Origin of the sequence: Pectobacterium aroidearum (assembly GCF_041228105.1) — a bacterium.
GTDB lineage: Bacteria > Pseudomonadota > Gammaproteobacteria > Enterobacterales > Enterobacteriaceae > Pectobacterium > Pectobacterium aroidearum.
In genome coordinates this window covers 3,285,098-3,400,440 of the sequence record NZ_CP166097.1, presented here as the reverse complement: position 1 = coordinate 3,400,440, position 115,343 = coordinate 3,285,098, and the positions used below count along the sequence as shown (strand labels likewise).

Genomic DNA, 115,343 nt, shown 5'->3' with positions numbered 1-115,343 from the left:
TGCAATAGCGGTTTGCTTTACCGTTTGTCGTATTTTTTCAGATAAACAGTAGCTAATGTGTCTATCAATCGCAATTGGGTAAACATGGTAAGAATGTAAAATTCTGGTGCTAATATGGATTTTTTTAAAAATATAAAAATTGGAAATAGGCTTGCTCTTGGCTTTGGTTTGCTAATCATATTGACACTGATTTTGTCATCTGTGGGCTATTATTTTATGAAGGATATTGGCACCGAAGTTGATGAGATCACTGAAGATAGAATGGTGAAGGTTGATATGTTGCGTGATATTCAAGATATCTTGAATACCAATGTTCGTACTTTGCGCGATATTATCCTCCTCCCTGCCGACAGAAATCAGGAAAAACAGGCGCTGAGGGCGGTCATCGTAAAAACGACTAACTCGGCAAGTGAAATATATAAAAACCTCGATGGCAGCATTACTTCGCAGAAAGGACGTGAGCTGTTTAATCAGCTTATCGACATTAGAAAACAATATAGTGTGAGCATTAATAAAGCCATTGACTATGCGATGGATGAGCAAGATGCGTTGGCTACCGAATTGGTGTTTGGCGATATAGCCGCTATCCAATCGCTTTATTTTACCAAGCTCAATGAGTTGACTGCATTACAGGTCTCATTCGTTGATCATGCTAAGCAGGTGACAAAAGAATATATCCACGATGCGCTGTTGTGGATGTTAATACTATCCGTTTTCTCTACGGTATTAGGATGCTTTACGGCCTGGCTATTGACCCGAAGTGTCACGGCACCGTTATCTATTGCACTTTCTTCTGCGAAACGCATCAGCGAAGGCGATCTGAGTGGTTCGATTGTCGTCAATAACCGTGATGAAACGGGGTTGCTATTGGAGGCTATGCAGGAAATGCAAGCGGCGCTAACACGGATGGTGGTTGGCGTCAGAAACAATGCCGAGAGTGTCGCGACGGCCAGCATGCAGATTGCTCAGGGTAATGCTGATTTATCATCACGAACTGAAGAGCAGGCGAGTGCGCTGGAAGAAACCTCCTCGACGATGACGCAATTAGGGATGACGGTAAAAAACAATGCTGATAACGCGCTTCAGGCGAACGTGCTGGCGAAAAACGCAAGCACTGTGGCGCAGCAGGGAGGTGATGTTGTCAATGAGGTGGTGGACACGATGAGAGCGATCAATGAAAGCTCGCGTAGCATTGCGGATATCATCAATGTCATCGACAGCATTGCTTTTCAGACGAATATTCTGGCGCTCAACGCCGCTGTTGAGGCGGCACGTGCTGGTGAACAAGGTCGTGGTTTTGCTGTTGTGGCGGGAGAAGTGCGTAACTTGGCACAGCGCAGTGCCGAAGCGGCTAAAGAAATTAAGAATCTGATTACGGCCAGCGTTGAACGCGTTGAACTTGGCTCTGTATTGGTTAACAAAGCGGGGGACACGATGCAGCAGGTCGTGATGTCTATTCGTCAGTTGAGCGATACGGTATCCGAGATCAGCGCGGCAAGTGCTGAACAGTCGACGGGGGTTGAACAGGTGGGGATCGCTGTCAGCCAAATGGATCAGACTACGCAGCAGAATGCTGCTTTGGTAGAAGAATCCGCTGCTGCCGCACAAAGTCTCAAGGAGCAAGCCGATCAGCTCGTTAGAGAAGTTTCCGTGTTTAGAATTGCGGGCCATAAACCCTCAATGTTGCAACCTGCAACTCAGGCTCTCTCGCTTGTGGCGATGCTTCCGGTTTCTACTCGTGCAGCCGCTCAACGTCCGTCAGATTGGACGAATTTTTAAAATATTATAATAGCCAACATCTCAGGGATGTATTGAAAGTCAGCAAGCATAACAACAAGACGTTTCCTCAATAGATTGTATAAGCTTTTTTGCCAGTCAGCGCATGCTGACTGGCTTTTTGCTTTTCTATCACGATTAGTGTTCGAGCATATCGTGCGAAGGTTACCCGTGTTTGCGGGCGATCAGCACATTCAGCGGTGCCATAGGAAATGCCTGATGACGTCGGGTTTCGACAGAGGTAAAGCCCGCAGCCAGTAACCACTGCGCCAGTTGACCTTCCCGCGTAACGTGGCGTCCACTCATTTGCATCGGCAGGTAGAACGGCAGAACCGGCGCGGCCTCATCGGCCTCGTCAGCAATCTCCGCCTGTGCCAGAACCAGTGTACCCTCCGGTGCCAGCGTATCGCGGAGCGTCGTCAGCATCGCGGGAATGTCCTCGACAAAATGCAGGAAAGAAGAGCTCCAAATCAGATCGTATTTTTCTCGGGGCAAGGCGCCGCTTTGTGCCGACAGCCGTGCGGATAGCCCGGCTGCGTCGATATTGCGCTGCGCCACGGCGGCGGTCTGCGGCAGGTCATACACCGTACCGGAGATCTGAGCATGACGCAGCGCCAGCGTAATCGCCACCCAGCCGGGGCCGCCGCCCAGATCGAGAACGTGCCTGATTTGCGGGAAATCCGGCAGGCTGGAAAGAAGCTGCTCGGCGCGGTCAGCCGTTACCGCCCGCTGTTCCTGAGCGATTTGCTGCTCCGCGGCGTTGGCCCACGCGGCATCGCGCGGTAACTCGGTCAGTTGGGTCGGCAGAGGCTGATGCATGCCGTCGCCAAGCTCCTGACCAAACTGGCGCAGGCTGGTGAGGCGAAAGCGCCAGGCGTCGCCCAGAAAACGTGAACTGCTGCGACAGAGTACGGTGGCACAGGTCGGGTCGGTACGATAGCCGTCGTGATGGCGCGTCAGTAGCTGCATGCTCCACAGCAGTTCAAGCAGAAACCCGGTTTTCTCCGGTTGCCAGCCTAGCGTTGCCGCCAGCTGTTCCGGCGTGGAGGCTTCCTCCAGCCGATCGAAAATCTGCTGTTCCAGCGCCAGATGTAAGGCATCCGCCTTCACGCTGCTGGCGGCAAGCTGCCATAACGTCTCTAATGGATTCATAAGTGGCCTTTCTCATTGATGGTCAGTCGATAGGGAATATGCTATCTATAAATGAGAATCGTTATTATGTTCATTGTTATGCGAGACGGCGTTTTTCATATGCGAAACGTTGGGGGAAAAATGACACAAAGACAGCAACGGGTGCGAGAGGGGTTATCGTCCGGCGATCGGTGTCGGATGAGTGAAGTGAATCGCGCTGATTCACGTCGCATCCTGCCGGGCGATATCGGTGAATGCTGGTCGGATTTCAGCCGCATTGATGCGGATCTGTCATTGGCGCATTCACAATACCGCCCGCACCGTGCGTTGGTGGAAGAAACACAGAATCCACATTCGCAACCGATGCTGGTTATGACATTTGCGCTGGCAGGGGAGTCGGCTTATTACGATAACGGCGGTTCACAGATTTGGTTTCGCCAACGGCATGTCACGATTACGACGTTTGGCGCCAGCGTAGGTGAACGTCATTATCACGCTCAGCAGCAGGTCGATCAGCTACGGCTGTTGGTGGGGAAAACGGCGGCGGCTCGTTATTTTGGCGTGGAGTGTGCGGAACTGCTGTTCAGTGGCGATGGGGTACAACAGCGTGCGTTTGCCCCCGTCTCTGCCGCCAGTCAGGTTCATGTCAATGCGCTGTGCGCTGACGCCGATCCGCTAAACCGTCACATCCATGCTTTAAGCCTGCTGGCGCAGTATCGTCACGTCCTGCAGCCGGAAGAGAGGCGCGGCGCTATTCATCTACAAGAACGGCAGCAGTTGGAGCAGGTGTGCCGCTGGATGCGTGAACATCTGGCTGAACCGCTGACGCTGGCTTGTATCGCGACTCAGGCAGGAATGAGTGAATCCAGACTCAAACTCGGATTTCACCGCTGCTTCGCGACCACGCCGGGTCAGATGCTATTGCGGATGCGGATGGAACGGGCGCATCAACTGCTGGAACAGGGATTTCAGGTGGCGCAGACTGCCTGGCAAGTTGGCTATCGGCATCCTGCTAATTTCAGTCTGGCATTTACGCGCTATTTTAGCCGTAACCCAAAAATGATTACGCCGCGTAAGTAAAAATACCCTACCGATAGCAATGTGATGATTTTGTCATAACTCTTTACCATTATTTTCCTTTGATTATATTCCTGTCCGTTATTTATGCATACGGCACCCTGAACCCGAGCTTTTGTCCAAATTCTTCTATACTCCATTCAGCAGTACCAATGTGTAATGAATATTGCGACCAATCAGCTGTTCATTTTTCAGCGCGCAGTCGGGTGGTTCCCTGTGCATGAAAAAACTATTTTATTTTTAATAAGTGGTCGCTTTTTAAGCAAAGGAAAAAAGGATGAGATTAAAAAAGAAAAAAATTGAGCCGATGAAAATTCAGGACATTACCATTATTGATAATGCCAGACTCAAAAAAGCCATTACCGCAGCCGCATTGGGTAATGCGATGGAATGGTTTGATTTTGGTGTATATGGTTTTGTGGCGTATGCGCTCGGACAGGTTTTTTTCCCCGGTGCCGACCCCGGCGTACAAATGATTGCCGCACTGGCAACATTCTCGGTTCCCTTTTTAGTTCGGCCGCTCGGCGGAATATTTTTTGGCGCGATGGGCGATAAATTTGGTCGCCAGAAAGTCTTGTCGATCACCATTATTATCATGTCGGTGAGCACATTCTGTATTGGCTTGATTCCGTCTTATGAATCGATCGGTATTTGGGCGCCGATACTACTGCTGTTGGCGAAACTGGCGCAGGGCTTCTCCGTTGGGGGCGAATATACCGGCGCGGCGATTTTCGTTGCCGAATATTCCCCGGATAGACGACGCGGATTTTTAGGAAGCTGGCTGGATTTCGGCTCGATTGCCGGATTCGTGATGGGGGCAGGTGTCGTGGTGCTTATTTCCTCCATTGTCGGAGAAGAAAGCTTTCTGGAATGGGGATGGCGTATTCCGTTCTTTATTGCTGCACCGCTCGGATTAATTGGGATTTATTTGCGCCATGCGCTGGAAGAAACGCCGACGTTCCAGCAGCACGTGGACAATATTGATAAAGAATCAAAAGACAGCATTCAATCCCCGCCGAAGATTTCTCTGCGTGAAATTGTTAGCAAGCAATGGAAAGGTCTGCTGATCTGTATTGGGATGGTGATTACCACCAACGTGACCTATTACATGCTGCTGACCTATATGCCGAGTTACCTTTCACACAGCCTGAATTACTCGGAAGATCATGGCGTGATGATTATTATTGCCGTCATGATCGGGATGCTGTTTGTGCAGCCGGTGATGGGGCTGATGAGCGATCGCTACGGGCGTAAACCATTTATTATTTGCGGCAGTATTGGGCTGCTGTTGCTGTCAGTACCCAGCTTCATCTTGATCAACAGTGATGTGATCGGGCTGATTTTTTGCGGATTACTGATGCTGGCTGTCCTGCTGAATTCGTTCACGGGGGTGATGGCTTCGACGCTTCCCGCACTGTTCCCGACGCATATTCGTTATAGCGCGCTGGCGACCTCATTTAACGTTTCTGTACTGGTTGCGGGCTTTACGCCGACGGCGGCGGCGTGGCTGGTGGAATCGACCAGTAACCTGTATATGCCGGCGTATTACCTGATGGTGATTGGGCTTATCGGTTTGATTACCGGGATGTCGATGCGAGAAACGGCAAACCAGCCGCTGAAAGGCGCAACGCCTGCGGCGTCGGATCGGACGGAAGCCAAAGAGCTGTTACAGGAACAGTACGACAATATTGAGCTAAAAATAGAAGAGATTGATGAGCAAATTGCCGAGCTGGAGAAGAAAAGAAAACGGCTGACCGAACAGCATCCTGAGATTAATTAACCTCGCCTCACTGTACAAGAAAAGCGCCACGGATGTGGCGCTTTTGCTATGTCCTTTCTGCCTGATTCTGGTATCTTTTAATGTTATGTTATAACATATCAAGAATCACAATAACATCACGGAGAGAAAGATGCAGAAAACGACAATCGCGGCGACTCTGGGGCTGCTGATGGGGGTGGGGAGTGCGAGCGTTCAGGCGCACGACCATGAGGTATTGCGCGGACGATTAATCTTTTCCGATCACCAGAAACCGACGCTCAGCGTGCTGGATCTGGATACCTTCAAAGTCACACATACTTTTGACGTGGGTCACGCGAACGCATCGCTGGTGCCTACCGAAGATGGCCGATTCACCATCGTCAATCTTTACGATGACGCGGGTACGATTGCTTTCCTTGATACTGGCCTGACCTATGAATCGCATGACGACCATCTGGACGTGCATAAAGGTGAGCCGCGGCTTTTGCCGCTGCGGGTGACGGGAGACAAACCCTCGCATATTACCTCGGAAAACGGCTGGATCGCCTGGTCATACGATGGCTTACGTCCGTGGGACGGCCCCAGCCAGCCTGAATCGGTGATGATCCGCTTGTCTGAACTGGATAGCGCCAATCCTGTCGTTGAGAAACGTAAAAGCCCTGCGCCGCAGCACGGTATCACTGCGCCGTTGGGGAACAACCAGTGGCTGATTTCCGTGCCGAAAGCGGCCTATGCCAAAGGTGATGATAAAACGGTGACGTCGCGGCCTAATGGCTTTGTTGTTTATCAGCAGGATAAGGGCTGGAAAGCCATTGCGGACTTTAATCAGGCGCAGGATCCCCAGCGTTCGTGTAAAGAATTTCACGGCCACAGCGCGCTGAATCATGTTCACGTTTTTGGCTGTAATGTAAAACTGGCGGAAGGTGATGCAAAAAGTGACGGCGGCGTGTTGATCGTAAAACAGCAGAGTGGGAAATGGGTGTCGCACAAGCTGGCTTATCCTGACGATCGTCGTACCAGTACGCTGAAATCGGGTCTGCAAGGTCGTTACGTCATTGGGAATTACGGTGGGCTGGGCGGGCAGCCATTTAACGCACTGATTCGTATCGATCCGCAATCCAAAAAGCTTACGGCACAGGATGTGTTTTCCATCCCGGATGAACAGGCTGTGTGTAAATTTGAAATCTCTGCCGATGGCAAACGAGTGGCAAACCTGACGCCAGATGGCAAGCTGCGTCTATATGACGTGGCACCAAACTGGAAGCAAATCGCCAGCTTTGATGCGGTCGAGGCGTTTGACTGCGCTTACGGTGCCAAAACGCCGACACCGTCGCTCGCCATCGTCGGCGGCAGCGTGTACGTCAGCGATCCGGTGAATCAGCGCATTCGTGAGTTTTATCTGAACAGCGCGAAGCAGGGGCTGGATATTAAGATTGATGGCGCGCCTACCGAACTGGCGGGTAAGCGCTAAACCCGGTTCAGAATTGAAGCAGCATACGGGCAGGGATGCCCGAATCGTCTATAGCAACGGTGTGGTGATTAGCGGCCAATGAGCCGCAGCTGGGTGCAAAATGGGCAACCACAGCCGTTAACGGAGGTGGCATCGCACTGGCCGGGGTGAATCGTATTCAGCCCCATTGGCGTAAAGCCGGAAAAGGCACGCTTAGCGTCATCAATATTGCGTAGCCCGCTCTCCGTAGACTGAACCATTTTGGCTTGAAACGCAGATGCTTGCGCCGCCACCAGGGAAAGCAACAGAACTGACAGACCTTTCTTCATTGGGTTTATCCGCGATGAAATTTGATTTGTTATAACATAACGAATTTAACCGCGCCAGAGCAGCCGACGGCACGCAGGGGTCGGCTGCCTGAACAACATCATTTGACTAGCGGAACGGCGGCTCGTTAAAGGTACGCAGTTTGCGTGAGTGCAGCTTATCGCTTTCAGCCCGCAACAGATCGATGGCGCAGATGCCAATCTGCAAATGCTCCGAAATCGCCCCTTCATAGAAACGGTTTGCCTGTCCCGGCAGCTTGATTTCACCGTGTAACGGCTTATCCGAGACGCACAGCAGCGTGCCGTAAGGCACTCGGAAACGATACCCCTGCGCGGCAATTGTCGCACTTTCCATATCTACCGCGACGGCGCGACTGAGGTTAAACCGTAGAGCAGAGGCCGCATAGCGGAGCTCCCAGTTGCGGTCATCAGTGGTAACCACCGTGCCGGTACGCAGGCGCTGCTTAACTTCTTCTCCCGGCATGCCGCTGACCATCTTGGTGGCGTCGTACAACGCACGCTGCACTTCGGCGATGCTGGGAATCGGGATGTCAGGCGGCAATACGGCGTCCAGTACGTGATCGTCACGCAGGTAAGCGTGCGCCAGCACATAATCACCGATGGACTGACTCTCGCGCAGGCCGCCGCAGTGGCCAATCATCAGCCAGGCATGCGGACGCATCACCGCAAGGTGATCGCAGATGGTTTTCGCGTTGGATGGTCCGACGCCAATGTTGACCATCGTAATCCCTTTACCCTGGCGGGGGATCAGGTGATAGGCAGGCATCTGATGGTTCTTCCAGGCCAGATCGGACACCGTCTGCTCTGGGTTCGGTGTCTCGGCGGTGATGTAGATACCGCCCGCGCAGGATAGTGCCTCATAGGGGCTATCGGGATCGGCAATCTGCGCACACGCCCAGCGTACAAACTCATCGACATAACGGGTGTAGTTGGTGAAGAGGATAAACGGCTGAATATGTTCCACCGGCGTGCCGGTGTAGTGGCGAAGCCGCGCCAGCGAGAAATCAGTGCGCAGGGCGTCGAAGTGCGACAGCGGCGATGTGGTGGTGGCATGAAACAGCCCGTCGGCCGTCTCGTCTCCAATCTGTGACAGTTCCGTAGTGGGGAAATGTTTGGCGATGCCCGCGCTCATGGAGCGGTCAAGAATCAGGTCGGAACCGTCGAGCACGTAGGGGAACGGAATTTCCTGCTGTGACGGGCTGACGTCAATGGTGACATCATAATCCCCCTCCAGCAGCGCAAGCTGTTCAGCCAGATAAGCGCGTAGAAATGCCGGGCGGGTCACGGTGGTGGAGTAGCTGCCGGGATGGGTGAAACGTCCATAGGCGCGATGGCGGGGATGGCCGGTCGAATTGCCGCTCCAGCTGACGCGCAAGGCCGGGTAGGAAAATAATCCCGCCGCGCGCGCGTTGGCATCGGGCAGGGTGCCATCATTGATGAAGTCCCCGATGGCGTCGCGCAGCGCTGAGACGGCGTCATCATACAGCGCTTCCAGTTTATCCAGAGCCTGAGTGACGGTAAGACTGACGTCGCTGTTATGCATATTCTCTCCTTTAATCACGCTCTGCATTATTCATATCCCGTACTTCGGCAGAGGTTAGCTCACAGCGTAACTGAAGATGCACAGGCCCGCCATCGTGAAATCTGGCGGAACTGTGAGTGTGAAGAGAAGAGAGCGTTGAGGCGGCGTTCCACCATCGATTAGTGCTTGTGGCGACCAGAGAGGTTTGCCGCGCTCACGGCCAGTATCGACAGCACGCCGAGTGCGGCCGCCGGTGCCAGCACGCCCCAGAAGGCACGTTCGATATACGGCATTCCTTCTGCCAGCACGCGTCCCCACTCTGGTGTCGGCGGTGAGGCTCCCAGACCTAAGAAGCCGAGCGATGCCAGCGCCAGCGCGATGCCTGGCAGTCGCAGCATGGCGTGACGAAAGAGTGGCCCAATCAGCGCAGGCAAAACATAAAACAGGCTGCGCCGTATCGGTCCCACGCCAAGGATTGGCAGCATGCGAATATAAGGACGCGCATTAATTTCGGCGACCAGCGCCGCGGTGTGGGCAGCCAGCGGAGCCCAACTCACTGCAATCACGGCAATCGCCGCGCCCGTTGCCGTCGGGCCATTAACGGCGGCAACCAGCAGCCCGGCAATCACCGGCGGCAAGGCGTTGGTCACTTCGATGGGGCCCGTAAGCAGACGCGGAAACAGCCCAACCAGCAGGCCGATTGCCAGACAGGCCAGCGATACCACCAGTGCCAGCAGACAGGTATTTAGCGTGCCGTGGGCGACGCGCGCCAGTAAATCACGCCCCATCGCGTCCGCGCCAAAAGGCAGCAGGAACGACGGCGGTTGCAGGCGTAGAAAGGCAGACGTATAGGGATCGCGCGGTAAGCCAGCCAGCAACAGCAGCGCCAGCAGTAGCACGCAGATAACCGGCAGCCAGATTGCATAGCGAGACACCGGGCTACCACGTTCTTCCGGCACGGGCATCGCCCCGCTCCGCAGCGCGCGTCCGAGAATCAGCAGCCGTACGCCGCTGGCAGCGATACCCGCCAGTGAGGCGATGAGTAAAAGAATCAACACGCCAATCTGTAAGGCGGGCAGATCCTGTGCGGCCGCAGCTCCCAGCGTCGCACGTCCCAGACCGGGAATCGCGAATACTTTTTCGACAGCGATGGCACCACCGGTTAACGAGACCAGCACCAGCCCGACCAGCGGCATCACGCTGGGCAACGTACGTTTCAGCACCGCCAGTGCGACATGACGACGGCTCACGCCCGCCACGCTCCAGGTGGTGAGCCAGTTTTCGCTGAACGTGGCGGAGAGTGCGTCGGCAATAATTCGACCAAGGTAGCCGCCTGCCGGAATACCGAGCGCCAGCGACGGCAGCACCGCGTAGTGTAGGCCCAGCCAGCCATAGGGCGGAAACCACTGTAGCCAGACGGCACCGACGATCAGCAGAAACGACGCCAGCAGAAATTCAGGCAGTGCGGTAAATAAGGCGGCAAACAGACCGCCTGAACGATGAACCTGACCGCGTAACCCCTGGCGAAAGGTTGGGGCGCACAACACGGCAGCCAGTGTGAAGGCCACCAGCGCTGAGGACGCCATCAGCGTGAGCGAGACGCCCGCCGCCTGTAACATCCCCGGAAGGACTGGTCGGCCAGACACCCAGGAATTGCCTGCATCGCCGTGTAGTAGACCTGTCAGCCAGTTCAACAGCAATTGCAGTGGGCCCTGATCCAGCCCGAGAGAGTGACGAATGGCATTTAGCGTTTCCGCCGTCGCTTCCTGCTCGCCGGAACGAGCACGTAGCAGCGCCAGCGCCGGATCCTGACCGGACAACCACGGCAGCATACCAATCAGCACGACGATCCCCGCCAGCGTCAGCAGCCGCGAAAACAGCGGGATCAGCATGCCGTATTGCGGGCGTTGTGTCTGGTTGATGGTTGCACAGGTGCGGCAATATAGCGGTTCGCTCATAAACTCGTCATCTTTCTGGTTGCTGGGCGTGTTACCCGTTATTTCGCGTCGGTAGCAATATGCGTGGTGGCGTTAATCAGCGTGCGTTCACGCGGGTCGCGCAGTGCGTCTTTTACCTGTGCGCTTTCACCCTGAATGACGCGCTCATGCAGCATCGGAATCGCAGCATCGCTGGCAAGGATCAGGTTTTCTGCCTGCATGATGGCCTGACGGCGTGCAACGCCAGCAGGAATCATAGCCGCTTTCTGTAACGCCAGATCGATTTCCGGGCGGCACAGTTGCGCGATGTTGAATGACCCTTCGCAGGCAAAATCGCTGTACAGGTAAGCCACCGGATCGCCGGAATCCAGCACGGTAGCGCGGGATAAAATAAAGGCGTCAAACTTGCCTGCCAGCGCGTCGGACTCAATCTGCGCATACTCACGCACTACCTGTTTCACCGTAAATCCGGCGGCGGTAAGCTGCTGTGCCAGATAGACTGCCACCTCAGGCAGCTCGGCGCGATCGCTGAAGGTTGCCAGCGTGATGGTCGCACCCGCAGGCGTACCGGCTTTGACCGGATTTGCCACCGGCTGGCGCAGTTCCGCCGCCCACGGCAACGCGGGACCTAACAGGCCCTGCGCGATGTCGGCGCGCTTCTCATAAACGTTATCCACCAGCTGTTGGCGATTGATGGCATCACGCACGGCGGCACGCATCGCAGGATCTTGCATCACGCCATGGAGCGTATTCAGATACAGCGTGTTGGTACGCGGCATCGGGACTTCATGCACCAGCGATTGATCCAGCAGCGGTGCCTGAGAAACCGGAATGGCTTCGACAATGTCTGCCGTGCCGGTACGTAATGCAGCCGCGCGCGCTGCACCGTCAGAGACAAAGCTGACGTCGATCCCGCTGGCCTGCGCTTTTTCACCCCAGTAACCGTCGAATCTATCTAACACCGCGCTGCTGGTGCCAGTGACGCTACGCAGAACAAACGGACCGCTTCCGGTATTGACTGGGTTAACGACGCCATTCTGGCCGTAGGCATGGGTAGAGAGAATCGCCAACTGCGGGCTGGATAAGCGCTGGGGCAGCAGTGGATCGGCTTTAGCGGTGGAGACAATCACGGCGTTATCGCCATCGGCTTTTACCGTTAACTGCACGCCGTCCAGAATGCGCGGTTTGGGGGCGGCGGTGGACGCGACGGTGAGCGCATTAACCACCGTGGCGGCGTTTAACGTGGTGTTATCGTGAAAATGAACATTGGGACGCAGCTCAAAACGCCAGGATTTATCATCGATCTGCTGCCATGTTGTCGCTAACGCAGGCTGAGCTTCGCCGAGCTTGTCGAGCACCACTAGCGTTTCTGCCGTGCTCCAGCGCGACAGCTTAAAGGCATCATCGCTCAATGGCGTCAGGCCGGAGCGCGGTGGTTGAAGCATCGCCAGTTTGATTCGGCCGTCATGATGCGAGGTGTGCTTTTCCTCCGGCTCGTTGAAGCAGCCTGACAGCAGCAGTGTGGCTGATAGCAGGCCGGAAACGGGCCACAGGAGATTACGCATATTCATCAGTCTGTCCTTATTCATTCAAGGTTGAAGCGGATTTAAACGGGCGGCAGATGACCATCATCGCCAGCGAACTGCACAGCGGCACAGCGGCGAGCAGCACCCACGGAATAGCGGCCTGTGGCGACGGCGTCAGCGCACGGTCGAGCTGGCTACCGAGTACAAAGTTGCCGACCAGAACAGCAATGCCGCCCATCGATGCCAGCGCGCCATAGTGCGCCCCCAGATTCTGGTTGTTGGCAAAACGCGGGATGAGATCCATACCAACGGGGACGATTAACATCTGTCCCAGCGTTAACAGGGTAATCAAGGAGATAGCCGGAAGCAGGCGCTGCCATCCTTCTGGCGGCGTGCTGGAAGCAAACAGGGCGACACTAAGGAACGAGGCAGACAGCAGTGCGAAGCCCAATGGCAGCATGCGTGCTGCACCAACCCGGCGGGCAAAACGCGCCAGCGGAAGCTGTAATCCGATCACGAGCAGTGAAGCCAGAACAAACAGCGGGCCGAGGTCTTTCTCACTGCTTCCGGAGCGGTGCAGTTCAACTGGCAGCGCCAGATAGAGCTGGTTGTAGCTGAACAGGTAAGCGCTGTAGGCAATGATGAACGCAACAAAGCGCCGCTGGCGGAAGGTTTCCCACCATGGGGCGATGTGTAATTCGCCCTGATTACGCTGCGTCGGCGGCAGACTGAAAAACAGGACGATGAGCGCAATGACAAAGACGCCAGCGCCGGCGAGCGCCACGCGCTGGAATCCGTATCCAGCCAGTACCGAGCCCAGCAGGGGACCCAACACCGCGCCTAGCTCGCCGCAAATCGCAAACAGGGCGAACCACTCGGAGCGGCTGCGTTTTCCCTCTTTTTCACTTTGCGTACCGGCTTGCGCCATTAATGCCTCAATGGCGGGGGAGAACAGGGCTCCGCCGACGCCGGTCAGGCAGGCACCGAGAATAATCGGCCACAGCGAATCGCCCAGCGCCAGCAGGAGATAACCGCTGATGCGTACGACGCAGCCGCACAGGATAATTACGCGTGCGCCAAAGCGGTCAGCCAGCGCACCGCCGACTAAAAACATGCCCTGTTGAGAAAAGGTGCGTAAGCCAATCACCAGTCCGATAGCCCAGCCGGAAAGCAGCATGTCGTCACGCAGGAAAATCGCCAGAAACGGCACGACGGCATAAAAGCCAATGTTGAAAACAAGCTGGCTGCCCAGAAGCAACGGAGGGTAAGGCCGCGGCGTGCGGCTGGCGGTAAGGTCTGACATGTCATCATCCATTATAAGAAGAGTCGTGATAAAAGCCCGCGATGGGAAAATGTGTTATTGACGCGGTATTTTATTGTAAAAAATGTGTGCTCAGCGAGCTAATAACCAGACGTCGACAGCGCGGGTACGGCCTGCAACAGGCGGGCAGTGTGCGGCTGCTGCGGTGAAGCCAGAACCTCGGCGGTGGGGCGATCTTCAATGATGCATCCGCCGTCCATAACCAGCATTCTGTCGCACAAACCGGCGAGCATGGAAATATCGTGCGATACCATCAGTAAACCCATCTTGTTTTGTTTGGTGACCTGTTGAAGCAGCGTTTTAATCTGTTCGCGCAACGGTAAATCCAGACCGCTGACCGGCTCATCCGCCACTAAAAACTCGGGTTGAACCATCAGCGCTCGTGCCAGCGCGACACGTTGTGCCTGACCGCCGGAAAGCTGCCCGGCGACTCTGTCCAGAAGTGTGGTGCTCAACCCCACCTGATCCATGACTTCACGCAGACGGGTCGAATTCTTTCCATTAACATGCCGGTTTTCATCAGGACGGAGTCGTTTCAGCGGCTCGGTGAGAAGATCGGCAACGCGCTGGCGTGGCGCGAGCGAGCCTGCCGGATCCTGAGGAATATACTGGACGCGGCGACGATACCAAATCAGCGAACGCACCGATCCCGGCTTAATCAGGTTGCCGTCGCAGTACACGGCGCCACGCTCCGGCGCTTCAAGCGCGAGCAGGGTTTTTAGCAGCGTGGATTTACCACAGCCGGAAGCGCCAACCAGCCCGACGCGTTCATGCTGTTGTATCGTCAGCGACAGGTCGTGAAAAATCGCACCGGCAGGATCGATCTTTTGCCACGGCAAACGCGACGTTTGGCAATAGCGGCTGACGTGTTCGAGGCTTAAAAACGGTGTGGGAACCGCATGCAGGTGGTGGTTCATCCGGCGAGCGCTCCGGCAATGGTTGCAGGCGATATATTCGTCGTCAATAACACATTGTCGGATAAAAGTGTGTCAGCGCGACGGGCGACAGCAACCAGACTGCGGGTGTAAGGATGCTGTGGTGCATCCAGCAGTTGCAGCATACTGCCAGATTCCACGATCTGCCCGTTTTCCATCACCAGACCGCGTTGGCAAAGTTGTGCGGCAACGGCGATATCATGCGTAATAAACAGCAGGGCGGGGGCGTCCGGCTGGACGCTACGTTCCTGTAAGACCTGCAATACCTGCTGCTGAGTAATGACATCAAGCGCGGTAGTGGGCTCGTCTGCCACCAGCAGACGCGTCTTGCCGAGCAGTGCAAGGGTAATACAAATGCGCTGACGCTGACCGCCGGACAATTCGGCAGGGTAGCGCTGCAACAGGTTGGGAATGTCATCCAATTGCATAGCGCTAAGCAGCGCAGAAAGCTCAGCGGAAGAGGTCGTTTTCAACGCCAGTGACAGCTGTTTTCCCAGCGGCATGAGGGGATTCAGCGCTGCTGCCGAGTCCTGGAACACGGCAGAGACGCGGCCAGTCTGCGGGCGAGCCAGCGCTTTCAACTGACCCACCTCTTCGCCATTGACCCGAATGCTGCCACTAACCTGACAACCTGCTGGCGGCGTGCCGATGACTGCTTTGGCAGTGAGGGATTTACCTGAACCGGATGCGCCGAGTAAACAGACACGTTCACCCGCGAACAGCGTAAAACTGACCTCGCTGACTTTGGCTTCGCCACCAATAGATAGATTAAGGTTCTCTACCTGAAGAATGGCGTCTGTGTGTCTGTTCCAGTTAATCATGGTTAACGTATACGGTTGGTGTAAATCGATATGTAATAACATAACAAATTACGACGAAGTGATGCAAAGGAAATGTGATCCAACGCGTATAAATTGGCGCATCGATGCCGCTCACTCGGCGGCCACGTCCACCGCTGCATAATTTTTTAAGCCGGATATAAATCACCGCAAATTGAGGCATTTGTGTAAGAGGCGGTGGATGGATAGAGCGATCTCACTGGAAGCGAGATCGCATTCAGAGGGGGGTTAGCGTTGCTGTGCGGCCAGCCACTGGCGTAGGCGTTCGGGTTGCTGTGCGCCGCTCAAGCGAGCCCGTTCTCCACCATTTTCGATCCATAGCAGGGTCGGTAACGTTCTGACCGCCAGTTTCTCCGCCAGCGCAGTGTGACGATCGGCGTCCAGATAATGACTCGGTAAGTGGCGGTGTTCCTCGTTATCCAGAATCGTTTCCAACTGGCGGTAGAGGCTTTTGCAGTGGACGCAGCGCTCCGCGCCGACCAGCAGCAACTGTGGGCCTTGTTGGGCTGCCAGTTCAGGCCAGTCGTCAGCGGTCAGTGAAGCAAAGCGCTCGCGGTTGACGGCAAAAAGCTTCGGGCTGCGCTTGAGGTCTTCGCTATCGGTTGCGACGCACAGGGCATCGCCGCTCTTTTTGTAGGGGCGCGTGCCCTCAATACGAATGACGCTGGCGAAGCCGGGGGCGGCGGCTCCCGGTTGACGTAGCCGAGTGTTGTCGGGGGCGATCACTGGCGTTTCCTGTGGACGCGGCAACTGTGGCACCCACTCGTAGGGCACACGGTAAGCGCGATACAGCATGTTGGTATTCACCGTCTTGCCCCAATACGGGGAAATAAACTCCCAGACAATCTCGTGATCGACGGTGACTTCAAAGAGTCGACCATTGGCGCCTTCGTTAATCAGCGTATTGCCGTTCGGCAGGCGCTGGATATTACTGATGTACGGGCTGTAAAAACGGAAAGCGTCGGTCGGGTGTGGAATGCCTGCTTCGTAGGGCGAATAGCGCCAGACAATATCCAGCGTCACCGGGTTGATTTCCAGCACGCGCGAATAGTCACGCCAGGCGTTTTTCACGCCGTCGGCCGAGGCCGGATTGGGTGCGCCGTAGCCTGCCCAACCACCGTTATCAAACACCAGAATATTGCCCGCCCCCGGCAAGCCCGCGGGTATCATATGCGCGTGATGCTGGCCGATAATCCAGCCAATGTGTTTGAGTTCAGGCGTGTTGTAATTAGGACCAAGCTGCCAGACGATATTGCCACTCTGTTTGTCGATGATGGCGATGATGTTGGATTCGCGGGCGTCCCAGATAATGTTATCCGGGTGGAAACGGGTATCGCCTTGATCGAACCACGGGTTGGGGCCGAGTGCCGACATGGAGTTGATGTGCATCCAGTCGCCCATGCCGCCGCCACTTTTGCGCAGGTTAGGATTGTTGTACAGCGCGGTTTTCGCATCGTCGTCAAAGCCCAACTCGTCAAAATGATCGCTGCAACGCCATTCCCATAAGATGTTACCTTCCCAGTCCACCTCAATAATGGTGTCGTCGAGCAGCAGTTTGTCGCTGATCCGTTCGTTATGCAGATTGGTATGCGCCAGCAGTAGCGTGTTGCCGCCAATCGACTGCGGCTCTTGTCCCGGTGCGTAATAGCCGACCGGATTACCGCTGCGCTGGTAATCATGATGGACGCGCGCCATCCATTCTGGTGGGAGATCAGGATCGGTAATGTGTTCATAGCCGTTGAATTTCCAGACGACGTTGCCGTCCCAGTCCACCTGAATCAGATCGACCATGTCCTGCATGCCGTAGCGCGAATCACGTTCACCGCTATGCCCGAGGATGTAACCGCCGGGCAGGATTTTGTTGGGAAAACCGTGCAAGCCTTCCCACAGGCGTAGTTCGGTGCCGTTCATATCCACCAGCACCGCGCCGCGCTCCAGCGCCTGAAAGACAGTGTAGCCGCCCCAGGCTTTTTCCGGGTTGTAAATCGTCGTACCGGTCGGGTAGACGGAAGGGTGTCCCATAATGGTGCTCCAGTATTTATGAGTTCAGTGAAGAGAAAGCGGCCGCGGTATCGGCGGGCTGAGTCAGCAATGCGAGCAACTGGCTGCACTGCTGGTGAAAATCTTGGCTGTCACGCTGGCGCGGATGCGGCAGCGAAATTGTCGCAATCTGGCGGATACGACCCGGTCGCGGTGCCAGTACGACGACGCGATCGGCGAGATAGACGGCTTCTTCGACATCGTGGGTGACCAGCAGCGTGGTGGTGCCCTCCGCCTGATGAATGCGGCGCAGCTCCTGCTGCATCTGCTGGCGCGTTAGCGCATCCAGCGCACCAAAAGGCTCATCCAGCATCAGGATGCGTGGGTTGGCGACCAGACCTCGTGCGATCGCGACACGCTGCGCCATGCCGCCGGAAAGCTGGGCGGGTAGGGCGTCGGCAAAATCCTGCAAGTGCACAAGCTGAATAAAGTGGTCGATCAGGCGTTTCCGCTCTTTGCTATCGATCGCCTCATTCGCCAGCCCGAGTGCGATGTTTTGCCGTACCGTCAGCCACGGAAACAGGCGCGGTTCCTGAAACACCATGCCGCGCTCGCGCCCGATACCGCGCACGGTTTGCCCTTCAACCAGCACGCGTCCCTGATAGTCGTTGTCCAGACCGACCAACATACGTAACAACGTAGATTTGCCGCAGCCGCTGCTGCCGACAATGGCGACCAGTTCACCGCTGTGAATCGACAGGGAAAAATCATCAATCACCGTCAGCGCTTCGCCCTGCACGCGAAACTGTTTACGCAGGCGATCGAACTGCACCACCGGTGGCGGCACATCAAGGGGAGTGGACGTCATGCGATTTCTCCTGCGGAACGCCAGCGCGTCATCCGCTGTTCCAGACCTAATCCAACGCGGTCGAGTACCGCGCCTGTTAATCCAATCAACAGCATGCCGCTGATAATGAGGGGCATATCCAGTAACTGTTGGGCGTTGATCATCAGGCTGCCGATTCCCGTGCCGGATGACATGAAATATTCCGCGCCGATGGTGCCAAGCCAGGCGTAAATCAGCGACAGACGTAAACCCGCAAAGATGGCGGGAGCAGCACCCGGCAGAATCAGCACCCTCAGACGGGTTGAGAGACGGAGCTGTAACACCTGTGCGACTTCCTGTAAGGCCTGCGAACGCTGGCGGATACCGCGATGGCTGGCTACCAGCATGGGGAAGAAGGAGGCCAGGGCGACAAAGGTGATTTTCCCGGCTTCATCGTTGCCAACCCAGGCGGTCAGCAGCGGTAGCCAGGCAAACAGTGCGATCTGACGCAGCGTCGCGACCGTGGGCGTAAAAAGGGCGTCGCTGGTGGCGTTTAGCCCCAGCAGTACGCCACCTATGAGGCCAGCAACAATGCCACATACCGCACCGGCGAGCGCGCGAGTCAGGCTGGCCTGCATTGCCTCAGTGAGTGAACCGTCGTGGACGCCTTGCAGCAACATGTGCCACACGTCTGCGGGCGGTGGCAGGAGTAACGGATCGATCCAGCCAAAACGGCTGGCCTGTTGCCAGAGCAGCAGAAGCAGGAACGGTAAAACCAGCGCGGATAAGCGGCGAGACGGCGCAGCGGTTAAGCGACTGAGCGGCGGGTGTGGCCAGAAGACCAGACGACGTTCCAGCTGATTGATTGTCCACTCCATCGTCAGCCCTGCCAGACCTATCACGGCGATGCAGACAAACACGATATCCAGTTGAAACAGCTGGCGTCCCCATACCAGCAGGTAGCCAATGCCCTGAGACGACGCCAGCAGTTCGACCACAATCAGCGATACCCATGCCTGCGAAAGCGCCAGTCGTAAGCCGGTTAGCCAGGTGGGGAGTGCGGCGGGCAACGTTAATTTGATGAGGCGCTGATGCCACGGCAGGCGCAGAGTGCGGGCGACTTCCTGGAGCGCATGCGGCACGTTGCGCACGCCCGTTTGCGTATGCAGCGTCACCGGGATAATTACCGCCTTGATGATGACCGCAAGTTTTAAGCCGTCATCAATGCCAAACAGCACCATAAATAGCGGGATCCAGCCCAGCGTCGGGATCTGTGCCAGCGCGTATACCGTCGGATGCAACAGATGTTCGGCGCGGCGTGAAGCGCCCATGAGCGCGCCAAGCAGCGTTCCCGCCAGTAAGCCTGCCAGCAGACCGCTGGCTAATCGTTGCAGGCTGATAAAGAGCTGCGGCAGGAGATCGTTGTGCCAGAGTTCGACGGCGGTGTTAGCGACGACGTTGGGGGCAGGGAGAATCTGGGCGGGCATCCAGCCGTAGTGGGTGCTGATATACCACAGCGCCAGCAGTGCCAGCGGCACAATTAGTGGTACTACAAGCGACACAATTCTTGGCACGACAAGAGAATAGGCCCGTGCTGTCGGTAGAGCAGGCCAGATGTTCGCGTTTTTTTTCAGCAGTATCGACTTATTCATTTTATTCCACGAAAGCATCACGACTGGATGAATAGGGAATAAAAAACAGGTTTCAGCTTTGAACGCCAATGCAATAAAGCGATGGTCGCCGTGCAAGAAATGCATATGCGTAGCCCGCGCCCGCCAGTGCTGATTTATGCTTTTTTCCGCTGAACAAACCTGTAAATGTTATTTAAGCCTGATGCAGACGGTTCGTTAGTTTTCATGGTAGATGAAACAAATTATTGAGGAAAACCGTATGCACCAACCATCAATCCCATCGATAGCTATTTTATCGGTAACTTTCCATTCTCGCTGGCGACAGGGGCTGCATAAGTTCATTGGCGGTGCTCTGTTGATGAGCACGGCGCTAATGGCATCGACTGTTCAGGCAAACGATGCGGCCCCACAGGATGCACAGAAGCCGACAGAGATTCGCATTGGTTTGCCGGACCAAAGCGCGGGCAGCAAACCCTTTATCCGCGGGCCGTTGGGGTTGGCGCATATTCAAAAGCAACTGGAGAAAGAATTTGAACCGCAGGGCATCAAGATTCAGTGGTCGTTCTTTAAAGGCGCGGGTCCGGCGGTAAATGAGGCGCTGGCGAACAAGCAGTTGGATGTGGTGTATTTGGGCGATCTGGCGGCCATTATTGGTCGGGCGGGGGGATTGCCGACGCGGGTGCTGCTGGGATCGCGCGGCTCTAATTCTTATCTGGCGGCGACGCCGGAATCGGGTATTCAACGCATTGAAGATTTACGCGGTAAGCGGATTGCAGTCTACAAGGGAACGGCCGATCAGCTGTCGTTTGAGCGCGCGATTAAAAGCGTTGGGCTAAACGAGCGCGACGTGCGGGTCATCAATCTGGACTGGACGGCGGGCAAAGCGGCGCTCGCAGCCAGACGCGTGGATGCAGTATGGGGCGGCGTCTCCCTGCTGGCGTTGCGTAAGCAGGGAATTAATATTGTGACCACCAGCCGAGCACTGGGCTGGGCGAATACCACGCAGGCTGCGGTGCTGGCGACGCAGGACTTTATCGACCGCTATCCCGGCACGACACAGCAACTGGTGAATGTGCTGGTGGACAATGCGCGGTGGATCGGCGAGGCGCAGCACCTGCCGGACTATACCGCGCTAATGGCAGAGCAGAGCCAGATTCCGCAGGCGATCTTTCAGGAAGAGCTGAAAGCGGAAGATCTCCCGTTTCAAAGCTCACCGCGTCTCGATCCGTTCCTGCTTAGCAGCTTGCAGGACAGCATAGAGCGGGCGAAAGCCGCCGGACTCATTCGTAACTCGTTTTCAGCCAGCGACTGGTTTGCTGGCGAGTTTGCCGATCGGGCATTGAAGGCCAAAGGACTGGAGTCAAATTGGCCGGTGTATGACGCCAGCGGCAATCCCGCAAAATAATCACGTAGGCGCTCACAGGGTCGGCAGTGCCGGAGCGGGTGAGCGCAGTTTGTCCTGCGCCAATATAGCTTCAATCATCAGTTCAGCCAGCGGAGGCAACGTTCTCTGCAAACAGGTGACAATGCCAAAACGGGTTTGCATGTTTCCCCATTCCGGTGGTGTTCCCGTCAGCGGAATTTCTACCAACTGGTGGCTTAATCGTCCCAGTGCGAAGCCATCCTCGCTGGCGAAGCTGATGGCCTGCGTATGCCGCAGGATACTGAACACGGAATAGATATGGTCACACTGAATTTGCGGCCGATAATCGGGCTGGCGCGTTAAGGCGGCCAGCACCTTGCGCATACCGACGGGCATAAAAGGGGACGCGAGCGGAAAGCGCAGCAAATCGTCCGGCGTCACGGTTGCCTGTTGTGCCAGCGGGTGTGAAGAATGGCAGATAAAGAAGCAGCGCTGCTGGCTTAATGGCTGTACGTGGAGATGGGTTTCCATTTCGGCCTGCCAGGTATCGGCAACGATAAAAGGCCATTCGTCGGCCAACAGTCGTTCACGCAGAGACTGCCAGTTATCCACGCTGTAGGTGACTCTGGCGCGTGGGCGCAGGGCATGGAAATGTGCGACCGCCTTGGGGATCAGCGTGGTAGAGGGGGCGGGGCCACAACCAAACGTCAGCTCACCTTCCTGCGCCTCGCTGATCTGCCGCATGTCGGTCATCAGCTCCCAGGACAGCTCCTGCATGCGTCGGGCAAACGGCAGCAGCGTATTACCTTGCCACGTCAGCGCAAAGCGACGGCTCTGACGATCGATAAGCGGATGTCCCATCGCTTGTTCCAGCGCCTGAATGCTGCGACTGAATGCCGACTGTGACAAACAGACGGCTTCTGCGGCCTGTACAAAACTCCCATGTTCGGCCAGTGCAAGAAAATTGCGTAATTGCCGTAAATCCAGATGCATGTTGCAGCTACCTAACATATCGATTTTCCCCACTTTTTAGGCGGAGGTTGGCTGGCAACGCAATGAATAAAAAGTCATAAGTTATAGCGAATTGATTACTATACCCGTCACACTTCAAGTTGCATGTGCGTTGGCTTCACTCGGTCACCCGAATCACTTACTTGGGTAAGCTCATCGGGACTCCCTCACTTGCCGCCTTCCTGAAACTTGAATTCTTTAGGGTATATCGATCTTCAGTCCGCCGTCTGACGCGGCCAGCGGCTATTTCGCCAGCGCACAGGAAAAGTCCTGAATTTCTTCCACCGATCCGAGATTCATATTGAACACATCAAGGCGACTGGCGAGCAGCACCTTTTCGCCTGCGGGCGTGGAGACCATCGCGAGGCCATATTTGCCGATAGATTCATTCCGCTGCTGGGCGTAGCGATCGAGTGTTTTGAACGGATCGCTTTGCGTCAGTTCGTTCGCTGTGAGCGTTTTTGCCAGATAGACGTGTCCGTTAATTTTCACAGGCAGCGTTTTCCAGTCGGCAGAGAGCGTTGGAAACTGCTGGTTTAACGTCTGATAAATTTCCGGACGCATACAGGCGATGTGGATATGCAGCTGGTTTTGCGTACGGCCGTAGCGTGAGTTAATCGCCAGCGAAAGATAATCATCTTTGATCGGTTTACCCGCTTCGTGCGACAGATGGCCGCGTCTGTCCCATGCCTGCATAAAGAAATTGGGTATGTTTTGCTGCAAGAGTTCAGGGCTTTCGATACCGCTGATTTTATCCGTCGGGAGCAGCAGGTCGTGATAGGGGCCGTTTCTGTCATCAAAGAGCACGTAGCCTTGCGCCAGATTGACTTCCAGACAGGGCGCGGAATTGCCATTACGCTGCTGGTTGGGCACGCACTGTTCGCTGACGATCTCCCACAGCGCGTTGCTGTTTCCCCGGCTAACCTTCCACCCTATTGCCGCGGCCGCCGCGAGTAAAATGATGGCAGAAACAGTGAAGATCAAGATCGTGTTGCGTTTCATGACGGGTCTCCGGCAGGCGCACAAAGCGCCAGGTAGCAGGGAAAAACGGGGCATGATAAGTCAGTGACAAGCCAGTATGGGACAGCGGCGATGTCATTAATATGACTTTGGTGAAAGGAGAAAGGCTAATCGGTAAGGGATTGTAAGAGAGAACGGTGGTGGAATAGCACACGACGCTGCCTTTTAACCTGTATAGCAATATGATTAAAAGGCAGCAGGAAAACGAAAGAAATCAGAACAAATCGACCCGCACGTCCACGCCAACGGTTCGGCCTTCATTGACCTGTGCGTAGCCCGAGGTGCCGCTCATGAAGCCAAAGGTGCGGTAGCGGCGGTCGAAGACGTTATCCACATAGCCGGCGATATTCACCCGGTCAGTGGCCTGCCAACTGAGGCGCAGGTCGGTCGTGGTATAGGTGCCCTGACGCAACGCGTTGTCGCCGTCGAAGTAGTGTGGTCCTACTACGTTGAAGGCCAGACGCGGCATTAATGCGCCGAATGAGGTATCAATCAATCCGTTCAGGCTGGTACCGGCACCGTAGCGCGGTACGAAAGGCACGCGCTTATCCTGATAGCTCTCACTGTCACTGGTAAATTCAGAACGGACATAAGTGCCGTTGATATCCCATGACCAGTTGGGAACGAACTGCCACTTCAGCATCATCTCTACGCCGCTGGCGTCGGCGCTGCCTGCATTGCTGAGTGTTTGCATACCGACCGGGCCGGAATACAGCTGCATATCACGCGTGTGGGTATGAAACACGGCACCCTGAAGTTGCACATCGCCGTTCTGATAGCGCGAGCCGATTTCATAGTTAATCGATTTCTCCGCATTATAAGGAATGGCCTGAGTGCCAGCGGCGGGCGAGTAGTTAAAGCCAGTTGGCTTGTAGCCCTGCGCGACGCGGGTATAGACACGCCAATCATTGTTCAGCAGGTAGCTGGCGGAGAGCTGTCCCAGTACCTGATCGTCATCAACGCTATTGCTGTCGCTCGCGCTCATGCCGGAGAACTGCTGGTGGTAACGGGTTTTAGCTTTATCGTGCGACACACGCAGTCCGCCACCCAGATCGATACGGTCGGTCAGGTGCCAGGTCAGATCGCTGTAGGCGGCTAACGTCTCCGTTGACGTGTTGGCATTGCTCTTCATGAACGGAGAGCCTGCCATGCTATAGGTTAAATCGAGTTTTTCACGCGTGTTCTGTCGGTAAAGGCCGAACACCATATCCACCGTGCGGCCTGCGCCGTGTGTCGCTGCACGCAATTCCTGCACGTCCTGATTCCAGCGCTCCGGCATGTCGGCAATCAGCGTACTGTTCGGGAAGGTGCGCTCGTAATTTTGCTGCTGCCATGCGCCGATCAGGCTGAAGATCCAGTTGTCGGTAGTGTATTTCCCGCTCAGCGACTGGCTATGGGTGCAGCGGCGTAGTTTGGGATCCGGCGATCCGGCGGCGATCTCCAGCGTCCGGCTTTTCACATCGCCAAACGGCAGATAGGTATCCTGCGTGGCGCGCGTGCAGTCTTCCGTTAGTGCCAGACTGGTTTCCCACGGTTGGCCCTCGGGAGCCAGACGTAGCCGAAGATTCCCGACGCTGGACTTTGTCCCGCCGAGGTTATCGCTGCCCGTCGCGGGGTTGGTCATCGCCCCCGAATCGACCTGACGCAGCAGGGTTACACTGCCGTACAGCAGGCCATCCTGAATGGGACCGCTGAGATTGATTTTGCCGTGATAGCCATCGCGGCTGGCTACGCCGCCTTCGACATAGCCACGCGGCGTGCTGTCCGGCTGCTGAGTCACGATATTGATAATACCGCCCTGTGCGCTTTTACCGTATAGCGTTCCCTGCGGGCCTCGCAGCATTTCGATGCTTTCTACATCGGAGAGTGCCTGCACGGTGTGAGTGGCGAGCTGTGGTACGCCGTCCACGTAGACCGTCACCGCCGGGCTGTAGAAATCCTGTGCGGAAGACACGCCGCGCAGTGAGATGGAGGGGAACAGCAGGCTACCGTTATTGCCGAGATTCAGGCCGGGCATCACGCGGGTCAGTTTGTCGGTGCTGGTGACCCCCGCATCTTTCAGTTCCGGTGCCGTGACGACGGTGGAAGAGACGTTATTGGCCGAGGCAGAATAGGGTGACTGTTTGCTGGCGGAGACAACAAGCGTATCTTCCTGAGCGGCAAAGGCACAGGAAGAGAGAAATATGCCGGTTAAGGCAAGCGGATAAAGACGCGTTATTTTCATTATTAAATCCCTGAAAAGACTAAAATCGATGTCAAAGGCAACGGTTTTCATCACGTCACGCTTTATTGCGGTACGAAAAGCGCGTAAGACAGAGAATGATGAAAGTTAAATGATAATCGTTTGCATTTTTTGGGCTACCCGTATCGGGTCTATTTCAACCCGAATACAGCAGCCGTCCTGCCCGTTTTCTCTGTGGTCAATCCTGTCCTCGCTGGCTGACGGTAGCGGGTGTAACGCCGTCAGAAAACACGCGAGAAAGCCGTAGAGATAGCCGTTTGGCAGGCCACAGGCTGGCGATGGCGAAGCAGGCCAGTACGCCCAGCGTGGTCTGATAGTTTGTGTAATGTGCTAACTGGAGTGCGGCGATCGATACGATCATGGCGACGGCGGCATCGGTGGACTGAAACAGCGCATAGTCGGACGCAGGTTGATGGGGTCTGACCAGTCCCATCAGGACGTTGTATAACGTGACAAACCCAATTGCAGCGGCCAGATTGACCACGCCAAAGAGCGCGATCCAGAGATTCAGCGTAAACAGCGGATAGCCGACGGCCAGCGCGACGGCGAGTAGCGCGTGCGTGACCATCACGGGCAGCAGGCAACGCAGTGTGCCCATGCGACGAATCAGGACGTTGGCGAGCACAATCCCTACGCCGCTGACGACGGTGCTGTACACGGTCATGATCATACCCAATTGGCTCAGGCTAAGCTTTTGGTCGATCAGCATGACGGTCTGTAGTGCCATCATGCCGCGCATTGCCAGATAGAAAATGGCCGTGAAGGCTAATACCGGCCAGAGCGCTTTAAACGTCAGACGGTTGAGCGTTGGGCGTGCGGTTTGCTGAATCTGATGATGCTGAATTTGAGGTTGCCGGGTATAGCGCAACGGCAGGATGAGCATCAGCAGCGATAAACCCGCCAGTGCGAAGAAGCCACCTCGCCATCCCGCCTGTTCTGCAATACTCAGGAATGCATAAGAGCCGAACAGAATCCCCAGATAGCTGCCGCCGACCTGTGCGGTATTCGCCAGCGCGCGACTGGTGGCGCTGGTGGTACAAATCGTGATGCCGTCGGCATAGATATCGTGGCTGGCGGAGAGCAGCGCTAACAGCATCAGCGCGATGACAATAGCCAGAACAGACTGCTCTGGTGAAATCATGCCAATCCCGACCAGCATTATCGCCATTGCGATCTGGAGTAGTACCAGACTGCCTAAATAGGGATTACCACGCAGAGGAAGTGCGTGACGCTCGCCCCACGGTGCCCAGAGGCATTTGGCAATCCACGGGAGAAAGGTCAGCGACAGCCAGCTTAACTGCGCAAGATCCAACCCCGCGTGGCGAAAATAGCCCGCCACGCCTTGCATAATGAGTGCGGTGATCATGCCCTGATGAAGATAGAAACACCAATAGGGCAGATAGCGTGTTATCGGCCTGTCTGTCATGGTTTGTCGCGATCCAGCAGCGTTAGCGCCAGCGCCTGTGCTTCCAGTGAGGTGGCTACAACATAATAGGCGTAAGGTGCCTGCCCGGACTGCGCCCAGTTCTCCGCCCATTCCACGTATTTTTGCCTTTGAACGTCGTCGCTTTCGATACGAATGGCACCTGCGCAGTATTGCTGTTGCTGGCTCACGTTATCGCGCGTCCACTGGAGGTAAGCATTCATAAAAACGGGTGAGCGATGGGGGAGGTCGGCGCCGGTCATACAGAGTACAAAACGTTCTTTTCTGGCATACAGCTGATTGATCTGCGCCATATAGTTAGCGGATTCCTCGTCAGGCACCTGCTCCGGCATGTGTAAGAAAACTATCGGCCAGGTGTGTGTATCAAGGAAAGGGTGTGGCGTTGCAATGGAATCGGGCATGACGGTTTCTCCGGCTTATCATGGAGAAAATGATAATCATTCGCTTTTTTGGCGCCACCCGAATCCAGTCTATTTGTACCCGTATCGGGATGAACGGTAGCGCTGGTTTTCCACTAAATGTTCAGGCGCTTGAAAGCGGAAGGTGTGACGCCAAACTGTTTTTGGAAAGCGGCGCTAAAGTGACTGGCGTTGGCATAGCCCAGATCGGTGGCAACCACCATAACGGGGGCGCCCGTGGCAAACAGGCGACGCCGCGCTTCATGCATACGTTCGGCCTGGAATAACCCATAGATGCTGTTATTGAAGAGCAGGCGGAACCCGCGTTTCAGCTTGAGAACGCTTAACCCGGTTTCTCTGGACAGCATGGCGATAGTGGGTGCCTGTGACAAATCCGCTAACAGCAGATCTTTGGCGCGCAGCAGCTTGTGGCGATCGGCCAGACTCAGCGTGTCCTGCTGGAGGGCGGTGTCGGCATGTCCGGCGACGGCGAGACTCACCATAATCATGCTTTGTCCCAGCAGCCACAGCGGTGCATGGCGGCTTTCACCGGCCTGCTGCGGATGCGTTAACCCAGACAGCGCATGGCTTAATACCTGAGCCGTTGCCCGCATTTCGGCGTTGCAGTCACAGTGGGTGCAGAGCCTGCCGGAATCCAACTGCTGTTGCAGGTTACCGGCGAGATCCGGCACCCAGTTAGCCAGTAGCTCGGGGCTTAGCGATACGGTGACACTTTCAAACTGCCCGGCGTAAGACGATGTACCCTGACAGTCTGGGGTGTAGCTAATGCAGCCCGAGCCTTGCTTCAGCAGGTGTTCACGCCCCCGATCGCCTTTCAGTGCAAATTGCGAGTCTCCCTGCAATGAACAGGAAAAATTGATGCGTCCCCAGTCGTCATGCAAATGCATGGTGGTGGGCTGTCGGAACTGTCCACGCCACACCAGAATATCCAGCCCTTCCTGAAGCGTGGCGCGCAGCAGGCTACAGTCCGCACCGGTGTCCGGCCGCACAACGTGCAGTTCAGCAATCAAATTTGAAATAGTGACTTCAGGTTCGCTGGTGGCTTTCAGTGGGGAGGCGTTCAATGGGCAGACTCCTGGAGATGCTGGTTGCGGTCATCGGACGATCCGGCCATTTGGCGATCCGATCATTGGGCGATCATGGCAACGCGGCTGATGGCGGTAACTCCGTACCGATTCGGGTAGAAATCGGCTCGAATCGGGTAGATACGCAATTGAGAATAGTTATTATTCCTGACTTTATTGCCGCCGTCGAGTTGATTTGCTTACGTTACGAGTAAGCGACTGTGCGGGAAGGAGAAAAGAGAAAAATTATGCCACATTCCGCTGTTGAGGGCGGTTCATCCGCTGCCACGCCGCCTTCTACGCCACAGAGCCGCGCCTGGCACATTATGCACCCTGTAAGAGGGCAGATTCGTTTGGCGATGTGCCTGTCAGGGCTGTCGGTTCTGGCTGGCACCGCATTTCTGCTTTTTCTGGCATGGGGTATCCGACTGCTCATTTTACAACCCGCGTCATGGCCGTTGTTGACGATGGTCGGGGCGGTGCTGTGTTTGAGCGCCAGCTATCTACTGCGTTTGCTGGCTTTTGACCAGTCTCACTATGCCGCATTCCGGCTGGAAAACCAGATTCGCATCGCGCTGGCAGAACAGCTGACGCGGATCCCACTGGGCGAGGTGCGGCGTTTGGGTACTGGCTCGCTGGCGAAGATCGTGCAGGACGATGTCAAAGCGCTCCACCTGTTTGTGGCGGACAGCACGCCGCTCTATGCGCGTGCTTTTGTGGCGCCGCTGTGTACGGGGGCATTGTTGTTCTGGCTGGACTGGCGCTTAGCACTGGCGGCCTTGCTGGTGCTGCTCGTCGGCGCTGCCGTGCTGACGCTGGCGATGCGCGATGCCGGTGAGATGAACCAACGCTATAACCTGGCGCGAGAAGCGGTTAGTACGGCAGTGATTGAATTTGTACAGGCGATGCCGGTAGTGCGTACCTTCGATACCGGCGCGTCAACGTTTGGACGCTACCAGCAGGCGCTGGAACATTATCTGGACGTGCTCACGCGCTGGTATCAGCAGGCGGGTTTCTCGGCGCGTTTCTCCTTCGCGATACTTAATCCGCTTCCAACGCTGCTGGTGCTGTGCTGGGTGGCGTACGGTTTCTATCACTCCGGCGATCTTGATTTCAGCCTGTGGGTAGAGGTGCTGCTGCTCGGCAATGGCATGGCAGAGGCCATTATGCCGATGATGGCACTGAATCACATGGTGGCGAAAACCCGATTGAGCATCAGCCGGATTCAGGACGTGCTGGCATTGTCGCCGCTGCCGGAAGCGGAAAATGATGCCTTACCCGCTGATGCCAGTGTGAGCTTTGAGCAGGTGAGTTTTCGCTACGACCGGCACGTGAGCGACTGGGTGCTGGAGGATGTCAGTTTTCAGGTGCCAGCAGGATCGGTCACGGCGCTGGTAGGCGCATCTGGCGCGGGGAAAACCACCGTGGCGCGGCTTATTCCTCGGTTTTGGGACGTAACCGCCGGGCGCATTTTGATTGGTGGTGTTGATATCCGACAGATGAAAACCGCCACGCTCATGCAGCAGGTGTCGTTTGTTTTTCAGGAGTCTTTCCTGTTTGCGGACACTATCGCCAATAACATTCGGCTGGGTGTGCCGGAGAAAAGCATGGACGAGGTGATTGCCGCCGCAACGGCAGCGCAGGCGCACGATTTTATCATGGCGCTGCCGCAGGGCTACGACACGCCAGCCGGTGAGCGCGGCCAGTTCCTTTCCGGCGGTCAGCGTCAGCGCATCGCCATTGCGCGGGCGCTACTGCATAACCGGCCGATTCTGGTGCTGGACGAACCCACGGCGTTTGCCGACCCGGAAAACGAGGCAGCACTGCTGGCGGCGCTCGGCGTACTTATGCGAGGTAAAACGGTCATCATGGTGGCGCATCGGCTGTCGACGATTCGTGATGCCGATCAGATTGTGGTTTTCGATCGCGGGCGGCTGAGCGAGTCGGGTCGCCATGATGCGCTGTTGGTTGCACAAGGCCGCTATAGCGAACTGTGGCGGCATTATGAGCAGGCGCAGAATTGGGCGTTAGGCGGCGCATCATCAGTTAATGGGCAGTCAGGAGAGCGGGCGTGATGAATGAAAAGCGTGCCTCAATAAACAATATCACCATAAATAATGCCGCCATAACGGCGCGGCTATCCGCGTGGTGGCACACGTATCGTCAACTGGAACGCGTCACGGGTTCGCAGGTTCTCCACTTCCGTCGGTGTTGCCTGAGCTTGCTGGCGGCGGCTGTTGCGCAAGGGTTAGCGCTGGCGTGCCTGTTTCCGCTGCTGTCTGCGTTCATGCACGCGGCGGCGGCTCGCGAGATAGCTATATGGCTGACGATCATGACATTTCTGAGCCTGTTGACGCTGGTACTGCGTTGGTATGGTCAAGGGTTTGAATATCGCGGGCAGCTTGCGGCGGCGACCCATGAACTGCGTATGCGTCTGGGAGAGCAGTTGCGGAGTATGCCGCTGACCACGCTTCAGTCCGCACGGGCGGGGGATATCAACGCGCTGCTGCTAGGCAGTGTGGATGAGAACCTGAACTATATGCTGGCGATAGTAAACCAACTGCTGCTGGCTATTGTGACGCCTGTCGTGATTGCGCTTATCATGCTGGTGGTCGAGTGGCGGCTAGGCGTCAGCCTGTTGCTGCTTTTTCCCGTCATCGCGCTGCTTTATCGCTGGAGGCGGCCCGCATTTGCGCACACGATGCAGGCGCTGGCGGAGGCTAACCAGCAAACCAGCGCCGATATTGTGGAATATGTGCAGGGGCTTGCCGTCCTGAGAACCAGCTGTCAGCAGGCTGAGCGCACATCGGCGCTGCGTCAGCGTTTTCAGCATCTACAGCAGATACAGACGTCATCTCACCGTCGCGGTGCCAAACCCGGTGCGGTGGTCGCCAGCGTCGTGGAGTTGGGCCTTCAGGGTGTGCTGATTCTGGGGATTAGCGGCGTTGTGGTGGGGGCGTGGGATACGGCCATCGTCGCCGCGATGATGGTCATTGTCGTGCGCTTCTCTGAACCGCTGGCGACGTTTGTCAGCTATACGGCCGTGCTGGAGTTGATTGAGACGGCGTTGCGTCGGATTGACGATCTGCTGGCCATTGAACCGCTGCCACTGCATCAGCCCGTCGCGGTGCCGACAACATATGCGATTACGTTCGAACAGGTGAGTTTTCACTACGTGGATGAGACTGAACCGGTACTCGATGAGGTAAACATCATGCTACCGGAGAAGGGAATGACGGCGCTGGTCGGGCCGTCGGGTTCGGGGAAAACGACGATAACACGACTGTTAATGCGTCATGCGGATCCGCAACGCGGGCGCGTTTGTATCGGCGGCGTCGATATCCGCCACATTCCAACGCGTGAATTAAATCGGCTGATTTCCGTGGTATTTCAGGACGTCTATCTATTTGATGATTCGGTGTTGGCAAATATTCGGATGGCACGCCCGGAGGCCAGCGACGCAGAGGTTGAACGGGCTGCGGAGGCCGCCCAGTGTCTGGAATTTATTCAACGGCTGCCGCAGGGATGGCAAACGCGGTTGGGCGACATTGGCGGCCGATTATCCGGCGGTGAACAGCAGCGTATTTCAATCGCGCGGGCCTTATTGAAGGAGGCGCCAATTGTGATTTTGGATGAACCGACAGCGGCGTTAGATACCGAAAGCGAGCTAGCCGTACAGCGGGCGATTGACAGGCTGGTACAGGACAAAACGGTCATTGTTATCGCACATCGGCTATCGACGATCGTGGGGGCACATCGCATTCTGGTTGTGGAGAAGGGCGTTATTTCCCAGCAGGGTACACACCGCGAATTACGGCTTGCTGAAGGGCGTTATCGCGCGTTGTGGAATACACAGCAGAAGAGTAAACGTCTATCCCATAATGCTCAGGTTTAAGGGGCATGTGGAGGGTGGAATAGACTTGATGAGATTCATGAGGGTTCAGGTTTGATGAGCTGTAATTCTACGCCCAGCCTGATGGCATGCTTGGCATTGAGAACACCCAGTTTTTTTACCACATTGCCAATATGGAATTTCACGGTGCTGATTTTGATATCCAGAATCAGCGCAATTTCCGGGTAGGTTTTCCCCATGCTGGCCCAGTACAGAATTTCGTTTTCACGCTGGGAGAAAATCTCTTTGTCGCCTTGTTTTCTGCTCTGGGTGCTTTGCGTCATCTCTTTGTAAAGCGTGGTGATTTTCTCATGAACGGTGATGAGCAGCATTTGCAGTTTGTCTTTATTTTCCTCGACAATACTTTCAATATCCGTTGGTGAGTGCTCTTCAAACATAATCGATAGGGCTGCCAGATTATTATTGTTGTCATGCAACACAAAGGTGTAGCCATTAACAATATCGTACTCTTTTGACAGATTAAAAATCTTGGAGAACTTCAGCTTAGAGTTAATAACGATGTTGTCTTCCCAGGAGAAAGGCGAGACTTTATTTATCGCCGTCAAAATAACCGGGTCGATATGCTGATAGTTATTTTCTTTATAGGTATTCACCCATTCTTGCGGGTAATTTGAGATGATCACAACCTGAGACGGGTTTTTCTTGTTCATGATCATGTAAGCATATTTCAGGTCGCCATACTGCTTTAACTTTCGGCCGAGATAGCTTTTTATCGTGTTATTGATAATTTCATTATCAGAGCAAAATACAGACATGTAACGGCCTCAATAAAAAGCAAGAATGTACCCATGATATAGATGACGTCATAAAAGTATAGTGCTGACCTATACCTAAGTCTAACTACTGTTACTCCATGATATCACTTATAATTTTTTCATGAACAGGGCAATTTATAAAAAATTTAAGAAAGTAAATTTTAAAAAAAATTGTTACAAATTGATTTGCCAACCCAGGGAATTACCCATAATTTTGTCTCTGTTCTGTCTACTGAATTTAGGGCGTGTGGCATCAAACCACACGCCCTAAAAACGGGTATCCCGCCATTCGGAGCTGGATAGTAAATAATCCGTTTTCGCTTATCAACCCTCGTCGTCTTTCGCTGTTCATCATCATGCTTTTCTGGTCTTTTCTCCCGTTCCTACTGGCTGTGGTACCGTTTTGTGTAAAGAGGCGGCGATGAGGCTAATGTTTTGATAATATTGCTATATCGAATCCTATTTTGCTCGTCAGCCTCGGTTGGCAGGAGTGGTGATGAAAGTCCGAACTAAGGCGCGTCGAGAAGCTATCGTTAAAACGGCGGCGCAGCTTTTTCAGGAAATGGGCTATGAACGGGCCACCATGAATGAGCTTGCGAAGCGGGTCGGCGGTTCCAAAGCGACGCTGTATGGGTATTTCTCAACCAAAGAAGCGCTGTTTACGGCGGTTGTTCGTGAACATGCGACGATGCATCTGTCTGAGGCAACCGCCGAGCTGGTGACAGACATGCAGGTATCCGAAACGTTGGAGGTACAGCTAACGCGTTTTGGCGAACGCATTCTGTATGTGCTGACCAACGATAGCAGCGCCATGGCGATTTATCGCATGGTGGTGGCGGAAGCTGGACATTCCGATATTGGTGCGCTGTTTTATGAATCTGGCCCGAAAGAGAATGTCGATAAACTGTCTGAGCTGATGGCGGCGGCGATAGCGCGGCAGGCGCTGAAAGCAGGGGATCCGCGCGTGCGGGCGCTGCAATTTTTGGCGCTGCTGACAGCAGAAATTGATGACCGCATCTTCCACCGCCATTTACAGCCCATGAGCCTCGAACGTATTCGTGAGATCGTAGGAAATGCGGTCAGTATGTTTATGGCTGGAGCGGCGGTGTAAGGCAGGTTCCTTGGCGATCCGGCATCCAGCGGGCTGCCGTCGTCGCGATGTGCTCTGCTAGCCGAGTGATGCTCTGCTGTTGAGCGTGCAGCATCGCACTATCACCGCCAACTGCCCGTTCGGTAAACTGGCTACGACAGAGCAGTCGTTCACGCGCATCGCCTTTCCCGACGGTGCTTAGGCTCCAGTCGGCGTCAAGCGCCACAGATTGACCGGGCCAGCTATCAAACCGCCGAACCTGAAGGTGGATTCTGACCACCGGTATACCTGTCGGACGCATCAGTCCTGAAACATCCTGCGTGTTGAGACGCTGCACCAGATTGGCGGAAAGCGCGGTACGGATTTCCTCGCCCAGAGGGCTGAGCCAGCGTTCGTTATCCAGTACGACAGCGCCGCTGTCACCTTGTCGAATCACAAGCTGCGACGTATCAAGCTGCGCTGGCACGCCAACGGGCAGCACATCGATGAAAAAGGGAACTGAGTACGCCGTGGTTGCAGCAGGTGATGCTGGTGCCAGCAGCGTGTGATAACGCACCGGAGACGACGAGCAGGCGCTCAGCGACGCAATAACGGCCAGCGATAAGAATAATGCAGCGTGCTTCATTTTGAAGATCCTTCTCGGGAAAGAGGAGCAGGATTAACTGTCGGCGATGCATCGTCTGGTCGCCCTCGCAGCAGCGATTCCGGGTGACGGTCAATCTGTTCTGCCAGGCTGCGCAGGGCACGTAGCGTGCGCTGCATTTCCTGTAATGACTGTGTGATGCCCAACTGCATCGGTGAATCGTCTTCCAGTACATCCTGTGCACGGCGTGCGGCCAGCTGCATGCTTTTCATCAATCGATTGGCTTCCGGCAATGTCTGTCCGTTGACCTGTCGCAGCGCTTTATTGGCTTCGACCAGCGTGGTGTTCATGTTGCGACCGATGGCATCCAGCGGCAGGTTATCGATCTTGCCGATGATGCTTGCCATCTGCGTTTGTAACCGATCAAATCCGCCATTGACGGTGGGTAAAACCAACGGGTGGGCGTTGATATCAAAAGGCACTTTCGCGGCATCGGGCACAAAATCGAGTGAGATATAGAGCTGTCCGGTCAGCAAATTACTTGGTGCAACCTGTGCACGCAGGCCGTGTTCAACCAGATCGCGCGTAAACTCTGCGGTTTGCTGTTCAAGCGATGTCGTCGACTTAGGCAGCTTATCCAGTACGTTGCCGAGACGGTTAGGGAACACCTCAATGCTGACGACCGTCGGAAAACGGTAGCCCGTTTTGCTGTAATCCAGCTCAATGGTGGTCACGTGGCCGATTTTGACACTGGAGAATTCAACGGGTGCACCGATCTCCAGGCCGTGTAGTGAACGATCAAAGCGGAGTTTGAAGAGGATGGGCGGACCATCAGGCGGCAATAGGGCCGATTCCCGATCGCTCGCCAGTTTGTAGGTCGTCAGCGGTTCCGGTCTGGCAATCGTGCTGTCCAGATCGGGAGTGGAAAATGCGATGCCGCCAGCCATAACGGCAGCGAGGGTTTGCGTTTTGAGGCGAAAACCGTTGGTGTCAACCGAGAGATCCACTCCGCTGGCATTCCAGAAACGGGTATTCGGCGTAACAAAGCGGTCGTAGGGCGCATCGATAAAAACCTGAAGCTGGACGCTGCGACCATCGCGGTTCAACTGATAGGACGCGATGCGGCCGACAGGGATGCGGCGGTAGTAAACTGGCGAACCGCTATCCAGCGACCCGAGATCGTCCGCCTGAATGACAAAACGGCTGCCCGGCATGCCATTAATTACCGCAGGCGGTGACTCTAAACCGACGAAACGGGTCTCTCTCTGAGCCGATTCGCCTTTATCTGCCCCGATGTAAGCACCGGAAAGCAGGGTATCTATACCCGTGACGCCGTTGATGCCGACACGTGGGCGTACCACCCAAAAGCGGCTATCGGCATGTGCCAGATTTTCCGCATTTTTATTGAGCTGCACTGTGACGAGAACCTGATTGCTGTCCTGACTCAGCGAGATGTCTTTTACGGTGCCTACCGCCACGTCTTTATATTTGACGATGGTGCGGCCGGCCTCAAGACCGGTTGCGCTCTGGAAGGAAACCACGATTTCTGGCCCGGTACCCGACCAGGTGTGAATCAACATGGCGAGCCCCGTTAGCATTGCGAGCGCCGGTACCAGCCAGATCAATGAGATTCGCCAGCGTTGGCGGATTATCACCGGATCGCTGGGTTGGTCGTGGATCATTTTTTGTCACCTTTCCAGATAAGACGCGGGTCATAGCTCATGGCAGATAACATGGTCAGTATCACCACCAGCCCAAAAAAAAGAATGCCGCTGCGGGGCTCCGCTTCACTCAGGGGAGGAAATCTGACGAGCGCAGAGACGGCGGCAATGACGACGACATCCAGCATGGACCAGTAACCCACCCATTCCATTAACCGATACAGTGCCGCACGCTCGGCCATCGCTTTACGGCTTTTTTGGCGTGAAATGAATAGCAGCAGGCCGAGAATCAGAAATTTCATACAGGGAATGACGATGCTGGCGATAAATATCAGCAGGGCGATGCCGTAGTCGCCGCTGTGCCAGAAATCGATCACGCCGCTTAAGAGGGTACTTTCGCTCCCTAGCCCGAACAGACGGGTGTACATCACGGGTAACACGTTGGCGGGGATATAGAAAATCAGGGCGGCAACCAGCAGAGCAGAGGCGTGTACGCTGCTGCTCTTGTGTGACGGCGTCAGCCGCGACCGGCAGCGTGGGCAACGCGCCACAGCGTGTGAGTCGGCATCGTGCTGGCAGACGAGGCCGCACAGCGGACAGGCAACCAGTTGCAGCGGCGGGGTGGACGGATTACTTTTCATGGCTGAGCACGCCGCGGTTACCGTCCGTGGGCATCAGCGACCACAGTGGGCGAAGGTCGACACTGTTGACGACGATGAGCAGCAGCATCAGCGCCGCCAGCGTCCAACAGCCCGCTCCTGGCATCACCTGCATAAAACCGGCGAGTTTGATGGCGGCGATCAGAAAACCCAACGTTGCAATTTCCAGCATGCTCCAGGGACGAAGCCACAGCAGTACCTTCATGACAGAAATAAAACCGGGGGCGCAGCGCCCCTGATTGGCGAACATCAGCACCCAGCCCGTCAGCACGATTTGCAGAAAAGGGGCAATAATCAGAAGGAAAAAACAGCCTATCGCCAGCGGCAGGGTGGCGCCGTTGGCCAGTGCGAGCGCGGCTTGCCACAGTGTGGCTGTATTCTGTAACGCATGAAAACTGACGGTCAGCACCGGATAGCTATTAGCGATAAAAAACAGGATGGCTGCCGTTTGTATCAGCGCCAACCGATGCCCGGTATTCAGCCAACCTGAACGATAAAGTGTGGCCTGACAGCGCGTGCAGCGAGCCGCCTCACCGGGGTTTAACGCCCGGTAATGGTGCACGCTGTCGCAGTGCGGACAGATAATTAAGTGGGGGTAAATGGTCATCATGCTGTTCCGCACCGTTATCTCTATGTTTTTCGCTTACTTCAGCATGTCAGCCAGTTCTTCAGCCGCTTTATCGATACCCACCTCCGCGGCGCTCAATGCCCCTATGCTGGCACTGACGTTCATGGCGTTCGGATACTGTTTCGCGACGTAGGCATTGAGCAATTTGTTGGTTGTCGCATCATAAATTTCAACGGCATAGCTTACCGAGCCGTTAAGCAGCCCCTCTTTACCGCGAATGGATTGCACAATGTTGTACGGCCCGCCAGCTAGGTCAAATTTGGTAAATGTACCGGCAACCGGCGTCGTCGTATCGGCCCCCGTTAGCGTCAGTTTGAGCCGCAGTGTACCGGGCGCAGGCGATGTCACTTCATTGAAACGGGATCGCAAGGTTTTACTGAACGCATCCTGCATATAGGCGGCCAGCGACTGCTTATCCTGTTGTGACATGTCGTTAAATTGGCTGTCGCTTCCCTGATAAATGCTGACCGGATCGATGATGATGTGGGTGTATTGCTTCCAGTCGACGGCCGTGGTGTAACGGTAAGGAATGCGATCTGCGTGCTTTCCGGTGTTTTGCGCCAATTGCGTAGACGATGCGATACCGCTGTAGCGGACGGGGGGATTGCTCGCGCAGCCTGCGAGTACGACAGCCAGAACCAATACGATAGGACGTGCAACCCGGGATAATGTGAACATATGAGAATCCTGTAAAGAGAACCGCGAATAGCGTGATAACACGCAGCCTTAGCGACACGGCGTTCAATGATGGTCGCCATACGTATTTTTAAAACTAAACCGTACGGTATAGTTTTATTTTTTTCTGCTTATTGTGTCAAGAGAGGCGCGAGGTTTTCTTCTCAGGCAACATTTCTGTCACGATTTGGGATAAGGTGTTGGCAAATTCTGCCGATATTAATGGTTCAGGGAATGTTATCTATACCGTAAAGGATGCTAGCCGGCTGTTACACTGAAGAGGGCTGATATCCGTCTACTGGTCCGATGATTTCCGTCGTTGGACGATGAAGTTGACACAATTAACAAGTTTTTTACGTTTAACGCTGGATAAGATTGAAGAACACGACTATCACGTACAGTGGAGCGGCCAGATGTTAGTTCCTGTTTACTCACATCTCGAATGTTGCCTGATTACGCTATACCTATAAATAATGACTCGCACTGAGGAAAGCATGGATAATTTTCAAAAAGAGATTGATGAGAGAACAAACCTCACCTCTGCTAATAAATTCGAACTCTTATTATTCCAGCTGGGCAAATCACCTGAAGGTGGCAAATCTGAGCTGTTTGGCATCAACGTGTTTAAACTGCGTGAAATTGTGCCAATGCCTACATTGACCAAAGCGGCTGGCATGAAATCGCCGATGCTGGGTATGGTCAACATTCGCGGGCAAATCATTCCCGTTATCGATCTTCCTGCTGTGGTCGGCAGTTCACCGGATACGGGCCTGAACATTCTCCTTATCACTGAGTATGCTCGCAGTACGCAGGCATTCGCGGTGGAATCGGTAGACGATATTGTTCGTCTGGAATGGAGCCAGGTTCTGGCTGCTGAAGCGGGCGTGAGTAGCTCGTATATCACCAGTATCGCGCGCCTTGATAACGACAAAGACAGTAATCGTCTGGCGCTGGTGCTGGATGTTGAACAGATTCTGTTTGATATCATTCCTGGCGAGCGCGAAACTAAGCTCAAGAATTCAGAAGAGAAAATTTATCCCTATACGCCTGGGGCGATTGCGATTGTGGCGGAAGATTCCAAAGTTGCTCGTTCGTTGCTTGAGCAGGGACTGACCCAGATGGGCATTCCGTTTAGTATGCACATCACCGGACAGGATGCCTGGAATAAGATTCGACAGATTGCGCAAGAAGCGCAGTCGGAAGGCCGACCTATTTCGGACAAGATTTCACTCGTCCTGACCGATTTGGAAATGCCGGAAATGGACGGCTTTACGCTGACCAGAAATATCAAGCGTGAAGAATTCCTGAAGAATATTCCTGTCGTGATTCACTCTTCACTGTCGGGTAGCGCGAACGAAGATCACGTACGCAATGTGGGTGCAGATGCCTATGTCGCGAAATTCGAGATCAACGAACTGTCGTCGGCGATTCAGACGGTGCTAAATAAAGTACGTCGTTAATCGTTCCGGCAGCCACAACATTCGGCCTTTGCCTCCTCCTTTGCGGGAGAAGACAGAGGCCGATTTTTTTAGCCGCTAATTCTGTGAATATTGTACTTTCCGGCTCTTAAACACGCCGAACCAGAAAGGCGTCACTGTCAGAAAAGGATGACGATCAGAATGAGGTGGTTACCCCTGCATAGTAAGCGCGTCCCGGTTCGTTATAGGTAGACGCACCTTTCGCCTCGCGATAAATCTGCTTATCAAACAGGTTACTGATACCGGCATTGACGCGCAGGTTCTTGTTGAACTGGTAGTTCACGCCGACACCCGCAACGGAGTAGCTGCCGATTTCGCGTGAGGAAAGTCCGCTGTTGTACTCTGTCCAGTTCGTCGCGTATTGACGTGGCTTTTGTTTGCCGTACATCGTCCAACTGACGTTGGCGGACAGTTTATCCGTAGCCTGCCAATCCAGCATTGTGTTGACGGTGTATTTCGGGATGATCGACAGCGGATTACCGGTGTCTTTATTTTTTGATTCAATCATATAGGTGGCGTTGGTGCTCCAGTCCAGTGTGTCTTCCACCACCGGTACCAGCAGGTTGGCTTCCAGCCCCTCGACTAGCGCTTTACCGCCATTTTCCCAACGCAAGATCGCCGCATTTGACTGCGTCAGCCCAAGAATATCCGTGCCGGAAACAATCTTGTTTTTATAGTCATTGCGGAAATAGGTCACACCGGCCTGCCAGCCGGCATGTTTGAATTCCAGACCGATTTCTTTGTTGACGCTGATTTCGGGATTCAGGTTGTCATTACCTGCCAGATAGCAGCCGCCGCCGTTATTATAATCCACGCCGAACGGGCAGCCGTTACCGCGTGAATAAAGCAAATAACCGGTAGAGGATTGGTAAAGGTTTGGTGCTTTAAAGGCGCGAGCAATACCGGCTTTCACGCTGAACATCTCGCCCAGTTCCTGCTGGATGTTCAGGCTGGGGCTGTAATTGCCGCCAAATTTGTCATGATAATCAAAGCGCAAACCGGGAATCACTTTGGTGCCGGGTACGACTTCGATGTTATCTTCAAAGTAGAGCGCACTGAGTTCAGCGCTGTTTTTGCTGCTACGCTGGCTAGGTTCTGCGGAAATACCACCGATAGTGGGATCGGTTATGTTCCCTGAGCGATCTGTGGGGCGATAGCCTGTTGAGGCAGGATCGTTTAGCTGTTCACGATTCCACTCTGCGCCTAGCGTTAGGGTTTGTTCTACCCAGAAATCTAACGGAATATTCAACTCGCCATTCAGACGGTAATTCTTCAGGCGGCTGGTCTTATAATCCCCATCGGCAGCAATAGCTCCTTCTGTTCGACCAGTGAACCCTTCCTGCATACGGGTGTTATTCGTTTGATCATAAGAGAAACCCAACTTGGATTGTCCCCAATCCCAAATTCCATTGTGCGTTATCGCATAATTCTGGCGATAAAGCCGGTTGGTTTCTGCTCCACGCTGAGCCAATGATTCAGGTACGTTGCTACCTAGTGAGCTGGGATCAAGGCTGAACTGAGTATCTCCAGTATAGATATTACCCTGACGGCTATAGCCCGCTTCAATATCAACAATCTGCTGCGGAGAGAGTTTCCAGGACAGCAGGGTATTGAGGTCTTTATTGCGCACCCCTTCGCGTCCGGCTGCGGCGGAACCATTCTGGTTTCGGTTGATATCCCAACTGTCGGAATCGGTTTTATTGATATTGCCGTACAGGCGCATGGTGAGCGCATCACCAGCCAGCGGGCCGCTTAGGTTGATATTGGCACGGCGTGTGGCGCCTTCTTTGCTGTTTTCCGGCTGATTGCCGTACAGCGAGAGTGAACCAGTCCAGACGTTGGACGGACGTTTGGTGATGATATTCACCACGCCGCCCGCTGCACCAGAACCGTAGCGCGCCGCCGCCGGGCCACGGATGACTTCAATACGTTCCACGTCTTCTACCGGCACCCAGTTCGTATCGCCTCGGGTATCCCGTTCACCGTCCCAGGCGTAGCGAATCGCGTTACGTGAGGTCACCGGACGGCCATCAATGAGAATCAGCGTATTTTCCGGCCCCATGCCGCGCAGATCGATCTGGCGGTTGTTGCCTCTGGCGCCGGTGGCGCTATTACCTGTGAGGTTCACGCCCGGCATCTTACGAATGATTTCTGAGAGATCGTTAACGGGCGGCGCTTTTTTAATATCGTCCGCCGTGATGATCGACACCCCAGGCTGCTGTTTTAACTCCTGCTCGGCAGTGGCCTTAACGGTCATCACATCCTCATCGGCAGCCTGTGCGGTGCCTAAGTGTGCTCCGAGTAGTCCGGCAACGATCAGTGCCAGTGGTTTTATGGTATGGAATTGCTGTTTGTGCATTTTTTATTTTTCATCCCTAACAACGCGCATATGTACGAATGCAAACGAGAGTTATTTGTGTTTGATAGTTTGATAAAAAATAGTACATATGTACAGTTTTTATTGTAAAGGGCAGGCAGGAGGAGAAGCAGACCGGTAATCATTGGGGAACGGTTTTCCCGTGAGAAAACCGTCTGGCTTAGCGAAAGGCGTTATAGAGCGCAGAAACTGACTGATAAACCAGATCGCGCGGTAGCGTGCGCTCGTGTTTTTCCAGCAGCGCGCGGATGAAAAAGCCGTTCATTAGCGTACCCAGCGGCAGCGCGGCGCTGTCGGGAGTGACCACTTTGATGATGGCGACAACGGTGTTAGACCATTCGAGCGCGATAGGGCGCAGGGAAGGGCGTGAAATGGCGGCGGTGAAGAGTTCATACTCACGCGCCAGATCGTCAATATCTTCAATGCCGCGTATGACAAAATCGGTCAGAACATCACGCGGGTCGTCGTGGCGACGCTGATGAAACCAGCTAAACATGTCATCGCGAAATAAGGCAATCGCACTGCGCATTACCGCATTCAGCATGTCGTCCAGACTGTTAAAATGGTAGGTGGTTGACCCTAACGGTATGTGGGCTTCATTCGCAACAGCACGATGCGTTAAGGCACTGATGCCGTCACGTTTGATGATGTTCGTGGCCGTCTCGACAATATGTGCGGCACGGGAATGTACAGCTCCTAATCCTGTACCACTCGGTGCGACGCCTTTCTCTGCCAGCCAGGCGATCGCCTGTTCGGAGATCGTTTCTCCTGCGGGAATAGAAGGCGTTTCTTGCGAATAAGCGGTGGGGGTCGCTGACGATGTGACGCGGTGATCCGCAGTGGTATATGCCGTCAGCGTATCGGCGTTATCGCCCGACTGGAACAACGATTTGGCATCATCAATCATCGTCTGCCGTTCCTCGCGATCCAGCGTCACGAAGCCCAGTCCCTGCAACAGAAAAACGCCTTCTGTGGCAAGAAACGCCAGGCGGATACGCTGCATGGTCGGCGTGGCGTCACGTAGTCGATCCAGTCGGATGCGGTAAAATTCCCGCACGGGTTCCAGCATCGCGGGGGAGTGAACCAGTGCGGTAAGCAGACCCACCGCGCGCGATGTTGTCTCGTCCTCTTCCTGACCTATCGCCGCTATGTGACCCAATACATCGGCGTAAGGCTGATTGGCGTAACGCGCGGTTTGCTGCTGCGCTTCCTGTTCAAAACGTGCCAGCTCACGCGATAGCATCGTCATGATCAACAGGTCTTTGCTGGGGAAGCTGTAAACCAGTCCGCCTTTACTTATGCCAGCTTCGGCGGCAACGGCATCTAGCGTAAAACGATGCACGCCATCGCGCAGCAGCACCTGTTCCGCAGCGTCCAGAATCTGATCGTTTCCAATAGTTTTTTTGCGCGCCATCACATTGCCTTGTATTTTCGACTGGTCAGTCATATATTGCGCTCAGCAATACGCATCTTAGCCGATTCGCACTCCCTTTGCTGTCGGTTATTCATGATTGAGTGGTCTATTTTTGAGGTGTTATCGATGTCTGATTCGTCTTTACTGGCGTCGCGCAGTTTTATTCTCATCGGCATTTTAGGCATTCTGTGCGCGTTTGATGCCATGTCGATTGATATGTATCTCCCGGCTTTCCCTGCGATCCAGCAGGATATCGGGGCGGACGCGGCGGGAATGCAGACCTCGCTGTCGGTCTTTTTGATCGGGCTGGCGCTTGGTCAACTGGTCTATGGTCCGCTGACCGATCGCTATGGCCGAAAAGGGCCGCTGTTGCTGGGCATCGTGCTGTTTTCTGTGTCTTCTTTGCTGATCGCCCATGCTTCCACGCTATCGTGGTTTGTCTTTTTCCGTCTGATGCAGGGCCTCGGCGGGGCCGCTGGATTGGTAATCCCGCGTGCCATCGTGGCGGATTTGTATTCAGAACGCGATGCTGCAAAAGTGTTCTCGCTGCTCATGCAGGTGATGGCGATAGCGCCGATTGTCGCGCCGCCATTGGGCAGCGTGCTGCTCGGCACGCTGGGGTGGTCAGCTATTTTTTGGGTACTGACGGTTGTCGGTATGCTGATGCTGTTCGCCACCTGGCGCTGGGTGCCGGAAAGCCTGCCGCGGCGTGACCGCGTCGCCGGCGGCACGTTGTCAGCGTTAACCGGCTTTGCCACACTCCTGCGGCAGAGAAAATTCATGGGCTATACGCTGTCTGGTTCTTTCGTGATGGGCGGTCTGTTTACCTATATTGGCGCGTCTGCCTTCATCTTTATTGAATATTTTCACCTGTCGCCCACGACTTACAGCTACATTTTTGCGTCGAATGCGCTGGGCATGGTGGCGCTGGGACAAATGAATATCTTCCTGCTGAACCGCTGGCGTGAATATCAAATCTTGCCGGTTGGGATCGCCCTGCATGTCGTGGGAGGGCTGGTGCTGTCCGGCGTGTTGCTGGCTGGCATTGCATCGCTGTGGGTTGTCACGGCATTGTTATTCCTGACCATGAGCTTCCTGAGTCTGGTGTTCGGTAACGTGGTGGCCGTGGCGATGAATGCGGCACCGGGGCAGACTGGTTCGGCTTCCTCGCTGCTCGGCGTATTGCAGTATGTTTTTGGCGGGGTAGTCGGCGTGATTATGGGTGTCGTGCATGATGGCACGCTGCTTCCGCCGGTGATATTACTCACGGCCTGCGCAATAGGCGCACTGCTGAGCTGGTGGTATGCCGCGCGGCAGGCGGATATCAATCGTGTGGAAGAGGCGTTAGCCGATGGCCGCGTGCCGGAAAAGGAAGGGCGCTGAAGGTGAATGGTGATGCCGCCTACATGGATGCAGGCGGCAGAAGATTAATCCAGATCGGATGCCTGATGACGCTCAGCGACCTGTTCTGATTCTTCACCCCAGGTGCGGTTGACCTTACGACCGCGAATCACTGCCGGACGGGCGGCAATCTCGTCAGCCCAACGGATCACATGCGTGTATTCATGTGCGGACAGGAACTCTGCGGCAGAGTACAGCGCGTTTTGCACCAACCCACCGTACCACGGCCACACCGCGATATCGGCGATCGTATAGCTGTCGCCAGCCAGATAGCGGCTTTCAGCCAGTCGACGGTTGAGTACATCCAACTGGCGCTTGGTTTCCATCGTGAAACGGTTGATCGGGTATTCAAATTTTTCTGGCGCGTAGGCGTAGAAATGGCCGAATCCACCGCCAACGTAAGGGGCGGAGCCCATCTGCCAGAAGAGCCAGTTCAGGGTTTCTGTGCGTGTTGCGAGATCGTTCGGCAGCAGCGCGCCAAATTTCTCGGCCAGGTACACCAGAATGGAACCGGACTCAAACACGCGAACCGGTTTGTCGCCGCTTTGATCAAGCAACGCCGGGATTTTAGAGTTCGGATTGACGTCAACAAATCCGCTGGAGAACTGATCGCCATCGCCGATCTTAATCAGCCAGGCATCGTACTCCGCACCCGAATGGCCCAGCGCCAGCAGCTCTTCCAGCATGATCGTCACTTTCACGCCGTTTGGCGTCGCCAGCGAGTAAAGCTGAAGCGGATGTTTGCCAACGGGCAGCGCTTTTTCGTGCGTCGGACCGGCTATAGGACGGTTAATATTGGCGAAGGCGCCACCGGAAGAGGCGGGCTGCCAGACTTTTGGCGGCACATAGGTTGGGGACGTAGCCATTCAAAAACTCCTTAATGCATGAAAAAGAGAGCGAGTTAAGGCAACACCATAACAAACTCACGCCGCTTGCTGATACCGTTCTGTTCTATCTCTACGACCTATTGATATAAGGCGAGATCCGCACATTGCTGAGGAAAAACGCGCAATGCGCGGATTGTCGTCAGGGGTTAATAACCCACGGTAAAGCGCTGACGAGAATGTGCCGGGTTTTCAATTTCATCAACCAGCGCGACAGCATAGTCTTCGAAGGAGATGCTGCTGCCTTTATCATTACTTAGCAGCGCATCTTTGCCGAGGCGGAAGGTGCCTGTGCGCTGGCCGGGAACAAATTCGGCGGACGGAGAGAGGAATGACCAATCAAGATCCTTCTCTTGTTTTAACAAGTCGAGGAAAGCTGCACCACGAGAAGCTTCAGGGCGGTAAGCATCAGGGAAGTCCGGCTGATCGATCAAACGTTGACCCGGTGCAATTTCCAGACTCCCCGCGCCGCCGACGACCAGATAGCGTTTTACGCCTGCGGTTTTAACGGCGGCAATCAGCGTTGTTGGATCGGACGAACCAAATTTAACGGCGCTGACCACGGCATCATGCCCTTTGAATAAGGCGACCAGTGCATCCTTGTCCAGTGCATCCCCCTGCTTAGCGGTGACGTTCGGCAGCGAGGCGATTTTTTCTGGATGACGTGCAATGGCGGTGACCGTATGTCCACGGTCAGATAACTCTTTAAGAATGCGTGAACCGGCACCGCCTGAGGCGCCAATGAGTGCGATATGTGACATGTGGACTCCTTATTTTCTTGTTTTGAGACTAGGTAACAAAAATAGACTATAGACCACCCGGATGGTACATTGCCGACTTTTCCCCGACAAGAAGTCACCAGTATGCAACCAGGTCACGCAGAAATGACTAATGACACATCCATCAATGACGCGGTTAACCCAGAAACGTCGTCAGCGGAAAGCCTCGACGATGCTGCATTTGACCATCCTTGTCCGATCCGTGATGTGTTGGATCGCATTGGCGACCGGTGGAGCCTGTTAATACTGGAGGCACTGGCGCAAAAGACGCTGCGTTTTAACGAATTACATCGCCATATTGACGATATTTCGCGCCAGATGCTGTCACGCACGTTAAAACGGCTAGAGGCGGATGGATTTATTCATCGGACGATTTATGCGGAAGTTCCCCCACGCGTGGAATACACGCTGACGCCATTAGGGCACTCCTTTTTACAGCCCATGCAACTGTTAATTCAGTGGGCCGATAAAAACCATGCCGAGATTTGCCGCTCCCGCCGTCAGGCCAGACAACGCGATGCCTGAACGACCATTTGACTCTTAATCAATAGGTCTCTCCACGCGCTAAATACCACCTCATCGTGCGACCTTGCTCGCACGATGATAGTCATTTCATTTTATCTCCACAGAAGTATTGGAATACCGTTTCCGGTTTCGTTCACTGATCTGTGCATATCGTCTGCTGTCACTTCATAATGCAAATTATAGCTTTACTGCTATATAGCTTTTAATCTATATTTGTGGGGAGGATTTGTGTGGAGAATTGAAACGACGGACGCGTTTGATCGCTGGTTAAGCGCACTAAACGATATGGATCGAGCTTGTGTGCTTGCAGCACTTATCGTACTACGGGAAAAGGGGCCCATGTTACCTCGGCCTTATGCTGATACGGTCAAAGGTTCCCGCTATAGCAACATGAAAGAGCTGCGTATTCAGAGCCGAGGGATGCCGATACGGGCATTTTTTGCTTTCGACACACATCGTAGAGGGATCCTGCTTTGTGCAGGTAATAAGTCTGGTAATGAAAAACGCTTTTACGAAGAGATGATCCCGTTTGCCGATCGAGAATTCACCAATTATCTGAAAAAATAGAGAAAAAGGAATAATGCCATGGGCAGAACGCTGGAACAGCTTCTTGCGGATGAAAAACCAGAGGTCATCATTGATGCTCACGCTCTTGCGGCAGATATGTTGCTCAATATTCACCTCGCTGAACTGCGTGAGAGGGTGCAAAAAACGCAAGTAGACATGGCGCAGACGCTTGGATTAAAGCAGCCGACCGTGGCGGTAATGGAGAAACCCGGTCGCGATCTGAAACTTTCCACACTCAAACGCTATGTCGAGGCGACCGGCAGTAAGCTGCGTCTTGATGTTGAGCTGCCGGACGGCTCTCATTACGTGTTCACGCTGTAGTTCCTCGTTCCCGCGTAGTCAGCGCAATTACCGCACTGGCTGCGGAAAACAGGGCGATGATCCACGCCATCGTCCACGGTGTTCCATCGCTCAGTAGCGCAAGCAATAGCGAAGAGATAATGCCGCTGCCGTACTGTAGCGATCCGATCAGTGCTGATGCTGAACCGGCAATATTGGGCACCGCGTCAAGCGCGGCGGCGGTAGAAGTGGCAGCGATGATGCCGTTCATCGAGAAGAAGACGAACACCGAGACCACAATCAGCACTATTCCCCCGATATGCAGCTTTGCGCCGACAGCCAGAATGAACGAAGCGACAGTCGCGATCAGTACGGCAAATTTAAGCAGCTTTTCTAGCGAGTAGCGCTGAACCAGACGACGGTTGACCACGCTCATGCCCATCACGCCGACGATATTCAGCGCAAATAGCCAGCCGTAATGCTGCGGATCAATACCGAAGTAGGTGATGTAGACAAAGGCCGAACCGGTAATAAAAGCGTAGGCGGCGACATAATAGAACGTCAGACATAAGGTGAAACGCATGAAGCTGGTGTTCGTCAGCAGCGCATAATAGTTGCGAAAGGCGCTGGGTAATGATGCCTTCACCCGTCTGTCTTCGGGTAACGTTTCAGGCAGCCAGCGTAATGACATCAGCATCGCGATACCAATCACCGCCAGTAGCCAAAAAATGGCATGCCATGATGTCACTTTGATTAACTGCCCGCCGAGTAACGGTCCGGCAATGGGCGCAATCGCCATCACGATAATGAGCGTCGAGAGCATTTGCGCTGCGCGTGTGCGGCTAAAGAGGTCGCGAATCATCGCGCGAGCCAGCATTGGGCCAGTACACGCGCCCAACGCCTGAAAGACTCGCCAAAAAACGATTTGCGACATATCCGTAGACAGGGCGCAGCCGACAGAGCCGATGATAAACAGAACCATACCAATAAACAGCGGCATCCGGCGTCCCAGATGATCGCTCAACGGCCCCCAAATCAGCTGCGCGATGCAAAAGCCGATTAAAAAGCCGGTGATGGTTAGCTCTGCATTGCCCTGTAAATCTTTCGCCATGACGGGCATGGCAGGTAAATAAATGTCTGTCGATAAGGACGTAAATGCCATCAGCGCACTGAGAATGGCAATAAAAAATAGCCCTGGCGTTTTTTCCGGGCGGGTCTGAACCTGAGTCATATCTATCCATCTGGTTTTATATTCTTCGGGCCATATTATCGGGATTACGCCTGTGGATAATCGGGTGTAACAGGATAGATGTTATGAATAGCGCTCATGAATCCGCGGTGATTTACGTGAAAAAGGGGGGAAGCCCCCCGTAAATTAAAGCGGCACTGACTTCGTACGTTATTGGGGAGCCCGTTTCCATCTTGGCAGATGGAAGAATACGATGGCGGCAACGATGATGCCGCCAGACAGAAAGAAGGTGAGCTGCATGCCATTCGCGAGGGCAGTTGGCGTGGCATGGATAAAATCTTCTGTGCCGACACCCAGAGAGAAAACCTGTCCCATGAGCGAAGCTCCGGCGATCAACCCAAGATTGCGCGACAGGTTAAGCAGGCCGGAGACCGTACCGCGTTGGTGCCCAGGAACCTCGGCAAGAGTGGCGGTGTTGTTTGCTGCCAGAAAGAGCTGATAGCCTGGCGTCAGGACAATAATGGCAAGGATGTATCCCGCGACGCCGAACAGATTAGGTAAGATCGCCAGCATAAAGGTGCCGGTAACCACGAGGGTTATCCCGCCGGTAAGAGCCCGTCCAAACCCCCAGGTATCGACTAGTCGCCCTGACGGAATGCCGCAGAAAATCGCAATAGCGGGGCCAATGGCCATCACCACGCCTACCTGCGTTTCCTGTAAGCCCAGACCCAGACCAAGATAATAGGGACCGACGATTAACGTCGTCATCATGACAGAGGCGATGGTCGCATTGATCGTGAGATGCGGCAAAAGTGATATTTTCCGAGTCGATGGGGCGTCTGAACGTTGCGCCTTCTTGTTAACTGGGGTGTCTGGCAGTTGGGTGAAAGCCAGCAACAGGACGATCGTGACCAGCGGAATCTGTACCCAGAATAGACTACGCCATCCTGCTGCCGTAAGCAGGAAGCCGCCGACAGAAGGGCCAAGCGCGGTTCCCAGTGCGGATACTGTTCCCAGTATCCCCATCGCTCGTCCGACATGATTTTCACCAGCCGTCTGCCTCAGCAGTGCCATGCCGAGCGTCATCAGGAAGGCGGCGCCGATCCCCTGAAGCGCTCTTGCACCGATAAGTTGCCACAGGTGGGGAGCGATGGCACACAGCAGCGATGCAACGGAGAAGAGGCCAAGACCTGCAACGAAAACCGGCTTCAGCCCATAGCGATCGCCAAGGCGGCCAGCGATCACAACGGAAAGCGCCATAGCGGCAAGATAGGCGATGACGACGGCCTGAACCTGCGCAAATGGCGCAGAAAATGTTTCCGTCAGCGTTGGAAGGGCGATGTTGGCAATGCTCGTTCCCAGCGAGGCTGCCAGTATTGCGAGCGCCAGTGTGAGGGTGACGCCCGGTTTGGCCTGCTCTGGTTCGTCTGGTTGATTAATTATCATTTTTTATCCTTGTCAGAATATGGGTTCCAGAGCATGCTACAAATTAAAGTCGACTTGAGGTCAAGCATGAAATTTCTGGATATTGGAGAAATCGCGGAGAAGAGTGGGCTCACGCCTTCGGCGCTGCGTTACTACGAGGAAATCGGGCTGATTGCTTCGGTGTCCCGGCATGGGCTCCGGCGGCAGTTTGCTGAAGACGTGCTGCTGCAACTCAGGCTAATTACGCTGGGGAAATCGGCGGGGTTTTCACTACAGGAAATCGCTGGCATGTTTAACAAGAATGGGATGCCAGATTTGCCCCGCACTGTGCTGCATAAGAAAGCTGATGAAATCGACCAGCAAATTCATGAGTTAAAGATATTGCGTGACACGCTGCGGCACGTCGCCGATTGTTCTGCACCATCGCATATGGAATGCCCGACGTTCAGGAAACTTGTCGAGACCACGCATCGAAAGAGCCAGATGCGGGATAAAACGAACAAGTCAGCCACTCGTAAGGCGCCCCAGAAGACGAAAAAATAAAGCGCACTTCGCCGTTCGTGGCGGATTTTTTATATCACCAGACCCGCGAGTACCGGATATGCAACCGGTTTCTTATTTCTGTTCATGCCCTCCTTTTTCCTCTAGAATTTCGGCCATTCGAGGCGCGCGCAAGCAAAGCAACGTCAGGCGCGCCACGGCGATCATCGATAAATAGTCAGCATTGATAAAGGATAAGTGCCATGAGCGAAAGATTTCCGCACGGCTTTATGTGGGGCGGCGCCACCGCAGCGAATCAGGTCGAAGGGGCCTACAATATCGACGGCAAAGGGTTGTCGATTGTGGATGCTATTCCCGGCGGTAAAGCGCGTTTAAGCATCGTGGCTTCCGACGCGTTTGATTTCACGCTGGATGAACAGCGCTACACCTATCCTAATCATAAAGGCATCGATCACTATCATCGCTTCCGCGAGGATATCGCGCTGTTCGCCGAGATGGGTTTCAAATGCTATCGCTTCTCCATTGCCTGGACGCGCATTTACCCGAACGGCATTGAGCAACAGCCCAACGAAGCGGGGCTAAGCCACTATGAACAGGTGATTGATACCTGCATCGCTCATGGTATCGAGCCCGTGATTACGATCTCTCACTATGAAATGCCGTTGCATCTTGCCACCGCCTTTGGCGGCTGGAAAAACCGTGAGCTAATCAGTCATTTTGAGCGCTTTGCCCGCACGGTGCTGGAGCGCTTTGGCCACAAAGTGAAATACTGGATGACCTTTAACGAGATCAACAGTGCTGCCCATTTCCCGATTATGAGTCAGGGACTAACGGTGCAAACCGGCGCACTGGAGCCACAGGCTAAATTTCAGGCGTGGCATAACCAGTTTGTTGCCAGCAGCCTGGCGGTGAAGATTGCGCATGAGACGAATCCGCAGATCCAGATTGGCTGTATGATTCTGTTTGCCACGAATTACGCCTATGACTGTAACCCCGTCAATCAACTGGCGACGCTGAAAGAGACTCAGGCCTTTAATTTCTACTGTGCGGACGTGCAGGCGGGCGGGAAATATCCTTACTACGCGAAAAGCCTGTGGCAGTCGCTGGGCGTCACGCTGGATATTCAGCCGGGCGATCTGGAACTTATTAAACAGCACACCGTCGATTACATCGGCTTTAGCTACTACATGTCTTCTACCATCTATAAAACTGACCCGGATGCAGCGGCGGCGCACGGCAACCTGCTGGGCGGAGCGCGTAATCCGTTCCTGGAAGCCAGCGAGTGGGGTTGGGAAATTGACCCGGTGGGGCTGCGCATTGCGCTCAATCAACTGTATGACCGCTACGAGAAACCGCTGTTTATCGTCGAAAACGGCTTGGGTGCGGTGGATAAGCTGAATGAAGAGCGCTACATCGCCGATGACTACCGCATCAACTACCTGCGTCAGCACATCGAAGCGATGGCCGATGCGATTGCCGACGGTGTTGAGCTGATGGGATATACCCCGTGGGGCTGCATCGATCTGGTCAGCATGTCTACCGGTGAGATGAGCAAACGCTACGGCTTTATCTATGTCGATCTGGATGACACGATCGCCGGCAGCGGCAACCGCTATAAGAAGAAATCGTTCCACTGGTATAAGAAAGTGATTGCCACTAACGGCAGCGATATCAGTTAAATGAAGGCTTCCCGATGCTGAGGAAATCGGCATCGGGAATGTTTTTGTGTGGTTTAGTGAGTAAAAATGACTCATTTTTGTGATGATGTGATAAATAATAACTGATTGAATTATTATTAATATTTATTTAATAAATATGGTGTTGGTTTAGGGGGGAGTGACGGATTAATTAGCTGACTAACATAAATAGCTATATCAGGATAATTGTATGAAACTATAGATATATAGTCGTGGTACGGCATTGGGCGAAATTAGGTAATTGATTTTTGAATTGCAAACCCCTAAATCCGGCTAATACATTTAGAGTTTGTTAATTCAATAAAAGTGGGGCAGGTTTGTCTTTAAGCGCTAGCGGTGCCATAGCCGAATAAGTCTTATATCTAAAAAATAACTAAATCTAGCATAGGTATTGATGGTAAAAATATGAAAAGACAAGTGTCTGTTTTTATTGCTTCTCCTGGAGATCTTTCTAATGAAAGAAACCATTTTAGAGATGTAATTAATCAATTAAATGTCGGTTTCGGTGATGGTGCCAATGTTGAGTTCAAGGCGTTGGGCTGGGAAGATACTTTGGCATCTACAGGTCGAAGAAATCAATCTGTCATTAATGAAGAAGTTGACAAATGCGATGTTTTTATCTTGGTAATGAACAGACGTTGGGGGCAATCGGCTCCTGATGCCGGACCCTATTCTTCTTATACCGAAGAGGAATTTCATCGTGCTCTTGAACGGTGGAAAAAAGAAGGAAAGCCTGAAATATTTGTCTTTTTTAAGCGTGTAGATGCTCAATCAGAGGCGGATCCTGGTCCCCAACTCAAAAAAGTAATGGATTTTAGAAAGCAATTAGAGGAAACAAGGCAAGTATTTTATCGCTATTTTGAAGATGAAAAATCATTTGTCAGTGAAGTGGATAAACATCTTCGCGCCTTTGCAAAGGATGAGTTGCCAAGCTCCGATAAACAACGCGATATGATAGTTCTTCCGTTGCTTGCATTGGAAGAAGTTGAGAAAGCAAAGAGCCTTGTGGCAGCTAAAATCGAAGAAGCAAAGCAAGCTCATGATGCTGAGAAAGAAGCTCTTCTAAAGGTTGATGCTATGCAACTTCAAATCGCTGAGGATGCTGCTAATTTATCTCGCGATGGAAGAATTGAATTCGCACGCCAAAAGTTTGCGGTGCTTGTTGTTGAAACTATGAATCTTCGTGTTTTGTCCCTTGGTTATGAATTTTATCAACGTACTGGCGATTTAGACTCGGCATTTTTAGTTTTGAAAAAGTGGCTAGAGATATGTGGAACAAATGAAAAATCGCAGGAGGTAGCAATTGCTTATAGCAATCTTGGGAATCTGTATCAGACCAGAGGCGAACTTGAACGTGCTGAAGAGATGTACCAGAAATCCTTGGCTATCGATGAAGCACTAGGTAGCAAAGAGGGCATGGCAATCCGATATGGTAATCTCGGGAACCTGTATCAGACCAGAGGCGAATCTGAGCGCGCTGAAGCGATGTATCAGAAATCCTTGGCTATCGATGAGGCGTTAGGTCGTAAAGAGGGGATGGCAAGTTGGTATGGTAACCTTGGAGTTCTGTATCACACCAGAGGTGAACTTGAACGCGCGGAAGTAATGTACCAGAAATCCTTGACTATCAATGAGGCACTAGGCCGAGAAGAGGGCATGGCAAATAACTATGGTGGTCTTGGGGCTCTGTATCAAATCAGAGGTGAACTTGAGCGCGCTGAAGCGATGTACCAGCAATCCTTGACTATTAATGAGGCGCTAGGTCGCAAAGTGGGCATGGCAAGTGACTATGGTAATCTCGGAATTCTGTATAGCACCAGAGGTGAATTTGAGCGCGCTGAAGCAATGCTCCAGCAATCCTTGGTTATCAATGAGGCGTTAGGCCGTAAAGAGGGCATGGCAAATCAGTATGGTAATCTCGGAGTCTTGTATAAGGACAGAGGCGAACTTGAGCGTGCTGAAGCAATGTACCAGAAATCCTTGGCTATTAATGAGACGATAGGCCGTAAAGATGGGATGGCAAGCCAGTATAGTAATCTTGGATCTCTGTATAAAAGCAGAGGCGAAGTTGAACGCGCAGAAGAGATGTACCAGAAGTCCTTGGCTATCAATGAGGTGCTAGGCCGCAAAGTGGGTATGGCAAGTGACTATGGTAATCTTGGAGTCCTGTATCAGACCAAAGGTGAACCTGAACGTGCTGAAGCAATGTACCTGAAATCCTTGGCGGCACATGAGGCGTTAGGCCATAAAGAGGGCATGGCAAGCCAGTATAGCAATCTCGGAATCCTGTATCAGATCAGAGGTGAACCTGAGCGTGCTGAAGAGATGTACCAGAAATCATTAGCGATCTATGAGGCGCTAGGCCACAAAGAGGGCATGGCAAGTAACTATGGTAATCTCGGAAATCTGTATCTGACCAGAGGCGAATTTGAACGCGCTGAAGAGCTATACTAAAAAGCTTTGTTGATTTTCGTGGATCTCAAATCACCTTTAGCAAATCAAGTATCAAGATTATTAAATGATATACGCGGTAGACGCTCAGAGTAGTGCATAAAAAATCCCGTTATAAGGAAACTGAAACGGGATTTTCTAAATTCTCCTCATTATGCAATGAGGGGGCTTTTCCCGTAAATGGATAGTATTCAAGCTAAACTCACATCCCTTTCTGTCAACATCGTCCGAACGCCGCCATTTAGCCTGAGTGCTATCGGTAATCTTGAGGGGCGGTCAGCCGTTACTCCTTTGCAGACCAGAAATTTATCGTCCAGACTTAACCCAAAGACGTAGTCTGCGCAGGCATTGTGCTTTACACTGCGCGCTGCAAAAACTGAGCAGATAAACGATTAAGTAGGCGACAATGGCGATGAACGGAACGATCACAACCTGGTTTAAAGATAAAGGTTTTGGATTTATCAAAGATGAAAACGGTGAGAACCGGTATTTTCATGTGATTAAGGTCGCCAACCCTGATCTGATTAAGAAAGATGCGGCGGTCACTTTCGAGCCCACCACAAATAACAAGGGACTGTCGGCCTATGCGGTGAAGGTTTTACCGGAAAGCAAATACATCTATATCGCGGGTGAGCGCCTTAAGCTCACGTCGATCAAGTCTTATCTGGTTTACAGCGAAGAAGTGCCCGTCGATAGCGGTATTGATAAAGAAAATGCGGTGCTGTCTGTGGGGATACTGATGAATAGTATCAGGCCGAAATCAACCGCTAAGCCGGGTGAAATGCGCTCGATAAAAAAACTGGCGATCACGACCTTCCAGGGAACGACGTTAATCTTCTCGGAAGATGAGATAGACATCGATGCTACGGTGAAATTGCTCAAGTTCTGACATCACTCAGACTAACCCTGTGCCGGAATTCTGCATCATTGATCAGCAGAATTTCGGCATCGCTTCTGACAAATCCCTCCAGACTCAAGCCATACCGCGATCGCGTCCTGCAATCTGGCACTGCTTCAAAAATTACAGGTATAATCCTGTAAATTATTCAACGGATTTAGAAACGACAATGACAAAACTCACCTTACAAGAGCAGATGCTAAAAGCTGGATTAGTGACCAGCAAAAAAATGGCCAAAGTCCAAAGAACGGCGAAAAAATCACGCGTTCAGGCTCGTGAGGCAAGAGAGGCTGTAGAAGAAAATAAAAAAGCTCAGCTTGAGCGTGATAAACAGCTAAGCGAACAACAAAAACAGGCTGTGTTATCTAAAGAGTATAAAGCTCAGGTGAAGCAGCTCATTGAAATGAGCAGAATCAACATTGCAAAAGGTAATATTGGTTTTAATTTCACCGATAATAACGTCATTAAAAAAATAGAAGTGGATAAGCTAACTCAAGCCCAGCTGATTAACGGTCGTCTCGCGATTGCTCGACTGGTGGTTGATGGCAGCGGTGAGAGTGAATACGCGATTATCCCCGCAGTTGTTGCGGATAAAATTGCGCAGCGGGACGCGAGTAGTATTGTATTAAATAGTGCGCTGAGTCAGGAAGAGCAAGACGAAGACGATCCGTATGCTGATTTTAAAGTGCCTGATGATTTGATGTGGTAATTCACGTTTTACTAATGCCTATATAGATGAAAAGCCCCGAAGGGCTTTTCATTAAGGCTTAGGTATCACTCAATCTGGACCGATCTCGCTTTAAGCGATCGACGCTTTGGCGATGCTATTTAGCCAACAGTTCTCTTCGGACAATTTCTGCGCCTGCGCTTAACGCGTGTAGCTTGCCCCTTGCGACTCGACGAGATAACGGAGCCATACCGCAGTTGGTTGACGGATAGAGCTTGTCAGCATCCACAAACTGAAGCGCTTTTCGTAACGTATCGGCGACTTCCTCTGGCGTCTCAATGGTATTGGTCGCCACGTCAATGGCGCCTACCATCACTTTTTTACCGCGAATGAGTTCAATCAGATCCATTGGAACGCGAGAGTTCTGACATTCCAGTGAAATGATATCGATAGCCGATTTTTGCAGCTTAGGAAAAATTTCTTCATATTGACGCCACTCGGATCCCAGCGTCTTTTTCCAATCGGTATTGGCTTTGATGCCATAGCCATAGCAAATATGCACCGCAGTTTCACATTTCAGCCCTTCAACGGCTCTTTCTAAAGCGGCAATTCCCCAATCGTTCACCTCATCAAAAAACACATTAAAGGCAGGCTCATCAAATTGGATAATGTCGACGCCAGCCGCTTCCAACTCTTTAGCTTCTTGATTAAGAATGGTGGCGAATTCCCAGGCGAGTTTTTCGCGACTTTTATAGTGGCTATCATAGAGTGTGTCGATCATCGTCATGGGACCAGGCAAAGCCCATTTAATGGGTTGCGTGGTTTGCTGACGTAAGAACTTGGCATCTTCAACAAAAACGGGCTTCTGGCGCACCACAGCACCGATGACTGTCGGCACACTCGCGTCATAGCGATTACGGATTTTAACGATCTCACGTTTCTCGAAATCAACACCGCTGAGGTGCTCAATAAACGTCGTGACAAAATGTTGGCGTGTTTGCTCGCCGTCGCTGACAATGTCAATCCCTGCCTGTAGTTGATCTGCCAGGCTCAAGCGTAGCGCATCTTGTTTGCCCTCGATCAATTCCTCACCTTGTAGTTTCCAGGGGGACCAAAGGGTTTCAGGCTGCGCCAGCCAAGAGGGTTTAGGTAAACTGCCAGCCGTTGAAGTAGGTAATAATATTTTCATAATAATAGGTGACCTTGTGTGTTTGGTTAATCAAAGAACGTAATTAGCAGACCATTGCTCAAGAATCGCTTGGTATGGTTTGATGAAGTTTTCCTCAGTAAACTTTCCCTGCTCGATAGCCAATAGGCTACGTTCTTCTCGATCGTAAACAATTTGAGTGAATGAATGATCCTGATGGTTCAGGCTTGGTTGATAGCATTGACCTGCCGGAGAATTGGCATTGTAAATCTCAGGTCGGTAAATCTTTTGAAAAGTCTCCATCGTGGAGATGGTACTGATCAGCTCAAGATTCGTGTAATCACTCAGTAAGTCACCAGAAAAATAGAAGGCCAAAGGCGCAACACTATTTGGCGGCATAAAATAGCGAGCCTGTAGCCCCATTTTATGAAAATATTGGTCGGTCAATGAATATTCATCTTGCTGGTATTCGACACCCAGTATTGGGTGCTGATTTCCAGTCCGATGATAGGTGTTTTTACTGGAAACACTTAAACATATAACAGGCGCTTTACTAAAGTTCTCTTTGTAACTCTCCGAGTTCACGAAGCATTTAAAGATATTTCCATGCAAATCGCCAAAGTTATCTGGGGTGCTAAATCCGGGGTGGTTTTTATTATGATCTGACAGCAATACGCTAAAATCGTAATCTCGCACGTAGGAAGAGAAATTATTCCCTACGATGCCTTCAATGCGCGCGTTCGTTTTTTTATCAACAATATTCGTTTTCAATATTTCAATGACGGGGAAGGTGTTGCCATTGCCTTCAATATCAACTTCAACGGAAATGATATCAAGTTCGACAGAGTAACGATCGCTTTTGGCGTTATCCCAATGCGCCAGAGAATTGAAGCGATTGTCAATCATCTTTAAAGCGTTGCGCAAGTTCTCCTGGCGGTTCTTTCCTCGCGCCAAATTCGCAAAGTTGGTGGTGATACGCGTATTTTCGGAGGGGTTATAGTTCTCATCGAAACACGTGTTCTTAATCGTAAATGTAAAATTCTTATTCATCGCGATCTGACATCCTAATTTTTGATACAAAACCTGATTTTATGTCTTTCTTTTCAAAGGTTTTCAGGTCTTATAATTCCGCAGATTTCATATTGTCTATAGGTAACACAGCATAATTTATGCCAGAGTCGCTGAGTGAGTAAAAGTGATTTAATTTCAATAGACATGAGCCATCTTCATGATTTGGTGTACGGTGCGTATCGGTACGGTTGTTTCAGTCCTTGTTCAACAGTTTTTATAGTTTAAATTCATATGGTTATATGAGTTTGATTGAATCACCTTATGGTAAGGCTAAAGCAGAAACGCTCGCTTTGTTTTTCGCTCTTAAGAGATTGAACCATCCTCGCTGACGCCTTTGCCCTACGTGGATGACAGAAAAACGACACAAGAATGGTATGATCCACGCCAGATGATGCACGCATCAACGAACATAGACCTTAACCCTCGGGGACGACTGATGAATAATGAAATACCACTTAAATTTTATGACATTACGGATGAGTATGCGACGGAGTCTGAAAAGCCTGTGAGCGAGTCGGAACGCGACGCTCTGGCGCGCTACTTCCAACTGTTGCTCACCCGCTTAATGAATAATGAAGAAATCAGCGAAGATGCGCAGAAAGAGATGGCCAGTGAGGCCGGTATCGACGAGCTTCGTATTGATGAGATAGCGACGTTTCTGAATCAATGGGGTAATGAGTAGCCTCTGTTGGGTGTTTGCAAAAAATGTAAGGTCAAGAGTGTTATGTTCGCGTCCCGCTCTTAACCTACAGTCAGAAACAGCTAAAAACAAAAATCCCGCTACGCTTCCTGAAGCGGGATTTCAATATTGCGCTTCCTTACCGGGGCAGGGCAGTGAACGTATTCTCTATCGCTACTGACCTTGTTGTGGCTGTAGCTGATAAACCCACGCAGTAACCTGTTGGCCTTCCGCTGTGGTAACCACAACTTCAACGCGATCGTATCCCTCTTCAAATTCATCCAGCATGGTCCAGTGCGCTTCAAGGTTGTTGGACAAAAACAGATAACCGCCGACGTGCGCGCCTTGCTCATCCAATATAAGCCCTGGGAAGCCCGTGGCAGCGCCCCAGCCACTCTCATAAAACGTACCTGTTACGTAACCCGGCACCCATTCTCCGCCGATGTTTTCCAAAATATAGGCATTAGCGTGACCCGGACGCAGCGTACCGTAGACAAACAAGCGTTCCATTTTTCCTCGTCAATAAAAACAGGGGATACCCAAAGGGGGAAGAATAATACTCAAGTTAGGGGTTAATAAAACGGGTCGCAACAGGTTCTTCACTGATGATGGCGTGCTGAGTGAGTCGTACCTTCCGCATAGCGATCTCCTCTGCATGCCGAAAATTGAGTAATCCCCTTACTTTTTTCATGTCTTTATCAATATAACGGTCTTAGTCGCGGGGGTAAGATTAGAGATTGCCGATCGATATAGGCAACCATTCCGGTTTGGCAAAGACACACTCAAATAGTCGTTAAATGTTTGTCAACTTAACTGAGAATATCAATGAAAACTAATAATAATATTGACGTCTTGGCTTCAAACATTGCCATCATGGAACCCTCTAATGGGCTTGAAAAGAAGCTTGAGTTAGCTGCAAAAGAGAACCGCAAGCTTGTCATTAAGCTTGGGTTCGACCCCACGGCACCCGATCTTCATCTCGGGCATGCTGTTGTATTACGTAAATTAAAGCAATTTCAGGATGCCGGTCACGATATCGTCATTATCATCGGCGACTTTACTGCCGCTATTGGCGATCCGACAGGCCGCAACAAGCTGCGTCCTCCATTAAGTGAAAAACAAATCACTCTTAATAGTCAGACCTATCTCGATCAACTCGGCCGAATTATTGATACGTCGCGTATACAGGTACGTCGCAACTCGGAATGGTTTAGAAAAATGCCTTTTTCTGAAATTATTGGGCTTGTGTCCCGCGTCACGTTAGCACAAATGATGCAGCGTGATGATTTCAAAAATCGGTATGCCGCATCTTCGCCTATACATCTGCATGAGCTTTTGTATCCGATCCTCCAAGGCTATGACTCCGTGATGATCAACGCGGACATTGAGCTTGGTGGTACGGATCAACTCTTTAATAACATGGTAGGACGAATGCTACAGGAGTCTTTCGGAAGTGAAGGGCAGGCGGTCATGACTATGCCTCTGCTGGAGGGATTGGATGGCAAAGATAAGATGAGTAAATCGAAAGGGAACTATATTGCATTAACGGACAGCCCAGAGGATATTTATGGGAAAATCATGTCGTTACCCGATCATCTTATTATCAGTTACCTGACCCTGGCCAGCAATGCGTCAGAAGAAGATATCATCGAGGCCAGAGAACAGATGGAACGGGGAAAGAATCCCATTCTTCTTAAAAAGGATCTGGCTCATCAGATCGTGGGTATCTACCATGATGTCGAAGCAGCAGACGCTGCTGGCAAACATTTTGAGCGGGTATTTCAGCAACACAACCCCACCGAAGAGGACCATCTTCCGCTTATCGTTGACGGGGATGTGCGGCTGACACTGATTGATTTCTGTAGTCAGGCTCTTGCTGAAATGAGCCGCTCTGAGTTGCGGAGGCTGATTCGCTCGGGCGCAGTAAGGATCAATACGCATAAAGAGATTGATGAACTGGCAATGATTAGCCCAGAACCGGGCATGCTGCTCTGGCTGGGTAAACATCATCGTTTCATCGTCAAATAGCTCTGGCATCTATCTTGATTATTGGTTTTTCGGCGAAGCGTTGACGTTAAGAAAAATACTGGCGTGCGTGGTGACTGTTGCCGGCGCACTGATGATGGGTTAAGCGAATCAGGAGAGCTACCGATGTCTGACTATCCGACTATTGCGCTGATTGGGCCCGGTGCGATTGGTACGACCATCGCTGCGGCACTGCATGAAGTGGGCCGCACGCCGCTACTTTGCGGGCGAACCGCACATTCAAAGTTACTTTTGCGTCACGATGGGGGCGAAATTGTTGTACCCGGTCCGGTGTTAAGCGATCCGACGGCGATCGACCATCCTTTCAGTCTGGTTTTTGTCGCGGTGAAAACTACCCAAAACGTCGACAGCGCCGGGTGGCTGAGTGCGTTATGCGATGAAAATACGGTGGTCTGCGCTCTGCAAAACGGCGTCGAACAGAAAGCCCAGCTTGAACCCTGGGTCAATGGAGCAACGGTGTTGCCTTCAGTGGTCTGGTTTCCGGCTCAGCGCGAGCCGGATGCTTCAGTCTGGCTGCGCGACAAACCGCGTCTGACGCTGCCGGATGTCCCACAGGCAAAATGGGTGACTGATGCACTGAGCGGTACGCGCTGCGCGGTTGAGTTGTCTGCGGATTTTTTATCCGTCGCATGGCGCAAACTGCTGCAAAATGCGGTCGCAGGCCTGATGGTGCTAGCGAATCGCCGCGCCGGAATGTTTTCTCGTGAGGATATCAACGCGCTGGCTCTGGCGTATCTGCGCGAGTGCCTTGCTGTTGCCCGTGCCGAGGGGGCTGTGCTGGACGATGGGGTTGCGCAGGAAATCGTGGATAATTTTCAGCGTGCACCTGCCGATTTAGGCACGTCTATTCTCGCTGACCGTCAGGCCAATCGCCCGATGGAATGGGATATCCGCAACGGCGTGATACAGCGCTACGGCCACGCTCACGGCATTCCCGTTCCTATCAGTGATGTGTTGGTTCCCCTGCTGGCGGCCGGCAGTGAAGGGCCGGGTTAACGCGCACCTGAATGCTTTTCGCGTGAACGTATTGAATTAAGTGCTAAAAACAAAAATCCCGCTTAAGTTTCCTTAAGCGGGATTTTTACGGCATGACCTGTACGCAGCGTAGACAAACAATCCACTGGCTTGGAGTTCAGATGTGTGATGCCTCACGCTAAGCATTCTTGCATACACTCAAGGAATACTTTCATTGCAGGGCTCACTGTCCTGTCAATATGGTAGGCACAAAGGGCATTAATTGTTATTGGAGAATCTGAAAAAGGTAATTCTTTTAACACTCCAGATTGCAGTTCATGCTCAACCGCGAATCTGGGTAGAAATGTTATTCCAAGATTGCTGGCTGCACATTTTTTTATACTTTCTATGCTCCAGAGTTCAACCGTATTTTCAAGAGTTATACGTCTCTCTCTTAAATTACTCTCAAATATCTGACGAAATATACACTCGGGTTCATTTATGATGAAACTGGTAGGAATATGTTGACCGGAGCGAGTGAAGTCATAGGTATCAAATAAAGGAGATGCGACTAATACAAGGGGTTGATCGCCGAAATTCTCCATATGTAATGCATCGTCATTACCCACACGATAAAAAATGCCTAAGTCAGCCTCATCTGATAAAAGGGCATCACGAATTGCATAGCAATTCATTGATTGCAAGAATAAGCGTACCTTGGGTGCTTTTACTCTAAACCGTTGAAGCACTTCCGGCATTTTATATGCTAACAGCGTTTCTCCTACCGCTACCCGAAGATCACCAGAAAGATCAGTTTCATGTTGCGCCATTTGGCGAATATTTTCTAATACCCGAGTGAGTTCATATACCTGAGGAAGGAGTTTCTTTCCCGCAGGCGTCAAAATCATCCGACGACCGAGCTTCTCAAAAAGCTGCACTGATAGCTCATGCTCTAACTGCTGGATATGAAAAGTAATCGTGGATTGTGTACAGCAGAGCTTCTGGGCTGCTTTGGAGAAAGCACCTTCTTCTACCACGGTTTTGAATGTAACGAAGCGGCGTAAATCCATCGGTTGGGTACCTATAACCATCGAAATTATGAAAGTCAGGCTTTCAAAATTTTCATTTTTTTGTGGTTTTTTGATGCGCTAATATGTTTCAAAAAACAGGAGAAGACAAGTGACATCAACGATTATCGCAGGGTTTTTGACTTATACGCTTATTACTGCATTGACACCAGGACCTAACAATATCCTCGCGTTAAGCTCGGTTAATCAATATGGCTTCCGGCGTAGCCTTAGGGTGCTTGCAGGTATGTGTGCAGGTTTTCTTATTATTATGCTGCTGTGTGCGGTATTCACTTTCACACTTATCAGCATACTGCCGTCTTTGACTGGCTGGCTTACTTGGGCAGGTGCCGCCTATATACTTTGGTTAGCGTGGCGTATTGCTAACAGTAATCCTACATCCTCATCTGGTGAAGAAAAACCGCTTAGTTTTTGGGTTAGCTTTTGGCTCCAGTTCGCTAATGTCAAAATAATTCTTTATGGCATTACGGCTCTTTCTACGTTTGTTCTTCCGCATACGCATGATATGCATAAGGTAATGGCTGTCAGCCTTCTTTTAGCCTTTATTGGTTGTTTCGGTAATTTCGTGTGGGCTTTGGCTGGTCATTTATTCCAGTCTATTTTCCAGCGCCATGGACGCGTAGTTAATCTTATTTTATCTGCGTTATTAGTCTATTGTGCGATAAGAATGTTTATCTGATATCAAGAAAAAATAGAGCCAATTTGATGGCCCAGCATGGTGAAACCAAACCGTGTGACCATATAGCGGGTTCTGAACTCAATTAACCTTCCGGTCAACGAACGATAGCGAGCAGGTAGTTTATGTGATGTTGCTCCTAACAATACCGAAAAACTACCAGCTCCAGGGCATCATAAAGAGGCCAGCAGATTGTCTGGCCTCATGGTTATCATGAGAATGATTGCTGCAATAAAATAGATAGCCAAATATTTTTCTGCATTACAAAGGTCTCTAAAACTCAGCGGAATAATCATAACCTGACCCCTTTTTTAAAACCGCGATCAGGCTGAATGCTTGCGTAACAAATAGTAGGCAATTATCCCTGTATAACGCAGTCCCAAGTGATTATCGCTGCCCAAAAACCAATTAACAGCAACATACCTGAACTGCGGTCACGGGTAAAATACCAGGCATTAGCGGCCAAAATAGCGGAAAGAAAAAGAAAGAATAGGGTATGAAGTGCTGTCATTAGACACCTTATTCTCCAGATGCAGTCAATGGCACGACGACCCGGCCACGGACACGACCAGCAAGAAGTGTAGGCGCAACCTCGAGAGCTTCTTCCAGGGAGATATCGCAGATGAGAGATTCCAGTTTGTCCATATCCAGATCTCTTTCAAGACGCTGCCAGGCTTCTATCCTCTCTTCCTTAGGAACCATCACACTGTCCACGCCAATGAGTTTCACGCCGCGAAGAATGAAAGGGGCAACAGAGGCCGGGAATGCCATGCCAGCAGCAAGACCACATGCAGCAACTACTCCCCGATATTGCATTGACGCACATACATTGGCGAGGGTATGCCCTCCTGCAACATCAATTGCGGCCTGCCATTGCTCTTTGGCGAGTGGCCGACCCGGTTCGCTCAGGGTTTTACGATCGATAATTTTCTTCGCACCCAGTGAGTGAAGGAAATCTGCTTCCTCTAACCGCCCTGTGGCAGCTGCAACTTCATATCCCAGACTGGTGAGGATCGCAACAGCGATACTGCCCACACCTCCTGACGCGCCGGTGACCAGCACCTCGCCCTTACCGGGTTTAACACCCTGCTGCTCAAGTGCCATGACACACAGCATTGCTGTATAACCAGCGGTCCCTATCCCCATAGCCTGACGTGCAGAAAATTTGTTAGGTAGCGGGATGAGCCAGTCCCCCTTTACGCGAGCTATTTCCGCCAGCCCACCCCAGTGTTTTTCTCCAACGCCCCAGCCATTAAGGATAACTTTGTCGCCAGTCTTGAAAGACGGATCTGATGAGCTATCGACAATACCGACGAAATCGATTCCTGGCACCATTGGAAACTGTCGAACAACGGGTGATTCTCCGGTGATGGCTAACGCGTCTTTATAGTTGAGTGTTGAGCAGGCTACCCGGACGGTAACGTTACCTTCAGGCAGTTGGGACTCAGAAAGAGATCTTATGCCAACAGACAAAACGCCATCCGCATTTTTTTCGATCAAAATACCCTTAAACATACATATTTCCCTCGATAATACCGCCCCGGTAGAGGCAAAACTAAGCTGACAAAGCTGTTGCGTAGGCTATTAGCTGATCAACTTCATCAGCCGTGGTGGCAAAGGATGTTACAAACCGAACCACGCCTGGTTCCCAGCGGCCGTCGTAAAAGACAAAACCGGCTTCCAGTAAAGCTTTGCTGAGCGCAACAGGAAGCGTACAGAAAACGATATTGGCTTCATTCGTTCCCATGATTTGTACGCCTTTAACATGCTGGAGTCCGTCGACAAGACGTTTTGCCATCGCGTTGGCATGGCGGGCATTACGCAGCCACAGATCGTTAGTCAGATAGGCATCCATCTGTGCAGACAGGAAACGCATCTTTGAGAACAGGTGGCCCGCACGTTTTCGGCGATATGCCAGCTCAGTCTTTAATTTCGGATCAAACAGCACAACAGCTTCTGCGCACGGAACCCCATTTTTTGTTGCGCCAAATGAGAGAGCATCGACACCGGCACGCCAGGTCATATCCGCGAGAGAACAATTCATCGAGACAAATGCGTTTGCCAGTCGAGAACCATCCATATGAAGACGTACGTTCGCTGAGCGACAGACTTCTCCGATTTCCTCTATCTCGGTCTGGGTATAGATGCTACCCACTTCTGTCGCCTGGGTTATGCTGACTACGGAAGGCTGGACGGTATGCACATCTCCCACCTTATTTCTGACAGCAATGCTTAGTTTTATTGGATCAATTTTTGCGTCAGGGCCATCAACCGTGTGCATTTTTGCTCCGTCCGTGTAGAACTCTGGAGCACCACATTCGTCATTATTAATATGTGCAAGAGGATGACAGAGAACACTTCCCCACGGAGGGGTCATCGTCGCCAGGCACAGTGAATTAGCGGTGGTGCCAGTTGGAACCAGAAAAATGCTGACATCACGTTCGAAAAGCGCTGAAAATTTCTGTTCGACCCGATGGGTATACTCATCATTGCCGTAGGGGTTTGCATGGCCGGTATTACAGGCAATAAGCGCCTCGAGAACTTCAGATGAGGCACCTGCAATGTTGTCGCTGGTAAAAGCAATAGGCTGTTTTAACGGTGCGAGATTGACACTGTACTTGTTCACTGACTGACTCTCTTCTGCAAATAGATAACGGGTTGTGGTTCTAGAAAGGCCGGAAATGAATCAATACGCTTCATTTTCAGGGAGATAAATCCGTCTGTAACACCGTCGACAACTCTGTCGTCAACAATGACATCACTTCAGCCAGTCGTTCGTCGTTGCGCTTGTAGTAGGTCCATCGGCCGACTTTAGTCGCAATCACAAAATCCATATCCTGGAGGGCCTTGAGGCACAGTGACGTCGCTGGCTGAGATAACCCCGCCTTATCCTGTATGAAACTTGCGCAAACACCATAAACGCTGAAGTCATACAACTGCAGTGGAATGTAGTCGCGAAAATGCAAATCCGGCTCTTTGAGCCAGGAAAGAATTGCTCGTCGGGTCGGGTTCGACAGGCTTTTAAAAACTTCATCTAATTCCATAACATTACCTTCACTGAGGACATTGCTGATGATGCAATCGACAGGTTTCATTATGCCCTGCCTGTATGGGTGGAAACACCCGGGTATCTGCGTTTGTGTAACCGTAAAATCCCGGTAGCCACTCAATACATCATGCTTACAGTATCGCTGTTATGACGATAAGGCAGATGAGTACATGAAGAATAATACCTGTCTCATTTTAATATTTAAACATTTAAATGTATGAATGTGTGATCTGAACCACATGACACAGATGTGGCAGGGAAAGGGATATCTCGCAATTGATTTACACATTTAAATCTTTTAATGTGTTGTCCCGTGTTCAACAGATTCAGGAAAACGCATATGAAAACGCTCTTTAAACCAGCAAAACTCGGTGATCTTGATCTCCGTAATCGTATCGTATTGCCGCCGCTCACACGGTGCAGAAGTTCTCAGCCCGGCAATGTGCCCAATGACATGATGGCGACGTATTATCGCCAGCGTGCGACTGCGGGCTTTATGGTTACTGAAGGCTCCCAGATTGAGCCGCGTGGGCAGGGCTACGCCTGGACTCCAGGAATACACAGCGAAGAACAGGTGGAAGGTTGGCGTAAGGTCACAAATGCAGTTCATGAAGAAGGTGGCATAATTTTTTGTCAGCTCTGGCATGTTGGTCGCGTATCGCATACCAGTTTACAACCAGGAAATCAGGCTCCTGTGGCACCTTCGGCTATTCCTGCAACCAACGTCAGAGTGTTTATCGAAACTGGTCCGGGTGAAGGTGAGCTAACCTCGCCCAGCGTACCGCGAGAACTGTCTACAGTAGAAGTTAAAGAGCTGGTAGAGCTGTATCGTGAAGCAGCGAAGAATGCGATGCGTGCTGGGTTTGATGGTGTTGAGCTACATTCAGCTAACGGTTATCTGTTAAATCAGTTTATTTCGGAACATACCAACCATCGTACTGATGAATATGGCGGCTCTTTAACGAATCGTCTGCGCTTCCTGAAAGAAGTGACAGAAGCTGTCGTTTCAGTATTTGGTGCAAAACGTGTGGGTGTGCGCTTCGCGCCTTTATTCGAAACCACTCAAGAAGATCGCACCTATCTCGGCATTGTTGAATCTGATCCGCATGACACTTACATTCAGGCGGCAGAAATGCTTAATGAAATAGGTATTGCCTACTTGTCGATTGCTGAAGCTGACTGGGAAAATTGCCCGGAAATGCCAGTTTCATTCCGTCAGGGATTACGTGATGTCTTCTCAGGAATAATCATGTACGCAGGTAAATATACCTCAGAAAAGGCGAGAAAAATTCTTGGTGAAGGATATGGTGATATTTTTGGGTTCGGACGTACGTTCATTGCCAATCCAGATTTGCCTGAACGCATTCTTAATGGATGTGCATTAAATCAGGTTGATGACTCCACTTTGTATGGCGGTGATGAGCGTGGATATACAGACTATCCTGAGTATGCGTAATTACAGAATAGAATGAAGAAGAGAGGATTATTTGGCAGATAATCCGACTACCATTGCATCATCACTTTTCTGGCATTGAGATATTCTGCTTTATAGATGTAAGTCGCTCTAACACTATTGCATTCTTGATGGCTCATTTGACGCTTAACGACATCCTATGACCATGTCCGGTTGTGCTTATGTCAATCTAGCGCCACGTCCTTGAATGATTTTTCTGGTGATCGGGGCGCTTTTTCTACCGCTCGATGGTGTGGGGTGATATTCCGCGCTAGCAATTTACGTATACCGTCACGCTGTTGACGGGGATCTGCCAGAGATACGTCAGGATAGGCACCTAAGCCGAGGCGAGATTCTTTTCTATTTTAAAATACCAGAGACGTGAACCGCCTGGATTAACTAAAAGGTACAGACCGTGAGAATCGGAAACTTTGAAGGGTTTTCGGATGGTTTTAAGTTGCGGATTTTTGAGTCGTTAAGAGACATTTTGGGGTCACTCCGTCATCGAACCAACTTGACCCCAAATCTGACCGCCAAATTCTCCCGATGATTAGTGAAAACGAAATGTACATCGGGAACGATTTTCAGGTGGAACGTATTGAATACAATGCGAAAAGCAAAAATCCCGCTTAAGTTTCCTTAAGCGGGATTTTCTAAATATGGCTCCTCTGACTGGACTCGAACCAGTGACATACGGATTAACAGTCCGCCGTTCTACCGACTGAACTACAGAGGAATCGCGTGAACGGGGCGCATGATATCCGCCACCCGCGGTACTGTCAACGGCAAAATCAGCTTTATCGTCTGACTGTTTAGGCTGTGTACAATTCGCTGTTTTTTTATGAGTTAGTAAATGGATGGGGCACGGTAGTTGACGCTGCTTTGCCAGCTTTTCAGGCGAGCGAGTGGATCTTGTCGATAGAATTTTTGGAAGCAGCGGTACAGGTCGGGGAAACGCTCGTCGAGCAGTTCGGGCGCGCTGAAAAAGTATTCTGACAATACCGCAAAGCACTCTGCCGGATCGTGGACGGCGTAGGGATCCATGCTGGCGGCCTCTTCGCCAACCAGATCGATCTCTTCCTGCAAAGCATCCATCGCACCGTGCAGATGCTGTTCCCAGACAGCAATATCGCGCAGGGGAATCAAGGGAACCCCCGTTGCTTCGCCGCTGCTGCGAATATCCAGCTTGTGCGCGACTTCATGAATGATGAGGTTGAAACCGGAGAGATCGAAGGAGTCCTGTACTTCCTGCCAGTTGAGAACAATCGGCCCCTGATCCCAGCTTTGCCCGGACTGTACCATTTTCCCCGTATGCACGAGCCCGATGTCGTCTTGCCACTCTTCCTCGACAATAAACGGGCCGGGGTAAACCAAAACTTCGTGGAAGCCATCCAGCGCATCCATTCCCAACGACAGCACCGGCAGGGAAAACAACAGGGCGATGCGCTGCTGCATGATTTCCGTTAACACCAGTTCCTGCAACGGAATCAGGCGCTTTTGCTTCAGAAACTGATCGGCAAGGGTGACCAGTTGCTGGCGTTCTTCATCGCTTAAGGGGGCGAGAAGCGGGATGGAAATCGCAGCTTGCCAGTGTTCAAGCGTCTGCACCTGAGGTTGAGAGTTTTTCCACGGCCATTTAATCATTGTTATTGCTCGTTAAGTCGTCACTTGAATTTAAAGGCGAGGGCGCGTGCTGTTAAAATGCCGTAAAAGCGGGCATCATGGCAACTGCTAAACGGAGAGATGCCGGAGCGGCTGAACGGACCAGTCTCGAAAACTGGAGTAGGGGCAACTCTACCGGGGGTTCAAATCCCCCTCTCTCCGCCAGCTATTCAAACACTTACCACGCGTTTAGTCTGTGACGCTTTCCACACTTGGCAGTGGGTCAAAGCGGGCAGCTCAAATCCCCTTCTTTACAACGTAGCATGCTTTTGAATTCTTCTACGCGCTCGGCGGTTTTCTGCGTCAGGCACTGGGAATACAACATGCCATGGATCGATCCCCCTGTTGTTGGGAAGGTCTGAAACTCACAGTCAGCATCGCGATAGGCAATCCATTTTCTTTGGGCTGATTTGAGTAATGGTTTGTGCTCTTCAATCACCAGACGCTTGGCAACATCCTGATAAAGTCGATTAAGCTCGTCATCCACTTTTTTATACTCATCAGCAGCACACTGGCTCATTTCTAGCTGTGTGCTGGCGTTGCCGCAGTCTGCTGCTTCGGCTTGCGTTAAGGGCAGTAGAGCAAAGAGGGCAATGGCGAATTTTTTCATTCTTTATCCTTTATAAACAGGCATTACGCATGAGAATTGATTATACCGCCATTGTACATATACCGCGCACCTTTCCGCCTTTGGCAAAGATTAATCCCAATTGTTTCGGTGAATACTGACAAATCCCGAACGCTGAACTATTTTCAAAAGTAATTATCACGTTACGGAGGTTGATATGGGATTTTGGCGCGTCGTTTTAACTATTCTTCTGCCACCGTTGGGCGTGTTATTGGGAAAAGGGGTTGGCGGGGCATTTATTCTGAATATTATTTTAACGCTGTTAGGCTATTTTCCTGGGCTGGTGCATGCGTTTTGGGTACAGACGAAAGATGATGGCATTTAATAGCTGAGAGTCTGACGATGATGATGAAATAACGGGGAGGTAGATGACCTCCCCGTTATTTTTACGTGTGGGTAACGCTGGTGATTAATAATAGCCAATCAATTTCCACCACATTAAGCCGACGATAAAAATCAGGGCGACGTTAAACGTGACGATGCAGAAATTGATTTTATAGAAACGGTGCCGTTCAAAATATCCCTGAGCAAAATAGATAGGGCCAGGGCCACCGCCGTATTCGGTATTTCCCCACATCAGGTTGCTAAAAATACCAAAACAGATGGCAACCATCATGGGCGGCGCGCCTGCGGCTATTGCGGTGGCGGCGAAGGGCGCATAGAGTGCGGCGACGTGGCCAGAGGCGGTAGCAAACAGATAGTGCACATAAATATACAGGATGCCGAGAATCACAAAGGTTTCCATCGCGCCGAAACCCTGTATGGAATTACCCAGCTTAATGGTCATCCACTTAATGAAACCCAAGTCAGATAGCCCTGCGGCGAGGCTGATAATGACGCTAAACCAGATGACCGTATCCCATGCGGCGCGATCGTTGAGTACTTCTTTCCACTGTACGGCTTGCGTAACGAACAGGTAGGCGACTAAGGCCAACCCGACGGAAGTGGCGGAGAAACCGGTGATCAGGCTGGTGCCCCAGCCAAGCAGCGCAAGAACAAAACCGAAGGCTACTTTTTTCTCTGCCGGTTTCATGCTTCCCAATTCCGCCAGCGACTGACGTCCCATCTCTTTGGCTTCTGGCGTTTTTTTCAGTTCCGGATTCAGTATTTTGTAAACCAGCAACGGCATCAGGCAGAAACAGCACATGGCGGGGACGACGGCGGCAATAAACCAGCCGCCCCAGGTAATGTCCACGCCTAATGAGGTTTTCGCCAGACTGCCAACGAGTGGGTTGGCGGCCATGCCGGTAAGAAAAATGGCACCGGTGATCGGGGTAAACTGAAAACAGACCATGATCAGAAAGTCCCCGATCTTTTTACCGCTGACGCCGGGTGTTGAGCCTAATACTTCATTAATTGAACGGGCGATAGGAAAGATAATGCCTCCCGACCGCGCGGTGACGGAGGGCATGGCGGGCGCCATGATGAGATCGGAAACGCCCAGTGAATAGGCGATTCCCAGACTGCTTCCGCCGAATAGCGACAGCATTTTATAGGCAATACGTTTTCCCAGCCCAGACGTCACAAACCCCAGAGAGAGGATGTAGGCACAGAAGATGAGCCAGACGGTGCCACTGGAAAAACCCGCTAGCGCTTTGGCTTCGGTTAAGGTGCCGGTGAAGATGGTCACGCAAAGAACGAGTAGCATGATTGCGCCCGACGGCAGCGGCTGCGTCAATATCGCGGCGATGGTGGCGGCAAAAATCGTGAACATATGCCAGGCCTGCGGCGTAAGGCCATCAGGAACCGGGGAAAACCAGATAATCAGGCCTAGCAGGAGAGGAATAATAACCGCGACTATTTTTTTCTTGGTGGATGATTCGGATGACATAGCGTCTCCTTAATCGTGCAAGTAATGGTTATCCGCCATCATTCCCGGCAACAGAAGGCCCGCCCAGACGCGCTATTATCTTGCGTCTGGGAATGTCTCGATCTCAGTCTGTTAGTTAGGGTGATACCGGATAATCACCGGTGATTAATGGTGTCTTTCTGTTTTATTTAATACCTGATCCACCATTTCAGGGGCGCTCCCCAAATAATTGACGGGGTTGGTCAGATCGTTGATTAATTTAGGATCGAGTCGGCTGGCGACGTTGGGCATAGCATTGAGCACATCGGCCAGTGTACCGCCTTTCTCATTCACGATGCGGCAGGCATCGTAGACGATGTCGTGTGCTTCCTGACGACCAATATACGGTGCCAGCCCCATCATAACGGCTTCAGCCACAATCAGGCCGTTAGTCATGTTGAGGTTTTTCAGCATCATTTTCTCATCCACAATCAAGCCGTTCAGCATGAATTTGGCCTGATGAAGCGCGCCAGCGGAGAGAATGAAACTTTCCGGAATGGCAATCCATTCTGCATGCCAGGGGCCCGTGGCGCGTTCCAGATCTTGGACCATCGCATCCAGCATCAACCCCGCCTGTTGGCGAACGCCTTTGGCGCAGGCCAGCATCAGTTCACTGGAGATGGGATTACGCTTTTGCGGCATGGTGCTGCTGGCTCCACGGCCTTTGACAAACGGTTCATACAGTTCGCCAAATTCGTTGGAGGCCATCAGCATGACGTCGTAGCCAATTTTTCCCAACGAACCCGTGATGACCGCCAGCAGGTTGACGGCTTCGGCAAATCCATCACGGGCAACATGCCAGGTTGAGGTAGGAACGCCCAGACCGAGTTCGGCCATCAGGGCTTTTTGTACCGCGAGTCCTTTATCACCCAACGAGGCCAGTGTGCCGGCTGCACCTGCGAATTCGCCTACCAGCACACGCGGGCGCAGCTGTGCCAGGCGCTCTGCATGGCGGTCAAACATATCCAGCCAGATGGCGGCTTTATAGCCGAACGTAATCGGTAGCGCTTGCTGTAAATGGGTGCGCCCAGCCATGGGCGTATTACGGTAGCGTGCGGCCAGTCCAGCCAAAATAGAACGCAGTGCATCAATATCTGCTTCAATTAACGCGAATGCATCACGGATTTGCAGCACCACGGCGGTATCCATAATGTCCTGTGTCGTTGCGCCCCAGTGTACATAACCACCAGAGTGACCCGCCTGTTTGGAGATTTGATGCACCAGCGGCAGGATTGGGTAGCCTACAATTTCTGTTTCGTGGCGCAGCAGCTCAAAATCGAGCGTGTCGGCGTTACAGCTGGCTGTGATTTCTGCGGCAGCTTCTTCGGGGATGACGCCACAGCGTGCCTGTGCATTGGCCAGCGCGATTTCTACTTCAACATACTTACGGATGAGTTCCCGGTCATCGAAGATCGCCCGCATTTCCGGGGTACCAAATGAATCACGGAATAGAACTGAATCAAGCACATTCGAAGCCATAATGCCTCCTGAAGCGAATGTATTAGTGATAAGATGCAGGCCGTATCCGCGATAGGATTCCCTGGTAGCGACATGGCCTGAAAAACCAAATGTTCAGACATGTTTAAATGTCCGTACATGTTGAGCTAATAACAACATGTACGGACAAGTTAGGGAAGTGGTTGAACGTCATTTTGTGATGCAGGGCATCAATATTGATTAAGAGCGTGAGCCGATGAAAGAACCCTTGTATAAGCGCATTGCCCGTGAACTCAGCCAAAATATTACGCTAGGCCGCTATCCAGCGGGTTCGTTGCTCCCCTCCGAGCTGGAGCTCTGTGAGCAATATCAGGTGAGTCGTCATACCGTAAGGGAGGCACTGCGCGATCTGACAGAAGCGGGTTTGGTCTCCCGTCGCAAGGGCGTGGGTTCCGTCGTTGTCGATAACGATGAAAAGCGCGAACGCAATCACCCTCTGGCCAGCCTTGAAGATCTGTTCGTGCTGGCAAAAAACAACCTGCGCGTAGTGAAGAAGATTGATGAAGTCGTTGCGGATGTTGAACTGGCGAAGATTATCGGCGGCAAACCGGGCGATCGCTGGCTGCATATCGCCAGCATTCGTGAAGACAGCGAGAAAAAAGACGCCCCGATATGCTGGACCGATAGCTACGTTAGCCCGGATTATGCCAAGGTCAAAAGTCTGGTACGCAGCGATCCGTTTGCGTTGATTAGCGATTTGATTGAAAAGCATTATGGCGTACAGGGGGAAGAGGTGCGCCAGACGATTTCTGCCGTTAGCATACCGGCTAAAATAGCGAAAACACTGGGCGTTGACGCAGGCTATCCGGCATTAAAGATTGTTCGCCATTATCTGGACCGCTCAGGAAACGTCTTTGAAACCACGGTATCGATTCATCCGGCGGACCGATATACCTGTTCGATTACGCTGAAACGCCAAACGGGAAACTGAACATAATCCGGTTGATGCCTTATTGATGACGGCGGCTTCCTGTTGAAATGTGCCTGTGTAATAAATACAGGCACATTATCTATTTAGCCACAATCCCTGTTCACATACGCCGTTGCTATATGGCGCTGACCACTTGATTACGTCCTTGCTGTTTTGCCTGATAAAGTGCGATATCGGCACGGTTGATCAGCATACTGAGCGTCTCACCTGCCCGATATTCAGCAACGCCGCAGCTGGCTGTCACCTGAATGATCCCTTCACGGTAGGGAAGAGGCGTTATCTCAATATTGTGTCGCAGGGCTTCGGCACGTTGCTGCGCGGCGTTGATGTCGCAATCGTCGAGCAAAATGACGAACTCTTCTCCTCCCCAACGGCAGGACTGATCGCTGGAGCGCGTATTCGCCGATAAGATGGCGGAAACTTCTTTTAAAACCATATCTCCCACATTGTGGCCGTACTTGTCATTGATTTTTTTAAAGTGGTCGATATCGATAAGAATAATAGAGAGCGATTTGTGCTGTAGGGCATTTTTCGTACCGAGACGGCGGAATAGATAATCAAATGCCTGACGGTTCATGAGGCCCGTTAGTTTATCGGTCGTCGCCATCTGTTCCAGACGACGCTGGTAGCCGCCAATGGTCAACCACAGCAGGAACAGGAAGAGAACGCTGACGAACGTGCTGATACCCAGATTTTTTAGCAGCGTGGCGAATAGCCGTTTTTCGCTGGGATGGCTGGTTTGCTCCACCATCAAATACCAGCCGAATTCAGGGATTAGCCGGGTGTTGAGGAAAATATGTTCCCCGTTTGACTGATATTCATAGGCTCCACCGGGGGAGGTTAAAACCGTGGTCGCGATCCGGTTCAGCCCCTGCTGTTGCTGAATTTGCAGGGGGCGGGTGTAGCTTTCCCCATGTAGCGTAATGTTGCCTTCTTTATCAATGAAATAGATTGTGCGGTTATAACGCTGTTCGTATTTTTCAATGAGATGCTTAACGCGCTCAACCGGAATACCCACGCCGGTAATACCAATAAAATTGTCCTCATAATCCATGACTTTATGGCTGATGAAAATGTCCAGTCGCGTGCGGTTTTCAGGATCGACGCGGAGATCGACGACATAAGGCATGTCATCCGATAGCGTTCTGTGCTGGAAATACCATTGATCGTCGGGGGAGGATTCCGAGACGGTTTTCAAGATGCGCTGCTGATCGTAGTAGAGCTTGGTTTTATCTGAAATGAAAAAAGAGAATACGGTGTTGAAGCGGCGATCGATCTCTTTCAGATAGCGGAATAGAGCCTGCGGATCGCTTTCATTTTTTAGCACCCAGTCGCGTAAAAACGTATCGTGCGCCATCAGCGATGAAATAAAGATAGGTTTTAACAAATCCTGCTGGATTTCAGAATAGACGTTGTCACTGGTCAGCGGCAGGGTATTTTCTTCGATTTCTTCTTCCAGTGATTCCTTAGCCACTTCATAACTGGTCCAACTGATCACCAGAAATGCGGCGAGCAGCATGGAGCCGAGTATGACGATTGCGCGTGTTTTATCCAGCCAGCGTGAGTTATTGATGAATCCGGTCTGCAAAATAATCTCCCCAGAGAAGCATTAATGGGATAGGTGAATAAGCTGCTGTTTTCACCTAAAAATGGTGGTGCCATGTGTCACAGGAATAACGGTGTAGCAACGTGGGTAAAGGGATCGCTGACTTGTAGGGTTCATTATAGTGGTTTCAGTGTGGAAGTATTAGCGGCTGAGTGCCGGAACGTAATGTTTTGTATTTTATTGTGGGCTTGTTAAAGCTCCCTTGTCGGTTTGATTACCCCTATGGTTAGATTTCATCAAACAAATTTCATCAAAAAAATAACGTTGGGTGGATGACCATGAGCCATTATTCAGCAGTGAAGGAATCAGGCCCAACAGCGCTTTTATTTATTAATAAGCATGCGCGGAATGGCGATTCCTCTGCGCGCTATGTGAAGCAGCTATTGCTGGAAAGCCGGATTCACATCGTCGAACCGGATGAAAACGCGTCGGGCTCATGCAGCGATATCATCCGCGCGTACGCGGATCGGGTGGATTTTGTCATTATCGGCGGTGGCGATGGCACGCTAAATTCTGCCGCGCCTGGCCTGGTGGATACCGGATTACCGCTGGGCGTGTTGCCTTTAGGGACGGCGAATGACTTTGCCCGTACGGTGGGCATTCCCAGAGAGATCCGGCAGGCGGTTCAGGTTATCGTCGATGGGCAGCGGCGTGCCGTTGATTTGGGCGAGGTCAATGGGCATCTGTTTTTTAACGTTTCCAGTATTGGGTTTTCTGCGGCATTGGCGCGCGGGCTGTCGGCGAAATCCAAGAAACGGTGGGGAACATTAGGCTATGCGCTGGCGGCTTTTAAGCTCTTGAAGCAAAGTCGTCCTTTCCGCGTTGAGATCGATCATGACGGCATGAAAGAGCGGGTGAGAACCGTGCAGGTGTCGGTGGGAAACGGACGTTTCTATGGCGGCGGCATGGCGGTAGCAGACAGCGCAGCGCCCGATGATGGGCGGCTGGATGTGTACAGTCTGGAAGTGTCCCACTGGTGGGAAATGGTGGCACTGATTCCCTTTATCCGCAGAGGAACGCACGGTCGCTGGCGCAAGGTTCGCGCTTTTTCCGCCAGACAGCTGACGTTGAATACTCCGAAGCCGCACGATATTAATGCGGATGGTGAACTGATTGGTAAAACACCCGCGGTGTTTGGGATCAGAGAGAAGGCGATTCAGGTTTTCGCACCACCGGTGCCTGAATAGCATCTAAAACAAACGGGGCACCTGATGGCGCCCCGTTTGCTGATAAAGCATGATTCAGCGGATTACTTAAATACGCGGAAACGTTCTTCAAAGGAAATATAGGTTTTCTCACCGGCGGGTTGCTCGATGGAACCAAATGGCATTTGAGCACGCAGTTTCCAACTGGCTGGCAGGTTCCACTGTGCTTTAACATCATCATCAATCAGCGGATTGTAGTGCTGGAGCGAAGCGCCAATTTTTTCCTGCGCTAGCGTAGACCACACGGCAAACTGGGCGATACCGGTTGAATGTTCAGACCAGACCGGGAAGTTATCGGCATAAAGCGCGAATTTTTCCTGTAGCGCTTCAATCACCGCAGTATCTTCAAAGAACAGAACGGTACCCGCACCAGCGGCAAAGGAGGCCAGTTTATTTTCTGTCGGAGCAAAGGCGTCCGCAGGCACAATTTTCTTCAACTGCTGCTTAACAATATCCCACAGTTTGTGATGCTGCTCGCCGAACAGAATCACAACGCGTGAGCTTTGTGAATTAAAAGAGGAGGGGCTTTCATTAACGGCTTCGGTAATGAGGGCGGTAACCTGATCTTCTGATATCGGTAATTTATTGCCGATGGCATAGATTGAACGACGGGCCTTGATTGACTGCAAAAAAGCATTACTCATGGTGTGTTCCTCAGTTTACGTGATGACTTACCTTAATACTGTGTCACTGATTTTCGCCGTATTCAATGGCTTATCGTGCCGGATGCCAATCTTTCCTCGGCTCCTTTATTCGCCACAGACGTCGCAGTGCGGGTTTTTCGGCAGCATCATTTCGCGAAATTGCAGCGTCATCGCATCGAACATTAGCAACCGCCCCGTGACCAGTTTACCGTAGCCCGTCAGCAGCTTAATGGCTTCCATCGCCTGCAAACTGCCGATGGTGCCCACCAGCGGCGACATCACGCCCGCTTCGACGCAGGTCAGCGCATTGGCGCCGAACAGACGGCTGAGACACTGGTAGCAAGGTTCATCGGGCTGGTAGGTAAAGACGCTGATTTGGCCTTCCATTCGAATCGCCGCGCCGGAAATCAGCGGTTTCCTGAGCTGAAAACCAATACGGTTTAGGCGATTGCGAATGGCGACATTGTCGGTGCAGTCCAACACCGCATCGTGTTTGCTGACGAGTTGGCTCAATGTCTCATCATCAAGATTGCCATCAACCGTATCGAGCGAAAGATGGGGGTTCATATCGGATAATGTCAGACGTGCGGATTCGACCTTCGCCATGCCGATGCGGTCGTCGCGGTGCAAAACCTGACGTTGCAGGTTAGACAGCGAGACGGTATCAAAATCCAGCAGCGTCAAATGGCCGATGCCCGCCGCAGCCAGATACTGCGCGGCGGCACAGCCCAATCCGCCCAGTCCGACAATCAACAGGCGTGAAGCCTTGAGCTTTTCCTGTCCGTCGAAATCAAAGCCGCGCAGCACAATCTGTCGATTGTAGCGCAGCATTTCTTCATCGCTCAGTTCCGGCAGCATACTCAGTGTCCCAGCAGGGCGTTGAAAGGCTCGATCTCGACCCATTCGCCAGCAGCGACGTGGCCACGATCCTGCTCAAGCACGATGAAGCAGTTACCGAGGCTGAATGAGCTGAAAACGTGCGAACCTTGATGCCCGGTGGTTCTCACTTCCAGCTCACCTTGTGCATTACGGCTGAAAATGCCGCGCTGGAAATCGGTGCGCCCCGGCGTCTTTTTCAGTGCGCTTGTGGTTTTGACACGTACACGCGGCGGCTGGTGCCATTGCGTATAGCCGGACAGGCGAGTCAGCAGCGGCTGCACCAGTTGATAGAACGTCAGCGCCGCGGAAACGGGGTTCCCCGGCAGACCGCAGAACCAGGCGTGTTGTAATTTGCCGAAGGCGAAGGGTTTGCCGGGTTTGATCGCTAGCTTCCAGAAATGGATATCGCCCAGCTCATCCAGCATTTGCTTCGTGTAATCGGCTTCGCCAACGGAAACGCCGCCGCTACTAATCACCAGATCGGCAAGCTGGTCAGCTTCATGGAACGCGGCGCGCAGGGCTGACGGATCGTCACGGATAATCCCCAGATCGTGCACTTCGCAGCCCAACTGTTCCAGCATCAAACGGACAGCGAAACGGTTGGTGTCATAAATCTGGCCGTCTTCCAGCGGCTTGCCAACGGGTTGCAGTTCATCACCGGTTGAAAACACAGCGACTTTCAGACGACGTACCACGTCAATCTGTGCAATCCCCAGCGAAGCCAGCAGCGGCAGCTCTGCCACACCCAGTTTGCAACCCGCAGGCAGCACGCTGGCGCCGGCCTGAATATCTTCGCCCGCCAGACGAATATTCTGACCGGGTTTTACCTCATGGGGGAAACGGATGCCGTCCTCGCTGGCGTCGGCCTGTTCCTGCATGATCACGGCGTCAGCCCCTTCAGGAATCGGCGCACCGGTCATGATGCGGATGCAGGTGCCGGCAGGCCATTCGCCGGTGAAAGGGGCGCCAGCGAAGGCTTTGCCAGCCAGCGGCAGCGTTGCGGAACCGGACACATCGGCGCAGCGTACGGCATAGCCATCCATCGCGGAATTGGCGAATGGCGGGACATTAATCGGGGAGGCGATGGCATGGGCGGTGATCCGTCCTGCGGCGTCGAACAGGGATACGCACTCTGTCTCGGTGAGGGAAGGAACCTGAGAAAACATGTTTTCCAGAGCTTGTTCAAGAGTCAGTAAACCTGAGGTAACGCTTTCCATCTTTACTCCACCGTTTTTCATCAATACCGCTTGTTTTATCAATAAGGCTGGTTTCATTAACGAGACGAGTTTCATTAATGAAAAGTGTTCCGCCAATGCGTTGTTCATGGGCGAAAACGTGTTTCCTATGCCAGTATTAATTATGTCAGAGTTCGTAACGTGGGTGAATGTATGCAGGTCAAGGAATAGGGCCTTTATACCCGTCATACTTCAAGTTGCATGTGCGTTGGCTGCGTTCAAATACTCGGCCCGTCGTGGGCCTCGCCCTGAAGGGCCGCTGCAAGCAGCGTTCAAATCTGCTCCCGGCAGATTTGTCACCCGAATCACTTACCGGAGTAAGCTCATTGGGATGCCTTCTCTTGCCGCGTTATTCAGCCTTATGGCTGCACCCCTTCGGGGCCAGCGCAAGCGCTGTTCAAAACGCTAACGTTTTGTCCTGAAACTCGAATTATTTAGGGTATAGCGCATGACTCGTCAGGCATCAAACGACAAGCGTGGGGTGCGAAAGCGTCACTTTTTTCCTACAACTCGAACTACTTCGGGTAAAAGTGAGTGGATTTGCATGAAATATTGCATCTGATGATGCGTCTTTATTGCAATTAACCTAATGTTATAAAAGAAATTTTTCACCGTGCTGATTTCAGTTTCCGCTTTACATCATTCCTTGCGCTAAATATAGTCGAAAATCGTTGATAATTTGTCCCTGACCGCGTTGCGCTGATTCCAGCCGCACTTATATGGAGATTCGCCGTTCATGTCGCCCACACAGGATCATTATGCCTCGCTGTCTTCCCCTATTCCGGGGCTTGTTTTGCCTGAAACTCGGGTGGTGGAAGTCCGCAACCTGAGTGTGTACTTCGAACAGCAGGGGCAGCGGACGGACGCGGTGCGTAATTTAACGTTCTCTGTCGATCGGGGTGAAACGCTGGCCATCGTCGGGGAATCGGGGTCGGGTAAGTCAGTGACGTCGCTGGCTCTGATGCGATTGGTTGAACATGCGGGCGGCGTGATTCATCAGGGCGATATGCTATTCCGTCGTCGCGATGGGCAAGTGCTGGATCTGCGCGGAGCGCGTCAGCGGATGATGCGCACATTGCGTGGTGCTGATTTGGCGATGATTTTTCAGGAGCCAATGACGTCGCTGAATCCCGTTTTTCCCGTCGGCGAACAAATAGCGGAGTCGATTCGTTTGCATCAGGGAATGGACAGACGCGCCGCGCGAGCAGAAACGTTACGCATGCTGGATCTGGTAAGAATACCGGAAGCGCGCAACGTGTTGGATCGCTATCCGCACCAACTGTCCGGCGGCATGCGCCAGCGGGTGATGATTGCGATGGCGCTCTCCTGCAAGCCGTCGCTGCTGATTGCCGATGAGCCGACAACTGCGCTGGATGTCACTATTCAGGCGCAAATTCTGCAATTGATTCGTGTGCTACAGCGTGAAATGGCAATGGCCGTGATTTTCATCACCCATGACATGGGCGTGGTGGCGGAAGTGGCTGAACGCGTATTGGTTATGCACCGTGGAGAAAGCGTTGAAGCGGGGAGCGTTGGGCAGATCTTCACTGCGCCGCAGCATCCGTATACGCAGGGGCTGTTGGCCGCAGTACCCGCGTTGGGGTCAATGCGCGGCCAACCGTTCCCGGAAAAATTTCCGCTGCTGGATCACAACGCTGTACGCATCGCGGACAACGTTCCGCAGGACACCGTTCCCGTACAGACGGAGCCGATCTTACAGGTTCGCAATCTAGTGACACGTTTTCCTATTCGCAGCGGTTTATTGAACCGCGTAACCCGGCAGGTGCACGCGGTGGAAAACGTCAGCTTCGATCTCTGGCCGGGCGAAACGCTTTCGCTGGTTGGCGAATCAGGATGCGGCAAATCCACGACCGGTCGCGCGTTGCTCCAACTGGTTGAAAGCCAGAAGGGCGACATTATCTTTAATGGTCAGCGCATCCATCAGTTAAAAGGAGCGGCGTTACAGCATCTGCGGCGTGATATTCAGCTGATTTTTCAGGATCCGTATGCGTCACTGGATCCCCGCCTGACGGTCGGGTTCTCGATTATGGAACCGCTACTGGTACACAACATCTGCCGTCGGCAGGAGGCGGAGAAGCGCGTGGAGTGGCTGCTGTCACGCGTGGGATTGGAGCCGGAACACGCCCGGCGTTACCCGCATGAGTTTTCTGGCGGCCAGCGCCAGCGCATTTGTATCGCCAGAGCGCTGGCGCTGAACCCGAAAGTGGTGATTGCGGATGAAGCGGTATCCGCGCTGGACGTGTCGATTCAGGCACAAATCATCAATCTGATGCTGGAACTGCAACGTGAGTTCGGCATCGCGTTTTTGTTTATTTCACATGATATGGCGGTGGTCGAGCGCATCAGCCATCGTGTGGCGGTGATGTACATGGGGCAGATTGTCGAGATTGGCTCACGGCAAGACGTATTCGAGCGACCGCGGCATCCTTATACCCGCAAGTTGATGTCGGCAGTACCGATTGCCGATCCCTCATGCCGACAGCGCGAGCAAGTGCTGCTGGTTGATGAAATACCCAGCCCGATTCGGGCGCTTGGCGACGAACCAAGCACGGCACCTCTGGTGCAGGTGGGTGAGCGACACTTTGTTGCGCGCCATCCGATAGCCGGTGCTTATTGACAGGGATTCACAAGGAGAACGTAGCATGAGCGTAATGACGATAAAACGGCGCTGGTTAGTCGCCGCAGGGGTCACCGCTGCCATGACGGCTTCACCCGTCTGGGCTGCCAAAGATGCGGTTATCGCCGTGGGTTCCACTTTTACCAGCCTGGATCCGTACGATGCCAACGATTCACTATCGCAGACGGTAGCGAAGTCCTTCTATCAGGGGCTCTTTGGCTTTGATAAAGAGATGAAGCTGGTGAACGTGTTGGCGGACAGCTATGACGTGAGCCCAGATGGACTGACGTATACCGTTAAGCTGCATCCGGGCGTCAAATTTCACGATGGCTCGGCGTTTAACGCCACCGCAGTGAAAGTGAATCTGGATCGCGCCAGTAATCCAGATAATCGTCTGAAGCGATATAACCTGTTCAAGATGATCGACAAAACCGAGGTGGTGGACGATCTGACGGTGAAAATCACACTGAAGACGCCATTCTCGGCGTTCGTTAACAATCTGGCTCACCCGGCGGCGGTGATGATCTCTCCGGCGGCATTAAAGCAGTACGGCAAGGACATTGGTTTCCATCCGGTAGGTACCGGACCGTACCGTTTTGTGACCTGGAATCAGACTGATTTTGTCAAAGTTGAGAAATTCAGCGGCTACTGGAAAGCCGGTTTACCGAAGCTGGACAGCATTACCTGGCGTCCGGTCGTGGATAACAACACGCGTGCGGCACTGCTGCAAACCGGCGAAGCACAGTTTGCTTACCCGATACCGTTCGAACAGGCCAAAGTACTGGAGAAAAACGACAAGCTGGCGCTGGTGGCGTCGCCGTCGATTCTGCACCGTTACATCAGCATGAACGTGACGCAGAAACCGTTTGATAACCCGAAAGTCCGGCAGGCGTTGAACTACGCGATCAACAAAGAGGCGCTGATTAAAGTCGCGTTCTCCGGCTATGCGACGCTCGCCGAAGGGCCACTGCCGAGCAGCATTGATTATGCAGTAAAGTATCAGCCGTGGCCTTACGATCCGGCGAAGGCACGCGAGTTGCTGAAAGAAGCGGGCTACCCTGATGGCTTCACCACCACGCTCTGGTCGTCGCATAACCACAGTACGGCGCAGAAAGTCTTGCAGTTCACACAGCAACAGCTGGCGCAGGTCGGCGTGAAAGTACAGGTGACTGCTATGGATGCGGGGCAGCGCGCGGCGGAAGTGGAAGGTAAAGGCGTCAAAGAAACGGGCGTTCGCCTGTTCTACACCGGTTGGTCAGCTTCGACGGGTGAGGCTGATTGGGCACTGTCGCCGCTGTTTGCGACGGCTTCCTGGCCACCAGCGCAGTTCAACACGGCGTTTTACAGCAATCCGCAGGTGGATGCGGATCTGGCCAATGCTCTGAAAACCACGGATCGGACGGAAAAACAGAAACTGTATCAGGATGCACAGGACAAAATCTGGGCGGATGCGCCGTGGATTTTCCTGGCGACAGAGCGTTTAGTCTCGGCTAACAGCAAAAAGCTCACTGGTTTTTACGTGATGCCGGATACCTTGTTCAGTTTTGAAGAGGCTGACCTGAAGGAATAATTCATCGTCAAAGCATGACCAGGGAGTCGGGGGCCGTCAGGCCGCCCGCTGTGGTCAACACACGTCTACTTATAGGGAGTCTGGCGCATGTCTGTGGAAAACTGTTCATGCTGAATTATTTTATTAAACGACTACTGGGACTGATTCCCACGCTCCTGATTGTGATGGTGCTGGTGTTCCTGTTCGTTCATCTGTTACCCGGCGACCCGGCGCGTTTAGCTGCCGGGCGGGAAGCGGATGCCGCCGTCATCGAGATGGTGCGGCAGGATTTGGGATTGGATAAATCGCTGCCGCATCAGTTTTGGCACTTCTTTACCAATATCCTGCAAGGGGATTTAGGGACGTCGATGGTGTCGAAACGTCCGGTCACGGAAGAGATCGCCATGCGTTTTATGCCAACCTTCTGGCTGACGGTATGCAGCATGGTGTGGGCGGTAATTTTTGGTATGGCGATCGGCATCGTATCGGCGGTGTGGCGCAACGGCTGGCCTGACAGGATCGGAATGACGCTGGCGGTATCCGGCCTCTCTTTCCCTGCCTTTGCGCTCGGAATGCTGCTAATGCAGATTTTTTCTGTCGAATTGGGGTGGTTGCCAACGGTGGGAGCGGACACTTGGCTGCACTATATTTTGCCTTCGCTGACGCTGGGCGCGGCGGTGGCGGCGGTGATGGCGCGTTTTACCCGCGCGTCGTTTGTTGATGTGTTGCAGGAAGACTACATGCGTACGGCACGAGCAAAAGGCGTGCGTGAATCGCTGGTTGTGGTGAAGCATGGGCTGCGCAATGCGCTGATTCCCGTGGTGACGATGATGGGGCTGCAATTTGGTTTCTTGCTCGGCGGTTCAATCGTTGTGGAGAAGGTTTTCAACTGGCCAGGGCTGGGACGGTTGCTGGTGGATGCGGTGGAGATGCGTGATTATCCGGTGATTCAGGCCGAGGTGCTGCTGTTTTCGCTGGAGTTTATTCTGATCAATCTGCTGGTGGATATGCTGTATGCCGCGATTAATCCAGCCATTCGTTACAAATAAGGAAAGGGAATGAGACACTGGCGACGTAAAGCGATGTTGGCGACGCTTCCTGTCATTAGGGATAAACCGGTTCGTACGCCGTGGCGTGAATTTTGGCGGCGGTTTCTTCGGCAGCATGTTGCGGTCACCGCTGGCGTGTTTGTACTGCTGCTGATTGCAATCGCGTTTCTTGCACCGTATCTGACGCCTTATGATGCCGAGAACTATTTCGATTATGAACGCCTGAATGAAGGCCCGTCGTCGACACACTGGCTTGGGGTGGATTCATTAGGGCGTGATATTTTCAGCCGAATCCTGATGGGGACGCGTATTTCGCTGGCGGCGGGTATTCTCTCGGTGCTGGTGGGGATGATTATCGGCACGACACTGGGCCTGCTGGCGGGTTACTACGAAGGATGGACAGACCGGATCATCATGCGCATATGCGATGTGCTGTTTGCCTTCCCGGGAATCTTGCTGGCGATTGCCGTTGTGGCGATTATGGGCAGTGGGATGGCGAATGTGATTGTCGCCGTGGCGATTTTCAGCATTCCTGCCTTTGCCCGTCTGGTGCGAGGCAACACGCTGGTGCTGAAGCAGCTTACCTATATCGAATCTGCCCGCAGCATTGGTGCCAGCGATGGGACGATCCTCTTTCGACATATTCTGCCTGGCTCGGTGTCTTCCATCGTGGTGTTCTTCTCGATGCGCATTGGGATGTCGATCATCACGGCAGCCAGCCTGTCATTTTTAGGGCTTGGCGCACAGCCGCCGATGCCGGAGTGGGGGGCGATGCTCAATGAAGCGCGATCGGATATGGTGATTGCGCCACACGTCGCGATCTTTCCTAGTCTGGCGATCTTTCTGACGGTACTGTCGTTTAATTTATTGGGTGACGGCCTGCGCGACGCGCTCGACCCGAAGCTGAAAAGCTGAATAAAAAAAGCGCGACAACCAGTGCCGCGCTTTTTAGCCGTAAGCCGTTAATGCTTAGAACGACGTGCGTTTGTAGCTACGGTACTGCGGCTGCCAGAAGTTGTGCTCAATCGCCTTTTGCAGCGCATCCGACGAGGTCACCACGGCGGCACCCTGCAGCTGTGCGGCTTTACCCACTTCCAATGCAATACGCTTAGACACCTGCTGGATATCAGCCAGATCCGGCAGCAGAGCGCCTTCACCGTTATTTGCCAGCGGTGAGCAGTCAGCCAGTGCGCGGCTGGCGGCCATCAACATACCGTCAGTGATACGCTTGGCACCTGATGCCAGTACCCCTAACCCGATACCTGGGAAAATGTAGGAGTTGTTGCACTGTGCGATAGGGAAGACCTTATCCTGATAGTTCACTGGGGAGAACGGGCTACCGGTCGCAACCAGCGCCGCGCCTTCCGTCCAGCGAATGATGTCTTCTGGACGGGCTTCCACGCGGGATGTCGGGTTAGACAGCGGCATCACGATAGGACGAGCACAGTGTTTGTGCATTTCACGGATAATTTCTTCCGTGAACAGACCTGGCTGGCCGGATACACCGATCAGAATGGTCGGCTTGGCATTGCGTACGACTTCCAGCAGTGAAATGGCATCGCTGTTGCAATCCCAGTTAGCCAGCAGTTCGCTTTTCTGCACCAGCTTGCTCTGGAAATCGAGCAGGTTCGGCAGTTTGTCCGTCAGCAGACCGAAACGGTCAACCATGAAGACGCGTGCGCGCGCTTCTTCGTCGCTTAGCCCTTCGGATTTCATCTGTGCGATGATTTGTTCAGCGATACCGCAACCTGCAGAACCAGCGCCCAGGAAGGCCACGGTTTGATCGCGTAACTGCGTACCTGCCGCACGGCTGGCAGCAATCAGACTACCCAGTGCAACCGCAGCGGTGCCCTGAATGTCATCGTTAAAGCTACAGATTTCATCACGATAGCGGTTCAGCAGCGGCGTCGCGTTTTTCTGTGCGAAGTCTTCAAATTGCAACAGCACATTCGGCCAGCGGCGCTTCACAGCCTGAATGAATTCGTCAACAAATTCATAGTATTCGTCATCCGTGATACGCGGATGACGCCAGCCCATATACAGCGGATCGTTCAGACGCTGTGGGTTGTTGGTGCCGACATCCAGAACGACTGGCAGGGTGTAGGCTGGGCTGATACCGCCACACGCGGTGTACAGCGACAGCTTACCGATTGGAATCCCCATGCCGCCGATACCTTGGTCACCGAGACCCAGAATACGCTCACCGTCGGTCACAACGATGACTTTCACGTTCTGTTTGGTGGCGTTTTGCAGCATATCGTCGATATGTGCGCGGTTAGGGTAGGAGATAAACAGGCCACGGGCGCGGCGATAGATATCGGAGAAGTGCTCACAGGCTTCGCCAACGGTCGGGGTGTAGATGATGGGCATCATCTCACTGAGGTGACCGTCCAACAGGCGGTAGAACAGGGTTTCGTTGGTATCCTGAATGTTGCGCAGGTAAACGTGTTTTTCAATATCGTGTTTGAATTCCTGATACTGACGCCAGGCGCGTTCTGCCTGTTCTTCGATGGTTTCGACGGCTTCAGGCAGCAGACCATGCAGGTTAAAGTTAGCGCGTTCTTCTTCGGTAAACGCGCTGCCTTTATTCAGCAGAGGAAATTCGAGCAAGATTGGGCCAGCGTAGGGAATATGGAGAGGACGTTTGCTTTCGTATTCTAATTCCATGACTTTTTACTCTTCGGATAACAGAAAAAAAACTCAGGTGTTGTCGATAAAAACTGTTGCGGATCTTAAATTACCCAGAGAATATGTACAGAAATTGTTAATTAAAATAGTTACAGATGGCTTGCATCTTAGCCAAAATGCAGGCTTTATCGATTCACCTCTCGTTTTTCACGCTTCCCTTGGCTGAAATCCTGCGTTTACCTCCGCCACTATTCCTCAATAAAGTGATGTTCAACGTCAGTGCAGCCCAACTCGGCCAGCATAATTTGCGAAATAGCCCAGTGGCTGACAACCGCATTGCGACGTTCAACAACAACGGCATGTTTCACCGTGGACAGATCTTCGCCAGCAAGATTCATTAGATTTAACGCCGTTTGCAAAGGTGGCAGGCTAGGGTTGAACGCCGCATTTTCTGCGTAGCGCCCGGTATAGGTGTTGCCACTTGAGGTTTCCAGCACAATGCCACTAATCGCTTTGCTATAGGGGGCATGGCTGCGGTTGGCGGCATCCAGCGCCTGACGCGCAAGCGCATTCATATTCTGCAAGGTAGCGCCGTGGTTGATGTCATCCATCAGCAAAGTATCGATTTGCAGATCGACGGGGCCAAAGGAATCTGGCAGATAGTGGCTGAGCGTGGCAGGCTGGCGACCCGGTAGTTGAATCCGCAGCGACGCCGCATTACGTAATTCGTTCATGAACTGGCGACAGTGGCCGCATGGTGTGTAGTTTACGGTTACGGCTCGCAGTCCCCGTTCATTGCGCATCCAGGCATGGCTGACGGCGCTTTGTTCGGCATGCACCGTTTGCTGAAGCTGAACGGCACTAAACTCCATGTTGGCACCAAAGTAGAAATTGCCGCTGAGCCCTTGTGCAATCGCGCCAACCTGAAAATTAGAAATAGGCGCTTGTGCGCAGGCGGCTGCCAGCGGCAATAGCGCAAAGGCCAATGCATCGGCGTCTAACTGACTAGCTTCACAGACGGCATTCACATCGTCCGCGGTGAGCATCGCGGCGAAATCCGGCTTATCGACTAATGGACGGAGCGCGGCTTGCAGACTGGCAGGTAATTGCCGAAAGGCGTTTTCAAATCGTGGATGCATAGTGGCTTACTCTTTTTACCCGTCAATGACGTCATGTTAGGTAGCAGAGTAGCAATAAATTGTGATCAAAATCTCTTTACTGAATGAAATGGATGCAAATTAACTGCTAAATGCGAGATGTATCTCAATTTTTACTGCTTACGTTCTCTTCCCCTCATTAGGTTCGGCAATAAAAAAGGCGTACAGCGGGGAGATTTTTCCTGTCGTACGCCTTCGAGATAGTCGATGAGAGTGTCCCCTTGCCTCATCTGGGCTTAATCAAGAGAGCATTTTTCTTTCTGGTTTTCTCTGGCCGTTTTTTGACAGCGCTAATAATGCTGGCATCTTTTTAAGAGAGGTATCAAACGGCATTATTCTTTTTCTTTCCTGGCTGTGTGTTGAGTTCACGATAATTCGTTGAGAAGCGATCGTGCAGCATGACTTCTCCGTCAGATTCTCTTCCTGACAAACTAAGTAGGAGAGTAAATAATCGTTATTCTGGCTCAGCGTAAATATCGCTGATGTTGCTGCGTCGTGTCAGAGCCTGCCCATTTCAAGATGTTCTTCTGTTAATTGTGGGTAGGTTTTACGCAATTTACCCAGGATGCCTGAAATGCCTTTGGCACGAACAAGATGGTCACACAGTTGAGCATTTTGCTGAATAAAGAGTAATGCTTCACCGTCGACACCTTCCATATCTCCTGGCTTCCAATCCGTCGGGCTTAATTTTTTTAAATTAAAAAAACGGTTAATAACAGACCGATGCTGTGAGGCTAATTGGGCAGAAAGTTTTGAGATTTCTTTTTTGTCAGGGTGCTTCCACTGGGCTTGCTTCTGACAATAGGCTATCAATAATTGCGCAGCCGCGTTATTTTTCTGTGATTGTAAACGTGCCCGATGAGCCGTTCTTTCTAACCATTGGTAGCTTAGGAGTACCCACTTATCGTGGCCGACCAGAATCTCTTTGTTACAGATGTCCAGCTTCTTATCCAGGACAATGTAAGCGAAATGGTAATCTTTAAATAAGCCCTTACGTACAAAAGTGTTATTTACTGCATCATAGTAGTCGTCAAGTTGAGAACAAGAGAGCGGTGCGTTCACTTTATTTTCAATAGTAACGATGAGCTTATTTGTTGTATCGATTAAAAAGAGGTCGAGTCGACGTTTCTCACCCACTGAGTTGCTAATGTCAAACTCACGCGTCACAAAAGCCGAACCAAAGCTGGTTGTCTGGATACGACCTGGAGTCCATTCCTCAAAGAATTTCTTATTGGTGGACTTACTATTCTCATGGCCGGCATAGTAGGCCGCAGTCAGAAAATCTTTAATGACGGCATCGCCCTGACAATGTCCTTCATTGGGATTCAGACACCATGCGAGCATATCGGAATTTTGGTTTTCACTAAGCTTAATGACATCAAGAATGTTATCTGAAGTGCGTAGCTTTTCTCGTAACTCTAGCAACTGCTCGTCCGTGAGAAATTCGTAAAATTCCTCTATCTCCATATTTCATTTCTCCATTTTTATTTATTAAACGTTCACTAACCAACAAAATTCAGTAACAGAGGAAAAACAAACGGAGCAATCAGCGATGTGATGATCCCACATATGACCAGCGCCAGTGAGCTAAATGCCCCTTCCTGATAATCAACCTCCGCGCAGCGCGCCGTACCAAGGGCATGCGAGGCGGTGCCCATTGACAGCCCACGCGCGGCTTTGGTTTTGATTCCTACGCGATTGAACAGGCTGTGGCCTAATACGGCACCGAGAATGCCGACAAAAATCACGCAGACAGCGCTGATAGCCGGAATACCGCCAATAGAACTGGCGACGGCCATCGCAATCGGCGTGGTAACGGATTTAGGTAGCACCGAGGCCGCGATTTCCGGCGAAGCGCCCATCCACAGCGCCACCAGCGTGCCGGAGATAATGGCGGTCAGGCTACCGATGAAACATACGCTGATGATGGATTTCCAGCGGGCGCGAATTTGGTGCAGCTGTTCATAAAGCGGGAACGCCAACGCGACCACCGCCGGTTGCAGCAGGTCGTTAAGGACTTTACTGCCTTGAAAATAGTGCTCGTAGGGAATCTTCAACACCAGCAGCAGCGGAATAATAATCGCCATTGATACCAGCAGCGGGTTCAACAGAGAGAGCCGGGTCAGCACGGCCAGTTTACGCGCGGCGAAAAAGACAATCAGGGTGAGGGGGAGAGACCACCACAAATAGCTGAACATTATTCGTTATCCTTCGGCGGCGTGCGATCGCCAGCCATGGCTCGTTCACGCTGCATTATCTGGGTACTGAAACCCACAACCAACATCACAATAAAGGTACTGATCAGGCAGGAAACCACGATGGGGCCAAACTGTTGGCTGACCAGATCGTAATAATTCATGACACCGACGCCGATAGGAACGAACAGCAGCGCCATATGACGAATAAGAAGGTGGCAGCCCGGTTTTACCCACTGCGCGGGCAGGATTTGCGAGGCAAGAAGGGTGAATAAGACCAGCATACCAATGATACTGCCGGGGATAGTGAACGGAAGTAACGCGGATACCGCATTGCCTGCCAGCAGGCAGAGATAAATCAATGCGAAAGCGCGTAAATACTGCCAGCAAACGATGAACGTATTACGCATGGGAAATTCCTGATTAGCTGAGGGGATTATCATAACGCTAATGGAATTGACGTGCCACAGCTCACGAATCTTGTTGGGGAAGAAACGTGTTAGCGGCTAAAAAATGAGTAGCGCTGTTCAGGTTAAATAATGAACAGCGTGTCGGGTGAGATAAATTCGGTGTAGCCCCAGTACAATTACCGGGGTTAACCCCTTCAATCGTAACGAGTCATATTTTTGAGCATGTAAACAAGGAAACAAAACATGACGGCTATTGTCATACTATTAATAATCAACCATCCTTGCGGAATATTCATGAAAAATCCCACAGCCAGAGAGGCGACAAGATTTAACATATAAGTAACGAGTGAGTTGATTCCTTGAATTTTATGCTTTATTTCTTTATTCGATATCTGATTAATCAAAAATGTGCCGCCAGTAAACATAAAACTCCATCCGATACCGACCGCGACTAATGTGATGATATATCCTGTAAAGTCATCAAAATAAAGTGATGATAATGAGCCTATTAAAAAAAGGATAGCCCCACATTGGATAATATACTTTGTTTTTATTTTGGAAATTATCAGAGGTAGAAAAAGTGCAGGAGCATACATTGCTAAAAAATGCCACTGAAGGACAAATGCACTTTCCTGAATTTGATAATGCTCATGATGCATTGCTAAAGGCGTTGCATTCATAACTAGTGTCATGATAGAGAATCCCAGAGCACAACTCAATGTTCCTAAAATAAAATAATGTGATGATAGTATGGATTTTATTTCTTTTTCTGGGTGGTTTTTTTTAATTTTAGCATCAATAACAACCGGTTTAGGTAGTGAAATAAATATCTGAGAGCCTAATGCAAATACAAATATCACGATGGCGATGAAAAATGTACCAAGGAAAAGATGACTCGAAATGAGGTATGCTCCTTTTGTGGCGATGAATGGCCCGATAACGCCACCAATAACCCCACCGCCTATAATCAGGGATGTGCATTTTTTTTTGCTAGACTCATCATCAAAAACCTCTGCGCCTGCGAAACGATAATATTGATTAAAAACGGTCGCACATCCCATAATGAAGGTTGAGAAAACAAAAAAACTAAAAATTTGATAATAAACTGAAATGGCTGCGAAAATGCTACCTAAAATTCCAATTCCGCTACCTATAGAAAAGGCTGTCCGCCTACCGTAGACATTCATCAAATGCGATGCATAATAGACCATAATCGCCGATCCTACTACTGTTGCCGTAATGGGCAAGGTTGCAAGATAAGGAGATGGACTGAGACTATTTCCCACTAAAGTTGACGTAAGCGTCAGCAATGAAATAATCGAACCTGTCAACCCTTGTCCAATAATAAGGGAGGCTACGGTGATATACCTTTTATTCATCACAATGATTATCCTTCAATGAATTTTAAATTTTTTAATTCTTCAAGATAATGTTCTTTTTTTAGATCGGTATAAAAAAAAGGTTGTTGTCCATCTGCTAACCAATTAAACAAACCGTCTTTAGATGGCATCACTACATTTATTCCATTTGATGTGGTTTTGTTTTTGTGTAAAATTTCAAACGTAGTGTCAAATGAAATACCATCTTGGGTAATTAAACTGCACACGTGTTGTGATAATTTATTGCCACCATTTTTCCCTAATGTAAAAATTGCAGGGATATCTTTTCGATCTTTTTTCTCATGGACTGTTAGTCTTATCGCTCCAGGATGTGATTTACTCTTTAAAGTGCTATCGATATCAGTATCCATCAGATGAATGGCAAGGTATTTTCTTGCTGATTCTCTTGTTATCTCATAAAAAAAATCGATAGTGTCATCAAAAAGTTCCATGTCGTTTATTTTTTCAATCCAGAAAGAGTGTGTTTTATTATTTATGATTGAAACAATAGCCATGGTTATCAATAGATCCACACTCCCTTCCAGTTCGATATATTTGGATATTGAAGGTGGTATTGAAATTCCGTGGTATTGCTTGTCATGATTTTTTAATATCGAAAGCCAATCTATATTTATTAATACTGTCTTTAATATTTTATCTATCTCGACTTGATCAATCATGTCGTAAAATGTATCTAGATTTTCATTTATTTTATCATTTGAGTTATGATAAGCCGAAAAATTTATACTGGTGTTCTCCGTTGAAAAGTAGTCTGCAATAGCCTGCCTCTGTGCATCATATTCTTTCACTATCTCTGGATCGGTAAAAAGGGCAGAATAAAATCTTGAGCCTCCCGTCAATACGGTTAAAGAGACTTTTTTACGGCAAATAAGGTGTATACTTTTCATAATTATATACAATGTCAATATGGAATAAAGCTCTGAAAAATCAGAAAAATAACCATTTGTCTTCAACCCGCCACAATACCTTTTTGCCTGACCCCATCCAATAACAAAGTTAATGTTTTCATTTTCCAATGCTAAATATATTTTTTTCTGCAATGCTTTGGTGTCAATATTTCCCGCATTTTTCGAGATGGCAGGATCTCTGAATATCTCTACAATAAGCGCTGCTTCATACCACTGGGTATCATTGAGATTTAAATACATCACATCCATACTGATCCCTTCAATTCTTCCTTTTATTACTTTTGCTATTTTTTTAGCTTCTTTGTCTATTTTTTCTGACAACGATTGGAATAAGGTGTCCTGCTCATATGTTGATAAATATTCTTTTGTTAGATTAATGTTTACAATGTTATTATCCCAATTGGTCAATATCTTTTGGGGTAACGATGTGTCACTAATAAAAGCTCGTCCTTTTGCTATTGCAGTCATATCCTTATCCTTACTTTGTAATATAATAAATAGGTTGCTTAATCAAACTCATTTCATATAATGGATCAAATTCACCGTGACGATGGTTTGGTGTATGGATATACACACCTGTTTGTTTTTCTGCCTCTCGAGTTAACCTGTATTGATAATCGACAGTAATACTATCATTCTGTCTTTTGATACCTGCAACCGTGTGTTGAGCGGTCATCGAGTAAGACTTCTGATTTGTGGCGATAAAATTAAATTCCCCTTTTTTGGCATGGATCGTTAGTTTTAGTGCCGTGGGGATTTTTCGAAATATAGTATTAAGCTGCCTATCAGCCAAAGAAATAGATACATATCTTTTTGCTGCTTCCCAGTTTTCATTTCTCATATTCATAATTATGTCAACTGCGCAGTGCGACATATCACCGACCAAATCAGGAACAAACAAATGCGATTTTTTTATTCTCTCTAGTGAATAATGAGAAGCACTAATGAAAGATAAATAGAAGTTTTGATTTTCCTTCGTATAAATCTGCATGCCTCGTGACCATTTTGGATAAAGTGATGTGTAATTTACCGATGTCATTATCGACCAGTATGTATATTTTAATTGTTTTCCTAATTCATCGAGTTCCATTGTATTAAAGGTCGTATCTAAATCATTGAAACAAAATGCTTTATCGTACTTTTTTGAGATGTCTTGATATATGGTGTTGTATAAACACTCTCTGTTTAATTGCCAATTTACTTCATCGGCATTAACAATCCACTCTTCGTAGTCAGTTATCTTCACATATTCATCTATATGTAAATAGTTAACCCAGTATCTCAATGACTGTTGATATAAACTTACTACCTCATGAGGGGTTTTACAGGCTCGATTATATTTATGACCATCAGCTAATATCAAAAACTCACAGGGGAAACCAGAAATATTACTGATTAGTTTTGCTAATTTTGCGCATCGCAGCAATGTGTTTATTTCACCCAAATCAGGGAAAATCCCTTTGTTTTTTATCGGAGAAAATGGCTTCCGTGAAAGAACTGGCATGACGAGTATTATTTTTCCATATCTATTGATACTTTCTTTGATTAACGTCGATGTTTCTAATCTATTGACATAGTCATCATTATTTTTGAAAAAATAATTATCAAAGATAGCTTCTGTTGCGTATTCAATAGGGGTGAGTGGATTGCTGCTATATTGATCTTTTTTGGTTTTTATTCTTTTTAGTAACGCCGATTGCCTTTTCGATATACTAATGTTTAGTTTGTTCTCAAGACCGGCTAATATATCGTGAATGAAAAAATAAGGATCAATTATTTCATGATTCTCCCCATAGCCGCCATCCACATCTAAATTGTGCCTTAGCTTTCTTGTTAAATTAATTAAACGATGGGAACTCGAGATCTGTGTTGTTTTTTGCTCGTCATTGAGTAACATTGAAATATCCATTTCCATTGGTTTGATTTTCATCAAACAATATACGTTTTTATTGTTTTTTTTTGTGATTCCGATCTCATTATTGGTAATTGAATTTCGTCTAAATCATGTCATGAAATGCATTTCAACCATATGATTATATAGTATAATTATTTCAAATTTTCTTTAAAAATAAGTAGGCTGATACTGATTTTAAAAAATCATCATTAGTTTATGATATATATAATCTATAACGATTATAAATAACTTACAGGAAATCCTACCCATTGTATGACGAAAGCAACCTTGCGATAAGTTTCACTTATTTTTAATCCTTTAATCCTTTAATCCTTTAATCCTTTAATCCTTTAATCCTTTAATCCTTTAATCCTTTAATCCTTTAATCCTTTAATCCTTTAATCCTTTAATCCTTTAATCCTTTAATCCTTTAATCCTTTAATCCTTTAATCCTTTAATCCTTTAATCCTTTAATCCTTTAATCCTTTAATCCTTTAATCCTTTAATCCTTTAATGGCTTTGTTGAATAAATCGAACTTTGAGCGGAAAACAGGATCAGAGCACTCTCTTCCCTGACAGTCTGGGTCAGCGATAAGGTGTGTGGAGGATGGCTGACACTGCGGAACTACGATGCTCAGGTAGGTGAATCCATGGCGTTAGTGAAAGCGCTAAACATCATGACGTTGCAGGGTATGCCAAACCGTGTGCGCATTGCCTGAGAGGGAGGGAAACGGCTTTGCTGTACCTCGACAATTATTTATTCAACAATTATTTAATCAACAAAGCCCATCCAGACTGAAAATGAAACGAGAAGCGAATGAGATAAATTCGGTTCAACCCCGCTTTAGTGTAGGTTGGGGGTTGAACCGAAAGAATATCTACCCGTTATTTTACGTCTACGCTCCACTTGGTGATATCAATCTGCCCATCACCGCCAAAGATCTCGGTACCAAACTCAACGCTGCTGATATATTTTGTATTACTCATCCATTTCTTGGTGCCAACCAGATAGTTGGTGAAATGGCGAATATTGAGCGATGCACTGTTGGTATTGGAGGTACGGACAAAGGAAAAGACATTCCACCCTTTGCCATTACCAGCATTTATCCAACCTTTGAATACGTTCCAGCTGCTACCACCGAGGAATACTGTTTCAATATAATCCCCCGCTGGACCTGCATTGGTATTATTTAGCCAGATCATTAATTCGTCGGTCGGCGTCGAATCCCAACTGGCTTTATCGGTAGTGTGGAACCATACATCATAAGCGGCGTTATAAGTGCCGGTAGATTTGATAGAATAAGTGACATTACTGGTAATACTTTTATTACTGGATAATTTTATCGGCAACCCACTATTTTCCGTATAACCCGCAGTCCAGTGCCAGCCGCTTACCAGCGATGGATAAGCTTTAACGCTGGAACTGCTGCTTGGCCAGTGCCAGTTCCACCCCATACTGGTAGGGCTATTATAGAAAACCGTTTGCTGCCATCCTTTTACTTCATCCTTCCCCCAGACGTTATTGAATACGTAATATTTATTATTCTCAAAATAGAGTTTGTCTGCGTCTTTGGATGAACTGACCGCAGAAACGGTTAGGGGTGAGAGTAACAAAGCAGAAAATAACACGGGGAATAACGTACGGAAAATACGCTGTGGCTTCTTATTCACTGTAAGCATAATAAATCTCCTTTTAAATATATGCTTGGGGTATTTCACGTTAAAATCTAACACGTATTCATCAGTTGTCTACGATTGGTTGAATGTAAAGTGTGGGGTGCGTAACATTTTATGGTTATTTCATCCAGTGTCAGAATAATTCAATGCATTAATCATGAGTAGAATGAAAATCTTATTCATGTGAAGAATAATAAGAGCGGTAATGAATAGTCATAATATGGATGGTGTCAGAGATATTTTTTAAGGCGCACGAAAGTGTGCGCCTTGGGCAACGAGTTATTCAAATAGCTGTGCGTTATGGATAGCCGCATAGACGGCATCAGTTAGCTTATGCAGTTCATCGGGCTGAATGATAAACGGCGGCATCAGATAAATGAGCCGACCAAACGGTCGAATCCAGACGCCGTGCTCGACAAAGAAACGCTGTAACCGTGCCATATTGACCGGACGATGTGTTTCCACCACGCCGATAGCACCTAATACGCGAACGTTCGCCACCAGCGGGGAATCCGCGCAGGGTTGCAGCGTTTCTCGCAACTGTCGTTCAATCTGTTGTACCTGCTGCTGCCAGCGGTTCTCCGCCAGCAGTGACAGGCTGGCGTTGGCTGCCGCGCACGCGAGCGGATTGCCCATAAATGTGGGGCCGTGCATAAAACAGCCAGCCGCGCCGTTGCTGATCGTTTCCGCTACCGTACGGGTGGTCAGCGTGGCAGAGAGCGTCATATAGCCGCCGGTAAGCGCTTTTCCTAAACACATAATATCGGGTGAAATTCCCGCATGTTCACAGGCAAACAGTTTACCGGTGCGGCCAAACCCAGTCGCGATCTCATCGGCAATCAGCAAAATGCCCCATTGGTCGCACAATTCCCGTACCCGACGCAGATAGGTCGGATGGTAAAAACGCATTCCGCCAGCACCCTGCACGATGGGTTCCAGAATCACAGCCGCGACCTCATGCGCGTGCGCTGATAGCATCGCCTGTAGCGGCGCGATATCGGTTTCCTGCCACTCGTCGGCAAAACCCCCTTTACTGAGAGAATCGCAGGGCGGCGCATCGACAAATAGATGGGTGGGCAGGTAGCCCTGATACAGACTGTGCATCGAATTTTGCGGATCGCACACGGACATCGCACCGAAGGTGTCGCCGTGATAGCTATGACGCAGGGTGAGAAAGCGCTGACGGGTTTCACCGCGCGCCTGCCAATATTGCAGCGCCATTTTCATCGCCACTTCGACGGCGACCGAGCCGGAATCCGCCAGAAAAACGCATTCCAGTGCATCCGGCGTGATGTCCACCAGTTGACGACACAGCGCTACCGCCGCCGGATGGGTGATGCCGCCGAACATTACGTGTGACATCTGGCTAAGCTGGGTCTGCACTGCCTGATTGATTGCCGGATGATTGTAACCGTGAATCGCTGCCCACCACGAGGACATGCCGTCGATCAGGCGACGTCCGTCATCCAACTGAAGCTCGACTCCGCTGGCCGATATCACCGGATAGCAGGGCAGTGGCTCGGTCATCGAGGTATAGGGATGCCAAATGTGGCGCTGGTCAAACGTGATGTCTTCCGGGTTCATGATGATCTTTCGTAAACTAAAATGGTTTCTATTTGGTTGACAGTATATCGGGTTAATTTACACTGGCGAAACGTTTTTAGTTTGGAGATGCCGAGATGGCTGACCGCATTTACTGGACGCTTGAGCAAGCGCAAGACTTATTTAATAAACCTTTTCTGGAACTGATGTTTGAAGCGCAGCAGATCCACCGTCAGCATTTTGATCCCCGTCAGGTGCAGGTAAGCACGTTACTTTCTATCAAAACCGGTGCCTGCCCTGAAGACTGTAAATATTGCCCGCAGAGCTCCCGCTACCGCACCGGGATTGATACCGAACGCCTGATGCAGGTTGAACAGGTGCTGGAATCGGCCCGTCAGGCAAAAGCCGCCGGATCGACGCGATTTTGTATGGGCGCGGCGTGGAAAAACCCGCATGAGCGTGACATGCCGTATCTGGAACAGATGGTACAAGGCGTCAAAGCGATGGGCATGGAAACCTGCATGACGCTGGGAACGCTGCACAACGATCAGGCCGAGCGCCTGGCCTCAGCCGGGCTGGATTTCTATAACCATAACCTTGATACCTCGCCGGAGTTTTACGGCAGCATCATCACCACTCGTACCTATCAGGAACGTCTGGATACGCTGGATAAAGTGCGCGGTGCGGGGATTAAAGTTTGTTCCGGTGGCATCGTTGGGCTGGGGGAAACCGTGCGCGATCGCGCCGGGCTGCTGGTGCAGTTGGCTAACCTGCCGACGCCGCCGGAAAGCGTGCCGATCAACATGTTGGTTAAGGTGAAGGGGACGCCATTGGCGGAGAATGAGGACGTTGATCCGTTTGATTTCATTCGTACGATTGCCGTGGCGCGCATCATGATGCCTGCTTCCTATGTGCGTCTGTCCGCCGGACGCGAGCAGATGAGTGAACAAACGCAGGCGATGTGCTTTATGGCCGGCGCGAACTCTATTTTCTACGGCTGCAAGCTGTTAACGACGCCAAACCCGAAAGAGGACAAGGATCTGGCGCTGTTCCTCAAATTAGGTTTGAACCCGCAGCAGACGGCGACCGAATACGGGGATAACCAACAGCAGCAACGACTGGCAGAACAGCTGATTAATGCCGATAGCGAGCAGTTTTATAATGCTGCGGTATAACGCCCTGCGCATGCGTCGTCAGGTTAGGTGTATTGCATCATGAGTTGGCAGCAACGCATTGAAGACGCGCTGGCACAGCGCCAGCGTGATGATGCTTACCGTGTGAGGTTGGCGAATCAAGGCGGCAGCGGGCGCTGGCTGATGCAGGGCGATCGCTGTTATCTGAACTTTTCCAGTAACGACTATCTGGGGCTGAGCCACCACCCGGAAATTGTGCGTGCCTGGCAGCAGGGGGCAGAGCAATACGGCATTGGCAGCGGCGGTTCCGGGCATGTGACGGGGTATACCGATGCCCATGCCATGTTGGAAAGCCAGCTTGCCGACTGGCTGGGCTATCCGCGTGCGCTGCTGTTTATTTCCGGCTATGCCGCGAATCAGGCCGTGGTCGCCGCGCTGGCACAGGCGGAAGACCGTATTTTGGCCGATAAGCTTAGCCACGCTTCGCTGCTGGAAGCGGCGGCACAGTCACCGGCAACCCTGAGGCGCTTTAAACACAATCAGGCCGATAGTCTGCAAGCGCTGCTGGAAAAGCCAGCCGACGGTCAGACGCTGGTGGTGACCGAAGGCGTTTTCAGCATGGATGGCGACACCGCGCCGCTGTCGGCGTTACAAGAACAGTGCCGGGCGCATGATGCCTGGCTGATGGTTGACGATGCACACGGAATTGGCGTACTGGGTGATGAAGGTCGCGGGAGTTGCTGGCAGCAAAGTGTTAAACCTGAGCTGCTGATTGTCACGTTCGGCAAAGCGTTTGGCGTGAGTGGTGCGGCGGTGCTGTGCGCTGAACCGCTGGCCGAATACTTCCTGCAATTTGCCCGTCATTTGATTTACAGCACCTCAATGCCCGCAGCGCAGGCCTGTGCGTTGAGTGCGGCACTCAACTGTGTTCGTCAGGGCGACGCGCGACGTGAGGCGCTACGGCGCAATGTTGAGCAGTTCCGTGCAGGCTTCTCCAACTCGTCCTATCAACTGATGGATTCACAGAGCGCAATTCAGCCGCTGATTGTCGGTGAGAACGCGCGCGCGTTGGCGCTAACAAGCCATCTGCGTGAACAGGGCGTGTGGGTCAGTGCCATGCGACCGCCGACGGTGCCGCCCGGTAGCGCACGCCTGAGGATTACGCTGACGGCGGAACATCAGCCGGAAGATATCAGCCGCTTGCTTACGGTATTACATCATGCTGACAGAAAATTATAACAAGCAGGCGATCGCGCAGGCGTTTGGACGTGCGGCAGGGTGCTATGACCGCTTTGCCGAACTGCAACGCACCAGCGGAGAACGTCTGCTGGCGCTGATGCCGCCGCACGGTGGTTTACTGGTATTGGATGCGGGATGCGGAACCGGGCACTTTAGCCGCCACTGGCGTCAACGGGGAAAAACGGTGATTGCGCTGGATTTATCGGCTGCCATGCTCGCACAGGCGCGTGAGCAGCAGGCTGCTGATCGCTATCAGGAAGGGGATATCGAAAACCTGCCGCTGGCGGATTGCAGTGTGGATATCAGCTATAGCAATCTGGCCGTGCAGTGGTGTGACTCGTTACCGCGCGCGTTGGCAGAGATGTATCGGGTCACGCGTCCGGGGGGCGTGATTGCGTTTGCGACACTGGCAGACGGCTCCTTAAGCGAACTGTCGCAGGCGTGGCAGCGGCTGGACGGCACGCAACGGACAAATCGCTTTCTGCCGCTCTCCGCCATCGACGCTGCTTGTCAGCCTTACCGGCATCATCTGGTGCAAGAACGTGAGGTCTGCCTATTCCCTGATGTATTGGCGTTAATGAAATCGCTGAAAGGGATTGGGGCGACCTGGCTGCATGAAGGGCGCACGCCGGGGCTATTGAGCCGGGCACGACTGGCGGCGCTGTCTGCCCACTATCCGCAAGAGCAGGGCGGCTACCCGCTCAGCTATCAACTGGTTTATGGAGTGATTTATCGTGATTGAGCGCTGGTTTGTGACGGGAACGGATACCGAAGTGGGGAAAACGGTCGCGAGTACGGCGCTGCTACAGGCGGCGAGTCAAGCGGGGTACCGGACCGCAGGCTATAAACCTGTGGCGTCAGGCTGTGAAATGACGGCCGATGGCATTCGCAACAGTGATGCGCTGGCGCTTCAGGCGAATAGCAGCGTCCGGCTGGATTATGAGGCCGTGAACCCGCTGGCGTTTATGGAACCGACGTCACCGCATATTATCAGCGCGGTAGAGCAGCGGCCTATCTCTCTTTCGGCGCTATCCGCAGGGCTGCGGGCGTTAGAAACACAGGCAGACTGGTTGCTGGTTGAGGGCGCAGGCGGGTGGTTTACGCCGCTGTCGGCGCAGGATACGTTTGCCGACTGGGTGATACAGGAACAGCTTCCCGTGATTTTGGTGGTCGGCATCAAGCTGGGGTGTATCAACCACGCGATGTTAACCGCCCATGCGATTCAGCATGCGGGTTTGCACCTTGGCGGCTGGATTGCTAACGACATCACACCGCCTGGAAAATGGCACCAGCCGTATCTGCAAACGCTGCAACAGCGCCTGCCTGCGCCGATGCTGGGCGAAATTCCTTACTTATCGGATCTTCAGCAGCATAATCTGGGGCAATATATCGATATTGGGTTATTAGCGGAGTAATCATTTTTGTTAACCCTCGGCTGACTTTAATCATCACAGTAGGTTTTATTGTTTTTTTACCGGCATCTGTTTTCATAAGTATAAAACCTACATTTTTATAGCGATCAATAGATAAAACCTTCTTGAATTTTCCTCTCACTCCCCGCATTGCCTGAATTGTTGTGATGCAGTCCCCTGCTGTTTTTAGTCTTTTTCCATCTAATACTTATGCGATAAATCACAGAAAGAGTGTGAAGAAAATCCATATCAGAGGGAATCACGAATGAAGTGGGTATTTCTCTAACTCAGTGCTGATGCGGGCTTGTGGGAGTTATCCACCATTTCTGTGGATAACTATGTGTATTATGGATAGACAACGCGTCCTAACCGAGAGCTGGCGCGGGTTGTCGCCAGGTTGGCGCTATTCTCCACGGTTTTGCTAATTTATTTATTATCATATGCTTAAGTAAAATCAAGCGTCTTAAGCAGCAACGGTGTGTAGTTGCATAAATTAACGTCATCAGGTGTCCCCGCATGTTACATTTTTACCAAATCTGGGGATAAATCATGATGATTTTATCTGGTAGATTGAAGATGAATGTGCTAGCAAATTCATTTGTTGATTAATCATCCAATCCAGCGATAATTTTCTTGATGCTGTTTTTATATCCAGTATCATTGCGGTGGCGAATTTCGCAATTGGCATTCAGAATAAAGCTCGTATGTCACACGTGTCAGTGTGGTCGCTGTCGTGTGATCACGGTGCGACAAAGGATGCCGATGATGACCCGCAGCCGTGCCTGAAATCGTCAGTCTGTGTCTTTTACCTGCCTCCGAGCATCCACCCATGAACGTCGCCTTGAGCGATGCGTAATAACGATAAGTAGCGTGCTTAACGATGAGTAAAGTATTTACACTGAATTCCGACTTTAAACCGGCAGGCGATCAGCCTGAGGCCATTCGTCGTTTAAAAGAGGGCCTGGAAGACGGGTTAGCGCATCAAACGCTGCTCGGGGTAACCGGTTCAGGTAAGACGTTCACGATCGCCAACGTGATTGCCGATCTCAATCGGCCGACGATGATGCTGGCGCCAAATAAAACGCTGGCAGCTCAGCTGTACGGCGAAATGAAAGAATTCTTTCCTGATAATGCCGTCGAATACTTCGTTTCGTACTACGACTATTATCAGCCGGAAGCCTACGTTCCGAGTTCGGACACCTTCATTGAAAAAGATGCATCGGTTAACGAACATATCGAACAGATGCGTCTTTCCGCGACAAAAGCGCTGTTGGAACGGCGTGATGTGATCGTCGTGGCTTCAGTGTCCGCTATCTATGGTCTGGGCGATCCCGATTTATATCTGAAAATGATGCTGCACCTGACGCAGGGGATGCTGATTGACCAGCGTGCTATTTTGCGGCGTTTGGCTGAGTTGCAGTATTCCCGCAACGATCAGGCGTTTCAGCGCGGTACCTTCCGCGTACGCGGTGAGGTGATTGATATTTTCCCTGCGGAATCTGACGAAATCGCGCTGCGTGTTGAACTGTTTGATGAAGAAGTGGAACGATTGTCGCTGTTTGACCCGCTGACGGGGCATGTCCTCCAGACGGTGCCGCGCTATACCATCTATCCAAAAACGCACTACGTCACGCCGCGTGAACGTATTTTGCAGGCAATGGAAGACATCAAGGTGGAGCTGGCCGATCGCAGAAAGGTACTGCTGGCGAATGATAAGCTGGTGGAAGAGCAGCGGTTGAGCCAGCGCACGCAGTTTGATCTGGAGATGATGAACGAGCTGGGCTATTGCTCCGGGATCGAAAACTACTCACGCTATCTTTCCGGGCGTGGCCCCGGTGAGCCGCCGCCGACGCTGTTTGACTATTTACCGGCAGACGGACTGCTAGTCATTGACGAATCCCACGTTACCGTGCCCCAGATCGGTGGTATGTATCGCGGTGACCGTGCGCGTAAAGAGACGCTGGTCGAATATGGCTTCCGGCTACCTTCGGCGCTGGATAACCGCCCGATGAAATTTGAAGAATTCGAAGCGCTGGCGCCGCAGACGATCTATGTCTCCGCGACGCCGGGTAACTATGAGCTGGAAAAATCGGGTGGTGAAGTGATCGATCAGGTGGTGCGTCCCACTGGGCTGCTCGATCCGCTCATTGAAGTGCGGCCTGTGGCGACGCAAGTGGACGACCTGCTTTCCGAGATTCGCCAGCGTGCGGCGGTTAACGAACGTGTGCTGGTCACTACGTTGACCAAACGAATGGCGGAAGACCTAACTGAATATCTGGAAGAACACGGTGAGCGCGTACGTTATCTGCACTCGGATATTGATACCGTCGAACGTGTTGAAATTATCCGCGATTTACGCCTTGGTGAGTTTGACGTGCTGGTGGGTATCAACCTGTTGCGTGAAGGGCTGGATATGCCAGAAGTGTCGCTGGTGGCGATTCTGGATGCGGATAAAGAGGGCTTCCTGCGCTCCGAGCGTTCTCTGATTCAGACGATTGGTCGTGCAGCGCGTAACCTACGCGGTAAGGCGATTCTGTACGGCGACAAGATTACGCCATCCATGGCAAAGGCGATTGGCGAAACGGAACGCCGTCGTGAGAAGCAGGAGGCGTACAACACCGAACACGGGATTGTGCCGCAGGGACTCAATAAGAAAATTTCCGATATTCTGCAATTGGGCCAACCCACGAACAGAGGCAAAGGGCGAGGCAACCGTAAAGCGGCAGAACCGGCTGCACGTTATGAGCTTATGACGCCGAAAGCGCTGGAGCTGAAAATCCGCGAGCTGGAAAGCAAAATGCTGACGCATGCGCAGAATCTTGAGTTCGAAGAAGCTGCCGCCTTGCGCGATGAGTTACAGGCACTGCGCGCACAATTTATCGCTGCATCCTAACGATGCAAGCACTCACTGAGGATCAATGATGGACCCTATTATACCGGGTGTTGAGGTGCTGTTTGTGGCGGGTTTCGGACCGATCGTGAAATCGCTGTCTGACAGCCATGCGCTCTATGTCGATACGCTGAAGTTGCCGCTAAAGCCTGTTGCGGAAGGGAGCGATTATCTGGTGAGCGATACAATAGATGGCGTGAAACACTTCGCCCTGTGGCCATTGTCACAGGCCAGCGAATCCTGCTTCGGGCAGGGAAGCTGGCCTGCGGATCTGCCTGAACCGCAAAGCTGGCTGGAATTTGAAGTGGCGGATATGACGGAAGCGACCCGTACGCTAAAAGCGCAAGGCTATGCGCTGCTGGTAGAAAACCGTCTTGAACCCTGGGGACAGCAGGTCACGCGTTTCCTGAGTCCCGAAGGCATTTTGATTGGCGTGACTTATACGCCGTGGCTGCGGGATTGAGAGCCTAGTAGCTGTAGCGCACGATCGATAGCCTGACGCAGTAGCTCACGGTCATGATGGTGAGGAACATCTGCTGCGGCCAGCTCTTGTTGCACGATCAGGCGATCGCCGATCTGACTGATATCGACTTTCGGACCGACGATCGCCACATCCACCACTGATTTACCCACTTTGTGCTCAATCCAGTCCAATTTCTCCGCCAGCGTCAGGCGGGCGGCGGGGTTACTCTGCTCGCTGCCCAGATTGCCGATGTAGACCATTGGGGCGGGCGTGCGGCGGAGCGCCTGTGTCAAATCGTCCAGCAGCAGCAGCGGCATCAGGCTAGTCAGAAAACTGCCGGGGCCAATTAAAATCAGGTCGGCTTTGGCGATGGCATCAATCGCTTCACGTGTGGCCTGCACCGTCGGGTACAGCATCAAATCTTGCGGTAAAGTTGCCAGTTGATCGATCTCGACTTCGCCATAAACGGGATTGCCCTGTTCATCAATCGCCATCAAATCGACCGGATGCTCGGACATCGGAATTAAAAAGGCATCGACTTTGAGCAGGTTGCGAATCAGATTGATGGCTTCCAGCGGCCGCACGCTTAGGTGATCGAGCGCTTTCAGCATCAGATTCCCCAGGTTGTGTCCGGCAAGTTCACCGTTACCGTTAAACCGGTACTCAAACATCGCAGACGCCACGCTAGGCGTAGTGATCAGTTGATTCAGGCAGTTGCGGGTATCGCCCCAGGCAATACCGCCTTCGGAACGACGGATGCGGCCAGTGGAACCGCCGTTATCTGTCGTCGTGACAATGCCGGTTAGCCGTGAACCCAGGGAAGAGAGCGAAGACATCACACGACCTAAGCCGTGCCCGCCTCCTAGTGCGACAACCCTGTCGAGGTCGGCCAACGTGCGATTGCGCATAGAAAACCTTATTAATGAGCCAGAGGAATATGACGTGTGTATGACAATCGTCGCTAAGGTAGCTGATTTCAGCGTAAAACGCGAAAAATCCTCACGCAGGCATGACCTGAGACAATTTCTGCCGTGTATTTTTCCGTATGCTGTGCACCATAAGATATTGAAAATTCGCTATATATTTATTTATATACCGATTTTGAGAGTGGTTGACTACGCGTTTTCGCAGTAGACTGCTCAATGAAATCACGATTCTTTATCGGCTGTTCCGGCGTTGTCTAACGGATAACTGATAGGAATCAAACTCCTAGCCTTGGTGCCTAAGTGATGCGCGTAGTGCGCGTGATATGGTGCCCTGGCCGTGACCTTCGCGGTCACCAGGGTGCGAGGTAGAAATGCCTGCATCTCCCGTATTTGGAAAGGTGTTTATGGTGAGTCAACTGACTGATGCGTTTGCGCGCAAGTTTTACTATTTGCGTCTGTCTATCACAGACGTCTGCAATTTTCGTTGTACCTACTGTCTGCCGGATGGTTATCAGGCCAATGGCACCAATCCGCATCGCTTTTTGTCACTCGATGAGATTCGTCGCGTCAGCCGCGCTTTTGCCGAACTGGGGACGGAAAAAGTCCGCCTCACTGGCGGTGAACCGTCTCTGCGCCGTGACTTTGTCGATATTATCGCCGCCATCCGTGAAAACCCCGCGATTCGCACGCTGGCGGTGACCACTAACGGCTACCGTTTGGCACGCGACGTTGCTCAATGGCGAGAGGCAGGGCTAACGGCGCTGAATGTGAGCGTGGACAGTCTGGATGCACGCCAGTTTCATGCGATTACCGGGCAGGATAAATTCCGGCAGGTGATGGACGGCATCGACGCCGCATTTGACTGCGGTTTTGCCAAGGTCAAAGTCAACACGGTGCTAATGCGAAATGTGAACGCGGGTAGCCTGCAAACCTTTCTCAACTGGATTAAACACCGCCCGATTCAACTACGCTTTATTGAACTGATGGAAACCGGGGAAGGAGGCGATCTGTTTCGCCGCCACCACGTTTCTGGCGAGGTGATCCGCCAGCAATTGTTGCAGCAGGGCTGGCAGCAGCAGAAACGTGCCCGTAGCGACGGGCCGGCACAAGTCTTCTGCCACCCAGACTATCAGGGAGAAATCGGGCTGATTATGCCGTATGAGAAAGATTTCTGCCTGAGCTGCAACCGTCTTCGCGTGTCTGCTATCGGTAACCTGCATCTGTGTCTCTTTGGCGAACAGGGTATTCCACTGCGTGATTTACTGGCCGACGATCGCCATCTCGAAGATTTGAAGATGCGTATCTCGGGCGGGCTGTCGGCGAAGAAACAGACCCACTTCCTGCATGAAGGGAATAGCGGCATCACGCAAAACCTGTCATTTATCGGCGGTTAATCCGCGACATCACTGATTTTTAAAGGAGTCTGGCATGAGCAAAGTCAGCAGCGAATTTGTTTCTCTCAACCTTGCGGTTCTGACCGTTTCCGAGCGCCGGACGGCGGAAGATGACACCTCCGGCGACTATCTGCGCGAAGCGGCGCAGTCCGCAGGACATCGCATCGTCGATAGCGCCATTGTGAAAGAGAACCTGTACCAGATTCGGGCACAGATCTCGGCGTGGATTGCCAGCGACAAGGTGCAGAGCATTCTGATTAATGGCGGAACGGGCTTTACCGCAGGGGATGTGGTGCCGGAAGCTATTGGCGTCTTGTTCGATCGGGAAATTGAAGGTTTCGGCGAACTGTTCCGTATGGTGTCGTATGAAGATATCGGTACGGCGACGCTGCAATCGCGTGCGCTTGCCGGTCTGGCTAATCAGACGGTGATTTTCGCGATGCCAGGTTCGACTCGTGCCTGTCGCACCGCATGGGAACGCATCATTCAGGAACAGCTGGATGCGCGCCAGAAACCGTGCAATTTCTACCCACACTTGAAAAAAACCTCTTAACGGTAAGCGTTATTCACTATGTCATCCTCTAAATCCATTGCGTCATCATCTACGCCACAATTGACCCACATTAACGCTGCTGGTGAAGCCGCAATGGTGGATGTTTCCGCCAAAGCGGAAACCGTGCGCGAAGCCCGCGCGGAAGCTTTCGTTGAAATGGCGCCGCAGACGCTGGCGATGATTATTGCCGGCAGCCATCACAAGGGCGATGTGTTCGCCACCGCACGCATCGCCGGCATTCAGGCCGCGAAACGTACCTGGGAACTGATTCCGCTTTGTCACCCGCTGCTGCTGAGCAAGGTGGCTGTCGAGCTGGAAGCGCAGCCGGAACACAATCGGGTACGCATTGAATCTGTTTGTCGCCTGACGGGTAAAACCGGCGTAGAGATGGAGGCGCTGACGGCAGCCTCTGTCGCCGCGCTGACTATCTATGACATGTGCAAGGCTGTGCAGAAAGATATGGTCATTGGCCCGGTGCGTCTGCTGGCGAAAAGCGGCGGTAAATCCGGCGATTTTACGGCGGAGGGCGCATGATTAAAGTGCTGTTTTTTGCACAAGTTCGTGAGCTGATCGAGACAGACAGCCTGTCTCTGCCTGCTGAGTATGCCACCGTAGAGGACGTGCGACAGGCGTTGTGCCAGCGTGGCGCGCGCTGGGCGCTGGCGCTGGAATCGGGCAAGCTGCTGGCTGCGGTCAATCAGTCGCTGGTTGAGCTGACTCACCCACTACAGGACGGTGATGAAGTGGCGTTTTTCCCACCGGTAACAGGGGGCTGATCGTGACAGAAACGCGTATTAGGGTCGGTGAAGAGAACTTCAACGTAGGGGATGAATATCAGTGGCTGGCGCAGTGTGATGAAGATGGCGCGGTGGTGACGTTCACGGGTAAGGTGCGTAATCACAATCTGGCGAAAGACGTCAGCGCGTTGACGCTGGAACATTACCCCGGTATGACGGAAAAGGCGCTGGCTGAGATTGTCGATCTGGCTCGCGAGCGCTGGGAACTGCCACGAGTGAGCGTGATTCATCGGGTGGGTGCACTCTATCCGGGCGATGAAATTGTGTTCGTTGGCGTCAGTGCCGCCCACCGCAGCGCGGCGTTTGATGCCGCCCAATTTATTATGGATTACCTGAAAACCCGCGCGCCGTTCTGGAAGCGCGAAGCGACGCCGGAAGGTGAGCGCTGGGTGGAATCACGCGACAGTGATAAACAGGCTGCGCAGCGCTGGTAGTTCATTTCTGTGTTAGGATAAAAGGATGGCGGGGAGGGCGTTTCCGTCTCGTTCCCCCAAACAGGCGGTTCGCGCCGCGTTAATCAGATAACTTTTATGCAAAGGTAACATCATGGACAGATATCCACGCTCGGGTTCAATCGTTGAGCGCTCGCAGTCGGGTCTCCAGGCCTATATGGCACAGGTTTATGGCTGGATGACCTGCGGCCTGCTGCTGACGGCGTTCGTGTCCTGGTACGCGGCGAATACGCCTGCCGTACTGAATTTTGTATTCTCCAGCCAGATCACCTTCTTCGGACTGATCATTGCTCAGTTGGGGCTGGTCTTTGTGATTTCCGGTATGGTACAGCGCCTGAGCGGTGCGGTCGCTACGTCGCTGTTTATGCTCTATTCCGCGCTGACGGGGCTGACGCTCTCCAGCATTTTCATCATGTACTCCGGTGAATCCATCGCCAGCACCTTTGTCATTACGGCGGGGATGTTCGGCGCGATGAGCCTGTACGGCTACACCACGAAGCGTGATTTGAGCGGTTTCGGCAGCATGCTGTTCATGGCGCTGATCGGGATTGTGCTGGCTTCGCTGGTGAACCTGTGGCTGAAGAGTGAAGCGTTGATGTGGGCCGTCACCTATATCGGCGTGGTGGTGTTTGTCGGTCTGACCGCGTATGACACCCAGAAGCTGAAAAACATCGGCGAGCAGTTGTCCGTTGATGACAAAGACAGCTTCCGCAAATACTCCATTGTGGGCGCGTTGACGCTGTATCTCGACTTTATCAACCTGTTCCTGATGCTGCTGCGCATTTTCGGTAACCGTCGTTAATTCTTGCTTACCTATCTGGCGCGGTTGTTCCTCGCGCCAGATATTTCCCTACCGAGTATTCCCTCTTACTTCTACGCGATATTCCGTCGGAAAATCGCGTAGGCTGCCGATCCGGTGGTGAGTGTGATGATGAACAACGGCCACAGGCTGCTCCAGATAATGCTGAAATCCGCGTCCTTGAGGTAAATCTGCTTCGTTATATCGGTGAAATGGCGAATCGGGTTAATCCAGGTGATGTGCTGCAACCAGATCGGCATATTTTCAACCGGTGACACATAGCCGGAAAGCAGAATCGCGGGCATCAGGAAGACGAACACACCGATGAACGCCTGCTGCTGTGTGGCACAGAGTGAGGATATCAGCAGGCCAAAGCCCACCAGTGATAGGCCGTAGATCAGCATCGTGGTGTAAAACAGCAGTAGCGATCCGGCGAAGGGGATATGGAAAATCAGGATGCCCGCCAGCAGCACGATCGTGGCTTGAAACGTGGCGACGATCAGCGCAGGTACGGCTTTGCCAATGAAAATTTGGCTGGTGGACAGCGGCGAAACCAGCAGTTGTTCCAGCGTGCCTTGTTCTCGCTCGCGTGCCACGGAGAGTGCTGTGACAATCAGTACGCCGATGGTGGCAATCATGGCAATCAGCGACGGCACCACAAACCATTTGTAGTCCAGATTCGGGTTATACCAGTGACGAACCACCAGCTCGCTGTTGTTTGGATTGGAAGCGCTCTGATTTGCGCCGTTTTGAGCAGGTCTGGCCGCCAGCAATGCCAACTGATAATCGCGCACGATGTGCTGTACATCGTTAGCGGCGATCTGCGCGCTGTTAGAGCGTCTGCCATCCAGAATCAGCTGGATCGAGGTACTATTTCCGCTGGCGATATCGCGCGAGAACTGCGGCGGGAAGCGCAGAATGAGAAGCGCACGCTGATTATCCAGCGTCGGTGCCACGTCCTGCGGGCTATGTAGCATCAACACATGAGAAAAGGACTTCGCCTTGGCAAAGCGCTGCGTCAACTCAATCGCATGGGGGCCGTTATCTTCGCTGTAAATGGCAATGGTCGCGTTGGTCACGTCGAGCGTCGCGGCGAAAGGAAACAGGGAAACTTGAAGGATAACGGGCAACACCAGAATGGAACGCGTTTGCGGATCGCGCAGCAGCGATTGCAGTTCCTTAATAATTAACGTCCACAGACGATGCAGCATAGTCGCTCCCTAATCCAGCCTGCGCCGGGTTTGCCAGGCCGTCAGGCCAATAAAGACAATCGCCGAGAGAATGAGAAACAGCAGGTTAGTCATCAGCACCGTACCGATATTCCCCGCGAGAAACAGCGTTTGCAGTGTGCTAACGAAATAGCGCGCCGGGATGATGTATGACACGCCGCGGACGAATTCCGGCATGCTGTCGATTTCAAAAATAAAGCCGGACAGCATGATGGCAGGCAGAAATGCCGCATTCAGCGCCACCATGGCGGCGTTGAACTGGTTGCGGGTGAGGGTGGAGATGAGCAGACCCATGCCCAGCGTGCTGGCAAGGAACAGACTGCTGATAATAAATAGCAAAATCAGCGAGCCGCGATAGGGCACCTGCATGATAAACGTTGAGACCAGAATACACAGCGTCATGGCGATCATCCCGAGAAAGTAATACGGGATGAGTTTGGACAGCAGCAGTTCGGTACGGGTGACCTGCGTCGAGAGCAGAGCTTCCATTGTCCCGCGCTCCCACTCGCGGGCGATGACCAGCGAGGTGAGGATGGCACCAATCACCGTCATAATGATGGTAATCGCGCCGGGGATGATGAAATGTTGACTGATGGCGGCCGGGTTAAACCAGTAGCGCGACTGCACCTCGATAAGCTGCTCGAACGTCTCGCCGCGATCTTCCGCCCGCTGTTGTTGCCACAACAGCCAAATGCCTTCCGCGTATCCCTGCACAAAATTCGCTGTGTTGGGTTCGCTGCCGTCGGTGATAACTTGGATCGGGGCGCGATCGCCCGACCGTGCCAGCCGTTCGGCAAAGTCAGTGGGGATGACGATCAGGCCGCGAATGCTGCCTGCCTGCATCTGCTGAATCAGGTACTGACGATTATTGCTGATGGTCGGCTCAATAAATGGTGATGCCGCAAAGGTATTTGCCAGATCGCGCGCGTCCTCACTTTGCTGTTCCATCAGGATACCGACGTGCAGGCGACTGGAGTCCAGATTAATGCCGTAGCCGAAGATAAACAGCAGCAACAGCGGAATCACGAAGGCGATCAGCCCGCTGCTGGGGTCACGCAAGATTTGGCGGGTTTCTTTCAGGCACAGTGCCCGCAGGCGACGCGTGGAGAAATGCGTGCTGCCGTGCTGGTTCTTGTTGTCCGGCTCAACGCTATTCTGTTCAACCATGTTCCGCCTCCCCATCGTATGCCTGAATCAGCGCGATAAACGCTTCTTCCATCGTTGGTGATGGCGTCTCTGCGCTGGCTGCCTGCTGTTTCAGTTCGTCAGGTGTGCCGCTGGCGATCAGCTTACCGCGATACACCAGTCCGATGCGGTCGCAATATTCCGCTTCGTCCATAAAGTGTGTGGTAACCATCACCGTGACGCCGCGGTTAACCATGCCGTTGATATGTATCCAGAATTCGCGTCGGGTCAGCGGATCGACGCCGGAGGTCGGTTCGTCGAGAAACAGAATATCGGGTTCATGCATCAGCGCACAGGCCAGTGCCAGTCGCTGCTTAAAGCCTAGCGGCAGAGCGTCCGGCGTTTGTCGATAAATCGGCTGAAAGTTAAAGGCATCGCTCATGCCGGCCATTTTATCGCGCTGCGCCTT

At 51.9% G+C, this 115,343-nt stretch carries 101 protein-coding genes, 2 tRNA genes, 2 pseudogenes and 1 riboswitch (1 of these 106 cut by a window edge); of the genes and pseudogenes, 45 read left to right on the top strand and 60 right to left on the bottom strand.

What is annotated here, in order from left to right; translation table 11 throughout:
• Window positions 1–114: 114 nt before the first annotated feature.
• Window positions 115–1,779 carry a methyl-accepting chemotaxis protein gene (locus AB8809_RS15520; protein WP_349854848.1) on the top strand — a complete coding sequence of 555 codons (1,665 nt, stop codon included), beginning with the start codon at window positions 115–117 and terminating at the stop codon, window positions 1,777–1,779.
• Window positions 1,780–1,941: 162 nt separating this feature from the next.
• On the opposite strand, the gene AB8809_RS15515 is transcribed toward AB8809_RS15520, so the two are convergent.
• On the bottom strand, window positions 1,942–2,928 hold the full coding sequence (locus tag AB8809_RS15515) for a methyltransferase domain-containing protein (protein WP_349854846.1): 987 nt from the start codon (window positions 2,926–2,928) through the stop codon (window positions 1,942–1,944).
• A gap of 66 nt (window positions 2,929–2,994) precedes the next feature.
• On the opposite strand from AB8809_RS15515, the gene AB8809_RS15510 reads away from it, so the two are divergent.
• The 3 genes from AB8809_RS15510 to AB8809_RS15500 all read left to right on the top strand — a co-directional run bounded on the left by AB8809_RS15510 (window position 2,995) and on the right by AB8809_RS15500 (window position 7,214).
• Window positions 2,995–3,987 (top strand): AraC family transcriptional regulator, encoded by a 993-nt coding sequence (locus tag AB8809_RS15510; RefSeq protein WP_349854845.1) that lies wholly within the window; start codon window positions 2,995–2,997, stop codon window positions 3,985–3,987.
• A gap of 274 nt (window positions 3,988–4,261) precedes the next feature.
• Window positions 4,262–5,764, top strand: a complete 1,503-nt coding sequence (gene proP, locus AB8809_RS15505; protein WP_015839692.1) for a glycine betaine/L-proline transporter ProP — start codon at window positions 4,262–4,264, stop codon at window positions 5,762–5,764.
• Window positions 5,765–5,894: 130 nt separating this feature from the next.
• Complete coding sequence (locus AB8809_RS15500) at window positions 5,895–7,214, top strand: hypothetical protein (RefSeq protein ID WP_349854844.1); 1,320 nt, start codon at window positions 5,895–5,897, stop codon at window positions 7,212–7,214.
• Window positions 7,215–7,282: 68 nt separating this feature from the next.
• On the opposite strand, the gene AB8809_RS15495 is transcribed toward AB8809_RS15500, so the two are convergent.
• From AB8809_RS15495 to AB8809_RS15450, 10 genes are all read right to left on the bottom strand, one after another.
• Complete coding sequence (locus AB8809_RS15495) at window positions 7,283–7,522, bottom strand: hypothetical protein (RefSeq protein ID WP_180777162.1); 240 nt, start codon at window positions 7,520–7,522, stop codon at window positions 7,283–7,285.
• 106 nt (window positions 7,523–7,628) lie between these two features.
• A complete protein-coding gene (locus AB8809_RS15490) occupies window positions 7,629–9,083 on the bottom strand; it encodes an AMP nucleosidase (RefSeq protein ID WP_015839695.1) in 1,455 nt (484 codons plus the stop codon).
• Window positions 9,084–9,241: 158 nt separating this feature from the next.
• Window positions 9,242–11,020, bottom strand: a complete 1,779-nt coding sequence (locus AB8809_RS15485) for an ABC transporter permease subunit (RefSeq protein WP_349854843.1) — start codon at window positions 11,018–11,020, stop codon at window positions 9,242–9,244.
• A 38-nt stretch (window positions 11,021–11,058) separates the two neighbouring features.
• Window positions 11,059–12,570 carry an ABC transporter substrate-binding protein gene (locus AB8809_RS15480; protein WP_349854842.1) on the bottom strand — a complete coding sequence of 504 codons (1,512 nt, stop codon included), beginning with the start codon at window positions 12,568–12,570 and terminating at the stop codon, window positions 11,059–11,061.
• Between the two features lie 10 nt (window positions 12,571–12,580).
• Window positions 12,581–13,828 (bottom strand): MFS transporter, encoded by a 1,248-nt coding sequence (locus AB8809_RS15475; protein ID WP_015839698.1) that lies wholly within the window; start codon window positions 13,826–13,828, stop codon window positions 12,581–12,583.
• A gap of 98 nt (window positions 13,829–13,926) precedes the next feature.
• The gene (locus AB8809_RS15470) at window positions 13,927–14,763 is read right to left on the bottom strand and encodes a dipeptide/oligopeptide/nickel ABC transporter ATP-binding protein (RefSeq protein ID WP_349854841.1); all 837 of its coding nucleotides are present in this window, start codon (window positions 14,761–14,763) and stop codon (window positions 13,927–13,929) included.
• On the bottom strand, window positions 14,760–15,602 hold the full coding sequence (locus tag AB8809_RS15465; RefSeq protein ID WP_349855479.1) for an ATP-binding cassette domain-containing protein: 843 nt from the start codon (window positions 15,600–15,602) through the stop codon (window positions 14,760–14,762). Before AB8809_RS15465 ends, AB8809_RS15470 begins: the two co-directional genes overlap by 4 nt.
• Window positions 15,603–15,848: 246 nt before the next feature.
• Entirely contained in the window at window positions 15,849–17,642 is a 1,794-nt protein-coding gene (locus AB8809_RS15460; RefSeq protein WP_349854840.1) for an aryl-sulfate sulfotransferase, read from the bottom strand.
• Window positions 17,643–17,658: 16 nt separating this feature from the next.
• On the bottom strand, window positions 17,659–18,468 hold the full coding sequence (locus tag AB8809_RS15455) for an ABC transporter ATP-binding protein (RefSeq protein WP_342412612.1): 810 nt from the start codon (window positions 18,466–18,468) through the stop codon (window positions 17,659–17,661).
• Window positions 18,465–20,078 carry an ABC transporter permease gene (locus tag AB8809_RS15450; protein WP_181847549.1) on the bottom strand — a complete coding sequence of 538 codons (1,614 nt, stop codon included), beginning with the start codon at window positions 20,076–20,078 and terminating at the stop codon, window positions 18,465–18,467. Before AB8809_RS15450 ends, AB8809_RS15455 begins: the two co-directional genes overlap by 4 nt.
• A gap of 238 nt (window positions 20,079–20,316) precedes the next feature.
• Between AB8809_RS15450 and AB8809_RS15445 the strand changes: the two genes are divergently transcribed.
• Window positions 20,317–21,462, top strand: a complete 1,146-nt coding sequence (locus AB8809_RS15445) for an ABC transporter substrate-binding protein (protein WP_349854839.1) — start codon at window positions 20,317–20,319, stop codon at window positions 21,460–21,462.
• 12 nt (window positions 21,463–21,474) lie between these two features.
• Here AB8809_RS15445 and AB8809_RS15440 read toward each other — a convergent pair whose 3' ends face one another.
• From AB8809_RS15440 to AB8809_RS15415, 6 genes are all read right to left on the bottom strand, one after another.
• The gene (locus tag AB8809_RS15440; protein ID WP_180777375.1) at window positions 21,475–22,413 is read right to left on the bottom strand and encodes a LysR family transcriptional regulator; all 939 of its coding nucleotides are present in this window, start codon (window positions 22,411–22,413) and stop codon (window positions 21,475–21,477) included.
• A gap of 261 nt (window positions 22,414–22,674) precedes the next feature.
• Entirely contained in the window at window positions 22,675–23,433 is a 759-nt protein-coding gene (locus AB8809_RS15435; RefSeq protein ID WP_349854838.1) for a CDP-diacylglycerol diphosphatase, read from the bottom strand.
• 232 nt (window positions 23,434–23,665) lie between these two features.
• Window positions 23,666–25,675: a TonB-dependent siderophore receptor gene (locus tag AB8809_RS15430; protein ID WP_349854837.1), complete on the bottom strand. Its 2,010-nt coding sequence runs from the start codon at window positions 25,673–25,675 to the stop codon at window positions 23,666–23,668.
• Between the two features lie 196 nt (window positions 25,676–25,871).
• Entirely contained in the window at window positions 25,872–27,119 is a 1,248-nt protein-coding gene (locus AB8809_RS15425; RefSeq protein WP_349854836.1) for an MFS transporter, read from the bottom strand.
• Window positions 27,116–27,538: a hypothetical protein gene (locus tag AB8809_RS15420; protein WP_336712590.1), complete on the bottom strand. Its 423-nt coding sequence runs from the start codon at window positions 27,536–27,538 to the stop codon at window positions 27,116–27,118. The genes AB8809_RS15425 and AB8809_RS15420 overlap by 4 nt, the downstream gene beginning before the upstream one ends.
• A 113-nt stretch (window positions 27,539–27,651) precedes the next feature.
• Window positions 27,652–28,620, bottom strand: coding sequence for an AraC family transcriptional regulator (locus tag AB8809_RS15415; RefSeq protein WP_349854834.1), 969 nt, complete (start codon window positions 28,618–28,620; stop codon window positions 27,652–27,654).
• Between AB8809_RS15415 and AB8809_RS15410 the strand changes: the two genes are divergently transcribed.
• The 3 genes from AB8809_RS15410 to AB8809_RS15400 are packed head-to-tail and all read left to right on the top strand — an operon-like array spanning window position 28,620 to window position 32,515.
• Window positions 28,620–28,835 carry a hypothetical protein gene (locus AB8809_RS15410; RefSeq protein ID WP_256542069.1) on the top strand — a complete coding sequence of 72 codons (216 nt, stop codon included), beginning with the start codon at window positions 28,620–28,622 and terminating at the stop codon, window positions 28,833–28,835. The genes AB8809_RS15415 and AB8809_RS15410 overlap by 1 nt on opposite strands.
• A 33-nt stretch (window positions 28,836–28,868) precedes the next feature.
• Complete coding sequence (locus AB8809_RS15405; RefSeq protein ID WP_349854832.1) at window positions 28,869–30,695, top strand: ABC transporter ATP-binding protein; 1,827 nt, start codon at window positions 28,869–28,871, stop codon at window positions 30,693–30,695.
• Window positions 30,695–32,515, top strand: a complete 1,821-nt coding sequence (locus AB8809_RS15400; RefSeq protein WP_349855478.1) for an ABC transporter ATP-binding protein — start codon at window positions 30,695–30,697, stop codon at window positions 32,513–32,515. The genes AB8809_RS15405 and AB8809_RS15400 overlap by 1 nt, the downstream gene beginning before the upstream one ends.
• 35 nt (window positions 32,516–32,550) lie before the next feature.
• Here the strand turns inward: AB8809_RS15400 and AB8809_RS15395 are convergent, their stop codons facing one another.
• Window positions 32,551–33,288, bottom strand: a complete 738-nt coding sequence (locus AB8809_RS15395; RefSeq protein WP_015839714.1) for a LuxR family transcriptional regulator — start codon at window positions 33,286–33,288, stop codon at window positions 32,551–32,553.
• 496 nt (window positions 33,289–33,784) lie between these two features.
• Between AB8809_RS15395 and AB8809_RS15390 the strand changes: the two genes are divergently transcribed.
• The gene (locus tag AB8809_RS15390) at window positions 33,785–34,399 is read left to right on the top strand and encodes a TetR/AcrR family transcriptional regulator (RefSeq protein ID WP_349854831.1); all 615 of its coding nucleotides are present in this window, start codon (window positions 33,785–33,787) and stop codon (window positions 34,397–34,399) included.
• Here AB8809_RS15390 and AB8809_RS15385 read toward each other — a convergent pair.
• The 5 genes from AB8809_RS15385 to AB8809_RS15365 are packed head-to-tail and all read right to left on the bottom strand — an operon-like array spanning window position 34,377 to window position 38,587.
• Window positions 34,377–35,003, bottom strand: coding sequence for a PqiC family protein (locus AB8809_RS15385; RefSeq protein WP_349854830.1), 627 nt, complete (start codon window positions 35,001–35,003; stop codon window positions 34,377–34,379). The genes AB8809_RS15390 and AB8809_RS15385 overlap by 23 nt on opposite strands.
• Entirely contained in the window at window positions 35,000–36,643 is a 1,644-nt protein-coding gene (locus tag AB8809_RS15380; protein ID WP_349854829.1) for an MlaD family protein, read from the bottom strand. Before AB8809_RS15380 ends, AB8809_RS15385 begins: the two co-directional genes overlap by 4 nt.
• Window positions 36,640–37,263 carry a paraquat-inducible protein A gene (locus AB8809_RS15375; protein ID WP_349854828.1) on the bottom strand — a complete coding sequence of 208 codons (624 nt, stop codon included), beginning with the start codon at window positions 37,261–37,263 and terminating at the stop codon, window positions 36,640–36,642. Before AB8809_RS15375 ends, AB8809_RS15380 begins: the two co-directional genes overlap by 4 nt.
• A complete protein-coding gene (locus AB8809_RS15370) occupies window positions 37,253–37,888 on the bottom strand; it encodes a paraquat-inducible protein A (RefSeq protein ID WP_196219345.1) in 636 nt (211 codons plus the stop codon). The genes AB8809_RS15375 and AB8809_RS15370 overlap by 11 nt, the downstream gene beginning before the upstream one ends.
• Before the next feature lie 36 nt (window positions 37,889–37,924).
• On the bottom strand, window positions 37,925–38,587 hold the full coding sequence (locus AB8809_RS15365) for a DUF3313 domain-containing protein (RefSeq protein ID WP_349854827.1): 663 nt from the start codon (window positions 38,585–38,587) through the stop codon (window positions 37,925–37,927).
• Window positions 38,588–39,078: 491 nt separating this feature from the next.
• On the opposite strand from AB8809_RS15365, the gene AB8809_RS15360 reads away from it, so the two are divergent.
• Window positions 39,079–40,044, top strand: a complete 966-nt coding sequence (locus AB8809_RS15360) for a chemotaxis protein (protein ID WP_015839721.1) — start codon at window positions 39,079–39,081, stop codon at window positions 40,042–40,044.
• Window positions 40,045–40,198: 154 nt separating this feature from the next.
• Here the strand turns inward: AB8809_RS15360 and AB8809_RS15355 are convergent, their stop codons facing one another.
• Both AB8809_RS15355 and AB8809_RS15350 read right to left on the bottom strand, forming a co-directional pair.
• Window positions 40,199–42,421 carry a TonB-dependent siderophore receptor gene (locus AB8809_RS15355; protein WP_015839722.1) on the bottom strand — a complete coding sequence of 741 codons (2,223 nt, stop codon included), beginning with the start codon at window positions 42,419–42,421 and terminating at the stop codon, window positions 40,199–40,201.
• A 178-nt stretch (window positions 42,422–42,599) separates the two neighbouring features.
• Entirely contained in the window at window positions 42,600–43,886 is a 1,287-nt protein-coding gene (locus AB8809_RS15350; protein ID WP_015839723.1) for a TetR family transcriptional regulator, read from the bottom strand.
• Between the two features lie 93 nt (window positions 43,887–43,979).
• Between AB8809_RS15350 and AB8809_RS15345 the strand changes: the two genes are divergently transcribed.
• Window positions 43,980–45,236: a multidrug effflux MFS transporter gene (locus AB8809_RS15345; protein ID WP_225181197.1), complete on the top strand. Its 1,257-nt coding sequence runs from the start codon at window positions 43,980–43,982 to the stop codon at window positions 45,234–45,236.
• A gap of 44 nt (window positions 45,237–45,280) precedes the next feature.
• Here the strand turns inward: AB8809_RS15345 and yghU are convergent, their stop codons facing one another.
• Entirely contained in the window at window positions 45,281–46,120 is an 840-nt protein-coding gene (yghU, locus tag AB8809_RS15340; RefSeq protein ID WP_015839725.1) for a glutathione-dependent disulfide-bond oxidoreductase, read from the bottom strand.
• Between the two features lie 167 nt (window positions 46,121–46,287).
• Entirely contained in the window at window positions 46,288–46,899 is a 612-nt protein-coding gene (locus tag AB8809_RS15335; RefSeq protein WP_015839726.1) for an NAD(P)-dependent oxidoreductase, read from the bottom strand.
• A gap of 102 nt (window positions 46,900–47,001) precedes the next feature.
• Between AB8809_RS15335 and AB8809_RS15330 the strand changes: the two genes are divergently transcribed.
• The 3 genes from AB8809_RS15330 to AB8809_RS15320 all read left to right on the top strand — a co-directional run bounded on the left by AB8809_RS15330 (window position 47,002) and on the right by AB8809_RS15320 (window position 48,330).
• Window positions 47,002–47,442, top strand: a complete 441-nt coding sequence (locus AB8809_RS15330; protein ID WP_180777142.1) for a helix-turn-helix domain-containing protein — start codon at window positions 47,002–47,004, stop codon at window positions 47,440–47,442.
• Window positions 47,443–47,670: 228 nt separating this feature from the next.
• Entirely contained in the window at window positions 47,671–48,009 is a 339-nt protein-coding gene (locus tag AB8809_RS15325; RefSeq protein WP_015839728.1) for a type II toxin-antitoxin system RelE/ParE family toxin, read from the top strand.
• 18 nt (window positions 48,010–48,027) lie between these two features.
• Entirely contained in the window at window positions 48,028–48,330 is a 303-nt protein-coding gene (locus tag AB8809_RS15320) for a transcriptional regulator (protein WP_349854825.1), read from the top strand.
• Here the strand turns inward: AB8809_RS15320 and AB8809_RS15315 are convergent.
• Both AB8809_RS15315 and AB8809_RS15310 read right to left on the bottom strand, forming a co-directional pair.
• The gene (locus tag AB8809_RS15315; RefSeq protein WP_349854824.1) at window positions 48,320–49,519 is read right to left on the bottom strand and encodes a multidrug effflux MFS transporter; all 1,200 of its coding nucleotides are present in this window, start codon (window positions 49,517–49,519) and stop codon (window positions 48,320–48,322) included. The two genes, AB8809_RS15320 and AB8809_RS15315, sit on opposite strands and share 11 nt — an antisense overlap.
• Before the next feature lie 168 nt (window positions 49,520–49,687).
• Window positions 49,688–50,923 (bottom strand): MFS transporter, encoded by a 1,236-nt coding sequence (locus AB8809_RS15310; protein WP_349854823.1) that lies wholly within the window; start codon window positions 50,921–50,923, stop codon window positions 49,688–49,690.
• Window positions 50,924–50,989: 66 nt separating this feature from the next.
• Between AB8809_RS15310 and AB8809_RS15305 the strand changes: the two genes are divergently transcribed.
• The 5 genes from AB8809_RS15305 to AB8809_RS15285 all read left to right on the top strand — a co-directional run bounded on the left by AB8809_RS15305 (window position 50,990) and on the right by AB8809_RS15285 (window position 57,158).
• Window positions 50,990–51,445 (top strand): helix-turn-helix domain-containing protein, encoded by a 456-nt coding sequence (locus AB8809_RS15305; protein WP_349854822.1) that lies wholly within the window; start codon window positions 50,990–50,992, stop codon window positions 51,443–51,445.
• A gap of 200 nt (window positions 51,446–51,645) precedes the next feature.
• The gene (locus tag AB8809_RS15300; RefSeq protein WP_349854821.1) at window positions 51,646–53,082 is read left to right on the top strand and encodes a glycoside hydrolase family 1 protein; all 1,437 of its coding nucleotides are present in this window, start codon (window positions 51,646–51,648) and stop codon (window positions 53,080–53,082) included.
• Window positions 53,083–53,505: 423 nt separating this feature from the next.
• On the top strand, window positions 53,506–55,554 hold the full coding sequence (locus AB8809_RS15295) for a tetratricopeptide repeat protein (protein ID WP_349854820.1): 2,049 nt from the start codon (window positions 53,506–53,508) through the stop codon (window positions 55,552–55,554).
• Between the two features lie 403 nt (window positions 55,555–55,957).
• On the top strand, window positions 55,958–56,440 hold the full coding sequence (locus tag AB8809_RS15290; RefSeq protein ID WP_015839734.1) for a cold-shock protein: 483 nt from the start codon (window positions 55,958–55,960) through the stop codon (window positions 56,438–56,440).
• Between the two features lie 178 nt (window positions 56,441–56,618).
• Window positions 56,619–57,158 (top strand): DUF2058 domain-containing protein, encoded by a 540-nt coding sequence (locus AB8809_RS15285; RefSeq protein WP_349854818.1) that lies wholly within the window; start codon window positions 56,619–56,621, stop codon window positions 57,156–57,158.
• A gap of 115 nt (window positions 57,159–57,273) precedes the next feature.
• Here AB8809_RS15285 and AB8809_RS15280 read toward each other — a convergent pair whose 3' ends face one another.
• Window positions 57,274–58,305 (bottom strand): methionine synthase, encoded by a 1,032-nt coding sequence (locus AB8809_RS15280; RefSeq protein WP_181847576.1) that lies wholly within the window; start codon window positions 58,303–58,305, stop codon window positions 57,274–57,276.
• A gap of 30 nt (window positions 58,306–58,335) precedes the next feature.
• Window positions 58,336–59,313 (bottom strand): DUF1852 domain-containing protein, encoded by a 978-nt coding sequence (locus tag AB8809_RS15275; protein WP_349854817.1) that lies wholly within the window; start codon window positions 59,311–59,313, stop codon window positions 58,336–58,338.
• 457 nt (window positions 59,314–59,770) lie between these two features.
• On the opposite strand from AB8809_RS15275, the gene AB8809_RS15270 reads away from it, so the two are divergent.
• Window positions 59,771–60,016: a YmjA family protein gene (locus tag AB8809_RS15270; RefSeq protein ID WP_180777137.1), complete on the top strand. Its 246-nt coding sequence runs from the start codon at window positions 59,771–59,773 to the stop codon at window positions 60,014–60,016.
• A 171-nt stretch (window positions 60,017–60,187) separates the two neighbouring features.
• Here AB8809_RS15270 and AB8809_RS15265 read toward each other — a convergent pair whose 3' ends face one another.
• Entirely contained in the window at window positions 60,188–60,523 is a 336-nt protein-coding gene (locus tag AB8809_RS15265; protein WP_181847578.1) for a gamma-glutamylcyclotransferase family protein, read from the bottom strand.
• Window positions 60,524–60,838: 315 nt separating this feature from the next.
• On the opposite strand from AB8809_RS15265, the gene tyrS reads away from it, so the two are divergent.
• On the top strand, window positions 60,839–62,041 hold the full coding sequence (gene tyrS / locus AB8809_RS15260) for a tyrosine--tRNA ligase (protein ID WP_336712749.1): 1,203 nt from the start codon (window positions 60,839–60,841) through the stop codon (window positions 62,039–62,041).
• 123 nt (window positions 62,042–62,164) lie between these two features.
• Window positions 62,165–63,055, top strand: coding sequence for an oxidoreductase (locus AB8809_RS15255; RefSeq protein ID WP_349854813.1), 891 nt, complete (start codon window positions 62,165–62,167; stop codon window positions 63,053–63,055).
• 152 nt (window positions 63,056–63,207) lie between these two features.
• Here the strand turns inward: AB8809_RS15255 and AB8809_RS15250 are convergent, their stop codons facing one another.
• Window positions 63,208–64,083, bottom strand: a complete 876-nt coding sequence (locus AB8809_RS15250) for a LysR family transcriptional regulator (RefSeq protein ID WP_015839742.1) — start codon at window positions 64,081–64,083, stop codon at window positions 63,208–63,210.
• Window positions 64,084–64,192: 109 nt separating this feature from the next.
• On the opposite strand from AB8809_RS15250, the gene eamB reads away from it, so the two are divergent.
• Window positions 64,193–64,780 (top strand): cysteine/O-acetylserine transporter, encoded by a 588-nt coding sequence (eamB, locus tag AB8809_RS15245; RefSeq protein ID WP_349854811.1) that lies wholly within the window; start codon window positions 64,193–64,195, stop codon window positions 64,778–64,780.
• Window positions 64,781–65,296: 516 nt separating this feature from the next.
• Here the strand turns inward: eamB and AB8809_RS15240 are convergent.
• The 3 genes from AB8809_RS15240 to AB8809_RS15230 form a co-directional block, all read right to left on the bottom strand.
• The gene (locus AB8809_RS15240; RefSeq protein WP_015839745.1) at window positions 65,297–66,292 is read right to left on the bottom strand and encodes an MDR family oxidoreductase; all 996 of its coding nucleotides are present in this window, start codon (window positions 66,290–66,292) and stop codon (window positions 65,297–65,299) included.
• A 40-nt stretch (window positions 66,293–66,332) separates the two neighbouring features.
• Entirely contained in the window at window positions 66,333–67,403 is a 1,071-nt protein-coding gene (locus AB8809_RS15235) for a low specificity L-threonine aldolase (protein WP_349854809.1), read from the bottom strand.
• A 76-nt stretch (window positions 67,404–67,479) separates the two neighbouring features.
• A complete protein-coding gene (locus AB8809_RS15230) occupies window positions 67,480–67,821 on the bottom strand; it encodes a metalloregulator ArsR/SmtB family transcription factor (RefSeq protein ID WP_349855477.1) in 342 nt (113 codons plus the stop codon).
• A gap of 345 nt (window positions 67,822–68,166) precedes the next feature.
• Here AB8809_RS15230 and AB8809_RS15225 point away from each other — a divergent pair, with 345 nt between their 5' ends.
• Window positions 68,167–69,282, top strand: a complete 1,116-nt coding sequence (locus AB8809_RS15225) for an alkene reductase (protein WP_015839748.1) — start codon at window positions 68,167–68,169, stop codon at window positions 69,280–69,282.
• Window positions 69,283–69,467: 185 nt separating this feature from the next.
• On the opposite strand, the pseudogene AB8809_RS15220 reads toward AB8809_RS15225, so the two are convergent.
• The 3 genes and pseudogenes from AB8809_RS15220 to mtfA all read right to left on the bottom strand — a co-directional run.
• Window positions 69,468–69,765: pseudogene (locus AB8809_RS15220) on the bottom strand (Arm DNA-binding domain-containing protein); the annotation flags it as partial.
• A gap of 174 nt (window positions 69,766–69,939) precedes the next feature.
• Window positions 69,940–70,015: transfer RNA gene (locus AB8809_RS15215), tRNA-Asn, on the bottom strand.
• Between the two features lie 110 nt (window positions 70,016–70,125).
• Window positions 70,126–70,923, bottom strand: a complete 798-nt coding sequence (mtfA, locus tag AB8809_RS15210; RefSeq protein ID WP_205947909.1) for a DgsA anti-repressor MtfA — start codon at window positions 70,921–70,923, stop codon at window positions 70,126–70,128.
• Window positions 70,924–71,016: 93 nt separating this feature from the next.
• Between mtfA and AB8809_RS15205 the strand changes: the two genes are divergently transcribed.
• Window positions 71,017–71,106 (top strand) — tRNA-Ser (locus AB8809_RS15205).
• A gap of 58 nt (window positions 71,107–71,164) precedes the next feature.
• Here AB8809_RS15205 and AB8809_RS15200 read toward each other — a convergent pair.
• On the bottom strand, window positions 71,165–71,551 hold the full coding sequence (locus tag AB8809_RS15200) for a lysozyme inhibitor LprI family protein (protein ID WP_015839750.1): 387 nt from the start codon (window positions 71,549–71,551) through the stop codon (window positions 71,165–71,167).
• 175 nt (window positions 71,552–71,726) lie between these two features.
• Here AB8809_RS15200 and AB8809_RS15195 point away from each other — a divergent pair, with 175 nt between their 5' ends.
• A complete protein-coding gene (locus tag AB8809_RS15195) occupies window positions 71,727–71,894 on the top strand; it encodes a YqaE/Pmp3 family membrane protein (protein WP_180777106.1) in 168 nt (55 codons plus the stop codon).
• Window positions 71,895–71,978: 84 nt separating this feature from the next.
• On the opposite strand, the gene AB8809_RS15190 is transcribed toward AB8809_RS15195, so the two are convergent.
• Window positions 71,979–73,400: a DASS family sodium-coupled anion symporter gene (locus AB8809_RS15190; RefSeq protein ID WP_349854806.1), complete on the bottom strand. Its 1,422-nt coding sequence runs from the start codon at window positions 73,398–73,400 to the stop codon at window positions 71,979–71,981.
• A gap of 144 nt (window positions 73,401–73,544) precedes the next feature.
• Window positions 73,545–74,897, bottom strand: coding sequence for a 3-carboxy-cis,cis-muconate cycloisomerase (pcaB, locus tag AB8809_RS15185; RefSeq protein ID WP_332408468.1), 1,353 nt, complete (start codon window positions 74,895–74,897; stop codon window positions 73,545–73,547).
• A gap of 214 nt (window positions 74,898–75,111) precedes the next feature.
• On the opposite strand from pcaB, the gene AB8809_RS15180 reads away from it, so the two are divergent.
• A complete protein-coding gene (locus AB8809_RS15180) occupies window positions 75,112–75,846 on the top strand; it encodes a GntR family transcriptional regulator (RefSeq protein WP_180777103.1) in 735 nt (244 codons plus the stop codon).
• Window positions 75,847–75,961: 115 nt separating this feature from the next.
• Here the strand turns inward: AB8809_RS15180 and AB8809_RS15175 are convergent, their stop codons facing one another.
• A complete protein-coding gene (locus tag AB8809_RS15175; RefSeq protein WP_320703443.1) occupies window positions 75,962–77,434 on the bottom strand; it encodes a sensor domain-containing diguanylate cyclase in 1,473 nt (490 codons plus the stop codon).
• Window positions 77,435–77,724: 290 nt separating this feature from the next.
• On the opposite strand from AB8809_RS15175, the gene AB8809_RS15170 reads away from it, so the two are divergent.
• Window positions 77,725–78,639 (top strand): lipid kinase, encoded by a 915-nt coding sequence (locus tag AB8809_RS15170; RefSeq protein ID WP_256599779.1) that lies wholly within the window; start codon window positions 77,725–77,727, stop codon window positions 78,637–78,639.
• 62 nt (window positions 78,640–78,701) lie between these two features.
• Here AB8809_RS15170 and AB8809_RS15165 read toward each other — a convergent pair whose 3' ends face one another.
• From AB8809_RS15165 to moeA, 3 genes are all read right to left on the bottom strand, one after another.
• Window positions 78,702–79,301 carry a nitroreductase family protein gene (locus AB8809_RS15165; protein ID WP_180777101.1) on the bottom strand — a complete coding sequence of 200 codons (600 nt, stop codon included), beginning with the start codon at window positions 79,299–79,301 and terminating at the stop codon, window positions 78,702–78,704.
• Window positions 79,302–79,406: 105 nt separating this feature from the next.
• Window positions 79,407–80,159: a molybdopterin-synthase adenylyltransferase MoeB gene (gene moeB / locus AB8809_RS15160; protein ID WP_349854802.1), complete on the bottom strand. Its 753-nt coding sequence runs from the start codon at window positions 80,157–80,159 to the stop codon at window positions 79,407–79,409.
• A 2-nt stretch (window positions 80,160–80,161) separates the two neighbouring features.
• Window positions 80,162–81,397, bottom strand: coding sequence for a molybdopterin molybdotransferase MoeA (moeA, locus tag AB8809_RS15155; RefSeq protein WP_349854800.1), 1,236 nt, complete (start codon window positions 81,395–81,397; stop codon window positions 80,162–80,164).
• A gap of 754 nt (window positions 81,398–82,151) precedes the next feature.
• Here moeA and gsiA point away from each other — a divergent pair.
• The 4 genes from gsiA to gsiD all read left to right on the top strand — a co-directional run bounded on the left by gsiA (window position 82,152) and on the right by gsiD (window position 87,566).
• Window positions 82,152–84,053, top strand: coding sequence for a glutathione ABC transporter ATP-binding protein GsiA (gsiA, locus tag AB8809_RS15150; RefSeq protein ID WP_349854798.1), 1,902 nt, complete (start codon window positions 82,152–82,154; stop codon window positions 84,051–84,053).
• 25 nt (window positions 84,054–84,078) lie between these two features.
• On the top strand, window positions 84,079–85,623 hold the full coding sequence (gsiB, locus tag AB8809_RS15145) for a glutathione ABC transporter substrate-binding protein GsiB (RefSeq protein WP_349854796.1): 1,545 nt from the start codon (window positions 84,079–84,081) through the stop codon (window positions 85,621–85,623).
• A 107-nt stretch (window positions 85,624–85,730) separates the two neighbouring features.
• The gene (gene gsiC / locus AB8809_RS15140) at window positions 85,731–86,651 is read left to right on the top strand and encodes a glutathione ABC transporter permease GsiC (protein ID WP_015839762.1); all 921 of its coding nucleotides are present in this window, start codon (window positions 85,731–85,733) and stop codon (window positions 86,649–86,651) included.
• Between the two features lie 9 nt (window positions 86,652–86,660).
• Window positions 86,661–87,566 (top strand): glutathione ABC transporter permease GsiD, encoded by a 906-nt coding sequence (gene gsiD, locus AB8809_RS15135; RefSeq protein WP_015839763.1) that lies wholly within the window; start codon window positions 86,661–86,663, stop codon window positions 87,564–87,566.
• A gap of 54 nt (window positions 87,567–87,620) precedes the next feature.
• On the opposite strand, the gene AB8809_RS15130 is transcribed toward gsiD, so the two are convergent.
• The 8 genes from AB8809_RS15130 to AB8809_RS15095 all read right to left on the bottom strand — a co-directional run bounded on the left by AB8809_RS15130 (window position 87,621) and on the right by AB8809_RS15095 (window position 97,279).
• Window positions 87,621–89,318, bottom strand: a complete 1,698-nt coding sequence (locus AB8809_RS15130; RefSeq protein ID WP_015839764.1) for an NAD-dependent malic enzyme — start codon at window positions 89,316–89,318, stop codon at window positions 87,621–87,623.
• Between the two features lie 209 nt (window positions 89,319–89,527).
• On the bottom strand, window positions 89,528–90,418 hold the full coding sequence (cdd, locus tag AB8809_RS15125; RefSeq protein ID WP_320703450.1) for a cytidine deaminase: 891 nt from the start codon (window positions 90,416–90,418) through the stop codon (window positions 89,528–89,530).
• A gap of 516 nt (window positions 90,419–90,934) precedes the next feature.
• Window positions 90,935–91,903, bottom strand: a complete 969-nt coding sequence (locus tag AB8809_RS15120) for a PD-(D/E)XK nuclease family protein (protein WP_349854792.1) — start codon at window positions 91,901–91,903, stop codon at window positions 90,935–90,937.
• Between the two features lie 35 nt (window positions 91,904–91,938).
• Window positions 91,939–92,634, bottom strand: a complete 696-nt coding sequence (locus AB8809_RS15115) for a CidB/LrgB family autolysis modulator (RefSeq protein WP_349854790.1) — start codon at window positions 92,632–92,634, stop codon at window positions 91,939–91,941.
• Window positions 92,634–93,041, bottom strand: coding sequence for a CidA/LrgA family protein (locus AB8809_RS15110; protein WP_015839768.1), 408 nt, complete (start codon window positions 93,039–93,041; stop codon window positions 92,634–92,636). Before AB8809_RS15110 ends, AB8809_RS15115 begins: the two co-directional genes overlap by 1 nt.
• Before the next feature lie 194 nt (window positions 93,042–93,235).
• A complete protein-coding gene (locus tag AB8809_RS15105) occupies window positions 93,236–94,420 on the bottom strand; it encodes an MFS transporter (protein ID WP_349855476.1) in 1,185 nt (394 codons plus the stop codon).
• Between the two features lie 8 nt (window positions 94,421–94,428).
• Window positions 94,429–95,817: a hypothetical protein gene (locus AB8809_RS15100; protein ID WP_349854788.1), complete on the bottom strand. Its 1,389-nt coding sequence runs from the start codon at window positions 95,815–95,817 to the stop codon at window positions 94,429–94,431.
• A 10-nt stretch (window positions 95,818–95,827) separates the two neighbouring features.
• A complete protein-coding gene (locus AB8809_RS15095) occupies window positions 95,828–97,279 on the bottom strand; it encodes an L-tyrosine/L-tryptophan isonitrile synthase family protein (RefSeq protein ID WP_349854786.1) in 1,452 nt (483 codons plus the stop codon).
• 566 nt (window positions 97,280–97,845) lie between these two features.
• Here AB8809_RS15095 and AB8809_RS15090 point away from each other — a divergent pair.
• A pseudogene (locus tag AB8809_RS15090) lies at window positions 97,846–97,962 on the top strand (IS5/IS1182 family transposase); the annotation flags it as partial.
• A gap of 166 nt (window positions 97,963–98,128) precedes the next feature.
• Here the strand turns inward: AB8809_RS15090 and AB8809_RS15085 are convergent.
• Window positions 98,129–98,923 carry a glycoside hydrolase gene (locus tag AB8809_RS15085; protein WP_180777092.1) on the bottom strand — a complete coding sequence of 265 codons (795 nt, stop codon included), beginning with the start codon at window positions 98,921–98,923 and terminating at the stop codon, window positions 98,129–98,131.
• Window positions 98,924–99,199: 276 nt separating this feature from the next.
• The gene (gene bioA / locus AB8809_RS15080) at window positions 99,200–100,504 is read right to left on the bottom strand and encodes an adenosylmethionine--8-amino-7-oxononanoate transaminase (RefSeq protein WP_349856573.1); all 1,305 of its coding nucleotides are present in this window, start codon (window positions 100,502–100,504) and stop codon (window positions 99,200–99,202) included.
• Window positions 100,505–100,599: 95 nt separating this feature from the next.
• Here bioA and bioB point away from each other — a divergent pair, with 95 nt between their 5' ends.
• The 6 genes from bioB (at window position 100,600) to AB8809_RS15050 (ending at window position 107,599) form a co-directional block, all read left to right on the top strand.
• Window positions 100,600–101,637: a biotin synthase BioB gene (gene bioB / locus AB8809_RS15075; RefSeq protein ID WP_180777090.1), complete on the top strand. Its 1,038-nt coding sequence runs from the start codon at window positions 100,600–100,602 to the stop codon at window positions 101,635–101,637.
• A 39-nt stretch (window positions 101,638–101,676) separates the two neighbouring features.
• The gene (bioF, locus tag AB8809_RS15070; protein ID WP_349856572.1) at window positions 101,677–102,834 is read left to right on the top strand and encodes an 8-amino-7-oxononanoate synthase; all 1,158 of its coding nucleotides are present in this window, start codon (window positions 101,677–101,679) and stop codon (window positions 102,832–102,834) included.
• On the top strand, window positions 102,815–103,576 hold the full coding sequence (gene bioC, locus AB8809_RS15065; RefSeq protein ID WP_349856571.1) for a malonyl-ACP O-methyltransferase BioC: 762 nt from the start codon (window positions 102,815–102,817) through the stop codon (window positions 103,574–103,576). The genes bioF and bioC overlap by 20 nt, the downstream gene beginning before the upstream one ends.
• Window positions 103,569–104,249: a dethiobiotin synthase gene (bioD, locus tag AB8809_RS15060; protein WP_349856570.1), complete on the top strand. Its 681-nt coding sequence runs from the start codon at window positions 103,569–103,571 to the stop codon at window positions 104,247–104,249. The genes bioC and bioD overlap by 8 nt, the downstream gene beginning before the upstream one ends.
• A gap of 877 nt (window positions 104,250–105,126) precedes the next feature.
• On the top strand, window positions 105,127–107,139 hold the full coding sequence (uvrB, locus tag AB8809_RS15055; RefSeq protein ID WP_015839778.1) for an excinuclease ABC subunit UvrB: 2,013 nt from the start codon (window positions 105,127–105,129) through the stop codon (window positions 107,137–107,139).
• 28 nt (window positions 107,140–107,167) lie between these two features.
• Window positions 107,168–107,599 carry a glyoxalase/bleomycin resistance/dioxygenase family protein gene (locus tag AB8809_RS15050; RefSeq protein WP_015839779.1) on the top strand — a complete coding sequence of 144 codons (432 nt, stop codon included), beginning with the start codon at window positions 107,168–107,170 and terminating at the stop codon, window positions 107,597–107,599.
• On the opposite strand, the gene yvcK is transcribed toward AB8809_RS15050, so the two are convergent.
• Window positions 107,575–108,507, bottom strand: a complete 933-nt coding sequence (yvcK, locus tag AB8809_RS15045; protein ID WP_182099513.1) for a uridine diphosphate-N-acetylglucosamine-binding protein YvcK — start codon at window positions 108,505–108,507, stop codon at window positions 107,575–107,577. The genes AB8809_RS15050 and yvcK overlap by 25 nt on opposite strands.
• A gap of 286 nt (window positions 108,508–108,793) precedes the next feature.
• A riboswitch (molybdenum cofactor riboswitch) is annotated at window positions 108,794–108,942 on the top strand.
• Here yvcK and moaA point away from each other — a divergent pair.
• The 6 genes from moaA (at window position 108,930) to AB8809_RS15015 (ending at window position 112,523) form a co-directional block, all read left to right on the top strand.
• Window positions 108,930–109,919 (top strand): GTP 3',8-cyclase MoaA, encoded by a 990-nt coding sequence (gene moaA / locus AB8809_RS15040; protein WP_349856569.1) that lies wholly within the window; start codon window positions 108,930–108,932, stop codon window positions 109,917–109,919. Its footprint overlaps the riboswitch before it by 13 nt.
• 34 nt (window positions 109,920–109,953) lie before the next feature.
• Window positions 109,954–110,472, top strand: a complete 519-nt coding sequence (moaB, locus tag AB8809_RS15035; protein WP_349856568.1) for a molybdenum cofactor biosynthesis protein B — start codon at window positions 109,954–109,956, stop codon at window positions 110,470–110,472.
• 18 nt (window positions 110,473–110,490) lie between these two features.
• Window positions 110,491–111,006, top strand: coding sequence for a cyclic pyranopterin monophosphate synthase MoaC (gene moaC, locus AB8809_RS15030; protein ID WP_349856567.1), 516 nt, complete (start codon window positions 110,491–110,493; stop codon window positions 111,004–111,006).
• On the top strand, window positions 111,003–111,248 hold the full coding sequence (gene moaD, locus AB8809_RS15025; protein WP_010297663.1) for a molybdopterin synthase sulfur carrier subunit: 246 nt from the start codon (window positions 111,003–111,005) through the stop codon (window positions 111,246–111,248). Before moaC ends, moaD begins: the two co-directional genes overlap by 4 nt.
• A gap of 2 nt (window positions 111,249–111,250) precedes the next feature.
• Window positions 111,251–111,703, top strand: coding sequence for a molybdopterin synthase catalytic subunit MoaE (gene moaE, locus AB8809_RS15020; RefSeq protein ID WP_015839784.1), 453 nt, complete (start codon window positions 111,251–111,253; stop codon window positions 111,701–111,703).
• 112 nt (window positions 111,704–111,815) lie between these two features.
• Window positions 111,816–112,523: a Bax inhibitor-1/YccA family protein gene (locus AB8809_RS15015; protein ID WP_010280929.1), complete on the top strand. Its 708-nt coding sequence runs from the start codon at window positions 111,816–111,818 to the stop codon at window positions 112,521–112,523.
• 71 nt (window positions 112,524–112,594) lie between these two features.
• On the opposite strand, the gene AB8809_RS15010 is transcribed toward AB8809_RS15015, so the two are convergent.
• The 3 genes in view from AB8809_RS15010 to AB8809_RS15000 are tightly spaced (at most 9 nt apart) and all read right to left on the bottom strand, a layout consistent with a single transcriptional unit that may run on beyond the window.
• Complete coding sequence (locus AB8809_RS15010) at window positions 112,595–113,731, bottom strand: ABC transporter permease (protein ID WP_349856566.1); 1,137 nt, start codon at window positions 113,729–113,731, stop codon at window positions 112,595–112,597.
• A 9-nt stretch (window positions 113,732–113,740) separates the two neighbouring features.
• Entirely contained in the window at window positions 113,741–114,916 is a 1,176-nt protein-coding gene (locus AB8809_RS15005) for an ABC transporter permease (protein WP_181844366.1), read from the bottom strand.
• Window positions 114,909–115,343: the 3' end of an ATP-binding cassette domain-containing protein gene (locus AB8809_RS15000; protein WP_349856565.1), read on the bottom strand. Its footprint extends 1,308 nt past the window's final position; the window shows 435 of its 1,743 coding nt (coding positions 1,309–1,743); its start codon lies off the right edge, out of view; its stop codon occupies window positions 114,909–114,911. The genes AB8809_RS15005 and AB8809_RS15000 overlap by 8 nt, the downstream gene beginning before the upstream one ends.

Bases quoted from the DNA above. Each gene is read 5' to 3' on its own strand.
- AB8809_RS15520 (WP_349854848.1), top strand. From the start codon at position 115: ATGGATTTTTTTAAAAATATAAAAATTGGAAATAGGCTTGCTCTTGGC.
- AB8809_RS15515 (WP_349854846.1), bottom strand. From the start codon at position 2,928: ATGAATCCATTAGAGACGTTATGGCAGCTTGCCGCCAGCAGCGTGAAG.
- AB8809_RS15510 (WP_349854845.1), top strand. From the start codon at position 2,995: ATGTTCATTGTTATGCGAGACGGCGTTTTTCATATGCGAAACGTTGGG.
- proP (WP_015839692.1), top strand. From the start codon at position 4,262: ATGAGATTAAAAAAGAAAAAAATTGAGCCGATGAAAATTCAGGACATT.
- AB8809_RS15500 (WP_349854844.1), top strand. From the start codon at position 5,895: ATGCAGAAAACGACAATCGCGGCGACTCTGGGGCTGCTGATGGGGGTG.
- AB8809_RS15495 (WP_180777162.1), bottom strand. From the start codon at position 7,522: ATGAAGAAAGGTCTGTCAGTTCTGTTGCTTTCCCTGGTGGCGGCGCAA.
- AB8809_RS15490 (WP_015839695.1), bottom strand. From the start codon at position 9,083: ATGCATAACAGCGACGTCAGTCTTACCGTCACTCAGGCTCTGGATAAA.
- AB8809_RS15485 (WP_349854843.1), bottom strand. From the start codon at position 11,020: ATGAGCGAACCGCTATATTGCCGCACCTGTGCAACCATCAACCAGACA.
- AB8809_RS15480 (WP_349854842.1), bottom strand. From the start codon at position 12,570: ATGAATATGCGTAATCTCCTGTGGCCCGTTTCCGGCCTGCTATCAGCC.
- AB8809_RS15475 (WP_015839698.1), bottom strand. From the start codon at position 13,828: ATGTCAGACCTTACCGCCAGCCGCACGCCGCGGCCTTACCCTCCGTTG.
- AB8809_RS15470 (WP_349854841.1), bottom strand. From the start codon at position 14,763: ATGAACCACCACCTGCATGCGGTTCCCACACCGTTTTTAAGCCTCGAA.
- AB8809_RS15465 (WP_349855479.1), bottom strand. From the start codon at position 15,602: ATGATTAACTGGAACAGACACACAGACGCCATTCTTCAGGTAGAGAAC.
- AB8809_RS15460 (WP_349854840.1), bottom strand. From the start codon at position 17,642: ATGGGACACCCTTCCGTCTACCCGACCGGTACGACGATTTACAACCCG.
- AB8809_RS15455 (WP_342412612.1), bottom strand. From the start codon at position 18,468: ATGACGTCCACTCCCCTTGATGTGCCGCCACCGGTGGTGCAGTTCGAT.
- AB8809_RS15450 (WP_181847549.1), bottom strand. From the start codon at position 20,078: ATGAATAAGTCGATACTGCTGAAAAAAAACGCGAACATCTGGCCTGCT.
- AB8809_RS15445 (WP_349854839.1), top strand. From the start codon at position 20,317: ATGCACCAACCATCAATCCCATCGATAGCTATTTTATCGGTAACTTTC.
- AB8809_RS15440 (WP_180777375.1), bottom strand. From the start codon at position 22,413: ATGCATCTGGATTTACGGCAATTACGCAATTTTCTTGCACTGGCCGAA.
- AB8809_RS15435 (WP_349854838.1), bottom strand. From the start codon at position 23,433: ATGAAACGCAACACGATCTTGATCTTCACTGTTTCTGCCATCATTTTA.
- AB8809_RS15430 (WP_349854837.1), bottom strand. From the start codon at position 25,675: ATGAAAATAACGCGTCTTTATCCGCTTGCCTTAACCGGCATATTTCTC.
- AB8809_RS15425 (WP_349854836.1), bottom strand. From the start codon at position 27,119: ATGACAGACAGGCCGATAACACGCTATCTGCCCTATTGGTGTTTCTAT.
- AB8809_RS15420 (WP_336712590.1), bottom strand. From the start codon at position 27,538: ATGCCCGATTCCATTGCAACGCCACACCCTTTCCTTGATACACACACC.
- AB8809_RS15410 (WP_256542069.1), top strand. From the start codon at position 28,620: ATGGGCAGACTCCTGGAGATGCTGGTTGCGGTCATCGGACGATCCGGC.
- AB8809_RS15405 (WP_349854832.1), top strand. From the start codon at position 28,869: ATGCCACATTCCGCTGTTGAGGGCGGTTCATCCGCTGCCACGCCGCCT.
- AB8809_RS15400 (WP_349855478.1), top strand. From the start codon at position 30,695: ATGAATGAAAAGCGTGCCTCAATAAACAATATCACCATAAATAATGCC.
- AB8809_RS15395 (WP_015839714.1), bottom strand. From the start codon at position 33,288: ATGTCTGTATTTTGCTCTGATAATGAAATTATCAATAACACGATAAAA.
- AB8809_RS15390 (WP_349854831.1), top strand. From the start codon at position 33,785: ATGAAAGTCCGAACTAAGGCGCGTCGAGAAGCTATCGTTAAAACGGCG.
- AB8809_RS15385 (WP_349854830.1), bottom strand. From the start codon at position 35,003: ATGAAGCACGCTGCATTATTCTTATCGCTGGCCGTTATTGCGTCGCTG.
- AB8809_RS15380 (WP_349854829.1), bottom strand. From the start codon at position 36,643: ATGATCCACGACCAACCCAGCGATCCGGTGATAATCCGCCAACGCTGG.
- AB8809_RS15375 (WP_349854828.1), bottom strand. From the start codon at position 37,263: ATGAAAAGTAATCCGTCCACCCCGCCGCTGCAACTGGTTGCCTGTCCG.
- AB8809_RS15370 (WP_196219345.1), bottom strand. From the start codon at position 37,888: ATGACCATTTACCCCCACTTAATTATCTGTCCGCACTGCGACAGCGTG.
- AB8809_RS15365 (WP_349854827.1), bottom strand. From the start codon at position 38,587: ATGTTCACATTATCCCGGGTTGCACGTCCTATCGTATTGGTTCTGGCT.
- AB8809_RS15360 (WP_015839721.1), top strand. From the start codon at position 39,079: ATGGATAATTTTCAAAAAGAGATTGATGAGAGAACAAACCTCACCTCT.
- AB8809_RS15355 (WP_015839722.1), bottom strand. From the start codon at position 42,421: ATGCACAAACAGCAATTCCATACCATAAAACCACTGGCACTGATCGTT.
- AB8809_RS15350 (WP_015839723.1), bottom strand. From the start codon at position 43,886: ATGACTGACCAGTCGAAAATACAAGGCAATGTGATGGCGCGCAAAAAA.
- AB8809_RS15345 (WP_225181197.1), top strand. From the start codon at position 43,980: ATGTCTGATTCGTCTTTACTGGCGTCGCGCAGTTTTATTCTCATCGGC.
- yghU (WP_015839725.1), bottom strand. From the start codon at position 46,120: ATGGCTACGTCCCCAACCTATGTGCCGCCAAAAGTCTGGCAGCCCGCC.
- AB8809_RS15335 (WP_015839726.1), bottom strand. From the start codon at position 46,899: ATGTCACATATCGCACTCATTGGCGCCTCAGGCGGTGCCGGTTCACGC.
- AB8809_RS15330 (WP_180777142.1), top strand. From the start codon at position 47,002: ATGCAACCAGGTCACGCAGAAATGACTAATGACACATCCATCAATGAC.
- AB8809_RS15320 (WP_349854825.1), top strand. From the start codon at position 48,028: ATGGGCAGAACGCTGGAACAGCTTCTTGCGGATGAAAAACCAGAGGTC.
- AB8809_RS15315 (WP_349854824.1), bottom strand. From the start codon at position 49,519: ATGACTCAGGTTCAGACCCGCCCGGAAAAAACGCCAGGGCTATTTTTT.
- AB8809_RS15310 (WP_349854823.1), bottom strand. From the start codon at position 50,923: ATGATAATTAATCAACCAGACGAACCAGAGCAGGCCAAACCGGGCGTC.
- AB8809_RS15305 (WP_349854822.1), top strand. From the start codon at position 50,990: ATGAAATTTCTGGATATTGGAGAAATCGCGGAGAAGAGTGGGCTCACG.
- AB8809_RS15300 (WP_349854821.1), top strand. From the start codon at position 51,646: ATGAGCGAAAGATTTCCGCACGGCTTTATGTGGGGCGGCGCCACCGCA.
- AB8809_RS15295 (WP_349854820.1), top strand. From the start codon at position 53,506: ATGAAAAGACAAGTGTCTGTTTTTATTGCTTCTCCTGGAGATCTTTCT.
- AB8809_RS15290 (WP_015839734.1), top strand. From the start codon at position 55,958: ATGGCGATGAACGGAACGATCACAACCTGGTTTAAAGATAAAGGTTTT.
- AB8809_RS15285 (WP_349854818.1), top strand. From the start codon at position 56,619: ATGACAAAACTCACCTTACAAGAGCAGATGCTAAAAGCTGGATTAGTG.
- AB8809_RS15280 (WP_181847576.1), bottom strand. From the start codon at position 58,305: ATGAAAATATTATTACCTACTTCAACGGCTGGCAGTTTACCTAAACCC.
- AB8809_RS15275 (WP_349854817.1), bottom strand. From the start codon at position 59,313: ATGAATAAGAATTTTACATTTACGATTAAGAACACGTGTTTCGATGAG.
- AB8809_RS15270 (WP_180777137.1), top strand. From the start codon at position 59,771: ATGAATAATGAAATACCACTTAAATTTTATGACATTACGGATGAGTAT.
- AB8809_RS15265 (WP_181847578.1), bottom strand. From the start codon at position 60,523: ATGGAACGCTTGTTTGTCTACGGTACGCTGCGTCCGGGTCACGCTAAT.
- tyrS (WP_336712749.1), top strand. From the start codon at position 60,839: ATGAAAACTAATAATAATATTGACGTCTTGGCTTCAAACATTGCCATC.
- AB8809_RS15255 (WP_349854813.1), top strand. From the start codon at position 62,165: ATGTCTGACTATCCGACTATTGCGCTGATTGGGCCCGGTGCGATTGGT.
- AB8809_RS15250 (WP_015839742.1), bottom strand. From the start codon at position 64,083: ATGGATTTACGCCGCTTCGTTACATTCAAAACCGTGGTAGAAGAAGGT.
- AB8809_RS15240 (WP_015839745.1), bottom strand. From the start codon at position 66,292: ATGTTTAAGGGTATTTTGATCGAAAAAAATGCGGATGGCGTTTTGTCT.
- AB8809_RS15230 (WP_349855477.1), bottom strand. From the start codon at position 67,821: ATGGAATTAGATGAAGTTTTTAAAAGCCTGTCGAACCCGACCCGACGA.
- AB8809_RS15225 (WP_015839748.1), top strand. From the start codon at position 68,167: ATGAAAACGCTCTTTAAACCAGCAAAACTCGGTGATCTTGATCTCCGT.
- mtfA (WP_205947909.1), bottom strand. From the start codon at position 70,923: ATGATTAAATGGCCGTGGAAAAACTCTCAACCTCAGGTGCAGACGCTT.
- AB8809_RS15200 (WP_015839750.1), bottom strand. From the start codon at position 71,551: ATGAAAAAATTCGCCATTGCCCTCTTTGCTCTACTGCCCTTAACGCAA.
- AB8809_RS15195 (WP_180777106.1), top strand. From the start codon at position 71,727: ATGGGATTTTGGCGCGTCGTTTTAACTATTCTTCTGCCACCGTTGGGC.
- AB8809_RS15190 (WP_349854806.1), bottom strand. From the start codon at position 73,400: ATGTCATCCGAATCATCCACCAAGAAAAAAATAGTCGCGGTTATTATT.
- pcaB (WP_332408468.1), bottom strand. From the start codon at position 74,897: ATGGCTTCGAATGTGCTTGATTCAGTTCTATTCCGTGATTCATTTGGT.
- AB8809_RS15180 (WP_180777103.1), top strand. From the start codon at position 75,112: ATGAAAGAACCCTTGTATAAGCGCATTGCCCGTGAACTCAGCCAAAAT.
- AB8809_RS15170 (WP_256599779.1), top strand. From the start codon at position 77,725: ATGACCATGAGCCATTATTCAGCAGTGAAGGAATCAGGCCCAACAGCG.
- AB8809_RS15165 (WP_180777101.1), bottom strand. From the start codon at position 79,301: ATGAGTAATGCTTTTTTGCAGTCAATCAAGGCCCGTCGTTCAATCTAT.
- moeB (WP_349854802.1), bottom strand. From the start codon at position 80,159: ATGCTGCCGGAACTGAGCGATGAAGAAATGCTGCGCTACAATCGACAG.
- moeA (WP_349854800.1), bottom strand. From the start codon at position 81,397: ATGGAAAGCGTTACCTCAGGTTTACTGACTCTTGAACAAGCTCTGGAA.
- gsiA (WP_349854798.1), top strand. From the start codon at position 82,152: ATGTCGCCCACACAGGATCATTATGCCTCGCTGTCTTCCCCTATTCCG.
- gsiB (WP_349854796.1), top strand. From the start codon at position 84,079: ATGAGCGTAATGACGATAAAACGGCGCTGGTTAGTCGCCGCAGGGGTC.
- gsiC (WP_015839762.1), top strand. From the start codon at position 85,731: ATGCTGAATTATTTTATTAAACGACTACTGGGACTGATTCCCACGCTC.
- gsiD (WP_015839763.1), top strand. From the start codon at position 86,661: ATGAGACACTGGCGACGTAAAGCGATGTTGGCGACGCTTCCTGTCATT.
- AB8809_RS15130 (WP_015839764.1), bottom strand. From the start codon at position 89,318: ATGGAATTAGAATACGAAAGCAAACGTCCTCTCCATATTCCCTACGCT.
- cdd (WP_320703450.1), bottom strand. From the start codon at position 90,418: ATGCATCCACGATTTGAAAACGCCTTTCGGCAATTACCTGCCAGTCTG.
- AB8809_RS15120 (WP_349854792.1), bottom strand. From the start codon at position 91,903: ATGGAGATAGAGGAATTTTACGAATTTCTCACGGACGAGCAGTTGCTA.
- AB8809_RS15115 (WP_349854790.1), bottom strand. From the start codon at position 92,634: ATGTTCAGCTATTTGTGGTGGTCTCTCCCCCTCACCCTGATTGTCTTT.
- AB8809_RS15110 (WP_015839768.1), bottom strand. From the start codon at position 93,041: ATGCGTAATACGTTCATCGTTTGCTGGCAGTATTTACGCGCTTTCGCA.
- AB8809_RS15105 (WP_349855476.1), bottom strand. From the start codon at position 94,420: ATGAATAAAAGGTATATCACCGTAGCCTCCCTTATTATTGGACAAGGG.
- AB8809_RS15100 (WP_349854788.1), bottom strand. From the start codon at position 95,817: ATGACTGCAATAGCAAAAGGACGAGCTTTTATTAGTGACACATCGTTA.
- AB8809_RS15095 (WP_349854786.1), bottom strand. From the start codon at position 97,279: ATGAAAATCAAACCAATGGAAATGGATATTTCAATGTTACTCAATGAC.
- AB8809_RS15085 (WP_180777092.1), bottom strand. From the start codon at position 98,923: ATGCTTACAGTGAATAAGAAGCCACAGCGTATTTTCCGTACGTTATTC.
- bioA (WP_349856573.1), bottom strand. From the start codon at position 100,504: ATGAACCCGGAAGACATCACGTTTGACCAGCGCCACATTTGGCATCCC.
- bioB (WP_180777090.1), top strand. From the start codon at position 100,600: ATGGCTGACCGCATTTACTGGACGCTTGAGCAAGCGCAAGACTTATTT.
- bioF (WP_349856572.1), top strand. From the start codon at position 101,677: ATGAGTTGGCAGCAACGCATTGAAGACGCGCTGGCACAGCGCCAGCGT.
- bioC (WP_349856571.1), top strand. From the start codon at position 102,815: ATGCTGACAGAAAATTATAACAAGCAGGCGATCGCGCAGGCGTTTGGA.
- uvrB (WP_015839778.1), top strand. From the start codon at position 105,127: ATGAGTAAAGTATTTACACTGAATTCCGACTTTAAACCGGCAGGCGAT.
- AB8809_RS15050 (WP_015839779.1), top strand. From the start codon at position 107,168: ATGGACCCTATTATACCGGGTGTTGAGGTGCTGTTTGTGGCGGGTTTC.
- yvcK (WP_182099513.1), bottom strand. From the start codon at position 108,507: ATGCGCAATCGCACGTTGGCCGACCTCGACAGGGTTGTCGCACTAGGA.
- moaA (WP_349856569.1), top strand. From the start codon at position 108,930: ATGGTGAGTCAACTGACTGATGCGTTTGCGCGCAAGTTTTACTATTTG.
- moaB (WP_349856568.1), top strand. From the start codon at position 109,954: ATGAGCAAAGTCAGCAGCGAATTTGTTTCTCTCAACCTTGCGGTTCTG.
- moaC (WP_349856567.1), top strand. From the start codon at position 110,491: ATGTCATCCTCTAAATCCATTGCGTCATCATCTACGCCACAATTGACC.
- moaD (WP_010297663.1), top strand. From the start codon at position 111,003: ATGATTAAAGTGCTGTTTTTTGCACAAGTTCGTGAGCTGATCGAGACA.
- AB8809_RS15015 (WP_010280929.1), top strand. From the start codon at position 111,816: ATGGACAGATATCCACGCTCGGGTTCAATCGTTGAGCGCTCGCAGTCG.
- AB8809_RS15010 (WP_349856566.1), bottom strand. From the start codon at position 113,731: ATGCTGCATCGTCTGTGGACGTTAATTATTAAGGAACTGCAATCGCTG.
- AB8809_RS15005 (WP_181844366.1), bottom strand. From the start codon at position 114,916: ATGGTTGAACAGAATAGCGTTGAGCCGGACAACAAGAACCAGCACGGC.